The 115343-nt window shown below is 41.7% G+C and carries 89 protein-coding genes, 2 tRNA genes and 1 pseudogene (2 of these 92 only partly in view); 44 read left to right on the forward strand and 48 right to left on the reverse strand.

The features are described 5' to 3' along the window. A protein-coding gene (locus tag BLU80_RS00625) for a SusC/RagA family TonB-linked outer membrane protein (protein ID WP_091392106.1) crosses the window boundary here: on the reverse strand, window positions 1-600 show its start. It extends 2445 nt beyond the left edge of the window; 600 of the gene's 3045 nt are visible here — the first part of the coding sequence; it begins with the start codon at window positions 598-600; the stop codon falls past the left edge of the window. A 630-nt stretch (window positions 601-1230) separates the two neighbouring features. Here BLU80_RS00625 and BLU80_RS00630 point away from each other — a divergent pair. Beyond that, complete coding sequence (locus tag BLU80_RS00630; RefSeq protein ID WP_091392108.1) at window positions 1231-3393, forward strand: glycoside hydrolase family 65 protein; 2163 nt, start codon at window positions 1231-1233, stop codon at window positions 3391-3393. 76 nt (window positions 3394-3469) lie between these two features. Here BLU80_RS00630 and BLU80_RS00635 read toward each other — a convergent pair whose 3' ends face one another. From BLU80_RS00635 to BLU80_RS00645, 3 genes are all read right to left on the reverse strand, one after another. Then, window positions 3470-4261, reverse strand: coding sequence for a carbon-nitrogen hydrolase family protein (locus BLU80_RS00635; RefSeq protein ID WP_091392111.1), 792 nt, complete (start codon window positions 4259-4261; stop codon window positions 3470-3472). A gap of 54 nt (window positions 4262-4315) precedes the next feature. Then, on the reverse strand, window positions 4316-5395 hold the full coding sequence (locus BLU80_RS00640; protein WP_244518633.1) for a calcium:cation antiporter: 1080 nt from the start codon (window positions 5393-5395) through the stop codon (window positions 4316-4318). Between the two features lie 100 nt (window positions 5396-5495). Then, the gene (locus BLU80_RS00645) at window positions 5496-6656 is read right to left on the reverse strand and encodes an MFS transporter (protein ID WP_091392113.1); all 1161 of its coding nucleotides are present in this window, start codon (window positions 6654-6656) and stop codon (window positions 5496-5498) included. Window positions 6657-7105: 449 nt separating this feature from the next. On the opposite strand from BLU80_RS00645, the gene BLU80_RS00655 reads away from it, so the two are divergent. Both BLU80_RS00655 and BLU80_RS00660 read left to right on the forward strand, forming a co-directional pair. Then, on the forward strand, window positions 7106-7870 hold the full coding sequence (locus BLU80_RS00655) for a DeoR/GlpR family DNA-binding transcription regulator (protein WP_091392118.1): 765 nt from the start codon (window positions 7106-7108) through the stop codon (window positions 7868-7870). 216 nt (window positions 7871-8086) lie between these two features. Next, window positions 8087-8662, forward strand: coding sequence for a cysteine hydrolase family protein (locus tag BLU80_RS00660; protein ID WP_091392120.1), 576 nt, complete (start codon window positions 8087-8089; stop codon window positions 8660-8662). 84 nt (window positions 8663-8746) lie between these two features. Here BLU80_RS00660 and BLU80_RS00665 read toward each other — a convergent pair whose 3' ends face one another. From BLU80_RS00665 to BLU80_RS00715, 11 genes are all read right to left on the reverse strand, one after another. Then, the gene (locus BLU80_RS00665; RefSeq protein WP_244518634.1) at window positions 8747-10804 is read right to left on the reverse strand and encodes a beta-L-arabinofuranosidase domain-containing protein; all 2058 of its coding nucleotides are present in this window, start codon (window positions 10802-10804) and stop codon (window positions 8747-8749) included. A gap of 37 nt (window positions 10805-10841) precedes the next feature. Beyond that, window positions 10842-13358: a glutaminase family protein gene (locus tag BLU80_RS00670; RefSeq protein WP_091392125.1), complete on the reverse strand. Its 2517-nt coding sequence runs from the start codon at window positions 13356-13358 to the stop codon at window positions 10842-10844. Window positions 13359-13573: 215 nt separating this feature from the next. Continuing rightward, window positions 13574-14767, reverse strand: a complete 1194-nt coding sequence (locus tag BLU80_RS00675) for an aldose epimerase family protein (RefSeq protein ID WP_211481699.1) — start codon at window positions 14765-14767, stop codon at window positions 13574-13576. Between the two features lie 49 nt (window positions 14768-14816). After that, window positions 14817-15887 carry a glycoside hydrolase family 43 protein gene (locus BLU80_RS00680; protein ID WP_091392128.1) on the reverse strand — a complete coding sequence of 357 codons (1071 nt, stop codon included), beginning with the start codon at window positions 15885-15887 and terminating at the stop codon, window positions 14817-14819. 188 nt (window positions 15888-16075) lie between these two features. After that, window positions 16076-17080: an LLM class flavin-dependent oxidoreductase gene (locus BLU80_RS00685; RefSeq protein ID WP_091392131.1), complete on the reverse strand. Its 1005-nt coding sequence runs from the start codon at window positions 17078-17080 to the stop codon at window positions 16076-16078. A gap of 255 nt (window positions 17081-17335) precedes the next feature. Continuing rightward, window positions 17336-18190 carry an SMP-30/gluconolactonase/LRE family protein gene (locus BLU80_RS00690; protein ID WP_211481700.1) on the reverse strand — a complete coding sequence of 285 codons (855 nt, stop codon included), beginning with the start codon at window positions 18188-18190 and terminating at the stop codon, window positions 17336-17338. Between the two features lie 132 nt (window positions 18191-18322). Further along, a complete protein-coding gene (gene cls / locus BLU80_RS00695) occupies window positions 18323-19795 on the reverse strand; it encodes a cardiolipin synthase (RefSeq protein WP_091392136.1) in 1473 nt (490 codons plus the stop codon). A gap of 196 nt (window positions 19796-19991) precedes the next feature. Then, the gene (locus BLU80_RS00700) at window positions 19992-22151 is read right to left on the reverse strand and encodes a glycoside hydrolase domain-containing protein (RefSeq protein WP_244518635.1); all 2160 of its coding nucleotides are present in this window, start codon (window positions 22149-22151) and stop codon (window positions 19992-19994) included. 94 nt (window positions 22152-22245) lie between these two features. After that, entirely contained in the window at window positions 22246-24444 is a 2199-nt protein-coding gene (locus BLU80_RS00705; RefSeq protein ID WP_244518636.1) for a hypothetical protein, read from the reverse strand. A gap of 126 nt (window positions 24445-24570) precedes the next feature. Continuing rightward, on the reverse strand, window positions 24571-25647 hold the full coding sequence (locus BLU80_RS00710; protein WP_091392141.1) for an aminotransferase class V-fold PLP-dependent enzyme: 1077 nt from the start codon (window positions 25645-25647) through the stop codon (window positions 24571-24573). Between the two features lie 75 nt (window positions 25648-25722). After that, window positions 25723-26637: an AraC family transcriptional regulator gene (locus BLU80_RS00715; protein ID WP_091392143.1), complete on the reverse strand. Its 915-nt coding sequence runs from the start codon at window positions 26635-26637 to the stop codon at window positions 25723-25725. Window positions 26638-26981: 344 nt separating this feature from the next. On the opposite strand from BLU80_RS00715, the gene BLU80_RS00720 reads away from it, so the two are divergent. The 4 genes from BLU80_RS00720 (at window position 26982) to BLU80_RS00735 (ending at window position 31332) form a co-directional block, all read left to right on the forward strand. Beyond that, window positions 26982-27563: a hypothetical protein gene (locus tag BLU80_RS00720; protein ID WP_091392146.1), complete on the forward strand. Its 582-nt coding sequence runs from the start codon at window positions 26982-26984 to the stop codon at window positions 27561-27563. Window positions 27564-28123: 560 nt separating this feature from the next. Beyond that, window positions 28124-28423 carry a hypothetical protein gene (locus BLU80_RS00725; protein WP_091392148.1) on the forward strand — a complete coding sequence of 100 codons (300 nt, stop codon included), beginning with the start codon at window positions 28124-28126 and terminating at the stop codon, window positions 28421-28423. A 713-nt stretch (window positions 28424-29136) separates the two neighbouring features. Then, complete coding sequence (locus BLU80_RS00730) at window positions 29137-29517, forward strand: BlaI/MecI/CopY family transcriptional regulator (RefSeq protein WP_091392150.1); 381 nt, start codon at window positions 29137-29139, stop codon at window positions 29515-29517. A 33-nt stretch (window positions 29518-29550) separates the two neighbouring features. Next, a complete protein-coding gene (locus BLU80_RS00735; protein WP_091392153.1) occupies window positions 29551-31332 on the forward strand; it encodes a M56 family metallopeptidase in 1782 nt (593 codons plus the stop codon). A gap of 64 nt (window positions 31333-31396) precedes the next feature. Here BLU80_RS00735 and BLU80_RS00740 read toward each other — a convergent pair whose 3' ends face one another. Further along, window positions 31397-31855 carry a VOC family protein gene (locus tag BLU80_RS00740; RefSeq protein WP_091392155.1) on the reverse strand — a complete coding sequence of 153 codons (459 nt, stop codon included), beginning with the start codon at window positions 31853-31855 and terminating at the stop codon, window positions 31397-31399. 83 nt (window positions 31856-31938) lie between these two features. Then, complete coding sequence (locus tag BLU80_RS00745; RefSeq protein ID WP_091392158.1) at window positions 31939-32391, reverse strand: pyridoxamine 5'-phosphate oxidase family protein; 453 nt, start codon at window positions 32389-32391, stop codon at window positions 31939-31941. Window positions 32392-32736: 345 nt separating this feature from the next. Between BLU80_RS00745 and BLU80_RS00750 the strand changes: the two genes are divergently transcribed. The 5 genes from BLU80_RS00750 to BLU80_RS00770 all read left to right on the forward strand — a co-directional run bounded on the left by BLU80_RS00750 (window position 32737) and on the right by BLU80_RS00770 (window position 37710). After that, the gene (locus BLU80_RS00750) at window positions 32737-33897 is read left to right on the forward strand and encodes a PAS domain-containing sensor histidine kinase (RefSeq protein ID WP_091392161.1); all 1161 of its coding nucleotides are present in this window, start codon (window positions 32737-32739) and stop codon (window positions 33895-33897) included. After that, a complete protein-coding gene (locus BLU80_RS00755; RefSeq protein WP_091392162.1) occupies window positions 33875-34915 on the forward strand; it encodes a response regulator in 1041 nt (346 codons plus the stop codon). Before BLU80_RS00750 ends, BLU80_RS00755 begins: the two co-directional genes overlap by 23 nt. A gap of 233 nt (window positions 34916-35148) precedes the next feature. After that, window positions 35149-36216 carry a copper-containing nitrite reductase gene (nirK, locus tag BLU80_RS00760; protein WP_091392164.1) on the forward strand — a complete coding sequence of 356 codons (1068 nt, stop codon included), beginning with the start codon at window positions 35149-35151 and terminating at the stop codon, window positions 36214-36216. A gap of 24 nt (window positions 36217-36240) precedes the next feature. Then, complete coding sequence (locus BLU80_RS00765) at window positions 36241-37038, forward strand: formylglycine-generating enzyme family protein (protein ID WP_091392167.1); 798 nt, start codon at window positions 36241-36243, stop codon at window positions 37036-37038. 60 nt (window positions 37039-37098) lie between these two features. Further along, complete coding sequence (locus BLU80_RS00770) at window positions 37099-37710, forward strand: SCO family protein (protein WP_170831091.1); 612 nt, start codon at window positions 37099-37101, stop codon at window positions 37708-37710. Window positions 37711-37831: 121 nt separating this feature from the next. Here the strand turns inward: BLU80_RS00770 and BLU80_RS00775 are convergent, their stop codons facing one another. From BLU80_RS00775 to BLU80_RS00790, 4 genes are all read right to left on the reverse strand, one after another. Further along, a complete protein-coding gene (locus BLU80_RS00775; protein ID WP_170831092.1) occupies window positions 37832-40969 on the reverse strand; it encodes a glycoside hydrolase family 2 protein in 3138 nt (1045 codons plus the stop codon). A gap of 21 nt (window positions 40970-40990) precedes the next feature. After that, window positions 40991-43570, reverse strand: a complete 2580-nt coding sequence (locus BLU80_RS00780; protein WP_091392173.1) for a glycosyl hydrolase 115 family protein — start codon at window positions 43568-43570, stop codon at window positions 40991-40993. Between the two features lie 579 nt (window positions 43571-44149). Next, window positions 44150-45520 carry an oxygen-independent coproporphyrinogen III oxidase gene (gene hemN, locus BLU80_RS00785; RefSeq protein WP_091392175.1) on the reverse strand — a complete coding sequence of 457 codons (1371 nt, stop codon included), beginning with the start codon at window positions 45518-45520 and terminating at the stop codon, window positions 44150-44152. Window positions 45521-45630: 110 nt separating this feature from the next. After that, the gene (locus tag BLU80_RS00790) at window positions 45631-46398 is read right to left on the reverse strand and encodes a metallophosphoesterase (protein WP_170831093.1); all 768 of its coding nucleotides are present in this window, start codon (window positions 46396-46398) and stop codon (window positions 45631-45633) included. 419 nt (window positions 46399-46817) lie between these two features. Here BLU80_RS00790 and BLU80_RS00795 point away from each other — a divergent pair, with 419 nt between their 5' ends. Together BLU80_RS00795 and BLU80_RS20030 are read left to right on the forward strand one after the other, a co-directional pair. After that, window positions 46818-47039, forward strand: coding sequence for an RNA polymerase sigma factor (locus BLU80_RS00795; RefSeq protein WP_091392178.1), 222 nt, complete (start codon window positions 46818-46820; stop codon window positions 47037-47039). Window positions 47040-47182: 143 nt separating this feature from the next. Next, window positions 47183-47329, forward strand: coding sequence for a sigma-70 family RNA polymerase sigma factor (locus tag BLU80_RS20030; RefSeq protein WP_139188062.1), 147 nt, complete (start codon window positions 47183-47185; stop codon window positions 47327-47329). A 174-nt stretch (window positions 47330-47503) separates the two neighbouring features. Here the strand turns inward: BLU80_RS20030 and BLU80_RS00800 are convergent, their stop codons facing one another. Next, window positions 47504-48151 (reverse strand): epoxyqueuosine reductase QueH, encoded by a 648-nt coding sequence (locus BLU80_RS00800; RefSeq protein ID WP_091392732.1) that lies wholly within the window; start codon window positions 48149-48151, stop codon window positions 47504-47506. A gap of 449 nt (window positions 48152-48600) precedes the next feature. Between BLU80_RS00800 and BLU80_RS00805 the strand changes: the two genes are divergently transcribed. Then, window positions 48601-49368 carry an ABC transporter ATP-binding protein gene (locus BLU80_RS00805; RefSeq protein WP_091392180.1) on the forward strand — a complete coding sequence of 256 codons (768 nt, stop codon included), beginning with the start codon at window positions 48601-48603 and terminating at the stop codon, window positions 49366-49368. A 19-nt stretch (window positions 49369-49387) separates the two neighbouring features. Next, the gene (locus BLU80_RS00810) at window positions 49388-50704 is read left to right on the forward strand and encodes a hypothetical protein (protein WP_091392182.1); all 1317 of its coding nucleotides are present in this window, start codon (window positions 49388-49390) and stop codon (window positions 50702-50704) included. A gap of 447 nt (window positions 50705-51151) precedes the next feature. On the opposite strand, the gene BLU80_RS00815 is transcribed toward BLU80_RS00810, so the two are convergent. Then, entirely contained in the window at window positions 51152-51724 is a 573-nt protein-coding gene (locus tag BLU80_RS00815) for a dihydrofolate reductase family protein (protein WP_091392184.1), read from the reverse strand. 789 nt (window positions 51725-52513) lie between these two features. On the opposite strand from BLU80_RS00815, the gene parS reads away from it, so the two are divergent. Both parS and BLU80_RS00825 read left to right on the forward strand, forming a co-directional pair. After that, window positions 52514-52945 carry a type II RES/Xre toxin-antitoxin system antitoxin gene (gene parS, locus BLU80_RS00820; RefSeq protein ID WP_091392186.1) on the forward strand — a complete coding sequence of 144 codons (432 nt, stop codon included), beginning with the start codon at window positions 52514-52516 and terminating at the stop codon, window positions 52943-52945. Further along, the gene (locus tag BLU80_RS00825; protein WP_091392187.1) at window positions 52942-53391 is read left to right on the forward strand and encodes an RES family NAD+ phosphorylase; all 450 of its coding nucleotides are present in this window, start codon (window positions 52942-52944) and stop codon (window positions 53389-53391) included. The genes parS and BLU80_RS00825 overlap by 4 nt, the downstream gene beginning before the upstream one ends. 473 nt (window positions 53392-53864) lie before the next feature. On the opposite strand, the gene BLU80_RS00830 is transcribed toward BLU80_RS00825, so the two are convergent. Beyond that, entirely contained in the window at window positions 53865-54395 is a 531-nt protein-coding gene (locus BLU80_RS00830; protein WP_170831094.1) for a nucleotidyl transferase AbiEii/AbiGii toxin family protein, read from the reverse strand. A 3-nt stretch (window positions 54396-54398) separates the two neighbouring features. Continuing rightward, window positions 54399-55226 carry a type IV toxin-antitoxin system AbiEi family antitoxin domain-containing protein gene (locus tag BLU80_RS00835; protein ID WP_091392190.1) on the reverse strand — a complete coding sequence of 276 codons (828 nt, stop codon included), beginning with the start codon at window positions 55224-55226 and terminating at the stop codon, window positions 54399-54401. Window positions 55227-55312: 86 nt separating this feature from the next. Between BLU80_RS00835 and BLU80_RS20035 the strand changes: the two are divergent. The 6 genes and pseudogenes from BLU80_RS20035 to hxsC form a co-directional block, all read left to right on the forward strand. After that, a pseudogene (locus BLU80_RS20035) lies at window positions 55313-55531 on the forward strand (S41 family peptidase); the annotation flags it as partial. Window positions 55532-55643: 112 nt separating this feature from the next. Then, the gene (locus BLU80_RS19365) at window positions 55644-55955 is read left to right on the forward strand and encodes a helix-turn-helix domain-containing protein (protein WP_139188059.1); all 312 of its coding nucleotides are present in this window, start codon (window positions 55644-55646) and stop codon (window positions 55953-55955) included. Window positions 55956-56293: 338 nt separating this feature from the next. After that, window positions 56294-57010: a peptidoglycan-binding domain-containing protein gene (locus BLU80_RS19635; protein ID WP_211481702.1), complete on the forward strand. Its 717-nt coding sequence runs from the start codon at window positions 56294-56296 to the stop codon at window positions 57008-57010. Continuing rightward, on the forward strand, window positions 56994-57359 hold the full coding sequence (gene hxsD / locus BLU80_RS00850; RefSeq protein ID WP_091392193.1) for a His-Xaa-Ser system protein HxsD: 366 nt from the start codon (window positions 56994-56996) through the stop codon (window positions 57357-57359). Before BLU80_RS19635 ends, hxsD begins: the two co-directional genes overlap by 17 nt. Further along, on the forward strand, window positions 57360-58844 hold the full coding sequence (gene hxsB / locus BLU80_RS00855) for a His-Xaa-Ser system radical SAM maturase HxsB (protein WP_091392195.1): 1485 nt from the start codon (window positions 57360-57362) through the stop codon (window positions 58842-58844). 14 nt (window positions 58845-58858) lie between these two features. Further along, on the forward strand, window positions 58859-59992 hold the full coding sequence (gene hxsC, locus BLU80_RS00860) for a His-Xaa-Ser system radical SAM maturase HxsC (protein WP_091392197.1): 1134 nt from the start codon (window positions 58859-58861) through the stop codon (window positions 59990-59992). 427 nt (window positions 59993-60419) lie between these two features. Here the strand turns inward: hxsC and BLU80_RS00870 are convergent. Further along, window positions 60420-60503: transfer RNA gene (locus tag BLU80_RS00870), tRNA-Leu, on the reverse strand. A 120-nt stretch (window positions 60504-60623) separates the two neighbouring features. On the opposite strand from BLU80_RS00870, the gene BLU80_RS00875 reads away from it, so the two are divergent. Continuing rightward, a complete protein-coding gene (locus tag BLU80_RS00875) occupies window positions 60624-62405 on the forward strand; it encodes an AMP-dependent synthetase/ligase (protein WP_091392200.1) in 1782 nt (593 codons plus the stop codon). A gap of 12 nt (window positions 62406-62417) precedes the next feature. Here BLU80_RS00875 and purD read toward each other — a convergent pair whose 3' ends face one another. Together purD and BLU80_RS00885 are read right to left on the reverse strand one after the other, a co-directional pair. Further along, window positions 62418-63695 carry a phosphoribosylamine--glycine ligase gene (gene purD, locus BLU80_RS00880; protein WP_091392202.1) on the reverse strand — a complete coding sequence of 426 codons (1278 nt, stop codon included), beginning with the start codon at window positions 63693-63695 and terminating at the stop codon, window positions 62418-62420. Between the two features lie 144 nt (window positions 63696-63839). Beyond that, window positions 63840-63911: transfer RNA gene (locus tag BLU80_RS00885), tRNA-Glu, on the reverse strand. Window positions 63912-64093: 182 nt separating this feature from the next. Here BLU80_RS00885 and gap point away from each other — a divergent pair. From gap to BLU80_RS00900, 3 genes are all read left to right on the forward strand, one after another. Next, the gene (gap, locus tag BLU80_RS00890) at window positions 64094-65107 is read left to right on the forward strand and encodes a type I glyceraldehyde-3-phosphate dehydrogenase (RefSeq protein ID WP_091392203.1); all 1014 of its coding nucleotides are present in this window, start codon (window positions 64094-64096) and stop codon (window positions 65105-65107) included. A 109-nt stretch (window positions 65108-65216) separates the two neighbouring features. Beyond that, on the forward strand, window positions 65217-65543 hold the full coding sequence (locus BLU80_RS00895) for a DMT family transporter (protein WP_091392205.1): 327 nt from the start codon (window positions 65217-65219) through the stop codon (window positions 65541-65543). 9 nt (window positions 65544-65552) lie between these two features. Beyond that, window positions 65553-66236 carry a hypothetical protein gene (locus BLU80_RS00900; protein WP_091392207.1) on the forward strand — a complete coding sequence of 228 codons (684 nt, stop codon included), beginning with the start codon at window positions 65553-65555 and terminating at the stop codon, window positions 66234-66236. Here BLU80_RS00900 and BLU80_RS00905 read toward each other — a convergent pair. Beyond that, the gene (locus BLU80_RS00905) at window positions 66233-67189 is read right to left on the reverse strand and encodes a diacylglycerol/lipid kinase family protein (RefSeq protein WP_091392209.1); all 957 of its coding nucleotides are present in this window, start codon (window positions 67187-67189) and stop codon (window positions 66233-66235) included. The two genes, BLU80_RS00900 and BLU80_RS00905, sit on opposite strands and share 4 nt — an antisense overlap. 164 nt (window positions 67190-67353) lie before the next feature. On the opposite strand from BLU80_RS00905, the gene chrA reads away from it, so the two are divergent. Continuing rightward, window positions 67354-68610 carry a chromate efflux transporter gene (gene chrA, locus BLU80_RS00910; protein WP_091392210.1) on the forward strand — a complete coding sequence of 419 codons (1257 nt, stop codon included), beginning with the start codon at window positions 67354-67356 and terminating at the stop codon, window positions 68608-68610. A gap of 32 nt (window positions 68611-68642) precedes the next feature. On the opposite strand, the gene nadD is transcribed toward chrA, so the two are convergent. Further along, a complete protein-coding gene (nadD, locus tag BLU80_RS00915) occupies window positions 68643-69215 on the reverse strand; it encodes a nicotinate (nicotinamide) nucleotide adenylyltransferase (protein WP_091392212.1) in 573 nt (190 codons plus the stop codon). A 49-nt stretch (window positions 69216-69264) separates the two neighbouring features. Further along, window positions 69265-69492, reverse strand: a complete 228-nt coding sequence (locus BLU80_RS00920) for a FeoA family protein (RefSeq protein ID WP_091392215.1) — start codon at window positions 69490-69492, stop codon at window positions 69265-69267. A gap of 95 nt (window positions 69493-69587) precedes the next feature. On the opposite strand from BLU80_RS00920, the gene ybeY reads away from it, so the two are divergent. From ybeY to BLU80_RS00935, 3 genes are all read left to right on the forward strand, one after another. Beyond that, window positions 69588-70034: an rRNA maturation RNase YbeY gene (gene ybeY / locus BLU80_RS00925; protein ID WP_091392218.1), complete on the forward strand. Its 447-nt coding sequence runs from the start codon at window positions 69588-69590 to the stop codon at window positions 70032-70034. 310 nt (window positions 70035-70344) lie between these two features. Further along, window positions 70345-72216 carry a tRNA uridine-5-carboxymethylaminomethyl(34) synthesis enzyme MnmG gene (gene mnmG, locus BLU80_RS00930; RefSeq protein WP_091392220.1) on the forward strand — a complete coding sequence of 624 codons (1872 nt, stop codon included), beginning with the start codon at window positions 70345-70347 and terminating at the stop codon, window positions 72214-72216. A 74-nt stretch (window positions 72217-72290) separates the two neighbouring features. Then, window positions 72291-73106 carry a hypothetical protein gene (locus BLU80_RS00935; protein ID WP_091392222.1) on the forward strand — a complete coding sequence of 272 codons (816 nt, stop codon included), beginning with the start codon at window positions 72291-72293 and terminating at the stop codon, window positions 73104-73106. Window positions 73107-73154: 48 nt separating this feature from the next. Here BLU80_RS00935 and nadA read toward each other — a convergent pair whose 3' ends face one another. The 10 genes from nadA to pheT form a co-directional block, all read right to left on the reverse strand. Further along, complete coding sequence (nadA, locus tag BLU80_RS00940) at window positions 73155-74162, reverse strand: quinolinate synthase NadA (RefSeq protein WP_091392224.1); 1008 nt, start codon at window positions 74160-74162, stop codon at window positions 73155-73157. A gap of 824 nt (window positions 74163-74986) precedes the next feature. Continuing rightward, window positions 74987-75391: an NADH-quinone oxidoreductase subunit A gene (locus BLU80_RS00945; RefSeq protein ID WP_244518637.1), complete on the reverse strand. Its 405-nt coding sequence runs from the start codon at window positions 75389-75391 to the stop codon at window positions 74987-74989. Window positions 75392-75519: 128 nt separating this feature from the next. Then, a complete protein-coding gene (locus tag BLU80_RS00950; RefSeq protein ID WP_091392227.1) occupies window positions 75520-77217 on the reverse strand; it encodes a tetratricopeptide repeat protein in 1698 nt (565 codons plus the stop codon). Window positions 77218-77287: 70 nt separating this feature from the next. Continuing rightward, window positions 77288-78229, reverse strand: a complete 942-nt coding sequence (locus BLU80_RS00955) for a PstS family phosphate ABC transporter substrate-binding protein (protein WP_091392229.1) — start codon at window positions 78227-78229, stop codon at window positions 77288-77290. 56 nt (window positions 78230-78285) lie between these two features. Next, window positions 78286-78537 (reverse strand): hypothetical protein, encoded by a 252-nt coding sequence (locus BLU80_RS00960; RefSeq protein ID WP_091392231.1) that lies wholly within the window; start codon window positions 78535-78537, stop codon window positions 78286-78288. Between the two features lie 80 nt (window positions 78538-78617). Beyond that, window positions 78618-79907, reverse strand: a complete 1290-nt coding sequence (hemL, locus tag BLU80_RS00965) for a glutamate-1-semialdehyde 2,1-aminomutase (protein WP_091392234.1) — start codon at window positions 79905-79907, stop codon at window positions 78618-78620. A 388-nt stretch (window positions 79908-80295) separates the two neighbouring features. Beyond that, window positions 80296-80895, reverse strand: coding sequence for a TMEM175 family protein (locus BLU80_RS00970; RefSeq protein WP_091392236.1), 600 nt, complete (start codon window positions 80893-80895; stop codon window positions 80296-80298). A gap of 115 nt (window positions 80896-81010) precedes the next feature. Then, on the reverse strand, window positions 81011-81322 hold the full coding sequence (locus BLU80_RS00975; protein ID WP_091392238.1) for a cell division protein ZapA: 312 nt from the start codon (window positions 81320-81322) through the stop codon (window positions 81011-81013). A 4-nt stretch (window positions 81323-81326) separates the two neighbouring features. Next, window positions 81327-81611, reverse strand: a complete 285-nt coding sequence (locus tag BLU80_RS00980; protein WP_091392240.1) for a hypothetical protein — start codon at window positions 81609-81611, stop codon at window positions 81327-81329. A 104-nt stretch (window positions 81612-81715) separates the two neighbouring features. After that, on the reverse strand, window positions 81716-84133 hold the full coding sequence (gene pheT / locus BLU80_RS00985) for a phenylalanine--tRNA ligase subunit beta (RefSeq protein ID WP_091392737.1): 2418 nt from the start codon (window positions 84131-84133) through the stop codon (window positions 81716-81718). A gap of 233 nt (window positions 84134-84366) precedes the next feature. Here pheT and BLU80_RS00990 point away from each other — a divergent pair, with 233 nt between their 5' ends. The 11 genes from BLU80_RS00990 (at window position 84367) to BLU80_RS01040 (ending at window position 105951) form a co-directional block, all read left to right on the forward strand. Continuing rightward, window positions 84367-86259: a M1 family metallopeptidase gene (locus tag BLU80_RS00990; RefSeq protein ID WP_091392242.1), complete on the forward strand. Its 1893-nt coding sequence runs from the start codon at window positions 84367-84369 to the stop codon at window positions 86257-86259. A gap of 146 nt (window positions 86260-86405) precedes the next feature. After that, window positions 86406-87437, forward strand: a complete 1032-nt coding sequence (locus BLU80_RS00995) for a gliding motility protein GldB-related protein (protein WP_091392244.1) — start codon at window positions 86406-86408, stop codon at window positions 87435-87437. 523 nt (window positions 87438-87960) lie between these two features. Then, a complete protein-coding gene (locus BLU80_RS01000) occupies window positions 87961-91110 on the forward strand; it encodes a SusC/RagA family TonB-linked outer membrane protein (protein ID WP_091392247.1) in 3150 nt (1049 codons plus the stop codon). A gap of 19 nt (window positions 91111-91129) precedes the next feature. Then, window positions 91130-92719 carry a SusD/RagB family nutrient-binding outer membrane lipoprotein gene (locus BLU80_RS01005; RefSeq protein ID WP_091392251.1) on the forward strand — a complete coding sequence of 530 codons (1590 nt, stop codon included), beginning with the start codon at window positions 91130-91132 and terminating at the stop codon, window positions 92717-92719. Between the two features lie 35 nt (window positions 92720-92754). Further along, window positions 92755-93750 carry a DUF1735 domain-containing protein gene (locus BLU80_RS01010; protein WP_091392254.1) on the forward strand — a complete coding sequence of 332 codons (996 nt, stop codon included), beginning with the start codon at window positions 92755-92757 and terminating at the stop codon, window positions 93748-93750. 246 nt (window positions 93751-93996) lie between these two features. Continuing rightward, window positions 93997-97245, forward strand: a complete 3249-nt coding sequence (locus BLU80_RS01015) for a SusC/RagA family TonB-linked outer membrane protein (RefSeq protein WP_091392257.1) — start codon at window positions 93997-93999, stop codon at window positions 97243-97245. Between the two features lie 11 nt (window positions 97246-97256). Continuing rightward, window positions 97257-98708: a SusD/RagB family nutrient-binding outer membrane lipoprotein gene (locus tag BLU80_RS01020; RefSeq protein WP_091392260.1), complete on the forward strand. Its 1452-nt coding sequence runs from the start codon at window positions 97257-97259 to the stop codon at window positions 98706-98708. Between the two features lie 460 nt (window positions 98709-99168). Continuing rightward, entirely contained in the window at window positions 99169-102438 is a 3270-nt protein-coding gene (locus BLU80_RS01025) for a SusC/RagA family TonB-linked outer membrane protein (RefSeq protein ID WP_091392262.1), read from the forward strand. A gap of 18 nt (window positions 102439-102456) precedes the next feature. Then, the gene (locus BLU80_RS01030; RefSeq protein ID WP_091392264.1) at window positions 102457-103902 is read left to right on the forward strand and encodes a SusD/RagB family nutrient-binding outer membrane lipoprotein; all 1446 of its coding nucleotides are present in this window, start codon (window positions 102457-102459) and stop codon (window positions 103900-103902) included. 127 nt (window positions 103903-104029) lie between these two features. Continuing rightward, window positions 104030-104731 (forward strand): cell division ATP-binding protein FtsE, encoded by a 702-nt coding sequence (locus BLU80_RS01035; RefSeq protein ID WP_091392266.1) that lies wholly within the window; start codon window positions 104030-104032, stop codon window positions 104729-104731. Further along, a complete protein-coding gene (locus tag BLU80_RS01040) occupies window positions 104728-105951 on the forward strand; it encodes a glycosyltransferase (RefSeq protein ID WP_091392268.1) in 1224 nt (407 codons plus the stop codon). The genes BLU80_RS01035 and BLU80_RS01040 overlap by 4 nt, the downstream gene beginning before the upstream one ends. A gap of 22 nt (window positions 105952-105973) precedes the next feature. Here the strand turns inward: BLU80_RS01040 and BLU80_RS01045 are convergent, their stop codons facing one another. From BLU80_RS01045 to BLU80_RS01070, 6 genes are all read right to left on the reverse strand, one after another. Next, a complete protein-coding gene (locus BLU80_RS01045; RefSeq protein WP_091392270.1) occupies window positions 105974-107062 on the reverse strand; it encodes a glycosyltransferase in 1089 nt (362 codons plus the stop codon). Window positions 107063-107124: 62 nt separating this feature from the next. Beyond that, complete coding sequence (locus BLU80_RS01050; RefSeq protein WP_091392272.1) at window positions 107125-107508, reverse strand: septal ring lytic transglycosylase RlpA family protein; 384 nt, start codon at window positions 107506-107508, stop codon at window positions 107125-107127. 155 nt (window positions 107509-107663) lie between these two features. After that, complete coding sequence (gene gcvT, locus BLU80_RS01055; RefSeq protein WP_091392274.1) at window positions 107664-108755, reverse strand: glycine cleavage system aminomethyltransferase GcvT; 1092 nt, start codon at window positions 108753-108755, stop codon at window positions 107664-107666. Between the two features lie 178 nt (window positions 108756-108933). Further along, window positions 108934-111162 carry an alpha-galactosidase gene (locus tag BLU80_RS01060; RefSeq protein ID WP_211481703.1) on the reverse strand — a complete coding sequence of 743 codons (2229 nt, stop codon included), beginning with the start codon at window positions 111160-111162 and terminating at the stop codon, window positions 108934-108936. Between the two features lie 66 nt (window positions 111163-111228). Then, entirely contained in the window at window positions 111229-112677 is a 1449-nt protein-coding gene (locus tag BLU80_RS01065) for a DUF6055 domain-containing protein (RefSeq protein ID WP_091392276.1), read from the reverse strand. A 122-nt stretch (window positions 112678-112799) separates the two neighbouring features. Continuing rightward, a complete protein-coding gene (locus BLU80_RS01070; protein ID WP_091392278.1) occupies window positions 112800-113483 on the reverse strand; it encodes a DUF1016 N-terminal domain-containing protein in 684 nt (227 codons plus the stop codon). 196 nt (window positions 113484-113679) lie between these two features. On the opposite strand from BLU80_RS01070, the gene BLU80_RS01075 reads away from it, so the two are divergent. Continuing rightward, entirely contained in the window at window positions 113680-114606 is a 927-nt protein-coding gene (locus tag BLU80_RS01075; protein WP_091392281.1) for a DUF3667 domain-containing protein, read from the forward strand. A gap of 21 nt (window positions 114607-114627) precedes the next feature. Here BLU80_RS01075 and hemB read toward each other — a convergent pair whose 3' ends face one another. Then, a protein-coding gene (gene hemB, locus BLU80_RS01080) for a porphobilinogen synthase (RefSeq protein ID WP_091392283.1) crosses the window boundary here: on the reverse strand, window positions 114628-115343 show its 3' portion. The gene runs 265 nt beyond the window's last position; only the last 716 of its 981 coding nucleotides appear in the window; the start codon falls outside the window, past its right edge; the stop codon is at window positions 114628-114630.

A 115343-nucleotide genomic window follows, 5' to 3' on the forward strand; every position in this document is an offset into this window, starting at 1 on the left:
TGCAATGTCTGCTCCCGGAATCCCGTCAATAACATAAAACGGACCCTGCGGGCTATTAATGGTGGAAGCGCCGCGCAGTACAACAGAGGCGGACGCATTGGGGTCTCCACTGGAAGTAATATTTAACCCGGGCACCTTACCTTGTAACAGCTGACCCACGTCACCGGTAACGGCCCTGTTCATTTCCTCCGGCTTGATGGAGGTTATGGAACTGGAGAGCGTCTTTTTAGAGTTATTACCATACCCGATCACCACTACATCTGATAAGTTTGCGGCCGTAGTGACCATTTTAATGGTATAGAAATCGCTGGTCGTGACTTCTACTTCCGCCGTTGTAAAGGACACGGCCGTAACCTGCAGTATATTACCTTGAGAGGCACCGATGGCAAATTCTCCGTCACTATTGGTTACAGTCGCCGCCTGCTTGCCTTTAATCTGAACCGTTGCGGAGGCCACCGGCTCCGATTTATCATCAAGGACTTTACCTTTAATGGTTTTAACCTGCGCACTTGCCTGCAAGGTAATAAGCATGCATAGAAGCATCAGCCAGGCTGCATGGATACTGAGATACAGCTTTCGTTTGAATGATCTGATCAACATAGTTAAGGTTTTAGATTATAAGGTTGGATTTGTAATAAAAAAAGCCTGAGTTTTTCTCGTTTTCACTTTAATGATCCTGATTTTTCCTTGTTATTTGTAGAATATACAATTATGCCAAAAATAACATTCTTTAACATAACAAATTTTAAATCGCCATTATTTATTTGCGAAAACGCTTTCGTGATTTTTAAGCAGGCAGTGCGGGTCTCTAAAACAGGGCGACCTTTTCTTTTTGCGTCAGAAAAGATAATAATTTGTTGGTTTTTAAATCGGTATAAAATTATATTTAATGGCAGGCAATTTACAGGCCGCTTAAGATAGGATCGATAAAGGTTAAATCTCTGAAAAATTAAGCAAACGGAAAGCCTGATACATGGGCCATTTCCTTAACATCTTATAAACAGAAGGGTCAATAAATTTTTTACGTCTTTTTTAGGCAACACACCCTTCTTTTTGCCATTTATCTGACGAGCTGCGTCTCCGCAAAAAATCCGGAGTATTTTCCCAAATGTTCGCAGTTTTTAGCCAGAATCTATTCTCTGACTGATTTTGCCCGGTGGATGGGCGGAAGTCTTCCTGGAAATAGGTAGTTTCGTAACCAGGCATCCATCTTTAAAAATCAAGATCTCCATGAAACATAGTATTCTGGGCGCAGCCTTACTGCTTTTTGCCAGTAGTGCATGTCAACAACCGGGCACCGCCACCAAGCAGTCAGATAAGATCGACAGAAAGGCCGTCGTTTCAAGGCATAATGTCCATCTTTCGGGCATCGATACACTTGGCTCCCTGACAGTTGGTAACGGCAGGTTTGCCTTTACGGTTGATGTCACCGGCTTACAATCCTTCCCGGTGGCCTATGCAAACGGCGTGGCCCTTGGCACCCAGTCAGAGTGGGGCTGGCACAGCTTCCCTAATGACCAGGCGCTTACCTTTTCTGAAACACTGGATACCTTTAATTTTAACGGCAACCATCCGGCTGTATATTCCGTACAGAAAAAAAAGGGCCGGGGCAAGGCGGCCTCAGATTATTTCAGGGCAAACCCGCAGCGCATCCAGCTGGGCAACATCGGACTTGTCCTTTTAAAGAAGAACGGCCAGGAGGCTACCTGTCAGGATCTTACCCAAATAGATCAGACACTGGATCTATGGACGGGCACCATCACCAGTAAATTTGAACTGGAAGGCACTGCTGTAGAGGTCCTTACCTGCGCCGACAGCGCTCAGGACCAGATCGCTTTCAGTATCCAGTCAGATTTATTAAAAGAAGGCAGAATAGGCGTTCGTTTCAGATATCCCACGCCCTTAACCGGTTTTTCAGACAAAGCCATTAACTATGATAACTACCCCGGCAACACCACTTCCGTAGTTTCCAGTGACAGTCAGGCCGTTTTTAAAAGAAGGATTGACACTTCCCGTTACGGGGTTCAGGCGAACTGGACGCATAGAGCTACCCTGATACCTAAATCCGTCAATGAGTATATTTTAACGCCTGACAGTCACAATAACCGTTTCAGCTGTACGGTAGCCTTTGAACCCGGAGCCCGCGCCTCACTCCCTGGTCCGCTAACTTTCAGCCAGGTTCAGCAGCACAGCACCAATGGATGGAAACGATTCTGGCAATCGGGGGCTGCCGTTGACTTCAGCCAGTGTACCGACAAAAGAGCTTTTGAACTGGAACGGCGCGTAGTCCTGTCTCAGTACCTGCTGCGGGTTCAGGAGGCCGGAGATAACCCGCCTCAGGAAACAGGCCTTACCTATAATAGCTGGTACGGCAAACCGCATATGGAAATGATCTGGTGGCATATGGCGCAGTGGGCATTATGGGGCAGACCGGAATTACTGGCTCCTGCACTTAACTGGTATTTCAGGGCCCTGCCTACTGCAACAGAAATTGCCCGTAGGCAAGGCTACAAGGGAGTGCGCTGGCCTAAAATGACCGACAATCAGGGAAGAGAAACCTCTTCCAATGTAGGGTCTTTTCTGATCTGGCAGCAACCGCATCTGATTTATCTGGCAGAACTCATCTATCAGGATACCCACGACAAAGCATTTCTAAAAAAATATCAGGATCTGGTATTTAAAACCGCAGACTTTATGGCTTCCTTTGCCAGTTATGACAGCGCAAGTCAGCGTTATAATCTGGGCAAAGGCATCATCCCTGCCCAGGAATGTTTTAAGGCGGCAGAGACCTATAACCCTCCCTATGAACTGGCTTATTGGAAATGGGGGCTACAGACCGCTCAAAGCTGGCGCCAGCGGCTAGGCCTTGCGCCTGACAGTCAGTGGCAGGCAGTCATTGACCACCTGGCGCCCTTAGCCATAAAGGACGGACTCTATAAAGGGGCAGCGGATGTAACGGATTCTTATTCCCCCAATTGCCGCTATACCATCGATCATCCTGCGGTTTTAATGGCCCTCAGCACACTGCCGGCTAACCATAGCGTTGATACCGCCGTTATGAGCCGCACCTTTGACACGGTTGAAAAGGTCTGGCACTGGGAGCATACCTGGGGCTGGGATTTCCCGATGGTGGCGATGACTGCCGCAAGGCTGCACCGCCCGGAAGAGGCCATCAACGCCTTATTTAAAAATGTAAAAACCAATACCTATCTGGTCAACGGACATAATTATCAGGACGGCAGACTCACCATCTACCTGCCCGGTAACGGTGCCCTGCTCTCTGCCATTGCGCTGATGTGCGCCGGCTCCAAAGAGGATCCCCAGCACAATCTGGGTTTCCCTAAGGACGGCAGCTGGAATGTCAGATGGGAAGGCTTCGAGCAGCTGCCTTAATCATCAGCCGCCCTTTTAGTGCGTTTACTTCATTTAAGCTAAAAAGAGTAAAGGACAACTTTACTCTTTTTTATTTTCAGTACGTAAGATTACCCGGCTTGAATCTATTGGCGTACACCCTGGTGGCTTTTTCCGGATGGATGTCAACCACCAGTAAGCCGGAGACCCGGTAGGGCAGATGGGCCGTACAATTTCCCTCGGGATCAAATACGGCGCTTGCCGACTGGGGGAAGGCCGAACAATAATTTACACTCGCAAAATAAATCCCGTTCTCAAGGGCACGCATCATCATGGCTTTTTCATAATAGGGGTTTTCGGGCGCCATGAATTGTCCATAGACAATCCCCTTTTCGTTACTGCCATTAAAATGTGGATGAAATACCAAGTCTGCCCCTTTCACAGCGCAATACCTCACCGATTCCGGATATCTGAAACCTTCATGGCAGATACTGATACCAAAATTAAGATGACCCACCTGGAAAATATTTCTTTCAGAGCCCGCCTGCCAGTAAGCATCCTCTGAAGGGTCCAGTTGATTTTTGGTCTGATAGCCTAATATATCGCCTGTCGCATCTATTACATAGGCCAGGTTCATGAATGCACCCTTTATATAACCATCCATTGGCAGAACCAGGGCGATGGCATTTGAAGCGGCCACCTTCTTGGCGACATCCAGGGCTTCTTTAAGCGCCCCCGGGGACTGGTCCTGCCGCTGGTAGCCCATGCCGGGATAACCCGGCAAAAAAGATTCCGGAAAGCAGAGTATTTCTGCTTTCGCTTCGGCCGCTTCGGCGGTCATGGATTTCAGTAATGCTATCCCTTCCTGTAATGACCCGGGCATAGGAGGTGCCGCCAGTGCAATTTTCATGGATTTTTTTTATGCTTAAAGCCTTGCCTGGTCAGTAGCTCAAACCGGCAGCGCTTAAGGAAATATAACGGTAAATATATAGGCTCCTAAATTTACCAGTAAGACCACCCCATACAAAATATTTGTTTTTCCTTTACTCAGCGACAGCATCACGGTAAAAATGGATAACCCTAAAAGAATCATCGATTTAGTATCCAGCCCTAAAATCAAATCCAGATGTAATAAACGGCTGACAAAAACAACCGCCGGAATCGTCAGCCCGATACTGGCAAGGGCTGAACCAAGCGCCAGGTTCAGGCTTGTCTGTAAATTATTCTTTCTGGCGGCGATGATGGCGGCCATCCCTTCGGGAAGCAATACCAGTGCGGCGATCAGCACACCCACCAAGGAGTTAGGTAACCCGGCCCTGATAACGGCCGCTTCAATAGCCGGAGAAAATGCTTTTGCCAGTAAGACCACCACGCCCAGGCTAATCAGTAAAAACAAAAGGCTCATCATCAGATGGAAGTTATCGGGAGGACCGGCGTTTTCTGTGGGCTGAACCGCTTCAGCCGGATGCTCCGATAAAAAATAATTTTTGTGTCGCACCGTCTGAACCAATAAAAAAGTACCATAAATACCCAGGCAGGCAATCCCAATAAAGATCAGCTGTACTTCACTGTATCTGGGTCCGCTGACACTGGTCGTATAGTTGGGGAGAATAAGCGTCAGTACCAAAATGGCAATCAGGCTGACCAGGGCTGTATTCACAGAGTCCTTTTGGAAAGACTGCTCAAAATGCTTGGCGCTGCCTACCAGTATGCAAATGCCGATGATGGCATTTAGGATCAGCATTACCGCAGAAAAAACCGTGTCTCTGGCCAGGTACAACGCTTTTTCCCCTCCTGACATCATCAGGGTGATAATAAGCGCTACCTCTATAATGGTAATGGCTACGGCCAGTAGTATGGTCCCAAAAGGTTCTCCTACTCTGACGGCAATAACTTCTGAATGATGCACGCCCGAGAGCACGGCTCCGATCAAAAGCAGGCCGGTCAGCATTTCCAGCACAACCGATCCGTCTGCCCAATGAAAGAAATAGGCGATCCAGGCTATCAGCGGTAAAATAAAAGACCAGTTAAACAATTTTTTCACTTGCCGGTATTTAAAAGGGTTCTCGTATTGCAATTAAAAATAACCAATTTTTTCTAACCGCTCCGTTCGAATATAGCGGATGGCTACCCGGACGTATCATTTAAGCAGGCTGTTTACCGGTTTTGCGGACAATAGCCACGCAAAGCATCGCCATTACCACCCATTCTATGATAATGGCCGGGCTCCAGTTTTGAATGCCGCTGCGCTGAACAACGACCCCCATCAGATAGTTGACCAGCATATTGCCTGCAAGGGCTACGACCAGCACGACACTAAAAGCCGTGGCAGAGAGCTGACTGAATCTGTCCGCCACAAGCCCGAGCATCAATGGGAACCCGCCTGCCAGACCGGCTCCGATAAAAATCAAACCCAGCACATTCATAAGGTATCCTGCCGGCAAGACTGTCAGCGCCCATCCTGACAAGAGCAAAATAAAGGCGATTTTCCATAAAGCGGCGCCAGAGCGGTTTTTTAACAGGCTTCCCAGCAACAGCCGCATGACCGTCATACCGGCTACTGATAAAGAAAGCGCAAATAATGCTTGATTATCCGCGAACCCTTTGGCCCCGATTAAATAAGACGTTGACCAGTTATTTACCAGAGATTCCAGGCTGCTCTGACAAAACAGAAAAAAGGCGATAAGTAATAAAACAGGGTCTTTTATGAGTGCCACCACCTGTTTTATGGGAAAACCGGCGCCTAATTTAGCCGCCGGGAAACGGATACATAGATAAAATAAACAGACGGCTAAAGAGAGCGCGCCCACTGCTGCTATGATGACATCATAAGCAATCCGGTTCACAAGTGCTGCCAGCACTAAAGGCATCCCCAAAGCACCCATCCCAAAGAAGACGCCCAGTATGCTGAGATTGGCCCCTTTTCTTTCTCCGCTTAAATCGGCCACCAGCGCACTGGAGGCCCCATTCATGGCTCCTCCTCCCAGGCCAAACAAAAATACACAGATTCTCAACAGCCACCAGGAAGAGGCAAAGGCCATCCCCTCAAAGCCTAAAAACATGCTCAGGCAACACCCGGATAAAATATATTTAAATCCGTACTTATCTGCTGCCGGTCCGAATAGCAGAGAACCAGTCAGAATCCCTAAGGGAAGGATTGAAAAAAGCGTTCCGGCCCCGATTTCACTGAGTGAGAAACGCTGCATTAAATCCTGCTTAACGGATCCCAGTGTCGTGATACCCATACCAAAAATCAGGATCCCCAGACAGGCTCCTGCAAATACTCTTTTTTGAGAATACAACATACCATCTAACTAAGGTGAAAAGATACGCTTACTTAAAGATCAAATATCTAAAAAAGGTTAGCAACAGCTACGGGCTTGCAATTTTGTGCCGTAAATTTATAATTTTTAGCATAAAACGGCGACATTTTCCATGTTATTTTTTCCGTGTTTCCTTTTTTATGGATTGCATTCATTTCTTTTTTTTGTTTAAAAATCCAGAAATCGGCCTCCGATAAAAAACACAATAGATTGCTATCAAATGACATACATCATTTATGCCGATACGGCCTTCCTTTTCCCCTTATGGGATATTTCTGTAAATATCCCCTATAATATGTCCATTAAATACAAATATTATTCGTATTTTTAATACGCGGATTTATGCGGGTTTATGCGATTTGTCATACCAGCCGTAAATCCCCAAACCGGATTGAGAACTGAACAAAAGCGACTACTTAAAACCCAAGAATATGGAAATCCCTGCTACAGGTCTTTTTAAAAATGAAAGACATGCCTTCATTATAAAAGAAATCAATTTACACAATAAAGTGCTGTCCTCTGAACTGAGCCAAAAGCTCAATGTTTCTGAAGACACCATCCGCAGAGATCTGGCTGAACTGGCAGATGCCGGAGAACTGATAAAGGTCCATGGCGGCGCACTGTCAAGATCCTATCATTATCCGATTCAGCAAAGCAAAACCTATGCCCATGATGCCAAAAAGGCTATTGGCAAAAAGGCGATTCAGCTGCTGCGCCCCGGCTCCCATATTTTAATCGGGACAGGAACAACGATGCTGGAACTAGTCCGGCAAATCCCGGACGACCTGGAGGCTACTTTTTTTACCGTAAGCCCGCTGATGGCCCTGGAGTTAGCGACACACCCTTTGATCAAAGTTATTTTAATTGGCGGACAACTGGATATGTCCTCACAAATTAATATTGGAGAAAAGCCCATTGCAGAACTAGCCGATATAAAAGTGGACTTATGCCTACTGGGTGCCTATGGCATTGACCCGGTAGACGGATTAACAGAAAACGACTGGTCGGTGGCACAGGTAAAAAAAGCCATGTTACGCGCTGCGCGTCAACTGGCCATTATCACCATATCTGAAAAACTGGATTCCTCCTTACCCATGCACCTCTGCCCGCTGAAAAATATTGATTATTTAATTACTGAACTGCAGCCGGATGACCCTAAACTGGATGGATACAGAAACGATATTATCCTGATATAAATCAATAAACCTATTGCCTTACTGCCGGGACTACTGCGTTCAATAATTAATAGGTGGCCTTACACCCGTTTTAATAAAACTTTTGTCCGGCAACCGGGCATATTCGGCCCTTGCAGTACATCTGACCTATTTACAGCTTTAACAGGCCGCCCGATACTTTTGAACGGCCATTGCTTACTTTTGTCCTAAATCTCTTTGAATTTTATACATGTATTTATGGCAACAAATCATCAAACATACGCAGATACAGCACTACTCGTCATGGATGTGCAAAAGCACACGATTAAATCCCTGAAAGACCCCAATTATTATATCCACGGTATCGCAAGAGCGATTGCAGGAGCCAGAAAAGCAGGCATTCCGGTCATGTATGTCGTCGTTGGGTTCAGAGCCGGCTATCCGGAGGTTCATCCGGATAATCTGGCATTTTCAAATATTAAAAACACCAACGTGGGTCTGGATGACGCCGCCAACTATGCCATACCTGATGCCATTGCGCCTAAGGCGGAAGATCTGGTGCTGATTAAAAAGCGGTTCAGCGCTTTTGCCGGCAGCGGTCTTGATTTGATATTAAGGGCCCGGCAGATCAGACACCTGGTGATGGCTGGAATTTCTACCAGCGGGGTTGTATTGTCCACCCTCAGAGAGGCCAGCGATAAGGATTTTAAAATAACCGTTCTGGCTGACGGATGTTCTGACAGAGACGACACGGTCCATCAGGTATTAATGGAAAGAGTTTTTCCCCGGCAGTCACTCATTATTACAATTGACGACTGGCTTTCCTTATTGTAGATACCGGATGCTGCTTATTAAAAATAAAAGAGGCCTTACTTATTACTCCATATAATAAGTAAGGCCTCCTTTATTGAATATCCCTTATTTTGTTTCTACTACCGGAAAGGAGCTGATCCTTAAACGGGTCGCCCCCATCGGGATGAGCGTCAACGGTTCCTCGGGCGTACTGACGAGTACCGGACTTTGCGGCAACACGCCACAGAGCTCATTTTTATCGATGGTCCACCCGGGTATTTTTCTACCCTTGGCTTCTATTTCAATGGGAACAGAACCCGGGGTAAAGGGCATGGAATCCTTCGGCCAGGCCTTGTATTTGACCACCCAGTTGGAGATATCTCCGTCTTTAGGCAATACAAGTCCGTAATTCCAGGCGCTGGCAGGGAAGATATTGTAAGCGGGCCACTTTGTGGGATCGGCATCTGCCTGCCAGTGGGAATCTCCTATAGCCGTTTTACGGCTGTCTTGCTTTACAAACTCCTCCTTTATCTTTAAAGAAAAGCTCAAAGGACCCAAATCTACGCTCACACTATTTTTATTTTCCGCCCATTTTTTAAGCGTGGGTTTCATGGGCAGTTTAAGTTTTATCTGATCGCCGTTTTTCCAGCTACCCACTACTTTGGCGTATCCTCCTGCGTGTAACGCTCCGGATACTTTTTGCCCGTTGACAAACAGCTCCGCATGCTCGCACCAGCCAGGTATTCTCAGATATACCGGGAAGCTGACCGTTTTAGCAGTAACCACGGTAAACCGAACTTCCTGTTCAAAGGGATAATTGGTCTGTTCCTTTAAGGTAACGGTTGTGCCACGCCCTACTTTTGCCTGTACCTCACTTTGCGAGTACAGTACAGCTGCTATTCCGTTATCCGGTGTGGCCATCCATAGATTTTCCGCATAATAAGGCCATCCCTGCGCATGATTATGCTGACAGCACCTGCTGCTAAAAGGATTCATCATTAAAAACGGCCCGCTGTTTTGAATACCGGGGCTGTGATTCTTATCGTCGCTGATAACCATATTTGGTGCCGTAAGGTACCTGAGGGATTTAAAATCCGGCATAACAGCCGCGGGATACGTATTAAAGGCTACATTTTCGCAGTTGTCTGCCCAAAACGGGTCTCCGGTGAAGCGAATCAGCATTTCATCGGAAGCCATTTGTTCCACCATACCGCAGGTCTCCACAGCCTGGTGCGGGTCCGTATATCCGGGTCTTGCATTTTCGTCGGCCCCGAACATCCCTCCCGGCACCTGTCCATAGATATTACGAACCAGATAAAAATCACGGTAAGTGGCATTCAGATCGCCGGAGTCTTTGGACTGCATAAAATAGGTGGCAGGCTCCCTGAAACTTTGGGCGATATTAACATTATGCCAATTAGGCAAATTATCCGGCTGCCGCCAGTTTGCCGTATTGCGATGTATTTTTTCTGCCAGTTTCAGTAATCCGGCATCTCCCGTTCTGTTGTACAGCCAATAAACACTGTACAGATTATCGCCCCCTCTGCTGTTTTCCCAATAATCTTTTAAGAACATGCTGTCCGGCAGATTCAGTTCCCAATCAAAGTATTTGGTCATAAAGGGGATAACACGGTTGTCTTTGCTATAATCATAATAAGATTGCAGGCACCAGAGCATAATCATATTTGGCCAGAGGTCGGGCTTGCCGTTATTCAGATTGAGCGGCCCGAAAAACCCGTCCGGTCTTTGTGTCTTAAGCACAGCCTCTATCCACACCATCGTTTCTTTTAACATGACGGGATCCTTTAATATATAGGCCAGATCTCCATATCCTTTTAACCAGTAAGGCACTTCTTCCCAGCCGTGTCCTCCCTTACCTTCTTTGTCCAGCCAGGCATTGTCGTTTTTTTCCAACCAGGCGCTGATCTCGCCTAAATGCCCGGTCAGTCCGTCCCTTTGGAGTTCCAAATATTTTTTTAGCCAGCCTCCCGGCTGAATGCTGCCGATGGGCAGCTTTATAAAATGCATCGGAGCCAAGGGGGCTTTATTGCCCGGATAAAATCCATTCTCAGCATGAGTCTCGGGAAAATTAACCTGTGTTACTATTACCGGCCCCTTCTGAGCGCTGGCCACGCTCAGAAAAAGTGACTGACAGGCCATAATGCCCGCAGCAAGTTTTATCATCTTTTTTACAGATCGCATAACCGTATTCTTTACGTTTCTATTTGTTGATTAATTTTTGTTCCAATACGCGCATAAAATAGCCGCCTACAACGCTGCGTGCCTGAAATCCGACCTGGTGGCCGTTGGTGGTTTCATGCCAGTCACTTAAAGGGACTCTGTCGGGCGTTTGCGTGGCGAACTTGTAAATAGGGTCAATAAAGGTTTCAAAATCCTTTCTGGAGCCGGTCATGCTGGCCGTCCACATAATCCAGTCGGATTTGGTGTAGGTTTTACGGCTATCCAGTGGCAGACCGAAGGCTAACTGTTTGGTTTTATAAAATGTCAGCTCCTTTGCAGCCACTGAACCGGGGAATGCATTTATGCCCAGCATTTTATCCCAGACCATGTTGTATTTCTGACTCCAGCTGTCTTTAGGCCCTTGGAAGGTCAGCGTGTAGTGATCGCCTGCATCAGCCAGCTGTTGCCATTTAGCGGCCATTTGCCGGGCCATGGCACTATATTTTTGAGCGGTCTGTTTGTCCCCTAACATCTCGGCCATTTTTCCGTAGGCGCCCACCGCTTCAATGGCTTTTATGGAAAGATTGGCGTTTCTGGCAAGGTGTCCCGCAAAATCATCCGTACATAACTGATTGGCCGGATCCATCCCCTGACTGGCCAGATAATCAGTCCAGGTCGTAAGGGTCTTCCAGTGGCTTTTGGCATAATTCGCGTTCCCTTCGACCGCGGCGATGGCCGCTGCCAGGATCACCATATTACCTCCTTCCTCAACGGGCATATCTTCTCCATAGGTTTGTCCGTTTGCTATTGGATAGGTTCCCAGGTCATGAGCAGGAAAGGGCTTGTTCCATTTACCGCTCTCGCTGTAATAGAAAATTCCGTTCATCATCCCTTTTAATAAATCCGGGTTATGCAACAAGTATAAAGCGGAGGACGGATAAGTGATGTCTACCGTATTAATGGACCCGTTGCTGAAATTTTCTTTTGACAAGAACAGCAGTTCACCTTGTGGAGATTCTACGATAGCATGTGCTGCAATACTCTGGCGGTAGGCCAGATTTAAAAGATGCGCATATTTTTCTCCTCCGTATTTTAACCCGTTGTCTTTTATCTGCTGATCCAGACTTTTACAGAGCACTAATACCTGGTCATGGTCTTTGGCGGCGACCAGTAACTGCCCCTGAATGGTCTGCTTGCCGTCTTTATTCCACCAGGGCCTTAGGTTCTCATGGAAATACTGTACCGCATAGCGTTCATCATAAGCAAGCTCAATATAAGCAGAGGCTGCCCCCTCCACCCGGCCTAAATCCTGGACTGTATTCAGACCAAGGCTCTTGCCCTGCATCGTAGTAGCGGTGTTATAGGGCTTCCCACTTAAAAAAGCTTTAATCCCGGCGTCTGCATTTTCTGACAGATATTGTTTCAATGCGCCATTGCCGGTACCTCCTACATAAAAATAACCCCAGTCGATACGGACATTATCTCCCTTCTTTTTTAATATGGGCTGACTGGTTGTTCCTGTTTGCAGATAACTGAGCCCGTTATCATTTTTTCTAAAGGCTGCCACCTGTTCCCTGGGCTGGTCTACTGCCAGATCCGAACTCACGCAGAGGTAAAGCTTAACCTGATGGGCCTTACCGTCTAATGAGCTGACATGGTAATCAATATAGGAAACCGGGCGACTCAAAATGTCCATTCTATCCAGCAGCAAGGGAGAAATAAACTGTACATTCAAAGCGACGTCCCCTGCTTTAAACTGATAATTTGTCTGAGTGGCTTTAACTTCCACACCGGTCTGCTCGGCCGTTGTGATCTGATCCAACTCTTTTTGCTGCTGCAGCTGAACAAGGCCGGCATCCAAAAATGCGCCACCAGCTGTATTTGCCACATGGATAGCCAGGACGTTTTTACCTTTCTTCAGCAGGGCTTTCAGATTAACCGCTGTTTTAAGCTTTAAATACTTATCGGTCCATCCCTGTTTTTTCCAAATTTCTTTGCCGTTTAAATAGACTTCTACATTGTCATCATGGCATATATTTAATAATACGGGAGACTGGTTTAAACTGGCAGGATCCATCTCAAAATCCCGTCTGACCCACAGATCCTTTGTATTCCACAGCGTTTGGGCTGTATGCTCATTATCTCCAAACGGAGCTGCTCCCTCCTGCCATTTTGAGTCGTTATAACTTAAGGTCGTCCAGTCTTTTGCCGGTTGTTCGAAACTATATTTTGCCTGGTAGGACTTGTCGTTTGTTGTAGGCAGAATTTCATGATAGACATCCGGCGACTTCCCTAAAAAACGGTAAAACCTGTCATCCACCTCAATAATACCAATCATGGATTGCTGCTGTCCCGTCCAGTGTACGGTCGTGCTTTGATTTAGCTGATCTGAATTAGACCAGATACTGAAATAGCTGTCATGCGTGATTAAAGGATACGCCGGCGCAATTTGCCTGGCCGTGCTTTGCGCATTTAAAACGGTGAATACAAATGGAAATAGCAGTGCCAAAACGATACGGCCTGCACCCCAAAACGGAAAGGACCTGACTTGATACATCTTTACTAGTACATCTTTTTAAAACGTTGGAAAATTTAAATACCCGGTTTGGGCTATAAGTGTAGTGACCTTAAAAATAGACTATTTGATATAAACAGCCACAAATTCCACGCAAAATAACAATTGCTTTAATATTGCCGACCTGCACGGGCATCATGCAAAAATGGGAGGGGTTTTAATCCCCTCCCATGGCTAAGTTATTGTGCGTCCCGAGCTTATTTTTGAACGGAAAACTTATACTCTGAACTCGTATGATAATGCTGTCCGGGTTTTAAAACCGTGCTTGGAAAAGCAGGCTGATTGGGCGCATCCGGATAATGCTGGGTTTCCATGGCAAATGCGGTCCTAAAGCTGTCTTTCACACCGTTGTTAAAGGTGTTGGCCGCCTGCATAAAATTTCCGCTGTACACCTGCAGCCCCGGCTGATCGGTATAAACATCCATCCTTACACCGGTTTTATCCCCCACGACCGTTGCCGCTAAATGATGATCCCCGGTACTGTCCAGCACATAATTAATATCATATCCTTTACCATTTTTGAGTTGTTCATTTTCCTGATTGATTCTGGAGCCCATGGTATTAGCCGTTAAAAAATCAAAAGGCGTCCCTTTAACATCAAGTATTTTACCTGTCGGAATCAGTGAACTGTCTACCGGTGTAATACTGCTGGCATAAATGGTAAATTGATGGTTCAAAATAGTTCCGCTTCCCTCTCCGTTCAAATTAAAAAAGGCATGATTGGTTAAATTAACGACAGTGGTTTTATCCGTTGTGGCATCATAGGTCATGTCAAGACCGTTCTGGTCGTTCAGATGATAGGTTACTTTCACGTCCAGATTGCCCGGGAACCCTTCTTCCATATCCTTGGATACCCTGGAGAATACGACGGTACTGCTGTCTGGCTGAGCCGCGTCGAAGGTCTGATACTGGAAGCCTTTTTTCCCCCCGTGCAGCGTATTGGCCCCGTTATTAAGAAACAATGTATACTGTTTCCCGTTTAAACTGAATTTCCCTTTGGCGATTCTGTTCCCGAACCTGCCGATGGTAGCCCCGTAATAAGGTTCCGTTGCCTGGGAATAATCTGCAATGGAAGGAAAACCACACACGACATTGACCAGTTTACCTTCTTTTCCCGGCACCTGCAGGCTGACAAGGCGGCCACCGTAATTGGTAAAAGTGGCCATCATTCCATTTTTGTTTTTAAGAACAAATAAATCGGTCTTTACCCCATCCAGCATTCCCTGGAAGCCTGCTTTATTCATTAAGTCAACGGTCGTGGCCGTTGAATCGGCAGGTTCTCCCGACTTTGATTTATTGTCCCGGGACCCGTTACAACTGAAGGCCATAATGGCTGATATGCCAAGTGCGCTAAAAGCGGCTATACGGCTGCGTTTAAAATTGTGTTTCATAAAAGCTTTTTAAAAGAGTGTTTTGTTGTTTGATTATACTATTTACCCCTTACTCACCTGAAGGGACTGCGAGTTTTGTACCGGCAGCGACCGGTTTGCCAAAATCAGGGGTTCCGTCTTTATTCCAGAAAATCTGCTGCATGCGCGGGCTTCTGAACCTTCCGCAGCCCTGACCTGCCTTATCATTCGCATGATAAATGATCCAGTCCTGTTTTCCATCAGGGGATTTGAAAAAGCCGTTATGCCCAGGTGCAAATACGCCGATTTCAGGGGCGCTGGCAAATACGGGCTGATCTTTTTTGATCCAGTTATCCGCCTTCATCGGGCTTGCTCCTTTTTTCAGGCTGAGCATTCCTAAACTATAATGATCCGTCCAGCATCCGCTCGCGGAATACACCAGAAAAATTCTGCCCTGTGGGCTTTTTAAAATCTCCGGACCTTCATTTACTGCAGGGAGCGCATCTTTGACCGAACCTTTCTTTTCCCAGTCATAAACAGGGGAGGAGAGCAGCACTCTTTCTCCCTGAATCGTCCATGGATTTTTCATCTTTGCGATATAAATATTCTGTTGCACATTCATATCACCTTGCCAGCCGGCCCAGAGCATATATAATTGCTTTTTATAAGTAAAGACGGTTCCGTCAATAGCCCATTTATTGGTAGGGTCAGCCACTTTACCTTTAAATACCCAATGGTTAGTCAGGGGGTCGGCATCTGCATTTTCCAATACATACATCCGGTGATGATTATTATCCCCGTCATCTGCCGCAAAATAAATATACCATTTATGGTTAATATAATGCATTTCAGGGGCCCACAACTCTTTGGCATAGGTTCCGGTGTCCGGCGGAGTCCAGACGGTTACCGGTTTTGCCTCGGCGAGTCTGGACATTCTGGTCGTGGCCAGCAGTTGAATATTGCGGCCCGTTGTCCTGCAAAAATAATAAGTGCCCTTATGCTGAACGACCCAGGGATCCGGCCCTGTGACCAGTAAGGGATTTACAAAACTGTCTGTTCTTGCCGCCTGAAGACCTGCTGGCTGTGCATTCCCTTTGCTGGAGACGCCGAGCGATAACAGACAAATAGCTGCCGTAAAAATTCCGGGTAACTTTTTGAACATAATAAAGATATAATGTGATTGAAATCTTGCTTTAAACAGTCATAACTTTTTGTTTATCACCACGTAAACGTTTGCACAAATATCTCTTACAAAAAGCTATAAGATATAACTTCACGCAATATATGTATTTAATCCAAAAAACGAATTTTTAGAACTGACCTTTACAATTGATTTGATTTTGCGCCGACTTATGCTTTTTTAAACAGGGGCGCCAGCAGACTATAAGAATTTAACCTGGCTTCATTATCATAAATATGACTGGCGATCATGACCTCATCCACGCCGGTCTGCGTTACAAAGTCTTCCAGTCCGGCCTCCACCTGGGTCGCGCTTCCGATAAAACTGTAACGCATCATCTGCATCACAGCCGCCTTTTCCATTTCATCCCAGATCCCATCCATGGAATCCACCGGCGGCTGTAGTGGTCTGCGCTCATTGGTGACAATGCCTCTGGCCATCTGATAAAAAGAAGTTGCCAGGCGCTCGGCCTCCGCAGTCGTATCTGCTGCCATTACATTGATACAGGCCATTGCATAAGGGCTGGACAAAGAGGCGGACGGCACAAATTCATCCCGGTATATCCGTAACGCTTCCATTAAATAGGTAGGCGCAAAATGGCTGGCAAAAGCATAAGGCAGGCCTAAGCGGGCGGCCAGGCGGGCACCAAAGGTGCTGGAGCCTAAAAGCCAGATGGGCACCTCCGTTCCCATTCCGGGAATGGCTTTAACCGGCGTATTTCTGTCCGGCGTAGCCAGATAATCTCTTAGCTCCTGAACATCTGCTGGAAACTGGTCTACGCTGTGCATATACCTTCTTAATGCCAGAGAGGTCATTTGATCGGTTCCGGGAGCCCGGCCGAGCCCCAGATCAACTCTTCCCGGAAAGAGCGTAGCCAGGGTGCCAAACTGTTCCGCAACAATTAAAGGAGCGTGATTGGGAAGCATGATCCCGCCACTGCCTACCCTTATCGTATGCGTGTTTTCCGCAACATGGGCGATTAGCAATACGGTAGCTGAACTGGCTATATTTTCCATGTTATGGTGCTCCGCATACCACACTCTTTTATAACCCAGCTTTTCTGCATGCCTGGCTAATGAGACGCTGCGTTTAAAAGAATCCGCAGCATTACCACCTGCAACAATAGGCGCCAGATCTAAAACACTAAATGGGATTTGCTGTAATTTATCTGCCATGTTGAATCATTTCTTTTTATCGTCAATGTTTATTACACAATAAAATTACTCATATAAAAGCACTGCGGGACGCCTGGTCAGTCCGCAGGGAACGGGTCCACGCAGAAAATTTAACATCTAATCTCCCGGCCTCAGATGCAATACCTGCATTAATCAGTCTTTGAACAAAAAAGGCTACCGACCCGCCTGAAAAATTTTTACCCTATCCGGGAGTAAAGCCGGTTTCATGCTTTTATACATTTATGACCATCACGACTATGGCAGTACCCCTTTTTGATTGGTCTGGATTTTATAAAGATGCGTCGAAGCGGTAATAAACAATACATCGTGGTTTTTGCCTCCAAAACTAAGGTTAGAAACCCAGGGTTCGCTGACCGGGATATAATTTAAAATCCTACCCTCCTTGTTGATGATGGTGACACCATTTCCGCTTAGATACAGATGGTTATTCTGATCGGTGGTAATTCCGTCAGCTACATGATGCAAGATCACCTTGGGATTCGTTAATGTCCCTGCAGCGCCTCTGTCAAAGCGGTAGATCTTCTTGCCTTCAATATCAGAAACATACAGATATTTTCCGTCTGCTGAGCCTACGATGCCGTTGGGTTTGACTAAATAATCAACGACTCTTTTTGCTTCTTTTGCTCCTTTGGGCAAATAATATACACAGGCTTTATCCTGCTCGGAACGTTTCCTGGACCAATAATCTCTCTGATAATAAGGGTCTGTAAAATAAATTCCTCCTGAGCGGTCCGTCCATATATCATTGGGGCCATTTAACAGGCGACCCTGAAAATTAGTAAGTAAGGTATCCACCTCTTTGGAAGGCAGATGTATACGCCAGATCTGATTATAAAGATCTGCGCAAACCAGTAAATTACCCGAACCATCCAGATACATTCCATTGGCTCTGCCTGCCGGCTGCATGAATAACGATAATTGATTGTCAACGCCATACTTCCAGATGGCATTATTAGGCTGGTCCGTAAAATAAAGATTGCCCGCCCGGTCACTTACCGGTCCTTCGGTAAAAGCAAACGAAAAGTCCACCTGGGTAAGATCCCCTGTTTGGACTGCCTCTTCCCGGTTCGTCTGACCGGAGGATTTCATACGGAAAAGCAGGAGACAAACAAACAGCAAAAGACCTGCGGTGCGCGAAGGTAAAAGTGAACGCCTTATTGACGCGCTGCTATTTTTTAGCGAATGATACATCTAGTCGTTTTTAAGTGTTTAAGTGGGGCGCTACAACAATGGGGCTATTAACCTGACTGCTTTTTCCAGCAGTTTTTGTAACCAGAACCGTTGCTCCCATTGAAAAGTATCTATTTTAACGGCTCCTTCTAGATCATCGTAAAAGCTTTTGGCCAGTTCCGTTCCGAAGGATTCATCATAGACAATTGCGTTGGCCTCAAAATTAAGGTCAAAACTTCTATAGTCCATGTTGGCAGAACCGATAATGGATAACCGGCGGTCTACGACCAGGGTTTTAGCGTGGATAAACCCTTTTTGATATAAATAGATATCCACCCCCACATCCAGTAAATCCCCGTAAAAGGATCTTGCGGCCGCATTAACAATCCTTGAGTCAGATTTTCCCGGCACCAATAATTTAACCTTAACCCCTGACAGGGACGCAATTCTTAAGGCATCAATCACGGCCTGTTCGGGAATAAAATAAGGCGTCGTAATTAATAGCTCATGTGCTGCCTGATGGATGGCCTGCAATAATGAAAATAAAATGGTCGGATTATCAGAATCAGGACCGCTTGCGGCAATTTGTACATATTTACCCTCTGTATCACTGCCGTTCAGCCTGGGAAAATAATCCGGACTTGGAATAATGCTCTGCCGGGCACAAAAATTCCAGTCACATAAAAACAGATGTTGCAAATAATGAACGCCGGCCCCTTCAATTCTGACATGAGAATCGCGCCAGAATAGTTTTTTCTTTTTAAGCTTCCCGGGCTGCTTATCCAGGGCATTAATATACCCGTCACTTACATTGATTCCGCCTATAAAACCAATGCAGCCGTCTACCACAATAATCTTACGGTGATTACGATAATTCAACCTATTGGCCAGCGCTAAAAAAATGATTTCGTAAAAGGGATAAGCCTGTACGCCCGCCGCTTTTAATCTGGGCACTAATTTCTTTCTGATAGAACGGCTTCCAAAATCATCATAAATAAGCCGGACCTCAACCCCTTCAGCGGCCTTTTGTTTTAATATCTGTTCAATCTCGCGACCAATTCCATCATCCTCATAGATGTAGTACTCCATGTGGATATGATTTTTGGCATTTTTAAGCGCTTCCAATACGCGCGGAAATTTCAGCTCTCCGTTAACCAGTAATTCAACCTTATTACCTCCGGTTAGCGGGCTCATATTTTCTTTTAATAACAGTCGGGCAATGCCCTTATGTGACTGCACGACTTCGTTTCCTCCGGCAATCAGGCTTAGCGACTTGCGCTGGATGGCGGCCTCCAGTCTTCTGGACTGATGGTCATCTGCTAATAATTTTCTTGAATAAATTTTCCTTTTCCGATAGTTTGTCCCGAAAACAAAATAGAAAACCATACCGGCAACGGGTAAGAATATAATGGCTAATACATAGGCAAGCGCCTTCGTATTGGAGCCTGTATCATAAATGGCCTTCAGACAAACCAATACCAAAAGTACCGTATAGACAATCTCCCATATCAGGATCCAATCCATGACCAACTTTTACCGGTTATTGTGAATATTAGTAGCGGCTTCAGGCGTATGCCTGAGCTTCCAATACAAATATACAAAAGATCAGGTGCATATAAATGCAAGGATAACCGGGTAATATTTCAGTTATGATCCAATACAAAAGGACGGCTTACCCAAAGTATCGGGATAAGCCGTCCTTTTGCATTAAAAATCTACCCTAATGAATCTGGCTGACCCATGTATCCCATCCTTTAGGATCATGCGGCTGATTGTCTGCAAATATTTCCAGTTCACCTCCCGCTCTTAATGCGGCATCTGTCAGATAACTTTGCCGTAGCTCCTGACCATTGAAAACCACTTTTCGGATATAACAGTTATCTGGAGAAAAATTATGCACTTTTATATGTAGTTTTTTTCCTTCGCCTTTTACGCGGGACATATTGATGGTCAAATCCTCAAACAAGGGAACATGTAAATAATAAACCGGCGCACCTACACATGCAGGAAATAAACCAATGGCCGAGAAGACAAACCATCCTGACATGGCGCCTCCATCATCATCCATTGTAGGCAGAAATGCCCTGGGCTGATTTCTATAGACCGGTCCAATGACCGGGTCTATGCCTCTGCTGTTACCATTAAAATAAAACTGGGTAACCGTATCTACTGCATACTGATGCATAAGGTACTGGGCCTTTGAAGGATGCGCCGTCACATTATACAGGGATGGAGCTGCAATATCCGGTTCATTGGCCTGACTGTAGTAGTTTCCATTAAAAAACTGATCCAGCTGTTCCTCTACCATTGTTTTTGAGCCGATTAGCTGCGTCAGACCGGCCATATCATAGGGTACAAGCCATCTGTATTGCCAGACGGTGCCCTGATACATGCCCCTCGCACCCATCTTATCAATATCCTTTTTTGAGAGATCCGCAAACTCTTTTTCCCAGACTGTCCTATAATTCAGGGCCTTGTTTTTATATTGCTGTTGCAGTGTTTTATTGCCCAATGTCTTATAAATCTCACTGACGGCCCATGTATCATAGCTGCTCTCCAAGGCTTTATCAGGATGAGAGAAATCCAGATGATCCACTTCTTTTTTAATGGAATCAATTATGTTTTTAAAGTCCACCTTGTACCCTTTGTTGTAGGCGTCTAACAGAACAATACCCGTATGCTCTGTTCTGACTGTATTCGAAGGTTCGGTCTGGGTTGCATAATCCTGTTTACCATTTGCATATAAGCCGCTAAGACTGTTAACGATGCTCTGATAACGATCCGAATAGGCAAGTGCCAGCAGTGGCAGTTGCGTCCGGTAATTATCCCATACCGACCAGCCGTTGTAAACGGGACTATCCGATTTAACGAGTGCTCCCTTTGTATTTCTATAAGTACCATCCTTTTCAGAAATCAGGTACGGAGATTGAATCACTCTATAAAGCAATGAATAGAACAGCGACCTTCTGTCCTTCATGGTGGTATTGATACTCGTATCGGAAAAACTTGTCTGCCCGATGGCAATACGACCTAGTGCATCATTCCATGCCTGGGTTGCGGCCTGACGTAACTGCTCAAAACTTTGATGATCAACCGCTGCCTTGGCATAGGCCTCACTGGTGGAAGACCAGCCAATCCGCAATTCGATTTTTTTCGTCTGACTGGCAAATCTTGCTATTAGTTGATGATCATGGGTCTTTTCCCACTTTACTGGCTCACTTAAGGAAATATAGTAATAAATCTTATACCTGCCCACACTACAAGTGGTCCCTGCCTGGATCCATCCACTGATGGAAGTGGCAGAGGTCTCATGCTGTTCATCATAAAAACGGTTGGCCCTGGTATGACTTAAGTCAAAAAACAAACCCCTTTGTGAACCTGAGGTCGCCGCAAACTGATATTCATGCAGTCCTTCATTGCCCCTGACGGTAAAGGCGGCCTTAATCCCATTTTTAAATAAGACCTCGTAAAAACCGGGAGCCCCTGCTTCTGCAGATTTTATCAAATCGCAGTTTTTAGGGTCTTCTCCTGTAAACGGCCTGACCAGTAAATTAGCGCCGCTTCCCTCACATCCCACTCCTTCAAAAACGCTGTGAGCAAATCCTAAAAACTTTTTGGCATAATGTTCATACCCCGTGTGAATCCATGGGTCAGTCTGTGGAACAATGCTCAACATACTAAAAGGATAACTGGCTGCCGGCGACAGCTGACCATGGTCTCCCGAGGTCCCGAGGAAAACATTGACATATCCGGAAGGGTTCTCAATAGGCAATAGGTTTGCCCGTTTGTTTGCGGATCCCTGCCCAAGAACCGACCCCTGTAATCCCATTAAAGCAATAACGCCCAACCAGCCAATTTTCATTTTCCTTATCATCGTCATTTTTAATTTTTATGCTTATATCCGTATCCAGCTCCGGCTCATTTAATTCCGGGATCCGGTTTTATCTCCTTTTTCCCTTTTACAGGTAATGGGGTTAGAGCTGGATGGCCAGACTCACCCCTCCTTTCAAATGATTAAATGCTAAAAAGAGGGTAGAAGATGCCGGGTCCCAGCTATAATCCTCTATCCTTAGCAGGTTTCCATTTTGATCTGTCAATTTAATGTCCTGTTGCCGCGGTTGCTGCGGCAGTTTAATACGCATGCTGTTATGGGTTCCCTCAGGCCCCTTGACTAAACAGGTAAAAAGTTTAGTGGACCGGTTATATATGCTGTCCGTTACTCTTCCGGCCACGGCCAGCACGCGGACATCCTTTTTATCTTGTTTGCCTGCAGTCAGATCATAGAGCAGTGTCTGCGCGCCTGGTTTGACTACCATTTCATGCACCACCGGCAAGCCGGGGTTATATAAATTTATATAATGACCTTTTAAGACAAGGGGATCCGTGGAGGGGCCGTCCGCTAAAACCGAGGCCACCAGATAAGGTCCTCTTTTTAGGGTAAAATAATTCTTAGTTTGAAATTTGTCATTACCCCCTGACTGCACCCTGCTTTTCTGATACGCTTCTTTTGCCAGTAAGAGTAGTTGATTTCCTTGATCAGGCTGCATTACCAGCGTCTTCGGATCTTTTTTTATGATCCACACCCGGCCTTTCCCTTTTTTATAAACCCGTGACTCTGCTGCTTTATACTGAATGCCCAGTTGTTTAAATAAATCTTCCGAAGGGCTTTTATAAGAACGGCCCTCGGTATTCCACCATTCCTTGACCTGCTGAAAAGGATCATCGTCTTTTCCATAATAAATTAGCGAGCCTCCGGATGCTACCCAGGCCGCTAACTGTTTATGTACCTCGGGGGACTGAGGCTTCATGTTGGCATAACTCATTATCAAAACCCTGACGCCTTTGAGCGCCTCAGGATAGCCCAGGTTTTCCATATGGACGGTTTGTACCGGAATCCCCTGTTCAATTAAAGGCATTACCATACCGTAAAAATTGGACAACTGGGGATCCTCATAGCCGTTATGCGTCGGGAACCTTTGAAACATCATGGAATTGCTGAGCAGAACAGCGATGCCGGCTGTCCCCGATACCCTGGTCTCAGACAGTGGCATTTGTTGCAGCGCGCCTACCATCACCTGCACCTGAGTGGCATAGGCCGCCGGTATCGGTTGTTTTTTTTCCGCTCCTTCTACTTTAAACCGGCCCAGATAAATCCTGCTGGGCCAGGGCATGACCTCATAGGTATTCACGCTTGGATACATTAGCTCTGCCGTAAAGGTGGCTTCGTAATTTCTTTTATAATCATCCCAGCTTCTGGACCTGTCTTCAATGGGATCCGTTAGTAAATAAATCTTTCTATTTGTGGGCGCTGTCATTGAAATCATCGATCCGTATTCCAGATAGGCGTTTTCAAATACACGTTCTTTTTTAACCCCATTGTAATAAACCGGTTCTCTGGCAGTTCCGGTCCAGACCTGAGCAATATAACCGTCGACATGCTGAAGGCTGGCCAGACTAGCCTCCGGGCTTACGATCTGCCAGCTTGAATAATTGATCAGTGAATGGGTCGGAACAAAACAACCGACCTCTCTGCCAACGCTGCGGCTATATCTTTTAGCGTAAGCAAATAATGTATCCAGTGCTCTGTAATACAAGTGGTACTTTAGTTTGGAGGACAGATAAGTTGCTTCAGCGGAACTATCCTGAGGCTGCCAGGGAGCGTGATAAAAGCTTTGCCACTCCTTTTTAAAGGCCTCACTGTAACCCGATCTTGCCCAATACTCAGGCTCTTCTAAATAAATAGCCGTTACGCCTGCATCTATCGCTTTTTTAATATGTGTTTTTAAATAGTTCAGGTAATTAAGGGTAGGAACGATATAAGGTACATTTTCCCCATGCCAGATGATTTTACCGTCTTTCATGGTCTGGCCCTCATCAAAATGCTGCCGGCCGTCGTACTGTCCTAAAAAATAATCCTTGTACTGTCCCCACGCGGATCCAGTCATAAACTGGACATTATATCCCTGCTCCTGCCAGCTGTTGACACGCTGTTGAAAATGACCGCCAGCATCATTAATGCCATAGACCATGGCTATATCCGCCCGCACGTCATATCTGGCGTCCCACTTATCTGCAATCTGAAAAGATGTTTTGGCGGCGGAGTCCTGCCTGACAGGCTGACCGCAAACCATGGCGCTATTAAAAGCCAACAGGCTCATACAGAGCCCTGTCATTTTTAAAAAGGCGGACTTTATTCCGGGTGCAACCCAAGGCTGACAACGGTAGGAAAAATGATTTTGCATATATTTTTAAAGGGGGTTCTGTAAAAAATTCAACATAGGTCTGATCAGGCCCGGCTTCTATTTTAGCCAGCTTTCAATCACTTCCAAAAAATATCCGATCTCCTCTGCCTTATTATAAAAATGCATACTGACTCTCAATGTACCGGCTCTGTTGGTGACTATTATTCCCTGTTTTGCCAGATAAGCCCCTAATGAGCCGTTATGGTTACTTATCTCCTTGAGTACCACAATAGAAGCTCTGTTCTGTATGGTATAATCACCGACAATTTCTATTTTTTCTTTATGAGTAACCAGCCCATCTAATAGCGATTTTGTCAGTCTCATATTATGCTGATAAATGCGATCAATCCCTATCTCCATTTTTTCAAGCAATGCTTCATAGAGTAAAGCAAGTCCGTAAATATTCAGACCACCAGGCTCATAACTTCTGGCTGTACCTTTAAAATCCAGACTAGAAGCGCCGGTAATGACGGGCGGATACTGGACTAAAAAAGAAGGGTCAAAATAAATAATGCCGTTTCCAAATCCGCTGTTCATCCATTTATAATTACTGGCGATCAGAACATCAATACCTAACTCCTGCATCGCAATAGGAATCGCCCCAAGGCTTTGCGTAGCATCCACCACTAGTTTTACCTGGTATTGTTTGCAAAGGGCGGACAGGGCCGCAATATCCGTTTTAAAACCTGTTTGCCACTGCACATGACCGATGGCCAGAATATCAATGGTATGTTCTTTAAAAATCTTTTCTACGGACTCAACAGATAAATAAAAGCCATCCGTCCGTTCTACCCATTGTACCTTAAAACCATTTTGGATAAAAGGTGCTGTAATAGACGGATAATCGTTTTGGTAAAGCAAAATGGATTCATCCCCTTTTAAGGATTGCACCAGTATGTTCATGGCATAGGAGAAATTAGGAATAAAGGCCAGTCGCTGCTCGTCAACACCCAAAAAAGTTGCCAGGGTTTTTCGATATAGCGGCTCTTCTTTTTCCCGCCACAGCTCCGATCTGGTAGAGCTGTTTATTGCAAAATCATTATATATCTCAGCAGCCGTTTGCAGGCTTGCCTTTGATATAATGCCGCAGCCGGCAGTATTTAAATACGCCTTAGGCACTATTTGTGGTTCCATGGAAATTGATTTGGTCGTGAATTGTATCACAATTTACTAATTTTTCCACTGGCTCCTTATTGATTCACATTTAATTTAAAGTTCAAGCAGGGCTTCAGCAGAAGCGAGATCTACAGAGCTGGTCGTTCTAAGCTCATTTCTGTATTGCAGTGGCGTACGCCCCATCGTATCCTTAAACTTCTTATTAAAATGACTATAGTTATTAAAGCCGCATTCATAACAGATATCCGTAATGGCTAAATTTGTCTCATGCAATAATTTGGCGGCGTGGATCAGCCGGTATTCAATCAGATACTGGACAAAAGTCTTATTGGTGATCTTTTTAAAATATTTACAGAAAGAAGAAGGGGTGAGAAAAACCTGAGCCGCAATATCTGCCAGGGGTATCTCTTCATTAAAATTTTCCTTAACATAATTGAAGATGCGATTAATCTTTTCCTGGTCTTCCACCTTTGCCTCTAATAAAATACTACCGGCATTTAATACCGTGTACTGTTGGGCACTTGCCATCATGGTCAGTGCTTTAAAAAAGGTCAATAGCCGCTGTGGCCCCTCAAGGCCTTGCATGGATTCTAGTACGGCTCCTATGGTTCTTTTATCCTCTCCGTGAAAAACCATCCCGCTTTTCGCCCGCTCAAATAAACGGAGAACGGACTTTAGTTCAGGGATATGGAAAAACCCTTCCCCAAACGCTTCCATCCGCCATTGTATTAAAGTCTCCCTTTGATTGCCTCTCAGGCTGCGTGTAAAGCCGCAATGTGGCAAATTTGAGCCGATTAAAATCAAATCTCCATTCCTGTAATGGGACAAATGCGTCCCTACCTGTCGTTTACCTGCACCTTCATTGACATATACCAGCTCGAATTCCGGGTGATAATGCCAGGCAGAGGCAGTAGGGTTCGGATGACTTTCATCGTAGCGCTGATAATAAAAACTATAACCGAACTGCGGTTTAATGATTTCAATTCTGGGCTTAAATGATGATTCCATAACAATTTGTTTTTATAGCCCTTACACGTACTTCCAGGGCCCTTTTCTTTAACAAAACTGCAGCACTTAACGGCGGCTTTAATTTTTTTTTGGCTAAAACCCCGCTGTTTGCGGGCATTTTACCCATTTTTCAATACCCCACTTAACACCGCCCGGCCAAATTTCCTAATGTCGCGTTAATAAACTAACAGTTGATTATGCAATATTATTAAATTGTAAACACAAAACTAACGCTTATTGAACAAAATACCATAGTTTTTGGATTAAATTCATGTTATTATCGGTTTTGGCCCGTTCTATCTTTGCAGTAGAAAATTAAGAATAACCAACTAAAAAATATAAATATGAAAAAGTTCATTCAACTTAGTTTAACTGCGGTAGTTTTTACCTTAATGACTGCAATGGCCAAGGCTGACAACATTTACGGTAATATCAATGTCCTTTCCAATGGCGTGGTAAAAGTAATGATCAGCGATGTTCCAACTGCACACAACATTTCTGTTTCCGACGAAAACGGTAACAACCTGTATGAGTTAAGCGATATGAAAGCAGGTTCCTTCAAAAATATCGATTTCTCTATGGTTCCGGATGGTACTTACTACATCAAAGTAGAAAACAATAGATCTATCGAAACAACCAAGGTTGATAAAATTGACGGCGCTGTAACCATCGCCAGCGAATCCAGCCTGTTTGTTAAGCCCATCTTCAGAAGAGAAGGTGATGTTTTAAACGTATTTTTCTCTAATCCTGCTAAAAAAGACGTGGAAATCAATGTATACAACCAGAATGGTTCTTTGATCAACACCGTTAAAACAAGTACGGCATCTGTTTCTAAAGGATTTGACTTCTCTAAAAGCCTGCATGGCAACTATAAAGTAGTTCTGTCTCAGGATAATTATGTATTCAGCACTGATTTTGATTTTTAATATAGGACCCAGAAACAACCTAATCATTTTTTGTAAGCCGGATCTTTTTTAAGACCCGGCTTTTTTTTGTTAGCCCTTTAACTAGGTAAGGCAAAAAATAGCGATATAGTTGTTTATATTGCTATTTATTTTTTTGCCCTTTATCTCTTGTTAAATAACTAAATATGGTATACCCGGTAAAAACTCAGATAATAATAGGAGTGTGCAGTAATATGTAGTTTTTCCAACTGGCAATAGATATAAGCAAGGAGCGTTTGATGAGTAGATGATTGTTAATCCCCCGCGCTGAGTACTTCAGCATAGTGATGAATCCGTAAAACTTCTTTCAACGCGCCCTATATGCACTATCCGAAGAGCAACTTTCAGGAAAAGGACATCAGAATTTAATGGAAAAAATTGCAATATTGGTTAGCTTTGCCTTTAAAGCAAATATCATGGCAGCAGCTTAGGCAGAACACAGACCGCATCACTCTGGCGTTTTTATAATTGAATAAAATTGGACATCACTATTTGTGATCTCCAATTACAAGAAGTAGGTATTCAATAATAATTCTAAGATAATGAACATTGGAGAATTAATATTTGTTCAGGTTATTTACCTAACAGTTTTGATATTGGTCATTACAGCCACACGCAAATTAGGCAGGAATGGTATTGTTTATTGGATTATTACTGGGCTTTATGCTTTGATATTTACCTGGCTTGTTAATGAATATACAGCTTTTACAGTAAAAACAGACCCGGGGGCTTTGTTTGCATGGGGAATGTATTCAATAATAGTACCAGGGATATTAACACTTATCGCTTTAATTGTATTCATTATCTCACGTATAGTTATCCGAAAAAACAGTAAAATATAACCATGAGGCTGCTCGCTAGGCCCTAGCCATATGACAAGGGGTTTTTGCCGTCTTGGGCAGTTATTCGAAAATGTCGAATAACGGAATTTTCATCCAATTCATCAACAGCAAATATTTTTTCAGATGATAACTAATCCTTTGTATTTCATCATTATAAAGTGTTCCCGTTATTTTTGAGAAAGCCAAATATTTTCATCTTCATAATTTGTTTCAACACCACGATAGAAAGGTAGATGGCGATTTGGAAGCCAATATAGTTAGATTATATTGCGGTGCTTCACATAAAGGTTATTCAAAATGGGCCTGGCGTCTAATAGCCGAGCTGGATAGCAAGGGCATCTTTTATTAGAAGGTGGGAAATAAAAGTAGACTTTAGAGATCAGAAAACATCAGTGATCTGCCATCAGGCACAAATCAGGGCAAAACTGCAGTAGCAAAAGTTCCCGTCGTAATTTCTGCCCGCCTCCGAATGCAGCTGCTGTATCACACAAAGGACAGGGGGTTTCCAGGAGTGAAAATTAGATGCCAAGTATAAATATTCATTTTTTTCCGCCTTGGTGAACATCGAAAAAAATAATCGAAGTATGAAAAAATGGCAAACTCAACATTTTCCTCCTTTTTTATGGCTGCCACCTACAGTGCTAAAAGTTTCCTAAAAACATTTTGTTTACGAAACTTTTCGTATGTTTGTCTACGAAATCAATCGTAGACAAATGCAAAACAGGAAAATTACCGATAGTGAACTTGAAATTCTTCAGATTTTGTGGGCTAATGGACCTAGTACCGTCAGAACCATCCATGAAAGCCTGGGCACAGAAAAGCAAACCGGCTATACAACCACATTAAAGCTAATGCAAATCATGTTCGAAAAAGGTTTGCTGACCAGAGACGCTTCCTCCCGTACCCATATATATGCAGCAGCCATTTCTGAGCAAAGCGGCAAACAGCAGGCCCTGGATAAAATTATTGATTCGGTTTTCAAAGGATCTCCAACGAAGCTGGTCATGCAGGCCCTGGGAGGTTATCAGCCTTCTACCCAGGAAATTGATGCGATAAAAGCCTACCTGGATGAGCTGCAAAAACAAAATCCCTAAACAATAACGGTCTATCCATTTAAATTAAAACACATGGAAACATTATTTAATTGGTTATCAAGTCCCGCATTTAAAGCGCTAGGCATGAGCCTGCTGTCCAGTCTTTGGCAGGCTGCGATCCTTTATTTCCTGACCTATGCTTTAATATGGCTGAATAGGAACAGCGCAGCCAGAATCAAATACAATCTGGCAGCCGTTGGCTCTTTAATAGCAACGATCTGGTTTATTCAGACTTTTATTTACTATTTAAACCTGGAAACAAGCCTGTCCGGTCAGATAAAAGAACAATCTGCTGCACTATTTTATTTTCCGGGAAACTTTCCTGTGTTAACTACGGTGTATCCGGGAGCCGCGACTGAAACAGGATTTCATTTAAGCAAGTGTATTCCACTGGCGCTTATCATTTATTTCATAGGAGTTACCATCCTGCTATTTAAAGTTTTATTCAGTTATCTGCAAACGCGCCAACTAAAAACGAGCGGACTGTTCACTGCGCCAGTGCAATATATGCAACACTTAGCCGCAACCAGTAAGCAATTTAATATCGCTTCCAGGGTACAGCTCTATTTATCAGACAAGATCAATACGCCACTGATGATGGGATACCTTAAACCCATTATATTACTTCCTGTTTCCATTATCACCCATCTGTCAGCCGTACAAATAGAAGCAATAATTACACACGAACTGGCCCATATTCGCAGGCAGGATTATCTGGTAAACTTTATCATGTCTATTGTTGAAGCGCTGTTTTTCTTTAATCCTTTTATCTGGCTGTTGTCAAAAATCATGCGGGAGGAAAGAGAAAAAGCCTGTGATGAACTGGTCATCAAATCAGTTGCGCCTTACACCTATGCTACCGCATTACTTGCCCTGGAAAAAATTAATGAGACAAAGCGTCTTACCCTTGCTGCCAATGGACACAATTCATTTAAATTACTAAACAGGATTAAATTATTTACCATGAAAAAAAATCCCATTATTTCAGTAAAGCAAAAAATTGTCTCATTATTACTGATTATTATGGCAATTGGCTGTATTGCCTGGTTAAGCCCAAAACAACAACAGGCTAAAAACAAGCAAATAACAGCCACAAAAGAGGGAATGAAAGCGCAAAAGCAAATAACCGCTACCAATTCCGCCAGAACTAACCCCCAAATAATCCAGCCAAAGCAACCCGCAAGTCATTATTTAAGTTCTGCCGGATCCCGGACCGTTATGGACAGTATTACACCGCAAATGCAACAGCAGATAGATGAGATCACAAAGTCTGCCCAGAAAATAGCAGCTGGCTTTGCAGCAGATACCGCCTGGCAATCTAACCTTGCGGCCATCCAGCAAAAGGCCATGCAAATTACCTCCAAATTTGAACAGGACCCGGCTTTTAAAGCGACTATTGAAAAAATAACTCAGGATGCCAAAGCGCTTTCCAGTAAAATGAAAGACGACCCGGCCTTAGAAAAGCAACTCAGAGACTTGGATCAAAACGCACAGCAGATGGCAGAGGCATATAAACCCTCCCCGGAAATGCAAAAACAATTAGAGGCGTTAAGTAATCGAAGTGCTGCCATCGCCGCTTCCTTTGCCAAGGATACAGCCTGGAAAAATCAAATAAAGCACTTAAAATTCAGAGCAGAAAAACTGGCCAGACAACTCAAAGACAACCCTGAAATGCAGGAAAAAATAAAGAAAATGGCCGACACCTATAAAGATATGGCCATAAAGGTTTTAAATGATCCTAAATTTAAAAATCAGTTACAACAGCTTCACGATGATCTGAGTCATATGAACTGGGATTTGGACAACGACGATTAATAGTGCATTTTTTAAAAGAGGCGGGTTTAAAATCCGCCTCTTTTTTATATTATAGTTCTCCCGCTCACTCTCTCGCATCATTAATCTCAATCCAGTAACCATCAGGATCCATGAAATAAATCTGTTTAACGCCGTCCACTCTTAGCGTATAGGCACCCTGCTTACCCTCCCAGCTCTCAAAGGGAATACTACGTTTTTTCAAATTGACGATAAATGCTTCCACGGAAGGAACCGTAAAACACAAATGCGCATTCTTATCGTGAAATTCTTTTTTCTTTGCGCCACTAATCAAATGCAGTTTGATATTAGGGCCTACCGCAAACCAGGTATGTTTGCCATCATGGAAGGGTTCCGCTACGGAGTCAAGACCAATCACATCCTTGTAAAACCCGGTACTTACCTGTAAGTCAGCTACATAAACCGCAATATGATTTAAAGAGGGATGAACCGGGGCTGTCTGCCCTAAGACGCTACCTGCCAGTGAGATAAAGGCCAGAACAATCAGGCTGATTTTAATTTTCATGGTGCAAATTTTAATAAAGTAATGTAATGTCCTTCTAAATTACTTTATTTTAATTAACCAGGCACCCGCAATAACAATCCGTTTTATACCTTGTCTTCTGTAAGGCTTGCCGCTGCAGCTCTTGACCAGCTGTATTTTTTGATAATTCCATGACTGGCGTCCATCATCTTTATCGTATCAAGTGCTATAACAAAAATGTCGCCGGGCCTGACAAAAGCCATAGGCAGTTGTTTATGGTAATATTTAAATCCTTCTCCCTTTATTAACTCGCTCTCCTGGATCAAATGGCCCCAAAACTGCACCCCTTTTACGATTAATAAATTTAATTTGTCCGGAAGGATTGTTCCGGATACTATGGGGTTTTTCTTTAAAAGTCTGGCATGCTGCGTTCCGGCACCTGATTTAAAATACAGAAAATTTTCTGTCTCCTGATAAACATACATGCAATTAAAACTATAAGGCAGCCCCTGATCATCCAGACAGCTCATGCTTGCAATATGTTGCGTTTTTATAAAATCCAGTATTTTGGGTTCCATATGATACCTATTTTTGTTTTTTAATGAGCCGTGATAAGGCAAATAAGAGGGCAAACACAACCAAATAGACACCAATATGCCTGCCCTCCATTAGCAATACCATCTTATGCACTACAAATATTACAAAAGGCCTTTTCTGATTGTATGATGCTAAAAAGGCCTTCCTATGATTCATATCATAATTCTATTTCTTAAACATAAATAGTTGTTCTTTTAATACATAAATTTAAAAGAATCAAAAAGGTTTGCCCCCTTTGGAACAATACCTGTCCGGCTCACCGGCCAAAGCGGGCTATTTTAAAAACCGCTGAGAAATACATAATTTTACCATTCAAAAATATTGAAATGAGCTTTTCAGATACGACGCCTATTCAGTCCGACGACTTAACGCAAAAGCAACTTTTTGAAGCCATCTTTCAAAATGCTACTATGGGCATTATCATTACGGACCAGACCGGTAAGATAACGTTAGCGAATAAATTTGCTCTTGAAAGTTTCAGTTATAGCGAAAAGGAACTTTTAGGCAAAAGAGTAGAGGATATCATTCCTAGCAGGTTTCATCATCACCATGTGGATTACCGCAATCATTACAATGCCCATGCGGAGACTAGGGCAATGGGAACGGGGCGGGATCTTTATGGACTAAGAAAAGATGGTAGTGAATTCCCGGTTGAAGTAAGCCTTAGTCCTTTTAAAAAAGGCGACCAGTTACTGGTTATTGCCTTTATCATAGATATTACTGTTCGCAAAGAAAAGGAACTTGCGGAAAAAGAATATGAAAGAGCGCTCATATCGCTGAACAAGGAAAAGGAACTCAATGAGATGAAATCAAAATTCATCTCAATGGCATCGCATGAATTTAAAACGCCACTCAGCACGATTTTATCTTCCGCATCCTTAATATCAAAGTATCCTAAAGAAAATGAACAGGCTCACAGAGAAAAGCATGTGGCAAGGATTAAAGCCTCTGTTTCTCATCTCAATAGCACCTTAAATGATTTTCTGGATTTCGGGCGCATTGAGAATGGTAAAATACCGGTGCATTTTACCAGCTTTCCGCTGGAGGACTTACTGACCGAAGTCTTAAGTGAATTGGAACATTCCGTTGCCCTGGACAGGAATATCCAGGTCTCCATCAGTGCAGCGCTCATTATTTATACAGACAGGCATTTACTTAAAAACATTCTTTTAAACCTGCTTAGTAATGCGCTTAAATTCAGTGAAAAAGACAAGCCTGTTGAAATCAGTTGTTATCAGCAAGGGCACTCCACCAGGATCATTATAACAGATCATGGCGTTGGTATTGCCTCAGAAGATAATAAACAGGTGTATAATCTATTTTATAGAGGCAACAACGTATTACATATCGCAGGCACGGGGCTGGGCCTCGCCATTGTCAGCCGTTATGTGGATTTAATCCACGCAAAGCTTAACTTTACCAGTACAATAGGGGAAGGGACAACGTTTACTCTGACATTAAGTGATGAAAAAGATTCTACTGATTGAAGATAACCAGGAACTCCTGGAGAACACAGCAGAGATACTCTCTCTTGGAGGGTATGAGGTAATGACTGCCTTGGATGGAAAATCCGGCGTTGAAAAGGCAATCCTCTATCTTCCTGATTTGATTATCTCAGACATTATGATGCCTGGGCTGGATGGTTATGGCGTATTGCTGATGGTACAAAAACACGCTGAACTTAAGGACGTTCCTTTTATTTTCATGACCGCTAAAACCGAGCGTTCAGATTTTAGAAAAGGCATGGAAATGGGGGCGGACGACTACATCACTAAGCCTTTTAATGAAGCCGAGCTGCTCAATGCTATTGAAACCCGGCTTAAAAAATCTGCCCGCAACACCATAAAAGAAAAGATTGCAGAAATCCCCAATGAACCCAGAAGAATTTCACTGGAAACACTGCTGGAGGGAAAAATCACCAACCAATACAAAAAAAGACAGGTGATCTTTTCTGAAGGAAATCATCCACATTATTTATTTTATGTTGCGAAGGGAAAGGTTAAGGCTTATAAAACCAGTGAAGACGGCAAAGAATTAATTGTGGGCCTGTATGGTGCCGGGGACTTTCTTGGCTATACCGCACTGCTGGAAGAATCTACTTACAAAGTAACCGCCGAGGTCATTGAGGATGCCGTGATAGACATCATCAGTAAAAAGGATTTTTTTGAGCTCATCCAGGCAAATCCAGATTTTGCCCGCAGATTCTTCCATTTACTGGCTGATAATAACAACCAAAAAGCAGAACACATGGTGGAGCTCGCCTACGAATCTTTACGTAAAAGAGTGGCCAGGGTTTTATTATTATTAAAAGCCAAATACGAAAATCATAATACCGAACATTTTTCGATCCATATCCGCAGAGAGGAGCTGGCAAGCCTTGCCGGGACTTCAACAGAATCGCTCATCCGTACGCTGAGCGATTTCAAAAATGAAGGCCTTCTATTAATAGAACACGGTCTTATCGAAATCATCAATGAACAAAAACTTGCCAATATGCTCAATTAAAGCAGCATCCTGCGTGTAATACATGGCTGCTTTACTGAGTTACAAAATACAATAAATCAACGAGTTGATTCCTTGTGCCGTAAATAATCAACACGGTTTTATGCCAACCAGCCAAAAACATGATGTAAATCATTTTTTTCACGCACCCTTGTCACCGGAGCCGCCGTCTACGACCGGTAATTTTGTGGTAGAAATTTAAAACAACAAAATAGTTCACCTTTAAATTCAAAGCCATGAAAAAGACAGTAAAATTTGCATTCATTCTATTAAGTCTGATTGGCGTTTATTGCATGTTTTGGGGATGCAGTAATAATAAAGCAGATAAACAGGATCAACTGGAAACCCTGCAAGGGGCTTATACGGCCAGACTCGGCGTTGCACCACTTGCTCCACCCTCTATAAGTCAATATAAAACACCACAAAAAGTAATTGTCAACTTACTGGTTACCGAAAAGCAGATGCAGCTCGCAAATGGTGTCCAATATACTTTCTGGACTTTTAACGGAACCGTTCCGGGGCCCATGATTCGCGTCCATCAGGGAGATGAAGTAGAAGTCCATTTAAGTAATAGCCCCAACAGCACCATGCCACATAATATTGACTTTCACGCTGCCACCGGACCTGGCGGAGGAGCAGAGGCCTCTGCAACAGCACCCGGCCACACTTCTGTTTTTGGTTTCCGCGCCTTAAAACCAGGTCTTTTTATCTACCACTGCGCGATGGCTCCCGTGGGGATGCACATTGCCAATGGGATGTACGGGCTTATCCTGGTTGAACCCAAGGAAGGCTTGCCGAAGGTTGATAAAGAGTTTTATATGGTTCAGGGAGAAGTTTATACAGATGGAAAATTTGGGGACACTGGTTTGCAGCACTTTAATTTACAAAAGGCATTAGATGAAAAACCGGATTATGTTGTATTTAACGGTTCAGTGGGTGCGCTGATGGGAGATAATGCCTTCCATGCCAAAGTCGGAGAAACCGTAAGGATCTTTTTTGGAAATGCAGGGCCCAGTCTTACCTCTTCCTTTCATGTGATCGGAGAAATCTTTGACAGAGTCTACCTTGAAGGCGGGCAGATGATCAACCGCGACGTACAGACAACACTGGTTCCCGTGGGAGGAGCCGTCATTACGGAATTCACCTGTAAAGTTCCGGGATATTATTCCATCGTTGATCACTCCATTTTCAGGGCTTTCAATAAAGGCGCTATTGGTCAGCTGGAAATTACCGGAGCAGAAAATAAGGACATCTATTCCGGGAAAATCAAAGATGAACCTTATATAGAAACACAAAGCAAATAAGTGCCTGTTGCAAAAATAATAGCCATGAAAACAGCCATCATTTTTCTAACCAGTCTGTTTATGGTCACCGCTTTAAATGCTCAACCGCACAAAAAGCGCCCGCTCTCCGGGCGGCCTCCGGACATGGTGTATGTGCCAGCGGGCCTATACAGACCATTTATGCAGCAGGGCGATAAAAGCGGGCGCGTACAGCTACAGGCATTTTATATGGATGATCACGCCGTCACAAATCAGGAATTCCTTGCCTTTATAAAGGCCAATCCAAAATGGGCCAAATCAAAGATCCCCGGACTTCTGGCAGATCAAAATTACTTAGAACAATGGTCCGGTGATTACCAAATAGGAAATCCGGCCATCTGCAACAGTCCGGTTACCAATGTTTGCTGGTACGCCGCGGCGGCTTACGCAAAATGGAGGGGTAAAAGCCTCCCCACACTTGATCAGTGGGAATATGCGCTGAGCTTCCCTCCGGTAGGACTACCCAAAAACCGGTCGGTAACCCGTTATATCTTAGACTGGTACAGTAACCCTACTCCTGAGCATTTGGCCGCGGTAAAGACAGGCTATCAAAACGACTTAGGTATTTACGATCTGGTAGGCAGTATATGGGAATGGGTTGATGACTTTAATAGTGTGGTGGAAAGTGGCGACTCCAGAAGCCAGGGATCGCTGGAAAAGTCACTGTTCTGTGCCGCTGGCAGCCAAAGCGCCATCGATAAATCAGATTACGCCTCTTTTATGCGCTTTGCCTTTAGAAACAGTTTAAAAGCAAAATACACCGTTCGGAATTTAGGGTTCAGATGTGTCAAAAATATTAATTGAGCCTCTTTTCAAATGTTCTTCTGTCTATGACCCTAACCTATAATGATAAATTTATTCGTCATGCGCAATATAAAATTTTTAATTATCCTATTAACCTGTCTGTTGCTGGCCTGCAATAACGCCACTAAGTCCGTCTCTGAAGATAAAGTTGCCCGGACAACGCAAAACAGCGATATCTCCGCAAACTCCATCTATTTGTCCCGGGAAGAATGGACCAATCAGGACGGGCAGCAAATGCCCCTTGATGACCTGTCCGGAAAAGTACAGGTCATAGCGATGATTTTTACTTCCTGTGGTTATGCCTGTCCGCAGCTGGTGGAAAATATGCGTGCAATAGAGCTTGCATTACCCGCCGAAATTTTAAATCAGGTGCACTTTACATTAGTAAGTTTTGATACGCAGTCTGATTCTGCAGCAACCTTGAAATTATATGCCAGTCAAAAGCATCTGGATAAAAACTGGACCTTACTTCATGGCAGCCAGGATCAGGTAAGAATGCTTTCCATGCTATTAGAAGTAAAATACAGCAAACTGGCACTAGGCGGATTTAACCACACCAACCAAATTGCCATTTTAAATCAAAAAGGAGAAATCGTTAAAAAAATACAGGGACTGGACGTTCATACAAAGGAGGGACTGGAGGCCATTGAAGCCATTACCCTTAAAAAATAATGGTTGTAACCCTCCGTCAGTGGCCGTAGCCAGAGCCGACTGTTTAAGAGCATTTAATCTGGGGCACTATTTCTTTTTATCATTAGCCTGAGGTGCCGGCACCGCTACCCCGATTTGATGATTACCAGCCGTAGCTCTCCTTAAACGGATTTTCAGGATTTACGGGCTCTTGAGGATGAAAAATACCGTTTATCAGGTCCACAGGCGCTTCAGGAATGCTTAATGCAATGGTGAGTCCTCCTTTTATGCTTTTAATATCACTGATCTTAAGCCGCCCTTTGGGCGCTTTAAATTTACTCCCATATCCTGTGATAATCGCATTTTGAGATATCAGTATATTCCCGTTTTTGTTTTCAACGCCCAATTGTCCATTACCTGGGTAAAGTCCAAGTGTGACGCCGTCACTAGCGCTTATCGCTGCCAGATCAACTTTTGACCGGTTACCATTAAATCTAATATCATTCTTATCAAGGGCATACACGCCCCTTTCGTTATAGGCCGTTTTACCGATAGAAGAAGAGAACGGTCCGGCGCCGATCCAGTGAAAAGTATGATAATTACTGCCGGCCTGTACGGTTAGCCCACATTCCAACAAGTTTCCGGTTGCGTTACTGAACGGTGTTACGTCGTACCGGATATCCACCAGATTGCGGCTGTTTACAAAAACCCGGACCGTTCCCTGGATACCTCTTCCGGACGAATCAATATTTGATGGATTTTCTGACTCAGATGTCCACACACACTCCAGTGTATAAATCACCCCGCTATCCGTCTTTTGCTTTTTATATTGAGTAACCTTAGGGCTCAGTATATAAGGATTCCAGTTAAAATGATCCTTTAAGGTCTGATTTTCCGAGGTGATGGTAAGCTTTCTTCCCACGCGCATCATTAGCGGGGTTTCCAGCAAAACTTTATGGCTGTTTTGCACCTTCAGAATTCCCTTGTTTGATACCGTCACCCTTACTGGCGAAACCGGCATTTCACCCGCCAGCAATTGCCGGTAATCGGGTTTTACGAGCAATAGATTTTTTTCACTAATCTGACTGCCGTCCGGGGCAATAATCTTCAGATGTAAAGAATAATCAAAAGGGCGCAACGCTTTTTGCATGGCTATTATCTGGGGTAATGCAACGGATATTTTTTCCCTGCCTGTCTGTTGTGCCGCTTCAGTGAGCCACAACCTTCCCTCATTAAGTACCGTATCCGGTCTTACTAATTGCCAGCAAAGCTGATAACCATGCAGCGTCTTAAAATCAAAACGATTGGCAATCTCAATCCCGAATTCATTCTCCTGGCCAAAGACAGCCTCTAGCTGATCCGTCAGTATTTGAACAGGGCTGTAAACCTTTCTCACTAAATAATAATCTTCCTGTGGATATAAATTTCCGTAGACAATCCCGTCCGCACCATTATTGCCAAAATTATCCATATAATGCGTCTGGTCAATCCATACTCCCTGCTCCACCGTGGAGAGTTGTGGCATGGAATTATCCGCTCCTTTTTCCAGCTGCTTTATGGAGCCTTTTATTTTGTCTTTGCCATCTGTCAACAGTGCCTGATCTTTCCAACACCATACCGAACCTCCGATTATTTTAGGCTGTTTATAGATATTGGCATATTGCTCTTCAAATTCATCCATTGCCAGTCCCAAAGAGTGCGCATACTCCGTTAAAATAAGGGGCTTATCTGTTTTAATCAGGCTTTCATTTAAAGCTGCAACGTCCAGGTAATGGGGCATATAAATATCTACGTTGGGGCTCTGCTTTCCCTGGTAGCGCAAATAATCCGACCCTCTTTGAGGTAATCCGCGCGGCCGCGAGCTGTCCAGCGCTTTCACATATTGGATAACCTTTTCAACGACAGGTGTATAAGGGTTCTCATTGCCGATAGACCACACAATTACACTCGGATGATTTCTGTCCCGGGTAATCGTTGACCGGGCTCTGGTGATCAGTTCCGGCAGATAAGCCGTGTCGCTCAGGTTTTTATCTCCATAGCCAAAAGGAACTTCATCACAGATATAAAATCCTAGCTGATCACAGAGGTCATAAAATTCGGGGGCAAAAGGATAATGCGCCGTGCGGATGAAGTTTATTCCGGCTGATTTCATCATTTTCAGCTCCTTTAACCTGGCAGAAAATGCAATGGCCCGACCATTTTTGGGATCTATTTCACTCAGGCAAACACCTCGAAGATGTACCTGTTGATTATTGACCATTAATTTGTAACCCTCCACCTTTACACTCCTTAGTCCGACACATTGATTGCTTTGCTGCAGAACCCGGCCGTTTTTGTCCCTTAACTTTACCTCCAGGCTGTACAATTGCGGCGTCTCGGCGGTCCATAACCTGGGATTTTTTATCAGGCCAGAAAAGCTTATTGATGGTAATGCCGTATTCTCCTTTGTCTCCCCAACCGGTGCGCCAGAACTTTTCTGATTAAATATTTCACCGGCAGACAAAAAGCGGTTAAAATCAAGGATATGATTCCCCAGAGGATCCACCAGGCTTGCAACAAGGTTCAAACTGCTGTCATTTAATACAGACCTGTCGGAACCCTTGAACCGGCCAAGGTCAATTTTTAAATCCACCCGGGCTTCATTTGGATTCAATATATCTGCTTTGAAATCAATACCCCCCAGATAGATATTATTCAAGGCAAATAACGTAACATCCCTTGAAATTCCGGAAAGAGACCAGTCATCGTTGGTATCGAACTGCCAGGTATTTTTAGGTTGCGAAGGCAGTGACCGGGTAGAAACCTGGACGGATAAAACATTGTCATCTGTTTTATTCAAAAAGGGAGTAATATCAAATTGTGCCAGATTATAACTACTGCCCCAGCAACCCACCTTTTTTCCATTAACAAAAACCGTATAGGAAAAATTTACGCCGTCAAATCGTAAAATTAAATGCTTATTATCCCACACCGGATTGTACGCAAATGTGCGTCTGTAAAGGCCGGTAAAATCTCCCAGGTCTTTGCCATACTCCGGAGCTTTTAATTGATTAATGACAGTCTCCCAGTTTCCGGGCACCTGAACCTGCTGCCAATGCTTATCATTAAAAGAATTTTGCTGCCATCCTTTCAGGCTGTCCGGCACCTGCTGACCTGGGAATATTTTAATCTTCCAGGTTCCATTCAGGGAAGTACACTGAATTTTGTCCCGGACAGGATAATACTGCGCCTTTAGTAGGGATACCTGACCAAAGATTAGGCAAATCAGGAGCCATTTACGCATTATAGATTTTCTGCTCATTTTCATGGAATAAACGAAGGGTTACTTAACTGGAAAAACATAAAATTTTCTATCCGGATTAAAATCAACCATCCACTGGTCTACAATCACATGGTTATCTAAGGCAGTTATCCTGAGATGGTGCTTACCCTGAGAAAGTTGACAGGGAAATTGATTAACAGCCTGGCCACGCAGAACATTTAGCTTCCACTTTTCTGTTCTGCCTTGTTGTCTGAAGGAGATGACCATTGGTTTTTGGTCATCCAGTTGTATTTGATACCGGATATCCCCGTTGTCATTTGGCTGCGTAGGAATAACAGCCACCCTGATGACTGCTTTACCCGATGTTTCTGTTATAAAATTAAAATCCAGCGATTGGTTTTTAGGCAGTGGCACGGCCTGACCGCTGTGGCCAAACATGGGTTCGGGCTTTGCCTTAAATGTCGCGCCGTCAAAACTGGAGGCATTTCTTGCTATAAAACTCTTATCCTGAACAATGGGAAAGTCCAGCTCAGATGAATCCGTGGCACTAGTTGCATTGTCTGCAATCTCTTTATCCGTCAGGCCAATTGGAAGTACCGGTAAGTCAAATACGGGTAAGTCTCTCGGGTTAAAACACATATCATATTGCCACTTGCCCGATGCCAGTTGATTATTATAATAATCCGTCATCTCCCGGATTTCAAAATAACTTTTCAGGCTATTGGCTGCTGCCCTCATTAATAAGGGCTGCCTTTTTATCCGGTTATGTGCATTATAGTCCCCATTAGCGAGCATCCTCGCTTTTTGGGCTTCCAGTGTTTTTATCGCCATATCAGCGGCTCCATATACCGGATATTTAATGCCCGCAAAAAAAGCATTCTGTTTATCTGCCGGAATTGTCTTTTCAACTTTCGCCACAATATTTTTAATCCTTTTATAAGCGGCCAGATAACGGTCAGCTTCATCTCCAAAGGCAGAAAAACTAAATTCCGTATTCTTAACCGGCGATATCCCTCTATCGTACTTTCCTTTATCCAGTTCTACCTGATCCCAACCCATAAATTCCGGTTTGCGAATTGCGGTAAGATGATAAAATTCCTTCATAACATCAAAGAGTTGTCCGCCAGCACTCTCGCCATAATCGCGAACCAGTGCGTTTTTCAAATGCGTTTCAACGTTGCCGTCACTTGATGTGAGGTTAATATCCCAGGCAAGGTCTAAGAAAAGTTCAAGGTCATAAGACGCCACTTTGGGATCATGTACATTAACGATCCACAACCTTTTGGCGTTATGATTGTACGCATTTTTCATTTCATGGTATATTAGGCCGGGCTGAGTTGTCGTAAGCCAAAGATAGTCATGAGGTCTGCCCCAATAACTTAGATGATAATACACCCCGGATCCGCCGCTTCTTTTTTGTTGCAGGCTGTCACTGAGCCGGGTAATATAACCGTAGTTGTCATCGCACCAGGTGAGCATAACATCATCCGGAACATTTAATCCATTTTCATAAATATCTAAAACTTCCTTATAAGGAACAAATTGCTGAGGAACCTTGGTAAGGTCCGCATTTACATATTTTTTGAGCAGATTGCGCTGATCATTGATGACTTCCTGCAACGCCTTTGTTTTCTCCTGCAGGGTATGCACGCCTTCCATGGAACCATCATGCTTCCCTCTCATGCCAATTGTATAAATATTTTCAGATGCCCCGACGCTTTTTAACCGAGCCGTCCAATAAGCAAGAACGCTGTCCCTGTTGGTGATATAGTTGTAAGGTCCCCTTGCACTTTCATCCCATTCTCCGTTTGCATTAGACATCAGCGGCTCACAGTGGGAGGTGCCAATGAATATACCGCAACTGTCGGCGGCCTCTTTGGCTCCTTTAGTCCAATAAAAAGGCTTCGTATTTCCATGCATCCCCGGCCAAATCATATTCGCCCTTAATCTAAGCAGCAGGTGAAATACTCTGGTATATGCCTTCGCTGAAATTAATCCGATATCACTGGAAGGGTGATAATTTAACCAGCTCCAGGGCTGCAGGGACCAGTCCTCATCATTGACAAATATTCCCCGGTATTCTACGGAAGGGTATTGTATATTCTGGTAATCATCCGGCAAGCTCAGCGTCGTCTTATGATCCGGCGTTACATCTCCCCACCAGACCCATGGAGAGACCCCCGCTAACCTGGAGAGCTCTAGTATGCCATAGGCCAGTCCTCTGCCGTCACTGCCTATTACATAAAGCTTCCCTTTTTTTACGCCTATATAAAACGCCTCCTTATGGGATATAATCTGATCGACCGGGATTTTCAGGGCTTCTAATTTAGCCAGCTCTCTTTTACTGCCCGGAAGTTGTATAAAAGTTATGATCGCATTATTATTCTTTCCATTTTTAGGGGAGAGGTACGGCCTTGGCGCAGCGCCCGTCACCTCTTGCATATCCGTGCGCCACATTTGCAATGCAGTATAAACAACCGGTGATATTTGTTCAGGTAACTGATAAGTTATCGGAGTATTTGAATGATACCAGACAAAGTCAGCAGCGCATACCTTGTTATTATAAGACAACAGCAGGCTGGCCAATATACAAATAGACAAATACGAGAAGCACGACATTTTCGGGAAGACTCTACGCATAATATTTAAATTTCAAGTTTGAATAACAGGTAATCAATTCTTTAATCAAAGCAGTTCTCCAAAAGCAGCCCCTTTGTGGGAAATGGATAGCTGATTGAACATAGTAACCCTAACGCTAAAATACCAAATGTTAGCTTTTACACGAAGGTAAGTTTTCAAGAATTGACAACTGTCCTGTACTGTCATGGTATTGGCCTAAATACTGTAATTTATTTACGGAACCGTTTCCGTAAATAAATTTAGTGTTTGTCTGATCTAATGCGTCGATTTTGAGTGGAGAATCATTCCGCATATTTTGAATCATCCTGCGATCATTAAATTAGAAAAGGGCTCAAATTATTCATTAATTTAAGCCCTTTTACACTGGCCTAGACAGACCGACGGGGATTTAATGCTCCATTCTCATACGGCAGCCGGTTTTGACATTAAACAACAAAATCTATTTCCTAAAACTCTTTATGTATAGGTGACTCTTTTTTATTTACAATTAAAGGAGGCAAAAAATCGGGGCAGGCTCATTCACCTTTGATTTGCCGGGTTCAATCATATCCAAAGCCGGATAATCATCCTCCTGCCCCGTTAAACAGCTTTACTAAACATATGACCGGCTTTTTCTGCAATTACGCTTCTTGCCTTCCTATCCAATAAATGACATATGTTTCTAAGAAACATCTTCCCTTTATCCGTTACTATTATTTCATTTTGATTCTGCAAAGTCAATCCATCCTCGGTCATCTGTGAAAGGTCGTCGCCGGCAACCTTTCTCACCCATTCAAAATGTGCTGGTTGAATAACAGCCTTCCCTTTACAGGCCAGCTCCAGGATATAGTGTCTGAAATGTATATCCGTTTTGTCCAACAGGCAGCCTCTTTGAACCGGAAAATCTCCATTATGAATAGCGCGGTAGTAACCCGCCAGTTTTTTATCGTTCTGAGCATAAGCCGATCCGATATCACTGATCGCAGAGACACCCAGACCAATTAAAAACCGTGTATTGGTTGTTGTATAGCCCATAAAGTTTCGGTGCAGCCTCCCTTGCACTGCTGCCTCATATAAACTATCCGTAGGTAAGGCAAAGTGATCCATGCCAATATCTTTATATCCTGCTTCCATAAACAACTTTCTGCCTAGAGCATAAAACGCCAATTTCTGGGATGGTGACGGCAAATCTGTCTCATCATAAAGCCGCTGTCCTCTGGCTTTCCAGGGGATATGGGCATAACTATAAAAGGCAATCCTATCCGGCTTTAAGGCAATGGTATCCAGAATCGTTTTTTCGATTGTTCTTATGGTTTGTAAAGGAAGCCCGTAGATCAAATCAAAATTAACAGATTGGAAGCCGGCTTCTCTGGCCCAGTTTGTCACATTTTTTACTTGTTGATAAGGTTGAATCCTGTTGATGATTTTCTGCACCTCAGGATCATGATCCTGTACCCCAAAGCTGATTCTTTTGAATCCGAACAATCTAAGCACTTCCAGATGTTCCCTTGTCGTATTATTAGGGTGTCCTTCTATACTACATTCAATTTGTGGATGGATATTTGCTTTTGCATAAATACCTGCCAGTAATTTCTGCAGGTTAGGACCTGAAAAATAAGTGGGCGTTCCCCCTCCCAGATGAAGCTCTCTAATCAACGGCCTGTCCTTCATTTTTTGCAGGTATAAATCCCATTCCTTTAAAATAGCATGAATATAGGGGTCTTCCACCGCCTCATGTTGTGTGGTAATAACCTTATTGCAGCCGCAATAGGTGCATAAAGAATCACAAAATGGTAAATGAATATAAACAGAGATGCCCTCCTTCTTATTGCATACAGAAAACCTTGATTGAAACTCAGACAAATACAATTCCTGGTCCAGGTTGTCCGTCCAGAACGGAACAGTTGGATAACTGGTGTAACGAGGAATCTCTTTATTATACTTTTCTAATAACAACATTGAACATTCCATCTCGTTGCCTGTTTATGGTGAACTTTAAGCAAAGCTAAAAGCTTCCTTTCAGGACGAACATGACCATGGACGGGTGGCCTTATGATTATAATCATAAGGCTATCCATTATTTATCCAAGAATTATTAAATCAGACTTAAATCCCTTGTTTTCCTTTAACCAGGTATATCCCAATTGATTGGTAATCATTTTTGTATTTCCTATGGTGAACGGTGGTGTATTGCTGTGATGATGTCCGTACACCCAAAAGTCAATCGCTGAATTTAAAATCAAATCATCTAAATCAACAGCAAACGCTTCATTTAAAGGGCTGTCAATATAGGCAGCTGGATAATTACGAAGTGTTGGAACATGATGTGTCACGATAAGGCGTTTGTTATGCTTTGGGGCGCTCAGGGCCTTTTGTATAAATTGTAGATTTTGTTCAAATAAGTCATTGCTATCTTCGGGCCAGAGGTCTTTCCCATTTAAAGCAATCTTATGATAATCATTCATCTGCCACTTAATCTGTGCAGACCTGCGCTCGCTTATTTTAGTCCATAGCGTAGACAAAATAATATCTATGGATGGATAACTGACTATATGATTATTCACAAACTGAACATTGGGTAAAATGTCCTCCACAAAATGACCCGTATACCCTTTTAATTCGGCATTGTAAAATTCATGATTTCCACCAAGCCAATAGGTCCATTTAAAGTGATCACTGCAATAAGTAAAAAATGCCTTCATCTCTGGGCGTTCTCTTAAACAAATCGGAATGATGTCGCCCGCTAAAATAAGGATTTCTCCCGTGGGGACTAAGGGGTTTTTCTTTATAAAATCATAGTTGTCTTTAAACTCCAAATGCAGATCGGAGGCAATTTGTATTTTCATCATTTTCATATGGTTTATTGTATTACAATCTTAATTAATCCTTCCAGCATCCTTCCTCTTTGTTTTTGTACCATGTTTATTGGATACTGGTCAAAGAGTCGGAGCTGTATCCCGGGTGCCCTGTTTATAAGTTTATTTATAATTTTTTCCGTAACCGGACATTTCAACGCTTAAGCTTATACGGCAAAGCCTTTGCGTTTATTTTCTCGTCCATTTTTCATATGCAAATCAACCAGGCGTAAAGATAGATAATTTTTTGAGTATTAAACTGATTAGGGTTAGTCATTAAAACCAGTTTAGCGCAATTTATGGGAATGGATTATATTTGACACAAAGCATCAATAGCTAGGGTCGGTCAGCAACAGGACACAGAAAATGGTATACAGAGGACCCCGGCACTAAATAGTGCCCCTGTAAAACAATTGCTGGCCAGAATTGCCCAAGGAGATCAGGCGTCCTTCAGGTTGTTTTTCGATCATTACAAAGAAAGGTTTTACAAAGCGGTTTTTAAGATGACCGGTTCTGAATTTGCTGCAGAAGAGATTGTGGGGGAAGTCTTTATGTTAGTATGCCAAAAAGAACTACTTCCGGGCATTGAAAACCCCGACAGTTCTTTTTTTACGGCTGTTTATCGTAAAGTATAACGCTTGGCGACAAGAAAAAAGGAGCCGTCAATACGACCAAGGAAATGGTTATAGCCAGTGAGAGTGACCGCCTGATTATGGAAGCCATTGAGAAGCTACCCGCGCAACAAAAGCAAATATTTGCCATGAGCAGGTAGGAAGGCCTGAGTCAGGAGGAAATCCCGGCCCGGCTGCAGATCTCCCCTAATACCGTAAAAAATCATCTCTACCAGGCCATTAAATTCATCAAGACCCAGATGGGGGCCTCTTATCTTACTTTTTGCCTTTTTTATTGGTTGTTAGAAAAATAATTTTATTTCCTACTAGTACAAAAACAAATTTGGTGTATCTGTCTAATGGATACCCATGTTATTTTACTAAAAAGGGGCGTCTAATGTAATATTTAGACGCCCCTTTTAGTTATTATCCAGGCGGTACTCCGCCACTGTAAAACATTTGTATCCGCTTTGGTCCCTGAAAAAACCTTATGGCTGACCGTAATATTTTTCTCCAATTTTTATCTTTTCGCGACCATTTGCCATTCTCCATTTATTGGTATCCCTTAATGAATAGGCACAGCCACAATATTCCTGCATATAAAACGCTTCATCTTTGCTGATCTCTAACATCCTGGAAGACCCTCCCTTTTTACGCCAATTATAGGTCCAGTAAGTAATCCCGTCATAATGTGAGGCCGCCCTGATTCCAGAATCATTAATCTGATCCATATTTTTCCACCTGGATATTCCAAGAGAGCTGCAGATTACATCAAACCCATTTTCATGAGCAAATAAGGCCGTCCTTTCAAAACGCATATCAAAACACATGGTGCACCGCACACCCCTTTCGGGCTCCATTTCCATTCCCTTTGCCCGCGCAAACCAGTCATCCACATCGTAATCTGCATCAATAAACGGGATGCCATGTTTCTGCGCAAAGCGAATATTCTCTTCTTTGCGTAATTCATATTCTTTTTTCGGATGAATATTCGGATTATAAAAAAATATACTGAATGGAATATCAGAAGCAATAATAGCCTCCATCACTTCTCCTGAACAAGGTGCACAGCAGGAATGCAATAACAGTTTTTTACCGTTTTCGGGTAAAGATAACTTCTCTCGGATTTCGTCCATTTTCTTTAATTTATCAATGGATAAAGCTGATTTAAAAATTGTAAGTCTATACATAGCGAAGATAAGAATATTTAAATTGAATAAACATAGTTGTTTAATGGACGATTATTTGCGCGGCGACAATTGCAAACAGTTGCCCCTGCAAAGACCTCATGACCTGCTAAACAAAGCGACTTATACCTATTGATTTAGATGCCAAGCGGCACCTAATTACCGGTCAACAATTAAAATAACTATGTTTAAAAATCAGATATTCATTTAAGGCATCTCTAAAGCTCCATCCTTTGATATTGCCTGTTCATATATATTATTGTACCAATTATACATCTGTTTTTGCCATTGGGAAGATTAAAGTTACCTTTGGTATTAGACTGAATTACAACATATTAATTCTACTTCACTTATAGTAAGGCAAGTAAACAAGAAGGCATAATCAAACCAGAATATTTATGAAAGCAACATTATCAATAAAAGGGATTTTCAAATCCTATAACACTGCTCCTGTTTTGGAAGACATCAACATAGAGATACAAAATGGTGACATCTACACCTTGATCGGAAAAAATGGCGTCGGGAAAACCACGCTATTGGATTTGCTGGTGGGACTGTCAATGCCCGACCTGGGAGAAATCATCTTCAATGACCTTCATGTTCAGACACAATCACAGGCCTGGAAAAAATCAATAGGGGTGGCCCTTACTACAGACCATTTGATTGAAACACTTTCTATTAATGAATACCTGACGCTTCTTGGCGGTATCTATGGTTTAGAAAAACAAAAGACTAGAAACAGAGCCGCCTCTTTGATTCGATTCTTTTTTGAAGAAACCGAAAATATAAACAAGCCCATAAAAGCTTATTCGTCCGGCATGAAAAAAAAGACGCTCCTATGTGCCGCTTTTATCCATAACCCGGACATCCTTTTATTGGATGAACCCTTTACCTTTTTGGACCCAGCTGCCTGCAGCCGGCTCTGTGAGTTTCTGAATATGCAAAAAGAACAAGGAAAAATCATTATCCTCAGTTCGCACGACCTTCTATATATCGATAAAATCGCCACAAGGATTGGCATTTTGGACAACAAACGTCTCATCCTTGATCAAACTTATAAGGAATTCAAATTAGAGAATGATTTTTTCAAAGACAATAAAATGCTGAAGCAAGTTTTGAACTATGACTCCAAAAATCTTGAAGTACTGGAAGAAATATTAAAATAATCAATTCACTATCTCAATTATGGACCCTATTCTATTTATTATCAAAAGACGTTGCCAATCTTTTTTCGCTCCAGATAACCGGGCAGAGGTCTCACTTATTGTACTTAGTGTAATAGGATTTGTTTACATACCCAAACTATTAAGTGACACCTTACAGACCGCCGCATCGTTTAATCCCTTTGTTTTGTTCATAGCCAGCAATATTTTATTATTCGCACCTTTATTGTCGTTATTCTTTCCTACTTTTATTCCCAAACGAAATATTCTTCCATCTTATCTTCCGTTGTCCAAGGCTAATTTATTCTTCCTTGATTTCACGGCATCCCTGGGTAAGCGCGCACCGCTATCCATTATAGCCATGACCATTGGGTTTTTGTATTTTTTTCATTTTCCGGAGGCAACCTATTCCATTTGTATTATTTTGGCAGGTCTGATTTCACTTTTATTTGCGGAGGTCATTGTGAATATAGTTACCTGGCAAAAGCATCAGTGGTGGCCGAGCATTATTTGCATTATCGTATTAAGTCTGTTGCCAAAATGGATTCAACTCGGAATTAATATGATTTTAGGCCTGCAGATAATTTCAGTAATGCTGCTGGGATTTACGCTCTGGAAAACGTACAATATAGCCCCTCCTAAACACCGAAAACCCGTTGCTATAACCAACTCAGAAAACCTTGGATTAAACGTTATTATATTCAAGAGTGTTCTTAGAAATAAAATGGCACAAAAAGCACTACTCCTAATGTTCGCCATTAAAATTTTCTTCCTGTTTGTCATGCCTTTTCTTTCCAAAAGCTATCAGATTGGATCTGAATTGCCTCCTTTATACCTGATGTTTCTAAGCCCTATATTTATATTTACGGGTATTTTCAATAATAGTTTCGGATACTTCAGAAGTTTATATCTAAGTATCTGGTTATATCAGGACAAGACTTTTGCTTATATAAAAATCTTTGGAACACTTATTTTGCCTTTTCTCATGTTTGATGCAGCCATTTCATTAACGTTCCTCGCATGGACAAAACTCCTTTCATTAGAAAATGTAATATTATATTTCTCTTCAGCCCTATATTTAATTCTTGTAGCAGTTATGTGTAGTTGTCTGCTCCCAAAAAAAGTGGATATAACAACAATTTCCGCTGTACAAAAAAACACATCCTCCCTGGCGGGATTATTTTCCATGATTCCGATGCTTTTAGTCATTGTTTTGCATCAAAAACACCTATTACCTACACAGCTTATGGCGCTGGCAGCAAGTCTTGTAGCCATTCCCATTTTTATTAAATCCTGCGGATCAAGCTGGCGACTTTTTGTCAATAAAGTCCTTAAATAATAGGCGCCTTCTATGGCTGGAAAATAGCAGTTTAGCTCTCTGGGGCAGGCTTTGGCAGAAATATTGAATGCTTCAGCCAGCGCGATAATCGAGATTTTCTCCGCGTAAAACCTAAGAATAAGCAGTTGTTTACGCCGAGAAAAGCGCAAAAATTCTTCTTTTAATAGGAAAGCCTGTTCGTCCCACTGCTCATTGTCCAGAATATTATCAGGAGGCTGAAAAACTGCTTTTAATAACCGGGAAGGCAGTCTTTCTGGCCGTTTCATGTTCATAACGCAAGCTACCAAAGGCATGATCGCTTTCGCTCCGCAAACGGGTAGTTAACTACCACAACGCCAATGTTTTATACAGGCATGGGCATACATAACTCACACAGAATCAAAAAAGTAAAAAACTACCTCTTTACTACCCTTAGCCGTTTATCTGATTAACACATTACAGGCGAATTCACCCAAATTGGACCTCATGCCGCATACAGACAACCCCTGAGCTGAATACTTTTGTTCCCAGCGGTTTCAATAGCTGCCTTTCCTGAACATTTTTAAAGACAGGTATCCCTGCGCCCAGTACCACCGGATTAATAAAGAGCCAGTATTCATCGATCAGGTCTTCTGCCAGGAGACTATGCGCAGCGGTAGGACTCCCAAACAAGAGTATCTCGCCGACAGTCCTCTTTTTTAACTGGCGAAGCTTCTCTGCGTAATCCTGACTGATAACCGTCGTATTTACATAGGCAGACGCATCCAAGGTGGTGGACAACACGACTTTTTGAACGTTTTTATACCATGCGGAGTGAACCCGGTCGTGATGAGACGCTCCGGGCTGGTCTGCCGCCGTTGGCCAGTAGCTTTCCATCATCTGGAATGTGACCCTGCCATACAGGGCTGTATTTGTTCTTCCGACCCGTTCCCCTACAAAGTCAAAGATTTCAGCGTCTACATGGATCCAGTCCATTTCTCCTTTGGTACCGGCTGCATAACCGTCCAGCGACACATGCATAAATAATACGATATTGCCCATAGTATTCTTTTTTTGAACAGTACAAATGTCATAAAAATATCAGATTTTACAACAGCCTTTTGCGGCAATTTATGGGGGTGATCGCGGCAGAAAATATAGTATGAGTAGAGATATTAATCCGAAATTTTATTTTGAACAACCGAAAAAAACATTCATTAATACTGAACTGTTTAATGCTTTGCCTGAACACAGGAATGCCATAATTTGAAATAAAATTAATTTACAGATCCGTGCTCAGTCAACGGGAAAAAATGGAACGTAGAAAAAAAGGACAATAAAAATGAATAATCGGTTATGTCCCTATTTTATTGACCAGCATTGCTGATAAAAGAGGCCCAAGTCATTTATGTCAGGTCGGCCATATGATCCTCGATTAGCCACTTGTCTATACAATTCTTACTCAAGCTGTGATTATTAATATAAATACCTATTGCAATGGCATGAAATGTTTTAATTGTAACGCTGGGCTTCTCCAGCGGGCCTTATCCGCACTAAGATTAAATCCATGTCTCGGCCGCTTTTTTATTAAAAATCAAAGAATCGTATCAACATTTTCTATCTAAGAATCATATAATTCAATTAAAGAAACGTTTAAAGGCAAATTACAATATATTCTTCTTACTCTATCGCTTAAAGATTCAAATGTCCAAACGATCAGCCTGACCACTTTTCGTAAGCGTCATCTTAAATGATTCAAGCTCAGGCAAATAGGCCGCTTAATCATCAAACGAAATTTTATCGCTTAAACAACGTAATTTTTCCTTACCTTCGTAATGAAAAAATTCAATTATGGAATCTACAAGACATATCAATGAAATTCTTTTCCAGCAGTACCAAAAAGAGCTTTCTAATCCAGTAGCGATGGTTTTAAAAGCCGCCGACGGGTTGGCGATTTCGGCTTTTGATGCCTTGCTTCAGGTAACTGCACTGAGTAAAAACCAACTGGCAGCCTTCATTGATGCCACACCAAAAACAATTGATAATTACAGGACTCGTCAACGCAACTTGGGACGTACTGAAAGTGAACAGATTTTGCAATTGTTGGGACTTTATAAAAAAGGACAAGAAATCTTTGGCAACTCTAAAGCATTTAACGAATGGATGAGCCATCCAGCTATTGGCTTAGGCGGCATCAAAGCTTTTGATTTACTCTATACAGCCGGCGGCATTAACCTTGTAATGGAAGAACTTCTCAGAATAGAATACGGCGCATTGGCATGATAACATACCGCATCACCCTTAAAAAATGGGCCGGCAAGCTTTCCGCCTCCGGCAGAGCCGCACGCTGGAATAGCAACGGCCAGTTTCTCGTTTACACCGCTAGTACCAGGGCACTGGCGTGTCTGGAAAACATGGTCCACCGCCGTAGTATTGGACTGGATGAGCTCTTTAGAGTAACCCTCATCGAAATTCCAGATGACATTAAAATTAAAAAGATTTCCAAAGGGAAATTACCTCCTGATTGGGGCGGGTATTTAAATTATACAGCTTGCCAAGCGATAGGAGACAAATGGCTCAGAGAAAATAAAACCCCTATACTACAGGTTCCTTCTGCAATTATATCTGAAGAATACAATTATCTATTAAATCCTGGCCACCCTGATTTTGCAAGAATCAAAGTCCATTCCATAGAAAAGTTCAACTTTGATTCGCGCCTTTTTAGCTAGGTTCAATAACCATCGAAACAAACAGCTGTCTTGAATTCAATATTCGGGGCGCCCATTATTTAACATCGTTTCGATTCTGTCGGTTTTTATAACTGCGGACTTAAGATTATCAGAAAGCAAAATCGATGGTACACCATTCGGATGTCGCAAGCACTTCGTTATGAACTTATCTAAGTAGAATATTTTATCCCCGGCAAAGTCAATAATGCTGCCCTCAATGCTTGTACACGTCCTTCATATTATTTTTTGCAAATTCCACGTAATAACCTGTGCCTAGGAAAAAGTTCGGTTCCGAAGGCCATGGTTTCCAGACACAGTTGAGTTTTTGTGTTGTCATTTTCCTAGATAGAATCCTTATTTTTTACATAAGTAAAAAACTGATGCTATTCATTAATGATGTCTTTCAGCACGCAAAAGTAAATCCGATTTTCTGCTGGTATCTTGACCTAACCCTCGGGATAAGAATGATCATTTTAATACCTTTTTTGCCATCTGTTGTCCCCCCAAAAGAGCGTTTGAAAAGATTGCTTAGGCAAATCAGAATATAAAATAAAAACAGGCCGTCGTTCTAACGGATATTCCAATATTTCACCACGGGTTATATCAATCTTTATATTTCTGCTGTTGATATTTCCCTGCAATGGACCTACGTAGTTAATGTAAAACGCAATGCTTCCGCTAATATGTATGTTGGACTCCCCAAATTGTAAGGTAATATTGGCCTCTTCTTTTACAAAAGCAAATACCTTTTCAAGTTCTTTCAAAATTTTTTCATTGGATATTTCTTCATTTATTAATTTAAAATCCAAATCTTCCGAAAACCGATATCCGGGAAAATATGTCTTTTTAAGCACAGTTCCTCCTTTGAACACAAGCACTGTCGACAGCAGTTCATTCCCTGCAATACCATACAATACCCAACTCAATATGTAGTCCTTTTCAATCTGTGTATCTTTTAATTTGTTCTTTGCAGCTACTGCATTGATTTCTTTCGCATGTATCACAATCTATGTAAATATGGATGAAACAATATCGTCTGTATCTATGTTCTGCTGGATGCTCCAATTAGTGATGAACCTCCCCTTCTTTTCATAAGAAGGCTCTAATAGTGTAAAGGATTGAGTTTTTAATTTTTGCAGCTTCTCCAAAATGCCATTTTCAATACCTATGAGTTCCAACAAAAAGCCCAGTCTTTTAATCACAGCTTGTGTGCCGAACTTTTTACTATACAAAAAGAGTTTTTCATAGTCTATTTTATCTTTTACTTTGTACAAAGCCTCTGCGATTTCATAAATACCACTGCCAATATCTGGCTTAAACAAACAGTCTATAAATGTTTTTTCAAGATCGCTGCATGCTACTTTATTATAGCTATCAATCCATATATGTTTTACCCCGAAAAAATGTGTTTCGTTGTGATAAATGAAGCGGAACTGGTTACCGCCGCTTTTGAGCGAGGATGGCTTTATTTGCTTGTCCACTACGACTAGCTCCACCATCGATGGCTGTGTAATAACGCCGTGCAGTTCCAATGCACTGTAATAGCCTACGTAATAATTTGAACCTCCAACAAAATAACCAGCTACCAAATGCACATTAGGGAAGTAATTGGTAGCATCCTGTTCATAAGGAATAATCCAATAAATCCCATCTTTGAGCCGCAATAACAGCCCTCTCTTTACCATATCCCTGACGAGTTTTCTAACAGCCTCGTTCGATGACGCACCAAGTAAGGCAATTGCTTCAGACAGTGTAAAAGCGTGCTGATTCAAATCATTAAAATGTTTTATTAGACTAGCGGATTTCGTTGACAAGGTCTTACCTTTTGTATTCATTTTGGGACTTTTAAGGTCCCATTTTTGATATAAAGCTTAAACATTAGACAGGTCACGAAAATATAATAGATAATTACGCCTCCATATTGTATCGGTTTTGCCTTCAACTGATTTTCAGGACAAGACAGGTAGTCGTGCTGATCAATGAATATACCCAGAGTGCCATGGAAATGTTCGCCATGATCTTTAAAAAGATCCCGGACCTTACTTTTATTGGTAGTCAGACCGCCGGAGCAGATGACAATAAGACCTTCGTCAGGCTGACAGACGGCAACCAGCTCTTCTTTTCCGGCCTCGACATCTACTACTCGGACGGCATATCCGGCCGGATATCACCATTCGCCCCTCTCCGCGAAGCATCCGTGAACTACGGGACCTTCTGCTACAAAAGCCTTTTGAGTTACTATCTTTGCGCTAATGAAAGCAGACGAGACAAACATCCCAAACAAAAAAACGGTAGGCCAGGTGCTGGCCGAATTGCGCAACACCCGCTTTCCCAATACGCATTCACTGGCCAAGGCCCTTATGATGTCACATACTACCTATCTGAGTATAGAAAGAGACCAGCGCGAGTTGAGCTTTCTGGCGGCCCTCCGGCTTTGCCGCTTTTATGACCTGGATATCCATGAGCTCATCTCAAGGATAGGAGAGGATGAACTGGAACGCCCCGACAGGTCCGTCCTCCGGCAATGGGAAAAAATGGAACGCCGAAAAAATGAGCAGGAATAAAACGAGTAACCGCAAACCATAGCATCCTACACTTGTAACAAACTAAAGGCAATTTTATGTAATTTTGTAACAGAATAAGGGCAATTTGTCCGGGCCGCTGAATATCAGAGCATTATAGTCCCAGTAAGCTATATTAATTAAATATGGCAAGCTTCTTCGCTCTCAGACGAGACTCCCTAATTCCATCGGCACCATAGGTAAACATAAATACCCGTCAATCCCTGTTAAAAAAACAACTAAGTTTGTTAACTATTAAAAGCTTGGTCAGATTTAAGCATCGTCCATGCAAACGGGACGTACGCAAACTTCTGAAAGCTTAAATATTCAAATTGACTAGAGTGAGAAAAGAACCAAAATTTGGGCTTAAACTGTTGACAAAAAAGACCATCATTACCATTGCGGCCTCCATTGCCGCCCTGACAAATCAATCGGCAAAAGCAGAACCCGCGTCTATCAATACAAACACCGACCTGAATCCGGATCTGTCATTCAAATTCAAAAAAAAATCCCAATTTGTTCTTAAGTTGAATACCAAAAATATAGAAAAAAGCGTAGCAGTAAATCACACCTCCCATAGCTCCCATGCGTCCCACTCATCCCACGCGTCATACTCTCCGCCACCGGGTCACTCATCCCATTCTTCCCACTCGTCTCATGTTTCATCTTCTCCATCTTATTATCCTTCTCACCGGAAAGTGATAATCCCTCCTGTTCCCGCACCAAAAAAGTCAACTTACCGTCCTAAAGCTGCACCGACACAGAACATTCACAAAAATACCACGATAAAGAAATTGCTTACCCCAGAAATAGATTCTTTAGGCACCCGTATGCTCTTCAAGGGCTGCGCCGGCAGAGACGTAGCACAGTTGCAGCGCATTTTAGAAAAGCTGGGGTTTACAATTTCTCTTATTGAAGGCAAATCGTGCTACTTCGGAGACTATACTGACCTTGCAGTGAGATATTTTCAATTACAGAACGGGTTAAAAGTAGATGGGAAAGTGGGCAAAAACACCCTGATAATAATTAAAAGAAAATTCCATGAAAACAGAAATTAACGATCAAGAGTTATCGATCTATATAGACAAATCGTTATACAACACAGATGTATTATATAAATGCTTCTATTGGTACAGTACCGATTATGCTATTGAAATTGCAGATGATTCTGAGAAGCAGCATTTAGTAAAAATCAAACCAGTCGATAAAAATTTCGCGGAGCCGTTAATAACAAAAATAAAAAAAGACCTGATTGACTTTAAACTTCGTGACATTGTAACAAAAGAAACAAAAACTATTCGGGAACTCATGATCGCTAAAGCATTTGCCTATTATGATTCCGATGAAACACCGGAATCTGAAATTTCCGACCCGGTCGGTTTTGATCCTGAAAATATGCAAGAATAAATGGAACAAATAAAAGCAGAAATAAAAAAGACAAGGAAATTTAAAGATTTTGAATACTATGAGTCCAGCAAGCAAAATGAATATTATCTTTTGCCCTTCAGATTCTACAGAATCAATGAGCAAAAAGAAGTACTTGTCAATGAGATCGGGGATTTCCTGATAGTCCCTTCCGGTACTGCTGAAAAAGTAATTACAAAAACAATAAACCCGGAAATTGACAAAGAATTATACGCAGATCTTGTTGCCAATTTTTTTATAAGTGAAGACAGGATCCCACCACTTATTGATATCGCCGCAGCCCGGTACCGCACGAAAAAGTATTTTCTGGATGGGTTTACTACGTTGCACATATTTGTAATTTCCCTTCGATGTGAACATACCTGTCATTATTGTCAAGTATCCCGCGTAACCACCAACAAAACAACATACGATATGGGTAGAACGCATATTGACAAAGGTATAGAGTATATGATGATGTCCCCCTCTGTCAATTTGACGATGGAATTCCAGGGAGGGGAGGCTCTACTTGCTTTTGAAAATATCCAGTATGCGATTGAAAAGGCAAATATGCTGGCGCAGCAACTAAATAAAAACATGACCTATGTAATATGCACCAACCTTGCCTTGCTAAATGATGAAATTCTCAATTATTGTAAGACAGAAAATATTTTAATATCTACCTCCCTGGATGGACCAGCTTTTATCCATAATGCAAATAGACACAGGCCAGAAAATAATAGTTATGAGTTGACAATAGAAGGAATTGAAAAATGTCGCGCTTCACTTGGGGAGGATAAAGTTTCCGCCTTACTGACAACCACAACCCTTTCTCTTGATTATCCAACCGAAATTGTCGATGAATATTTCAATAAAAGCTTCAAAAGCATCTTCCTTAGGCCAATCAGTCCCTATGGTTTCGCAAAGCACAACGACAAAAAAAACGGTTACCTAACCGATCGATTCTTGACATTTTATAAAACGGCGCTCAATAGAATAATAAAATATAACATGGAGGGGCATTTTTTCCGGGAGGAATATGCTACGATTATTCTTAAAAAGATCCTTTCACCTTTTCCTGTGGGATATGTTGACTTGCAATCGCCCGCGGGAATGATTAACAAAGTGATTGTCTTTAATTATGATGGCAAAGTATATGCCTCCGATGAGGCGCGTATGCTTGCAGAAAATCATGACTACACATTCTGTCTGGGTAACTTAGATGAGAATACTTACAACGACATTTTTTTTAATGAAAATGTAAGTCATATTTCTGACGTTATGGTGAATGAAGCCTTAGCGGGATGTTCAGAATGTGCTTTTCAGGCCTATTGCGGTGCGGACCCAGTATTCCATTATGCTACACAAGGAGACATGTATGGAAACAGAGCAGACAGTCTGTTTTGCAGGAAAAATATGGAGATTATCCGGTACTTGTTGGAGTTAATGGACAATAATAAAAATATTGAAAAGATCTTCTACAATTAGATAAATTTTTAGTTATGAATCTAAAAACAAAAGGGCGCCCTTATAATATTACAGAACCTATTGTAGGGAGAGTATCCAGGGATTTGGATGCTTCAGCCAACGATTTGATATATATAGTTAAGAAAGGCATTAAATTCACAAACGCTGAAAACAACGCGGTATTTCTATCAACTCAGCCACTGGAGCATATTGACGAACCGGCTAAAGGCGTCTACAATATCGTTTCATTGGATCATTTGCAAGACGGCGATATCGTTGTCATTAATACTGACGGCATTGTTAATACACTTTATCGCGTTAAATCAAGACATAACTTTCTGGTATTCACTGAACGCTGTAACAGCAATTGTCTGATGTGCTCTCAACCCCCCAAAGATCGAAATGACATACCTTATCTATTTAGCCTATATAAAAAGCTAATTCCGTTGATTCCAAAAAATTGCCCCGAACTGTGCCTTACCGGTGGCGAACCAACGCTTCTGGGGGAAAGATTCTTCGAATTGCTGTCACTATTGAAAAGGGAACTACCGGATACCGATCTGCATTGCCTGACCAACGGAAGGGTTTTTGCGTGGAAATCTTTTACCGCCAGATTAGAAACCTTGAACATGGAAAAAATCATGTTTGGCATACCCTTATATTCAGATTTCTATCAGATCCATGATTATATCGTTCAGTCTAAAGATGCATTTAATCAGACGATGTCCGGCCTGTATCACTTGGCTGAAGCAGGACAAAGAATAGAATTACGTATTGTCCTTCACAAACAGTCTGTTCCAAGACTTACCCGACTGGCAAAGTACATATACAAAAACTTACCGTTTGTGGAACAGGTCGTGTTCATGGGACTGGAGCATCAGGGCTATACACCATTTAATATTGAAAAACTCTGGATGGACCCGCACGAGTATATCTACGCACTTAGTGATGCCGTCCTTTTTTTGGCCGATAACGGCATCAATGTGTCAATATACAATCTACAATTATGCCTTCTGCCAGATATATTATGGAAATTCACAAAGAAATCCATATCGGATTGGAAAAATATCTATTTGGATGTGTGTAAGAACTGTTCCCAGAAAGAAAACTGCGCGGGACTATTTGCCTCAGCAATTCATAAGCATAGCGATTTTCTTAAAGCAATCTGATACGCTTAAAAAACAGAACGCCAGGTCATCTGACACATATCACCTGACTTTAATTTGTAGATTGGATATTTAGGCTCGTAAGACCTGTATGTTCAAAAAGTAAAACATCCGCATCTCCATCTGCATTCAGTGAAAAATTGGTTTTCTGAAACATCAAATCGATTAAAACTTGCGCCAGGTCATCGAAACTCACGCTATGCCAACCAAAATACAGCCTAATTATTATTCTACACCCTATTACAGTGAGCTCCGGACTGGTCAGCATCTCCGACTGTCTCAGCCTAATTTTACTTTACATCCCCATCTGTCCGCCATTTGTCCGCCAAAAAGAACGGGACCAAACGGAAACAAGCGTAAAAAAAACGGAACACAGAGTATAAAAAATCCCGTAAATGTTCAATTTACAGGATTCTTATTAACGGTTCTGTGCGGAAGAGGAGATTCGAACTCCCAAGCCCTAACGGGCACTACCACCTCAAAGTAGCGCGTCTACCAATTTCGCCACCTCCGCATGGAGCGCAAAAATAAGGTTTGTTTACATTATAACTATAATTCACGCATAATAATTTTATGTCCGGCTATTTTTATGTATTTTTAAAGTTACAATCGCCTTTTCATAAAACCCTTTAACATGGTCCCAACTCGTTTATTTGATGCAATAGAATACCAGCAGCTTAACTTTAATAAAGAAAACATGCTGGTGCATAAACTTGATGGAAAATGGCAGGCAATATCCACCAACCAGGTAAACGAATACGTACAAAAGACCGCAGCGGGTTTACATAATCTGGGTATCAGTGCAAAAGACTTTACGGCGGAAGGAGCAGACAAAATAGCAATTATATCTGAAAACAGGCCGGAATGGATCATAGCGGACCTTGCGGTCCAGCAAATCGGGGCAATACTTGTCCCTATTTATCCTACAACACCTCCTGAAGAATTAGCCTACATTTTTGAGGAAGCCGAAGTTAAAATGGTTCTGATTTCCAATAAGTTATTGCTTAAAAAATATGAAAGCGTCCTTGCTGGTTCTCCTTCCATACAGTTTGTTTTTAGTTTTGACCCGACAGATAAACCCAACTGGACGGAAATTCAGCAAAAGGCTGATCAGGATGCCCTGGAACATATTCAGGAAATTAAAGCCAATATCACAACGGATCACTTAGCTACGATTATTTACACTTCAGGAACCACTGGTCAACCCAAAGGAGTTATGCTCTCACACGGGAATATTATAAGTTGCGCTATGCTCGCAAAGGAAAGTTTTCCTTTCCCGGATAACCCGGATCTGCGAGCTCTTAGCTTTTTGCCACTGAATCATATTTTTGAAAAATGTATCAGTTATGTGTATATGTTTAGCGGTATTAGTATCTATTTCGCAGAAGGAATGGAAAAAATAGGAGAAAACATAAAAGAAATCAGACCCCATATTTTTATGACTGTGCCCAGGCTTTTAGAAAAAGTCTTTGAAAAAATCAATAAAACAGGCCAGGCTTTAGAAGGTGCTCAAAAGAAGGTTTTTAACTGGTCCATTAAAGTGGGAGAACAATATGATAACAGAAAATGGAAGAGTTTGTTTTATAAAGCAGAATTGGCGCTTGCCCGTAAGCTCGTCTTCTCTAAATGGCAACAGGCGCTTGGTGGAGATATCCTGCATATAATTACAGGAGGGGCTGCCTGTCCCGAGCGACTGCTCAGAATATTTAATGCCGCAGGCATTCCGGTGTATGAAGGCTATGGTCCGACAGAGAATAGTCCTGTTATTTCTGTAAATCGTCACATTAATAATGAAACGATGATTGGGACCGTAGGCCCCGTAATCGACGGCTTAGAATTTAAACTTGAAGCGGATGGAGAAATCTGTGTAAAAGGTCCTACTGTAATGGCTGGGTATTACAAAAAACCAGATCTGACCGCAGAAACCATTATTGACGGATGGTTACATACCGGTGATATCGGAACACTGGTCGAAGGCCGGTTTTTGAAAATAACAGATAGAAAAAAGGAGTTATTTAAAACTTCTGGGGGGAAATATGTGGCACCACAGCCTATTGAAAATAAATTAAAAGAGTCAGATTTTGTTGAACAGGCAATAATTGTAGGCGCTGAACAAAAATATGTGGCCGCGCTGATTGTTCCCAGTCAGGAATCCCTAAAAACCTGGGCAGCACAAAACAACTTATCCTTTAATAGTCTGGAACAGGCTATTGCCCTCCCGGAAGTAAAAAAGCTCTTTAAGGATCATATCCAAAAAATCAATCAGCACCTGAGTGCAACGGAACAAATTAAAAAACACATGTTGTTATCCAGACCCTGGAGCATTGAATCGGGTGAACTCACCCCAAAACTTAGCGTCAGACGCAAAGTGGTGATGGAAAAATATAAAGATGCCATCACCAGGCTTTTCGACTAACTTACAAATATCTTATTTGAACTCGTATCCGATATCTTTTCTAAAATTCATTCCTTCAAAATGAATCTCCTTTAATACGGTTCTTGATTTTTCAGCTGCCGCTTGAATATCATCGCCATAAGAGGTAACAGCAAGGACTCTGCCTCCACTGGTTAGAATTTTGTCCCCTTTTAACTGAGTTCCGGCGTGGAATATCAAACTATCCTTGCGCTCTTTCATATCCGGCAGTGTAATTTCCTTGCCTTTTTCATAATCGCCGGGATAGCCTCCGCTGACTGCCACAACCGTTACGCAGGATTTTTTAGCAGGTTCTATAACCACATCGTTTAAACCTCCGTGATAAACGGCCAAAAACAGGTCCACTATATCAGCAGATAGACTTGGCATAATAACCTCTGTCTCAGGATCCCCCATCCGGCAATTATATTCAATAACCATGGGATCACCGTTCACGTTGATTAAGCCAAAAAATATAAATCCTTTGTAATCAATATTTTCTGAGGCTATCCCTTCTACTGTCGGACGAATAATAGCGTTTTCTACCTTATCCATAAATGCCTGATCCATAAAAGGAACAGGGGTTACACAACCCATTCCGCCCGTATTTAATCCGGTATCACCCTCCCCGATTCTTTTATAATCCTTTGCGTGGCCGATTATTTTATAATCCTTTCCATCGGTTAATATAAAAACGCTGACTTCTATCCCGTCCAGAAATTGCTCGATGACAACTTTGGAGGAGGCTTCCCCGAATTGTTTATTCAGGATCATTTGTTCGAATGTATGGAGCGCTTCCTCATGGGTGGCAGCAATGACCACCCCTTTTCCAGCGGCCAGTCCATCTGCTTTTAAAACGACGGGCAGACTATGCTGAGCAATATAAGCTTTTCCTTCTTCGTAATTTTCTTCATTAAATTCTGCATAGGAAGCCGTCGGGATGCTGTGCCTTTCCATGAACTTCTTGGAAAATGCCTTACTTCCCTCTAACTGTGCTCCATATTTGGAAGGAGCAATCACCATTCCTTTCCAATCCTGCTGGGCCTTAAAATAATCATACACCCCGTTTACCAGTGGATCTTCCGGCCCAACCACCAGCATCGTTACTTTATTATCTATTACAAATTGCTTAATTGCATCAAAATCATTGACTCCAATGGGGACGTTATGACCAACGCCAGCGGTTCCTGCATTACCTGGTGCAATAAACACTTTGTCGCAATGTTTACTTTCCTTGATTTTCCATGCCAGGGCATGCTCTCTGCCACCTGACCCCAATATGAGAATATTCATGTATTAGACTTTTATATAACTTTTGCGAAAATAAAACAGCCAGGGCATTTTTCCCTGCCTTTGTCAAAATAAAGCCGGGATAAAATAAACAAAGCCGCTAATTGTTGAATTAGCGGCTTTTGCAACTTTTAAACCTTTCCTTTGTAGAGCGTACGGGAATCGAACCCGTGATTCCTCCGTGAAAGGGAGGTGTCTTAACCCCTTGACCAACGCTCCATTATCGTTTGGGATTGCAAAGGTAATATATTTTAAATTTCCACCAAATATTTTTCAATAATTCTGAAAAACAAATATTTGCAAACAAACGGTTATTCACGAGAAAAATGTTAATTGTTTACTATAACTCCAGTCTTTCCTGTAAATTCGCATCACATTATTCAAAACAAAATAAATTCGATATGAGTTCAGTTAAAGTTGCGATCAACGGTTTCGGTCGCATTGGTCGTCTCGTTTTCCGCCAAATTTACAATATGGAAGGGATCGATGTAGTGGCAGTGAATGACCTTACCAGCCCTTCAACATTAGCCCATCTGCTTAAATACGATAGTGCTCAGGGCCGTTTTGAAGGTACCGTTACCAGCACTGACAAATCAATTATCGTAAATGGTGAAGAAATCAACATCTACGCTCAAAGAGATCCATCTTTAATCCCTTGGGGTGAACACGATGTAGACGTTGTTATTGAATCTACAGGTTTCTTCGCTGATAAAGATAAAGCTTCTGCACACTTGAAAGCAGGTGCAAAAAGAGTTGTTATCTCTGCACCCGCTACTGGTGATTTGAAAACTATCGTTTTCAATGTTAACCATGATATTTTAGATGGTAGTGAAACAATCATCAGCTGTGCTTCTTGTACAACCAACTGTCTGGCTCCGATGGCTAAAGCCTTAAACGATGCCTTTAAAATCGAAGTTGGAAGCATGACTACGGTTCACGCTTATACGAATGATCAGAACACGCTGGATGCTCCTCATCCTAAAAATGATTTGCGTCGTGCACGTGCTGCTGCTCAGAACATCGTTCCTAACTCTACAGGTGCTGCAAAAGCAATCGGTCTGGTACTGCCTGAACTGAAAGGTGTTTTAGACGGTGGTGCTCAGCGTGTTCCGGTAATTACTGGTTCATTGACTGAATTGACTGCTGTTTTAGCTAAGAAAACAACGGTTGCTGAAGTTAACGCTGCCATGAAAGCTGCCAGCAACGAAAGCTTTGGTTATAATGAAGACCAGATTGTCAGCTCCGATATCATCGGTATTCATTTTGGTTCTCTGTTCGATGCTACACAGACTAAAGTTGTAGAATTCGGCGATAAACAATTAGTAAAAGTAACCAGCTGGTATGATAATGAAATGAGCTATGTATCACAGTTAGTTCGTACCGTTCATTTCTTTGCCGGTCTGATTTCTAAATAATTCTTATATATAAAAGAATTTCTGGCATTTAGTAAAAGGGTAGGTCTTTAACCAGGACTTACCCTTTTGCTATTTAAAATTCAGTAACTTTCAATATAATTTTGGCATTATGAATTGGCTGATACTTATTATTGCGGGATTATGTGAGGTAGGATTTGCCTCCTGTTTAGAAAAAGGCAACCAGTCCAGTGGAACCACGGCTATTTATTGGTACAGCGGATTTGTCATCAGTTTGACTATCAGCATGTTACTATTAATTAAAGCAACTCAGACCCTCCCTATTGGAACGGCCTATGCCGTATGGACCGGCATTGGAGCTGTCGGCACTGTTTTGGTAGGTATATTATGGTTCAAAGAACCTGCTTCCTTTTGGCGTTTATTTTTCATCTGTACCCTGATTGGTTCTATCATAGGCCTGAAGGCGGTATCCCATTAAATTTTTGATATGCAAAAAGCTCATAAAATACTGGTTTCTGTTTTTTTTCTGGGCCTTGCAATTGCCCTTAATCTACAAACAGGATTTGCGCAAAAAAGGAAAAATAATGATATCATTTTAAGCCTGTCCCTTAGCGAACTTCCCAACACCATTCAGGTATTAGGAACTGATGTACATCCATCTAAATTCAGTAAGACCCTTAAAGTCAGTGCACAGGGCATTACCCAGTATCAGGGAAACAATGTGAATTACACCATTAACCTGACGCTTCCCAATTTTGATTTTAATGATGGTCAGGCAAAGACCTATACGAATGAACCGAATCATTTCTTTGATGCAAATAAAGACGCCGCATTCACGCTGAATCTGGGTAGTACAAAATTTGGCAATCTGTACAGATCAAAAGAAAAAGAAAACATTTTGTCCAAGGTAGCGACAACCGACTACCAAATTACAACGACCAATATGAAAGATAAGAATTGTTATTTCATATTAATACGAATTAAATCGGGATCGGTTTTACAGGAGAGTTCAGAAACCAAAAGTAAAAGCCAGGAGGCTGTCTTACACATAGCAGAAACGCCGGAAAGCTTGATAAAAATCATCAATCCCCAGCCCTCGCTGCCAAAAGTTGAACATTACAAATTCAAAAGTTCCAGTGAAGTGTATAAACCGGCAGGTATTGTAAATTAAGGCCTGATCAGACGGTAAGCGTTTTTAATGATTTCAACATTAATTTCCTTGGCAAAATCAATGGGTTCTCCATCAATATGCATCGGGGCATTCAATAAATTCTTGATTTTTATTTCAGGGGTCTGAAAATATAAAATATTTTTGTTGGTTACTTCTTCCACCAGTTCCTGGAGTTTATTATTTCCTCTGATCTGTTGAAGTACCGCAAACGGCAGTTTTGCCTTATTCATTTTTTGAACCACCACAATATCCAGTAAACCGTCGTTTAATTTTGCTTCAGGAGCAATGGTAACGTTATTACCGAACTGGTTAGCATTTGCAATGCTGATAAAAAATGCATCTGAAAAGAAGGAAAATTTATCCACTTCAATTTCAAATTGATAAGGCTGGGCCTTAAAATAATTAATGATGCTTTGTTGTGTATACGTAAGCAAACCGCGCGTACTTTTAGAAGCAAAATCATGGGCGACTTTAGCATCAAAGCCAACACCGCTCAGCATACAGGCAAAATGTCCGTTCACTTTAAAGGCATCCACATACTTGGATTCTCCATTCAGAATTAACTCAAAAGCAAGTCTCGGCTTAGAGGGAATGCCTGCGGCTCTGGCCAGGCCATTACCACTTCCATAGGGTATAATGCCAAAGGTAACCGGTTCATTATGCAAGGCTCCTACAACATGATTGACCGTTCCGTCACCACCAATGATCACTATATCCGTAATATCTTCTTTTTGAATTTTATCAATTAAAAAGTCATAGTTCCCTCTTTTATTGGTGGGCATAATTTCGCAATGCAGTCCTCGTTCTTTACTGATTTTCTCAATCAGGGTAACCAGGGTTTCCTTTTTAGCTGTCCCGGATATAGGGTTCACCAAATAGATAATTTTGCGTTGTTTTTTTTGAATGGCCACGCGTTGAACATTTGGCTTTTCTATCGTTTCTATATGCTCCATAATGAAACTAATTGGCGTTCGTTAGAGAGAACAAAGGTATCTTTTTTATCCATTAAAATCTGTTAATTAATAACAGCTTTTAATGTCATTTAATTGTCTTTTATAAAATTAAAAAATTATTTATCTTTAAGCCTCACAAAGACAAAGCCTCATATATTATTATTTTGAAACTAATCAGGCATTTATCCTTTCTAAAAGCCGTATTATGGTATACCCTTACTGCCTTTGGAGGGGCGCAGGGCCATTTTGCCATGATGCTCAAGACATTTGTTCAGGAGCGAAAAGATATAACAGAAGAAGAATTATTAGAATATAATGCTTTTTGTCAGATGTTACCCGGAGCCTCCTCCTCTCAGACCATTACACTTATTGGTTATAAAAGAGGGGGGCTAATACTGGCTATCCTGGCGCTTATCACCTGGATTTTACCTGCCAGTATCATTATGGGTAGTCTTTCCTTTTTGTTGGATTACTTAGATAAATCAGCCATTAATACCAGGGAATTGTTTAAGTACATAAAACCCATGGCGGTAGGATTTATCGCTTTTTCCGCGGTAAAACTCTTTAAGTTTTCTATTACCAATACCATTACTAAGGTAATTTTACTCATAGGGACCATTCTGACATTTTTACTCTTTAAAACACCGTGGATCTTTCCGGCTATTATTGTCGCAGCTGGGATAGCCACCAATTTCAGCCATAAGCGTATACCACAAAGGGAAACAAAACACAGTAAAGTCAGATGGGGCAACCTGCTTATATTTTTCTCCATTTTTATTCTGGCCGGTGTATTATCCGAATCAGCCCGTAAACATAATTGGGAAAACAGAGGTAAATATAATTTATTTGAAAACTGTTATCGTTTCGGATCTCTGACCTTTGGCGGGGGAGATGTACTGGCACCGCTGATGTATGAACAATATGTTGTGCGTCCCACTACAAAAGAAGTTCAGAAAAAAAATACAGGTGCGCTGAAAATGGATAATGATGCCTTTTTAACGGGTTATGGAATGCTAAAGGCTATACCTGGACCTACCTTTACCATCAGTTCTTTTGTAGGCGGCATGGTTTTAAAAAATAAAGGACCTGCTGCTCAATTTTGGGGTTGCGTCATTGCAACCGTCGCCATTTTTTTACCTTCTACCTTGCTGATACTTTTTTTCTTTCCAGTATGGAATAATTTAAAAAAGTATGCCATTATTTACCGATCACTGGAAGGAATTAATGCGGCTGTAGTTGCCATCATACTTGCCTCTTCTTTATATTTAATGAAGGATATATCCGTAAATGTTATTGATGGAAATATAGAACATATTATTAATATAACTACTATTGCCGGTACCTTTGTTCTTTTAAAATACACGAAAATACCCGCCCCGTTTATTGTTATATTATGCTTATTACTGGGTATAATATTTTAATATAATATTAAATTATAATATATAAAAAATTATTATTTATAATAGTTATTAACTTGAATATATTCATAAACATTATCCGGAACCAAATATCGAATTGATTTATCTTCCTTAATATTATTCCGGATAAAGGAGGCAGATATATCCAGTAAGGGTGCATCCAGTATGGAAGCATTCATCCCTTTTTCAATCTTTTCAACCGGAAAACCAGGTCTTAGATAAATTAAAAAGGAGTAATCCCTGATTAATTGTTCATAATTTCTCCATTTAGGCAAATTATTAAAACTATCAGAACCCATAATCACAGTAAATTCATCATCCGGGTATTTCTCCGTTAAATAAGTCAGTGTAGTTATGGTATAGGATGGCTTGGGCAATCTAAACTCAACATCTACGGCTTTTAAATGGCTACTATTTTCAATGGCCAGATTTACTAAATGGAGTCTGTCATACTCTCCCAATAAACTACCAGAAGGTTTCAAAGGATTTTGCGGCGAGATAACAAGCCATACTTTATCAATTTCCGTATAATTAAGTACATGTTCCGCAATAATCAAATGACCTGTATGAATTGGATTAAAAGATCCAAAGTATAAACCAATTTTCATGTAGTTTAAATCTTTTTTGATATGATCAACAATGGGACAATATAAAAACTTAGGCAATCTCCTCTACCAGAATATTTTCAGCTTCATTAATACGTAAACTTAAACTATATCCGACAACGGATATAGAGATTGGATCTCCTAAAGGTGCAATTTGTTCTACTTTTATAATTTCACCTGGAATACAGCCCATCTCCATTAACTTAATAAAAATTTCATTACTGGAAAACTCTTTAATGATGACTGCTTTTCCCACACGTATTTCAGACAACTTCTTCATATATAGAAAATTATAGTTACAAAATTAATTGATTTCAACCAATAGGTAGGCTATTTCATGATTATTTACGAATTTTGACAATTAAACAACAATACATGCAAAAAGTTACCTTTAATTATTTAGATAGTAGTTTACCCTTGAAGAATAAAAATATAGTAAAAGCATTCATTGCAACTATCTTTAAAAAGGAAAAAAAGGGATTAAACTATATCAATTATATATTTTGTTCTGATGATACATTATTAGAATTAAATAAGCAGCAATTACAGCACGATTATTATACGGATATTCTCACTTTTGAGTTAAGTACGGATAATAATACTGAATCGGAGGTTTATATTAGTGTTGACAGAGTAAAGGACAATGCAAAAACCTTACAACAGCCTTTAGAAAAGGAAATTTTAAGAGTTTTATTCCACGGTGCCTTGCATTTATGTGGATACAAGGATAAGACAAAGAAGGATGAAGCCAAAATGCGAGAAATGGAAGACTTTTATATCAATAAATATTATAAATCCATTGTTCCACGTGGAACTAAATAAGAATAACCATATTTTGATACAAAAAAGGTTCCACGTGGAACCTTTTTTCATTTAATTACTTTCATAATCCGAAAATCCTTATTCATTTAAACCATTTACTTTAACACGATTTCATACGTTCCACGTGGAACAAATACCCAAATAAAGTTGTTTCCAATTCTAACTGAAGCGACTATAGCATCATATTTATCTATAGAGAACTGCATCATACGGTACTACCAATTAATAATAACCAAAACAGAATAGTGTTTCACGTGGAACGTGATATTTATTATTAATAAACTAACTTTGCAGCCTATAAAATTAAACTATGTTCCAGGAATATGATGTAATAGTAGCAGGTGCCGGACATGCTGGGAGTGAAGCTGCAGCAGCTGCCGCTAATTTAGGTAATAAGGTCTTACTCATCACCATGAATATGAATACCATTGCCCAAATGAGTTGCAATCCGGCTATGGGTGGCATCGCAAAAGGACAAATCGTTCGGGAAATCGACGCAATGGGAGGTTACAGCGGCATTGTTTCCGATAAAAGTATGTTGCAATTCAGGATGCTTAATAAGAGTAAAGGACCTGCCATGTGGAGCCCAAGAACTCAAAATGACCGCATGTTATTCGCCCTGACATGGCGCGAAATGCTGGAACATACCCCTAATTTAGATTTCTATCAGGATACTGTACAGGGAATACTGGTAAAAGATAACCAGGTAATAGGCGTTAAAACCAACCTGGGACACGAAATAAAGGCAAAAGCCGTTATTTTAACCAGTGGAACCTTCCTCAATGGTATTATACATATAGGGGAAAAACAATTTGGAGGCGGTCGTGTAGCAGAAAAAAGTGCTACTGGTATCACAGAACAATTAGTAAGCCTGGGATTTCAAAGTAACCGACTCAAAACAGGCACTCCACCCAGAGTGGATGCCAGGAGTTTAGATTACTCAAAAATGGAAATACAAAAAGGCGATGATATAATACCCGGTTTCTCATATAGGGACAATGTTCCAAAATTAGATCCTGAAAAACAATTACCCTGTCATATTACCTATACCAATACAGAAGTTCACGACCTATTAAAGACAGGTTTTGACAGAAGTCCGATGTACACAGGTCGCATTGAAGGAACAGGACCCAGGTATTGTCCCAGTATAGAGGATAAAATAAACCGCTTCGCAGATAAAACACGCCATCAATTATTCGTAGAACCTGAAGGATTTAAAACCGTGGAGATCTATGTAAATGGCTTTTCTACTTCCTTACCTGAAGACGTGCAGTATAAAGCCCTTACTAAAGTACCGGGATTTGAAAATGTAAAAATGTTCAGACCAGGCTATGCAATAGAATATGATTATTTTCCACCAACACAATTAAAGGCTAATTTAGAAACCAAACTCATAAAAAACCTATTCTTTGCCGGGCAGATAAACGGTACTACAGGATACGAAGAAGCAGCCTGCCAGGGACTGATGGCAGGGATCAATGCTCATCTCGCCACCAAAGAAGCGGAACCACTCATCCTTAAAAGAAACGAAGCTTATATCGGGGTGCTGATTGATGATCTGATTAATAAGGGAACAGACGAACCGTACCGGATGTTCACCAGCAGAGCAGAGTACCGTACCTTATTAAGGCAGGACAACGCTGATATCAGACTTACAGAATTATCCTATAAACTGGGACTTGCAAAAGAAGATCGTTACCAGGCAGTACAGGAAAAAAAGTCAGCAGTAGCGAGTATGATTGAATCCTTAAAACAGACTTCAATTAACCCGGATGATGTCAATCCTTATTTAGAAAAAATAGGATCTACGCCCATAACAGAAAAACAGAAATTGGCGAAAATAATACTAAGACCATCCGTTTCATTAGAAGAAATGGTCAAAGAAGTTCCCGTATTAAAGGATATTATAAATATTACAAATATTAATAATATTCAACAATCTGAAATACAGATAAAATACGAAAGATATATCGAAAAAGAACAAGAAATCGTCGATAAAATCAATCAAATGGAATCCTTAGTGATACCTGATTCATTTGATTATAACAAAATCACGGCCCTGGGCACAGAAGCTATTCAAAAATTCAATAAAATCCGTCCAAGAACCATTGGGCAGGCAGGGAGGATAAGTGGCGTAAATCCGGCTGATATTCAAATTCTGATGGTACATATGGGCAGATAATGGATTTTACCATTAAATTATGTGATCGCTCACAAAAAGATATGTAATATTACCCTGATTAAAAACGACCGCATTTGAAACTGTACGGCATATTACTTATAACCATTACGGGGATCGTATTACCATCTTTGGGCCTTTATGCCCAAAAAACAATACAGGGATTTGTATACCAGGACAAATACAGAACGCCACTGGATTCTGTTCTGGTATACACTCAATCCGGTAATATTTCAAAGACAGACTCAACAGGTGCCTACCATATCAATATTTACGCAAAAGATTCCATCTGGTTTCAGTTCAGAGATAAGATCACGCATAAATATCCCGTAGATACGATCAGAGATCCCAGAAATTTTGAAGTACAGATTTACCTGCCAAAATATTATGTGCAGACGCCTAAAGGCTATTTGCCTACCGTGACTGTCCGGTCCAGGAATTATTACGAAGATTCCACAGCCTTCCGAGAAGACTATGCAAAAATATTCAATTACCAAAAACCCGGGCAGGCGTTAGGGGAAAGCTTTGGTGTAGGAGATAATGGCGGAGTCGCCGTAGACTTTGACCAGATAGTCAATCTATTCAGATTCGGTTATAATAAAAGACAAAAAGTCTATCAGAAATTTGCCCTGGATGTGGAACAGGAAAAATATATAGATCACCGCTTTACCAAAAAACTGGTGGAAACAATTACAGGCTTATATGACCAGGCCCGTGATGAATATATGAAAGCCTGCCGGCCTGCATATAATCAATTAATCATGATGAACGACGCACAGCTCAGTGAATATATCAAAAAAAGTTCCAGCACCTATTTCCAAAAGAAATCAAGCGATAAATACGAACAGAATATATTTCTCTCACCCTACGAAAGAAAGCACCAACAAGATTAATGACTGTAATTATCTCCCCAGTCCAACACAACACAGCGGATTAAATCATTATTTAATTAATCCTGCCTTTCTACTAATTTCCATCATTTTGTCAATGGGCTTTTTGGCCGCCAGTCTAAGCGATTCATCCATTTTAATTTCCGGCAGCTGATACTTCATACACAAATACAATTTTTCCAGTGTATTTAATTTCATATACGGACAATCATTACACGCACAGGCATTGCTGGGAGGTGCCGGAATAAAAACCTTATCCGGAGAATCTTTTTCCATCTGGTGCAAAATACCGGCCTCTGTAGCCACAATAAATTCTCTGGCCGGGCTATTGGTTGCATATTTCAAAATCTGGGTCGTACTCCCGATAAAATCGGCTTCCTTCAAAATAATCTCTTCACATTCAGGATGTGCCAGCAATAATGCCTCCGGATGCTGCTTTTTAAGGCTCAAAATCTTCTCCAAACTAAAAATCTCATGTACTTGACAGGATCCGTCCCAAAGTAGCATATTGCGCCCCGTAAGCTTATTTACATAGGCCCCTAAATTTCTGTCAGGAGCAAATATGATCTTTTGATCCTTGGGTAAGCTTTCGATTATCTTTTCCACATTACCGCTGGTACAAATAATATCACTGAGCGCCTTCACTTCGGCCGTACAATTAATGTATGAAATCACAATATGATCCGGATGATCTTCCCTGAACTTTTTAAAAGCGGCAGCCGGTGCACTATCTGCCAGGGAACATCCCGCGTTCAGATCAGGTAATAATACTTTTTTTGTAGGGTTCAGGATCTTTGCCGTTTCCGCCATAAAATGAACGCCGGCAAAAACAATGACATCCGCATCAGTGGTCGCCGCCTGTTGGGCCAGTCCTAAGCTGTCACCGATATAATCTGCCAAATCCTGGATATCCGCTTCCTGATAATAATGCGCCAGGATAATTGCATTGGTTTCCTTTTTCAATTTTTCAATTTCCGCAAATAAATCCAGGCTTGGATCAACGGCCACATCCAGGAAACCTTTTTTATCTAAAACTGCTTTCGCTTCTATTATGTTCATAACTGCTGTAATAATTAATTATATAATTATTTATTTAAAATCCTTATTACTATTAAGGGTGTGAATATCTGGATAATTTGATTATTCACAATACTCAAAGTTAATTACTTTTCGGTTATTAACCGTTATCCACATTTTTATTAACGTCGTAAAGCCTTTAGTTTAGGGCCTTTAACTCGGTTTATGCACACTGTGTATAACACTTTTCAGGTTTATGCACATTCAGTTATTCACAGCAATGCACTGTTAATTAAAACGGGACAAAAAGTTAAAAAATGGGTCGTTTATCGAAGGTTCCCAAATACCCCTGTTTTTATTATAAATTTATCCACAACTTTCTATTAACAAATTGTGATTATCCACGTAATATAAGGTTATCCAGATAGTTATGTGAATTAACGTTCCACGGTCACAAACGTACGTTATCAAAGGATTTTCTACAGAAAATCTATTTTTAAATCTGTTTCACGATTTCCTGCATACCTTAAAGTAAGCATTTACCATACCAGGGGAACCATAAGATTCAGTGATTTCTAACCAGACTGTACCTCTAAATTACACCGGCCAACCGAAGAAATATTGTATATACCTTTTAAATTAAGCACGCCATATCCACGCGTAAAAGGTTGATTCAACCCTGATTTGGGCAAAATTTACCTTGTATTGTGCAAAGGTTTAATAATAAAAAACTAATTGGGAGTTTGCTCTCTTTGGGTGCCTTAGCATTCAAAACAGGAAGCAGGAAGTAGTAACCAAAAAAACGTCCGGTATAGGTTACCGGACGTTTAATAAATATTTTATCGAAAACTTTCTAGTGCAGGCTTTTAATCCTCCCATTTTAAAGCACGCTTTTTAATGATATAGACAAAGCCTATCAGGAACAGACCAACAAAGAGAAGTATCTCGTAAAAGCCGGTCCAGGAGAGGCTTTTAAAATTAACGGCGTAGGGATAAAAGAAGATAACTTCCACGTCAAAAAGTACAAATAAGATAGCAATTAAAAAGTACTTAATGGCCATAGGCTGACGGGCGTTCCCGTGCGTAGTAATACCACTGGTAAAGTTGGCCAGTTTATCGTTGGTTTTACGTTTAGGTCCTAATAAAGCGGATACAAAGATCATGAGTGCCACAAATCCGATTGCAAATACAATCTGAAGTGCAATAGGTAGATAACTGGAAGCGTGCTGCGCCGCGACAGGTGCAGCAGCCATTATATGACTTGATAACATATTACTCAATTTGAAAGGCAAAAATACACTTTTCAGTTAAAAACAAAAAACTTCGTAATTCTTTAAAGAATTACGAAGTTTTCCGCTGTTTAATCCTGAACCCTCATAAAAGGGTAAAAGATTAATTTTTATTTTTTAGAGCTTGAATCAGCCTGACCATTCTTTTTAGCCAGATATGCTCTGATTTGGTCTCCGAACTCTTTAGCCTGCGTATTGGTAGGATCCAGAGCATAAATGGAATCGAACATTTTCAGACCATTTTCGTAGTCACCTTTTTCATTGACATAATAGTTTGCCAGGAAGCTGTACTGACCAATTAAATCATCCTTGTATTTAACGCTGTCTTTCTTCATAAAGGTAATGAAGTCGTTAATCTCAGGGATAGCAGCTGCAGTATCCTTAGCCATTAATTTAGATCTGACGGAATATAAATAACCATAAGGTTGTTCAGGATATTTTGTTTTATACTTATGGAACAGAGAATCAGCAGAAGGCCAGTAATTGGAATCTTGCTGAGCCAGTTCAAACGCAGCATAACCGGCATTGAACATAGCTGTATTATAACCATCTGAAGTACTGTCTTTTTCATCGTACAGTTTTCTTAACCAATTGTACTTTTCAACTGGTTTATTGGCATTTTCCAGCGCTGTAGCGATAGAATCCGCATAAATTGCTTTTTCTTCAGGGATTGTATCTAAATCGTAAGCTGTTTTCAGATATTTAACGGCAGTATCCGCCATTTCAGGAACATCTTTGTAGATGAAACCACCAAATGCATAGTCATCAGGCATTAAGTTAGAGGCAGAAGTATTTGCGAAAAATTTCTTTGCATAAGATACAGCCTGTGCAGTATCACCTAAACGGTGGTAGTTCATTGCCAGCAACAGATTCAGGTGAGAGAAGTTAGCACAAGAACCAGCTTCCATTTCCTTTCCTTTGTTGATAGATTCCTGGTAACTTCCGGAGCGGAAAAGGTAATCAGCCTGGAAATATTGTACGTTACAACCATTATCAGAATTCTTCACATACAGGTCTAAATAAGTCTTAGCCTTGTTGTAATCGGAATTTTTAAAGTAGTTGAAGTAATCCAGATAGATGGGAGCGTAAGCCGGGTCAGCGGTAATACCTTTTTTATACCACTCATCCATTACATCAAAGTTATTTTGAGAGTGGAATATCAGCCCCATGCGGTAATAACCTAAGGCAAATGCTGGGTCTCTGGTGATGGCATTATTGAAGGCAACAAAGGCGTTACCACCCTGATCACCACCTAATTTAAGGAAGTTGATACCTAAGAATACACATGGATTAGGGTTTGCTTTATCCAGGTCCATTGCTTTTTGTAAAATCGGAATAACATAAGATGGATCACCCTGGTCTCTGTTACCATAAGCGCTGGCACGACCAATAGCCGTCATCAGATTAGCCTGGTCTTCATCCTTATGTTTACCTTTAAATTTGGAAGCACCGGCCATTGCTGTTTCGAATTTCTGTTCTGCAGCCTGCTTGTTTTTATTGATATAATCAATTTCACCCAAACCTACCAGGATCCATGGATCATTCAGGTTTGCATATTTTTGATAAAGAGTATTTGCTTTATCCACACCATCTGTTTCCCCGTAAGTATTTTCCAGATATACCTGTCCGAGCCAGTAAATGGTCTGTCCGTCCGGAGATTTTGCCTTGCTCACTAAGTCCTGTAAAATTTTCTCTGCATCCGTGTATTTTTGGTAGTATAGTGCTTTCACACCATCTTCCAATTTTTGAGCCGCGGCCATTGAAACTGCGCATACTACGGCGAGAAAACTAAAAACTACCTTCTTCATTTTCTTCATTTTTATTTTTTGTTTAACCTGATTCGATATTTTAGGTTTATCGCTTTTTATGTTTAAAAATCTATTTATTCTTATTACCGGAATCTTTATCCGGTTTATTCACCACTTTACGAATCACAAAGTTCATTTTGCCAGGGACAAGGTCTCCTCTTCTGAAAATCAGTTGTCCTCTTTCAAAGCTCATAAAATTGTAAAAGGAAGCGCCTAATCCGATATCAGCATTTTTCAGAATCCCAAACAAAGGTCGTACCAAAGGGTATTGAACACTGTATATGGTTGCCTGTGAAGGTTTTGCAAAGGTCCCATCGCCGCAACTTTTACACTCTACATAGGCCAGTTTAACCTGATCTTTGTATTTATCGGCAATGGATGACCCGATAATCCAACTTGAACCCACAAAACCAATGGCATTTTTATTGGCGGCTACTTGTTGCAAAACATCTTCATTGCCCTTTGACCCTCCAACATTCACACCAAAACTTTTACCTTCCGTTATAGAATCCATTAAAAACCTGACAGAACTGGTGGCATTGTCTCCATCTAATACAACCTGGTATTTACCACGTACTGAATCCGTTAATATCTTTTTCAGTTGTTCAATTGAAAATGTGCTATCATCAGCTGAACGGTTTACCACCAATGCATCTGCATCGTAGGCCAGAACTGAATATAATAAAGGATGACCCAATAATTTTTTATAATAATCCTCTTCTTTTTCATAGGGAGCCCTTGTTACAAGAATCATCTGTGTACTGTCGGATTGTAAATCTCGAAAACAGTCAGCTTCTGACTTATATTGAACTTTTATATGTGCGTTTGGATAAGAAGCCTGAAAAACCATAATCTCTTGATCGATGATGGGTTTAAAAGACTCATCCGCACTTACATACAGGGTGCCCTCTTGAGGATGACCATCCTTTTTTATTTTAGATTCACAGGAAGTTAAACTCCAAAGAACGAGGCTAAAAATAAGTAGAAATTTTGTTGCACGAAAAAAAAACATAAACTTTTGTTTTTCAGAATTATCTCGGTATCTAATTTTAACACATATTTTTAGATTTAATAATCTTGTTTAATCCCACGGTATAGCCTGAATCCGCCATATAAGGCACAAAGTCCCCCAAAAATATATTTAATCATAGGATCCTTATTAGCCATTAGCACCCGGGTAAACTGAAATTTTTCTCCAAAAAACATTAAAACGCCAACGGTAAGAATCAGAACAGCCATGATAATATCTTTAAGAGAACGCATATTATTATAGCGCTTTCTGTTTCTTTCTCTTACTTCTCTGCCAAAATCCGTATCCATACATAAGGAGGTTTAAAGATTGCTGATTGTCTTTAAGATGAGTATTTGACTTATTTCCATAAGAAAGAGTGTCAAAATCATCATAATTCCTGCAAGGTTTGTTTAACTTTTTCCAGGGTCTGGTCTAAATCCGACTGGCTCAGGGCATTGCTTAAAAACCAGCTTTCATATCCAGAAGGAGGTAAATGTACGCCTCTTTTCAGCAAACCGTGGAAAAGACGGGTAAATCTTGCCATATCAGATTTGCTGGCCGATAAAAAGTCTGTAACCGGTTCCGCATTAAAGAAGATACTCAGCATACTACCGAATTGATTGATCTGAGCCGGGATGTCGGCTTCTTTAAATAGGGCCGTCAGATGATCTTTTAAATAGGCTCCTTTCTGTTCCAGCTGCTGATAGTATTCAGGATGATTTTTAAGTTCGGTCAGTAATGTATAACCGGCAATCATGGCCAGGGGATTACCGCTGAGGGTTCCTGCCTGATAGATATCTCCCAAAGGGGCCACTCTTTCCATTAATTCTTTTTTGCCTCCGAAAGCCCCCACCGGCAAACCGGCTCCGATGACCTTCCCATAAGTTACCAGGTCGGCGTCTATTGCAAGCTTTTGCTGAGCGCCTCCGGGCGCTAATCTAAACCCGGTCATTACTTCATCGAAGATTAAGACGATTTTTTCCTGATCACAGATTTCCCGAAGCCCGGCCAGAAAACCGGCTGCAGGCAGGACGCAACCCATGTTACCAGCTACAGGTTCTACGATGATGGCAGCAATCTGATCCTTATGTGTCTGTACCAGCGTTCTGACTGCTTCCAAATCGTTATAGGGGGCTGTCAGTGTATCCTGAGCAGTACCTGCCGTTACTCCTGGAACTTCCTGAATACCAAATGTGGCGACACCGCTACCGGCTTTCACCAGAAACATATCCGCATGCCCATGGTAGCACCCCTCAAATTTGATAAATTTATTTCTGCCTGTATACCCTCTGGCCACCCGAAGCGCTGACATGCAGGCTTCGGTACCGCTATTGACCATACGGATCAAATCCACATTAGGCGTCAGCTCTTTAATGAGCTCGGCCATTTGTACCTCTAGTTCAGTGGGGGCACCAAAGGAAGTGGAATTTTCTGCTTTTTGCTGGATGGCCCTGATAACAGGTTCATAACTATGACCCAAAATCATAGGGCCCCAGGATGCGATAAAATCAATATATTTTTGCCCATCCACGTCAAAGAGATAAGCACCTTTTGCTTTTTCAATAAATATGGGCGTTCCCCCAACGCTTTTAAAGGCCCGGACCGGGGAATTCACGCCTCCCGGGATACTTGATTGTGCTCTTTCAAAAAGACGCTTACTGGAAGTATATTCGTACATCTTATTTAATCTTAATGTATTTCGCTATTATGAATGATAAGACAGCAAATGTACATTATATAAAATATAAAACCGTTACGGCTCCAGGGCAGTAACGGTCAGTAAAATGTAAAATTTAAAAGATAAAAGGAAAAGATTAAAGCAGGCCCAATCTTGTGATATAAAGAGGTATTACGGTAAAGTTCAAGGGACCGTTCGGGCAAAACAAAGTGGCCTACTGCTGCAATAGATAAGATAAACATTCCAGCGTCATACCAACCAACCATCTATTTTTTGATGTTTACCACAGACCTTGGCAGGTAAACTAAATACTGCGTTTAGATTTGAGATAAGCCGGACAATGAGGTTAAAAAAAGTGGGAAAATCAGGCGAAGCGCTTCGCCAGGGATCATCCCTCGGCTTCAGAGTTATTCAGCGCCCTTTCAATCCTTTGATCCGGAACAATCCAGATAATGGCTGTTATCGTATAGAATATAATGGCCAGCCAGGGGATAAAAAAGGAGCAGACAATGCCGGCTAAATAGATAAAAGGGGATATTTTTTCTTTAAGTGTTTTATTTTCAACAGCTTTTGCTAAAATATTATTTCGACCGTTTGCGTCAATAAGCGTCTGCAGTAAGATAATCCACGCAAAAGCCGCCATTAAGAGTACCAGACCATAGATCGCCAGGGGTGCACTTGAATCATGGTGTTCGCCGACCCAGGCAGTGGTAAAGGGGAATAAAGAAAGCCAGAAAAGTAAATGCAGATTGGCCCAAAGGACTTTCCCGTTAACCTTTTTACAGGATTGTAGCATATGGTGATGGTTATTCCAATATAACCCCACATATACAAAACTGAGCAAATAGCTTAAGAATTTAGGAACGAAGGGGAGCAAATCACTAAACCGCCCCTCTCCTGTTTCGGGAACTTTGATTTCTAATACCATAATGGTAATGATGATCGCAAGGACCCCATCACTGAAGGCTTCCATTCTGTTTTTTTCCATATCCGGCGCTTTATTTTCTAAACAAGGGAAAATATTTCTTTGCCGAAAATAAGATAAAACCGGGTAATAATGATAAGAAAGGATTGATCTATGGGATTTTTATTAAAACGAAGCGCTATTGATTCTCAGGATTTTCCTCTTCATTCAATAATTTATCGAGTTTGGATTCCAGGCTATGAAGCTTCTGTTCTGTTTCCTGCATACCGATTAAAAATTCACCGGCTTTGTTTTGCTCGGTGGCCAGCCAGAGCAGCGCCATGGAAACATAATCCTGCATATCCTTGCCGGCAAACTTAGCCTTATATTCCATGACCTTGTCGTTGACCATTTTTACAGTCTTGCGTACGATTTCTTCATCGGCTTTGCTGGTTTTTAGCCGAAAACTGCGGTCTCCGATCAGGACATTAATTATAATAATATCAGTCATGGCATCAGGCTTCTAATAGGGTGAGGCATTTATTGATTTCTTTCAGATAATGATCAATGCGGGTTTCTAATAGTCGCTGCTGTTGTTCATCCATAGTCTTAGTAGCGGCAATAATTCCTGCTTCGAGCTTTAACTGTAGGGCCTCATAAGCCTTCTGACTTTTAGCCAGTGCGGTCTGGGTTTCTGCTAAGCTGTTTTTCAACTGCTTATTTTCTTTTTGCAATAATTGGTACTTTTTCAGGAGTTGTTCCAGTTTCTCTTCCAGATTTTTAAGTGCTGTTTGCTCCATAGAAGTACTAAATTTAAAATTATTGCTCTATTAATTTATTCCAGTGGCAAGGTCGCTTTCAAAGATCTCGCCACTGGAATAATTATTTACAAAGATAAAAACCCCTATTTTCTGATTTCTGCCTGTAACTGCTTTTCAAATCCGGTTATAAGCTTGGTCATCATCAGATCAATCTCTTTATCTGTCAATGTCTTTTGCTCATCCAGAAATGCAAAATTGATGGCCATTGATTTTTTACCGGGACCGAGTTTATCATTTTCAAAGACATCAAATAACCGGGTACTCCTTAGTAAAGGTAAGTTGGTTTTTTTAATGATATCCTGAATCTGATCATAATGAACCTGACGATCAACAACAAGAGCCAGATCCCTGTATACAGTTGGGTATTTAGGAACCTCTTTATAGGTGATTTTCTTCGTTTCTTTTAAAGAAATTAATGTGCCAAAATCCAAATCCAGGAAGAAGACAGGAACTTTAATCCCAAACTTTTCCCGCGTTTGAGCAGCAACACTTTGAATTTCAATGACTTTTTTCTTGTCGGCCAGGACCTCAATCAGGCCTGAACCCGGCTCAATCTGGAATTTAATCTGTGTAAATCCGCAGAGTTGCAATAAGGCATAAGCCAGTCCCTTAGCCTGATATATTGTATAGGCAGATCCTTTTTGCTGCCAGGTATCTTCATGATTTTGACCGGTAGTGTAAATAGCCAGGTGTTCTTTTTCAAAGTATTTTCCAACGCCTGTCGTGCTGTAAGTTTTACCGAACTCAAAAAACTGCAGGTTTTCATTTTTGCGGTTGATATTATAGGCCAGAGATTCCAGACCTGTTTCAATCATGGAAGGGCGCATAACATCCAGATCCGCACTGAGGTTATTAATCATCTTCACCACGGACTGTAAGGTTTGCTCATTATAATATTTACTGTCCGTAATGGAGTTGGTCATAATCTCATTAAATCCGCGGCCTACAAGAAAACCGGCGAGTTTTTCTTTCAGATCTTCTTTTAAACCGTTTTGATCAATTGCCGGTGTAATGGTAATGGAACTCGGAATATCAATATTATCCAGTCCGTCAATCCTTAAGATTTCTTCCACGATATCAGCCGGCAGGCTGATATCGGGTTTGCTGTAAGGAACTGCCACCCATACTTCATCCATTCCCTCCTTTATCTTTTCAAAACCAAGTGCTTCCAAGACATCAACAATGGTATCCTGATGGTAATTTTTACCACTTAGTTTTTTAAGATAATGATATTTTAAAGCAACATGTGTTTTTTCTTTAGGTGCAGGATAAAGGTCATTGATAGCAGAACTGATAGATCCGCCAGCAATTTCCTTAATCATCATAGCGGCTCTTTTGATTACATAGATGACATTAGAGATATCCACTCCCTTTTCAAATCGTACGGCTGCATCAGTCCGGAGGCCGTGGCGAACGGAAGTTTTTCTGATGGAAACCGGATTAAAGACAGCGCTTTCCAGGAAAATATCCGTAGTGGTGTCTTTTACCCCGCTTTGTTTACCACCAAATACACCGGCGATACACATGGGAACGTCACTATTACAGATCATCAGATCTTCTTTGGAAAGGGATCTTATTTTTCCGTCCAGCGTTTCAAAGGAATATCCGTCTTCCAGTGTTTTTACCTGGACCTGATTGCCTTTAATGGCTGCCAGATCAAAGGCGTGAAGGGGCTGACCCGTTTCATGCAGAATAAAATTAGTGATATCCACTATATTATTTATGGGGCGCAGTCCAATTGCCTTAAGTCTGTCCTGGAGCCACTGTGGGGAAGGAGCAATGGTAACTCCTGTAATAACCAAACCGCTGTACCGAGGGCAAAGTTCCGGGTTAAGTATCTGAATATCAATTTCCTTATCCTGGTTGTCCGGTTTGAAACCATTGACAGAAGGAAGTTTAATTTTAAAGGTACCGCTATTGTGGCGTGTCAGATAGGCCGTTACATCACGGGCCACACCCATGTGACTCTGCGCATCCATTCTATTAGGGGTAAGACCGATTTCATATATATAATCCGTATATACCGGGTATAGTGTAACAGCAGGCGTACCCACTTTCGTATCTTGGGGTAACACCAAAATGCCCTCGTGGCTTTCTCCAATACCCAGTTCATCTTCTGCGCAAAGCATTCCTGAGCTTTCTTCTCCTCTTATCTTGGCTTTTTTAATGGTTAAGGGTTCCCCTGCTTTATTATATAAGGTGGTGCCAACGGTGGCCACCAATACTTTTTGGCCGGCGGCTACATTGGGTGCGCCACAGACAATGTTCAGCGGGGATTCTGCTCCGATGTTTACTGTCGTGAGTTTGAGTTTATCCGCACCGGGATGTGGAATACAGGTCAGGACCTCTCCGACGACTACCCCTTCCAGGCCGCCTTTTATACTCTGATAGGATTCCAGGCTCTCCACCTCCAGTCCGATGGAGGTTAAAATCCTTGAAAGTTTTTCAGGGTCAATTTTTTCGGGTAAATATTCACTTAACCAATTATAAGAAATTGTCATGGATCTTGCTTTAATTAATGCGCTTGCCGCTAAAATAGTTTGCAAATATACGTGTAATTCGGCAATGCAGATAGCTCCTGCAATGTGACATAGGGTAAAAATTCTAAGGGCATTCATTCATTTTCAAGCGAAAATGGCCGCTTATGTGAGTAATGGCTGAAAAATTATTAATTTCACAGATTAAAGGCAAGTAAGAATCTATTCAACCATTAACCGACAAACTAAGAAAAAGGATGCAAAAATCATTGTTCACCCTGATTGGGGGATGTATTATTACATTAGGCCTGATGGCACAAACCGTCTCAGCCCAGGAACTCTATGTTCCCAGAAATATAAAAAAAGCCATTGCAAAAGGAACCCGGACCCTGACAGGGCAACCAGGCCCAAACTACTGGCAAAATAAAGGCGTTTATGATATTAAGGTAAAAGTCACCCCGGAAACCAGAATGGTGGACGGGCAGGAAAGCATTCAATACACGAATAATAGCCCGGATACACTTAAAATTATAGCCATCCGCTTTGTCAATAATCTCCACAAACCTACTTCGCCCAGATCCCATGTAACCGGACCTGATTTTCTGGACAGAGGATTGGATATCACTTCCATGACGATTGATAATCAATCTTATGCTGTAAATGATAAAGGATGGGGGACCGTGGGGGCTGTCCGGTTAAAACAGGCGATTTTACCGCACCAGACTGTCAATTTAAGCATTAACTGGAACTATCCTTTATCCAAACAAAGCGGCCGGGAAGGGCAGATTGACAGCACGACTTTTTATGTGGCATACAGTTATCCAAGAGTCTCCGTCTATGATGATTATAACGGATGGGATATGTTAGATCATTCAGACAGACAAGAGTTTTATAATGATTTTAATGATTATTCTCTGGCCGTTAGCGTTCCTAAAAATTACACGGTGTGGGCTACGGGAGATTTACTGAATCCGGATGAAGTCCTGCAACCAGCAATAGCTGGCAGGCTAAAAAAGTCCTATACATCGGATGATGTTATTCATATCGCTGATTTACAGGAAGTTTTAGGAGGCAAAGTTACCCTCCAAAATGACTGGAATACCTGGAAATTTAAAGCAGATCATATCACAGATATGTGCTTTGGCACGAGTAAAAATTACGTCTGGGACGCCGCCAGTGTGGTAGTGGATCCAAAAACAGGAAGAAGAGCCAGTGTACAGGCCGCTTTTAATGATACTGCCGCTGATTTTCATCATAACGTAGCCTGGGCGCAGCACTCATTGCATTACTTTTCTACCCAGTGGCCAGGTGTTCCCTACCCTTTTTCTAAGATGACCTCATTTCAGGGATATGCGGATATGGAATATCCAATGATGGTTAATGATGGAACGACTTCCGATCTTAAGTTTGCGCAAATGGTTCAGGACCATGAAATTGCACATACATATTTCCCCTTTTATATGGGAATCAATGAAACCAGATATGCCTATATGGATGAAGGCTGGGCAACGACTTTTGAATATTTAATAGGGCAGGAAGAATTTGGAAAGGCACACGCCGATTCCGTTTATAAAATGTTCCGGATTTCCAGGTATATTAAGGATCCTTCCACAGAAGAAGACCAGCCTATTATTTCTATGTCCACACAGGTGAGTGGCCTGGGTTATGGAAACAATTCCTATGGGAAGGCATCACTTAGTTACCTGGCACTCAAGGATTTATTAGGAGACGATTTGTTTAAAAAAGCCTTACATTATTATATGGAGACCTGGAACGGTAAGCATCCGATTCCATGGGATTATTTTGGTGCGATGAATACGGGATCCGGAAAAAACCTGAATTGGTTTTTCCAGAACTGGTTCTTTACCAATAACTATATAGATATCAAATTATCCAAGGTGGTTAAAGGGAATGGTGTTTATACATTAACCATTGATAATCCTGGCGGATTTGCCATTCCATTTGATATTAAAGTGGAATATTCCGATGGCAAAACAAGTGTTCAGCATCAGACTCCGCTTAGCTGGAAAGAAAATGGAAAACAGCAGATTATGAAAATTACCACCAAGGGTACTATTTCTAAAATCACCCTGGATGGTAATTTATTTATGGATTATACACCTGCCGATAATGTCTGGGTTAATAAATAGCCTTCAGATAATAGTATAAAAAGGATGTCCTCTTATTTAGCGGGTTTCCGTATTGCTAAATATTTAACAGGCAATGTTTTACCAGTAGTGGATTCTGCGGTGGACATTGCCTGTTTTTATAACAGAAGACTTAATTTTGAAGGGTTATGTCTAAAAAGCCAACCTTTATCTTCACACGAATTTTTAAACTTGTGTTTTCCCTGTGTATCCTGATTGGGTTTTCGAACTGTCATTCAGGTAAAAACGTAGGCCCCAATATCAGGAAAGTCAAACTTGAATTACCGGTCAGCCATTTTGAAAATGATTTTTTTAAATTGGATACCAATAACTTAGTGTCAGGTCTGGATAGTTTAAAAGTAAAGTATGGGTACTTTTATACAGATTACATGTATAATATTGCGGCGTTTTCGATGGAAGACGAAACGTTTTATATTCAGATAAAACACTTTATCCGGACCAACCGACAAATCTATGATAGTGTTTCATATTATATCCCCCACTTAGATAAACAGCTTCATGAACTTGAAAATGCCATAAAAAGAGCAAAAGTCTATTTTCCTGAACTAAGTATGCCGCCTCGGATAATCACTTATATCGGCCCTATAGATGGTTATGGAAGTTTTGCCAGTAAAGAAGGACTGGCTGTTGGCTTACAACAGTTTTTCGGAACGCAATACACCGGGTATCAAAACCAGCAGGATTACCTGGAAAGCCTCTTTGGCAGCCAGCGATTAAAACAATTTACACCAGATTATATAGCTCCGGCTGCTATAACCAGCTGGATTAACCGGACCTTTCCCGATAAAGCCGGCCATTATACGCTGGCAGACAAATTAATAGAAGAAGGCAGGAAGATTTATGTATTAAAGGCGCTTTTACCTGATCTGCCAGACTCCGCCATATTTGGATATACAGGTAAACAGCTGCAGTGGTGTACCGATAATAGTATTCTGATTAAAAAATATTTTGAACACGAGAATCTGCTCAAAACCAAGAGCCCGGAGAAAATCGTTACTTATCTAAGCGATAATTTAAGGCCGGACAGTCTGCCACCAGCTTTCCCGAATAATATCGGGAAATACCTGGGATTTAAAATGGTGGAAGATTATATGGAGGACCATAAAAAGACCGCTTTGCCACAACTTATGGAACTGGAATTATGGAATGTTAAGCAATAGTTCTTTTGCATTAAAATTCACAATTAAAGAATCATCCGGTCTTATAAATATGCCCGACTCATTTAATTGTAAATGAATGACATGATTAATCCCAAGTCAATTTATAATGTAGGATTTATTATGAGAAACCAAAGCTTTTTTGAACCCGTTCCAATGAACCAATTACTAAGGATTAAATAATTGATAATTAATAGAAAATTTCACAAATACAAGCTATTTGCAACATTGATACAAAAATATATTTTCCTAATACAAATATTAGTCTACTAATTTAATAGAGTATTTATTTGTGTATTATTTTGAATTTCAACTAATTATAAACATTAAGTAAATCAAACATATGAAAATTATTGAATATTGCGTTAAAGAGGTTTAAAAAAAATCCTGATAAAACGTTAATTATGTTCAATGGTTATTTAACTTTACCTCGTTGTTATCATTACAATAATGCTTAATAATTAACTAGAAAATCCATTGTAACTAACGACTCCAATCAAGATTTATTAATCAATTTTAAAAGTACATGAGACAAAAACTTTTATTACTTTTCTGTTTCGGGCTGTTTCTAATTGGGAACAGTGCATTAGCCCAAAAGGTGAGTGTAACAGGTACGGTACAGAACCAACAAGGTGAAGCTATTCCATCGGCTTCAGTAAAACTCAAAGGAACCAATGTAGGGGCCTTAACAGATGAGAATGGACAATTTAAGATTTCTGCAGAAATTGGCCAGACAATCTTGATAACTTCTATTGGTTACCAAGATAAATCAATAGTCATTAACGGCAAGAACTTGGCGATTGTTCTGCAAGCAACCAACAATGATTTGACGGATGTTGTGGTTACGGCGGGTGGTATCACCAGAAAGAAAATTGAACTGGGTGCTGCTCAAACCATTGTTGCCGGAGAGCAGATAACCAAGGCGAAAAGCGTAAACATTGCAGGTGGCTTACAGGATAAGGTGGCAGGTTTACAGATTCAGGGGACGACAGGCGGGGTAAATCCTAATTACCGTATTATCTTAAGAGGTAACAGATCCCTGACTGGTAACAATGAAGCTTTGATTGTATTAGATAACGTAATTGTACCTAATGAAGTTTTAGGTAACCTGAACCCTGAAGACGTTGAATCAATCAACGTATTACAGGGTGCTGGTGCTGCAGCCATTTATGGTTCAAAAGCGTCTAATGGTGCGATTATCGTTACAACCAAAAAAGGCCGCGCCGGAAACACTGCGATTAAACTATCTCAGACGGCTACGATAGAAAGTGTTGCGTTTTTCCCTAAAATGCAAAATAAATATGGCCAGGGTGGTAGTGCATATGGTTATGATGAAAATGGTTACCCAACATTTTCAAATATAGAAAACCAAAGTTATGGTCCTGCATTTGATGGTTCCACAGTGAATTTAGGAGAACCGTTGGAAGATGGCTCACAACAGACCATTCCTTATACAGGTAATGATTCCAGAAAGGATTTTTGGGATAAAGGCTTAACCAACCAAACTGATTTCTCTTTAACGAGTGGTGATGCCGTTTCTACTTTTTATATGTCAGGACAGTATGCTACTGTAAAAGGAACAACTCCTAAAGATAAATTCAACAGAGCTTCTCTTCGTGTAAATGGTAGCAGAAAGATCTATAATGATAAAGTGGTTGCTACTTATTCATTAGGTTTTACTCAGAATAACTATGATATCACTACGCAAACAGCAGACATATATAATAATATGTTGAACATGCCGTCTGATGTTGATATCACGCGTTATGCTAATTGGCAGACAGATCCGTTTGCAAACCCCAACGGTTATTATAACCCATGGTATTTAAACCCATACTGGGAACTGGATAATTATCGTCAGCATTCCCGTAACTCTTATTTAGTGGGTAATGTTCAGGTAACTTATAAACCTTTAGAATGGTTAGAGTTCACGGCCAGACAAGGTATTACCCATAGAAACTACTCAGATAAAACCTGGAATGGCTCATTTACATATTCCGAATATGCAAAAACATCCAGCAGTAACTCAAAATCAGATATCTCTGCGGCTGTTTCTGATGGTGAATTCTATAGCACCAATTTGCTGAGCGATTTGTTTTTCCAGGCTAAATTTAAAGCAAATGACTTTAGCTTTAATTTCTTAGGTGGTGGTCAATGGAATCAGGATGAATATAAAGGTGTAAATGTATCCGCTTCTCCTTTAGTTGTACCTGATTTGTATAACGTATCTAACCTGGTTGGAATTCCGGGCGCAAGCGAAGGAAACTATAAAGCTCGTACAATGGGTTTTTATGGTGATTTCCGCGTAGGTTATAAAGAATGGTTGTTCCTGCACATGACAGGCAGAAATGACTGGACTTCAATTTTACCGGTAAATACAAGAAGCTTCTTCTATCCTTCAGCTGACCTTTCCTTTATTGCAACCAATGCGTTGGATTTCTTAAAGAACAGTAATGTAATCCACTTCTTAAAAATCCGTGGTGGTGTATCAAAAGTGGGTGAAGTTAACCTTCCTGGTACTTATGGATCATATCAGTTACAGAGAACTTATTCTCAACAAAATGGATTTCCTTATGGTGATCTGGCTGGCTTCGGCTTAGACAATAGAATTGTCTCCAACCAGTTGAAACCGGAAATGACCAGACAATATGAATTTGGTTTTGATTTGAATTTATTCCCAAGAGATATCGTAACTGCAGCAGTTACCTATTATCATTCAACTACTTCTGACCAAACCGTTAGCACAGGTATTTCCTATGCTTCAGGAGGTAGCTCATATTTGACCAATGTTGGTAAAACAATGAGCCGCGGTCTTGAAACAGAATTGAAGATTAATCCGATCAGAAATGAAGATTGGGATGTGTCTTTCGGTGTAAACTACACATATCTGGATAATAAAGTAATCAGCATCGATGGTGACCTGATTAACCAGATCGCATTATCTTCCTATAGTGATGGATCAGGCTCCTATGCAAAAGCAGGTTATGCCTTTCCAGTAATTATGGGTCTGGATTATTACAGAGATGATCAGGGACATGTTATTGTGGATGCCGAAACTGGATTACCTACGAAAAACCCGACACTTCAGGTTTTAGGTAATGCTGTGGCTAAACACAGATTAGGCCTTGATTTTAATGTGAATTTTAAAGGAATTACCTTAGCCGGTCTATTTGAATACAGAGGCGGATATGATATGTATTTTGGTGGTGGTAACACTTATGACTGGGCTGGTACCGGTATCAGAACAACCATCTTTAACAGAGGCAGATTTGTATTCCCTAACTCTGTCTATGAAGATCCAAATAATCCTGGCACCTATATCAAGAATACAAATATTACTATTACAGACGGTAACGGTAACTCAGGATTTTGGACGGACGATTTAAACAGAGCTGTTTCATCAAATTATATTACTTCTGGTGCATTCTGGAAATTGCGTGAATTAAGCCTTTCTTATGATATTCCTCAAAGTTTCCTGAGAAAGACAAAGGCAATCAAGAAAATGACCGTAAGTCTTCAAGGGCGTAACTTATTTATCTGGTTACCCAAAACCAACCTGTATACTGACCCTGAATACAGTGAAGTATCCAGCACAAGTAATGGTGTGGGTATCACAGGTATAAGTTCTGCTCCTCCTTCAAGATATTATGGTGGTACTATTTCATTAACATTCTAAGAAAGGAAAATAATTTAAGATGAAAAAATTAATATATATATCAATGTTGAGCTGTGCAGTTGCCTTGGGGCTGTCTTCCTGCCAAAAGTATCTCAACATAAATGACAATCCTAATTCGGCGACAAGTTCAACCCCTGAACTCATGTTACCGCAGGCTTTGACTGCGACAGCAGCATTAGAAAACACCTATAACACAATGGGTGCCCAATTGGTTGGGTATATGGCAAATGCCGGCGGTTATGGCGGCTTTGGCTCAAATGTAACCTATAGCTATGGGAACGGAGATTACCAGGGTGTATGGACAAGTTCTTATGATAATTTGACAGATTACCAATGGATTATTAATAATACAGAAGGTAACTTAGATTATTCTTTTTATAATGGTGCAGCCAAAGTAATGAAAGCGTTGATTTTTCAGCAATTGGTAGATACTTATAATAATGTTCCTTATTCCGATGCTTTTAAGGAAACAGAGAATCTAACACCTAAATATGATGATGCAAAAGCTGTGTACGATAGCATCTATGCATTATTAGATGATGCATTGGCAACCATCAATAAGGGTCAGGCTGATTTGTCAGATAATGATGCAAGCAATGTGCAGGAATTTGGTAAAAAAGATGTCCTTTTCGGTGGAAAAATGGATGATTGGAAAAAGCTGGCCAATACAGTTAAATTGAGAATTGCAATTCGGGCTAAAGGTATTTTGACCTTTAATAATAATTACGATGCAGTAGGATTTTTGGATAAAGATGCATTGGTTAACCCGGGCTATCAGATTGCCAGCGGCAAGCAAAATCCAGAATATAATTCATGGGGATATACTTATGATGGATCTACCGCAAACAGAGCCTGGATGACCTGTACGTTTGTTTCTGCTTTTTATGATGGGAATAAGTTAGACGATTACAGAGGTTACGCTATTTATAATGGTTTTGGAGGATCTGGCTATGTAATCAACCAGCTGGGTGTTGAAAGCAATAGTGTTGCATCTGCTCCATCTGCAGGTAGCTGGATCAATACTTATACCGATGATAAGGATAATAACATCGGGGTATTAAAAGGCCCGAGCGCCAGCATGCCTATTATAACGCTTGCAGAAGCTGATTTTATGCAGGCAGAAGCTGCACTGGTTGGTGGCCTGGGTGTTTCAGGCGATGTAAAAACATATTTTGACGACGGCGTTTTAGCTTCTTACAAATATTTGTACAAATTCAGCGATGGAACAAATGATTTAACAGACTGGGATCCGGAAGCTGATTATGAGGCGTACTTAGAAATGAATCCTAATAGTTATCTGGTTCATTATGATTTAGCGGATGACAATGCGAAAAAGCTGGAAGCCATCTTAACGCAGAAATATATTGCACTGAACATGGTAAATTCAGACCAGTCATGGAATGACTTCAGAAGAACAGCTTATCCTAAAATCACAAATGGTTCAAGCAATGGTGTTTTAACCTTTGCATCTACCCAGTCAACAAGTTCCCGTACGGATAAATTACCGGCTAGAATTTTATATCCTACTACTGAACTTTCTTATAACAACGATAATATGCCGAAGGATATTAATCAATTTACATCCCGCATATTTTGGGATCCTGAATAACCCATGAACATTTAATTTCAATATAAATTTAATATATGAAAAAAATAACCATGTTTAGTGTATTTATTCTCCTTTTAACATTAGGGTTAAGCTCATGTCTAAAAGATGAATCATTAACACTTGATACAAGCAAATCAAATAGTGTAACTGAATTTGCAAACACGGGCACTCCGGCAGATTTACCATCAGATGGAGCAGCTGTCAGATACGCAATTGACTTAGGTTCTTTAAAAGCCGGAGACACCACCTCATTTAATATAAATGTGGATTATGCGGGTGCAAATATGGCTCCTTCAGACATTAAGGTCGTTGTGGATGTTGATCAGTCGCTATTAGCAACGTTTAACAGTGCGCATGCAGCTGATGAGGCAAATTATGAAATGGCGCTTACTGGATTGATTCAGTCAACCTTTCCTATAACCCTAACCATTCCAAAAGGGCAGCAGTTTGCACAGGCGAAAGTCAATGTGAAATTACCCAGTGACTATGATTTCAATGCAGCTTATGCATTGCCTTTAAAAATCAGCAGCACCTCTACAGGAGAAATCAGCGGTAATTTTGGCACCGCTATTTATTCTCTAAATGTCCGTAACATTTATGATGGTAGATTTACTGTAACAGGTACCATGGTTGATTTGACCAATGCAACCTTCCTTGCCTCCTATCCTAAAACAATTGATCTGGTTACAACAGGTGCATTTACGAATGCATATTGGGACAAAGATCTGAACGGTGGATACTACGGTTATAAATTTAATGCAGCAGGATCAGGTTCTTATTTTGGTAATTTTGACCCGGTTTTCAAATTTGATGCTGATGGAACAGTCGTGAGTGTTGCCAACTATTATGGAGATGCTAGTTCAAACTCCAGTGGTCGTGATGCGGGATTAGATCCAAGCGGTGTTAATAAACTGACATTTGATGAAAATGGTGTACCAAAAGAATTAAACGTAAGTTACTATATGTATCAAGGTGGTGCAATCAGATTAAAAGTAACCGAGAAATTCGTTTACCAGGAACCAAGACCCTAATTGAAATTTGATATTAGATTATGAAAAAACCCGGCTTTTAAGCCGGGTTTTTTTTGCCCCACCATCAACAAAATCTTAAAAATTTTATAAAGACTGTTAAGTTTTCGTTTTCTTATTCTATTTTTGCCCTGTCGGATTTCAACTGTAGCAATCTTTAGCCCAAAGCATAAGGTTGTTAATTCTATTCTAATAGCATGAAAATGCTACTGGCATTGTATTGTGATTAACTAATTAACAAACAAGTACATGAGCAAAAAGTTATTTTTACTTTTCTGTGTTAGTTCCCTATTTACTATTAGTAGTGTATTTGGACAAAACATAACTGTCCACGGAAAAGTTCAAAATGAAAAAGGCGAAGCTGTGGGCGCGGCTTCTGTAAAAATTAAATTAACGAACCAGGGAGCCTTAACAAACGATCAGGGAGAATTTACGCTGAGCGTAGAAAAAGGCAAGATTCTGATGATTACTGCTATTGGTTATGAAGAGCAGGACGTCAGGGCAGAAGAAAACTTAACCATTACCCTAAAAGAAGCAGAAGCTGCCAGTGCAGGTTCTGATGTGGTCGTAACAGCCAACTCTATTCGTCGTGAAAAAAGAACACTGGGCTACTCAGCACCCATTATTAAAAGTGATGAATTAATGCAGGGCCAAAGCACAAGTCCGCTTGCAACACTGGCAGGCCGTGTTCCTGGTGTTAATGTAACTTCTTCCACAGGTGCACCTGGTAGTTCAACAAGAGTTGTACTTCGTGGAGGGTCTTCTATTACTGGGAACAATCAGGCATTAATCGTAGTAGATGGAGTTGTCATGGATAATTCCAGCATTATTGGCGGAGGATCGCTGACTGCTGTTGACTTCGGCAACAGAGGAAATGATATTAATCCGGATGACATCGCCAGTGTTACGGTGCTTAAGGGACCAGCCGCGGCGGCCTTATACGGATCAAGGGCCTCCAATGGTGCGTTAATTTATACGACCAAAAGCGGTTCTTCTCACAAGAAGCAGGAAATAACATTCAGCTCTGCTAACACTTTCTCTTCCATTCTTAAATTACCTGATTTCCAAAATGAATACGGACAGGGTTATTGGGACGGGACCTACGATAAGGATAGCAACTTAAATGTTGTACTCGACCCCAGGGAAAACGGGAGTTGGGGACCTGCCTTTACAGGTGAGTTGCAGGAGTGGGGTCAGGAAATTAATGGCGTCAGATTAAAAAAGAATTATTCTGCACTGCCAAATAATATCCGGAATTTCTTTTCCACAGGATTTGTTACAGATAATAATGTATCTATCGCAACAGGTAATGATAAGGCAGGGTATTATTTAGGGTTAAACTCTACAAACTCCAATGGTATCTATCCTGGAGACAATGATACCTATAATAAATACAACGTAAGGTTTAACGGGAAGGCACAGTTATCAAACAAATTTTATAGTGCCGTTTCCTTTAATTATAATAAAATTCATCAAAACCAGGTCGGTGGTGGCCAGGGTGGCGGATCTGTATTGAGTAACCTGTATCAGACCGCCCGTGGTATCCCTATTGATAAAATGGGTGATTTAAACAATCCATATTTCGGATATGGATATACGGATGCCAATGGAGTTACTCATAATGATGAATATGGCTTCTATGGAGTATATACAATGAGTCCGTATTATATTTTGAAAAATTATAAAAACTACGATGATGTTGATCGTATCAGCGGAAGCTTTACAATCGGTTACAACCCTACCGACTGGTTAAACGTAGTTGAAAGAGTAAGTACGGATTTCTATTCTGACAGAAGAAGATTAATTGAGCCCAAATATGAATATTACCCAATTGATCCGGGGAATTCCGACTGGTATACACAAGGTGATGTACAAACCAGTAATGGATCCTATGTAGAGAATAACATTACGGTTGGTGAAGTGAACCATGATTTAATGATTACCGCTCAGCATGAATTCAATAAAGATTTCAGTGGATCATTGATGGTTGGGAATAATATCAGACAGCGTTCTTATACCAATGATTATACTTCTACCAATCAGAGTTCCGGACTCATTGTTCCCGGATGGTATAATTTCGGAAACAGCAATGGTCCGATCTATGCTACAAATTATACATCAACTAAAAGACTGGTGGGTCTGTATGCAGATTTAAACCTTTCTTATAAGGACATGTTATATCTGGATGCGACGGCGCGTAATGACTGGTCATCTACCTTACCTAAGGAAAATAATTCATTTTTCTATCCAAGTGTGAGCGGATCTTTCATCTTTACAGAACTGATGAAAAATTCAAATATTACTAGTGTCCTGAATTACGGTAAATTAAGAGCAAGCTGGGCACAGGTGGGTAACGATGCAGATCCTTATCTGTTATCTACTACTTATTCTGCCACTTCCATTTCTGATGGATTTGCTTCCACTCAGTTTCCATTTAACGGCGTGCCGGGGTTGCAGGTCGGTTCAACAATTGGTAATCCTGATTTAAAACCGGAAATCACCACTTCTTATGAAATAGGAACTGAATTGTCCTTTTTACATAACAGATTGTCTTTGGACTTTAGTTATTATACCAATAAATCCAAGAACCAGATCCTTAATATTCCAATTCCGGGATCAACCGGTTATGGGTACAAAGTGGTGAATGCCGGTGTGATCCGCAACAGAGGTATTGAATTAAGTCTGCGTGGTACACCCATCAAGACGCAGAACTTCAGCCTGGAATTATACGGCACTTATTATAAGAACAACTCCAAAGTATTATCCTTGATGGACGGTGTTTCTCAGGTAACCATCGGTGGATTCAATTCAATGGCGATTGTTGCAGCAGTCGGCCATCCATATGGCGAGTTTTATGCGGTGACCAATCAGACAGACGGTCAGGGCCATACGGTCGTCAGTGCAAGCAACGGTATTCCTTTGCAGACAGATTCTGCTCAATATCTGGGAAGTTATAATCCTGATTACCAGGCTTCTTTCGGTGGTAAGGCCCAGTTTAAAAACTGGACGCTAGGGTTTTTGTTTGATACAAAACAAGGCGGTAAATTTTATAGCCAGACCAAGGCATATATTGACTTTAACGGAACAGCACTTGAAACGGGTGGAGATCGTAATCCTCAGATCTGGCCAAATTCCGTTATCAACACAGGTACTTCAAAGAACCCTGTCTATGAAGCCAATACGAGTGCCAAGTACATAAAGCAAGATTATTTCGGAAGTTATATCCCTGCAGGTATGGATGTAATAGACGGGTCTTATGTTAAATTACGGACATTGTCACTTGACTATAGTGTTCCAGCCTCAGCCCTTCAGAAAACACCTTTTGGTTCGATGAGTGTTGGGCTCTATGGAAATAATCTGTTTATCTGGACCCCGTCCGAGAATAAGTTTGTAGATCCGGAAATGAATTCAACAGGATCTGGCAATGAACAAGGTTTTGACTTTGCTGCTCAGCCTTCCGTTCGTAACTACGGGATAAACATTAAAGTAACTTTCTAAAAAAGGAGATAATGAAAAACATTCAATATAAAATAAGCAATATCATTGCCGGGATATGTGCCCTGTTAATTTTGGCCTCGCTTACAGGATGTAGTAAATTTTTGGACGTTAACCAAAATCCGAATAATCCGGAATCTGCGGATCCGAATTTGCTACTGCCTACGGCACAAGTATCCCTAGGTGTTGCCGTCGGTAACAGTTTTCAGATTTATGGCAATGTCTTAAGTCAGTACTGGACTCAAAATTCAAGTGCCAGTCAATACAAAAGCATTGAGCAGTATGCATTTACCAATGCAAACTTTAACTATCCCTGGGTCTTCTTATACAGAGATGCGTTGATTAATTTACAAATAATCATTGATAACGCCACTGATCATCAGACGCAGTATGCTGCTATTGCGTATTTATTAAAAGCATATGGTTTGCAACTAGCAACGGACGCCTTTGGTGACGTCCCAAATAAGGAAGCACTGAAAGGAGAGGGTAATCCAACTTACGATCCGCAGGAAGTAGTGTATGACAGCATTTTCCAGTATATTGAAAAAGGCAAATCTTTAATTGATACGAATAGCGAAGAAGTGCCGGGATCAGATGATTTACTGTTTGGCGGAGATATGTCTGAGTGGATGGCATTTGCCAATACCCTGGAATTAAAAGCCTATTTGAGATTATCTGAAGTGGATGAGGCAAAATCTAAGGCCGGTGTACAAGCACTGTATGCTGAAAATGCCAAATTCCTGGATAAAGACGCAGCTATACAATACTCTTCAACCGGTGGTAATCAGAATCCTTTGTATATTAATATGGTAGGGCTCGGGAAAACACAGAATCTGGTGGCCAGTGCGACAATTGTTACCGCGTTTAAAAGAAATAACGATCCCAGATTAAATGTTTTATTTGATAAGATAAGCGGCCAGGATACCATTGCCTATATCAAACAGGGTGATTATCAAAACGCTAAACAAAAAGGGTCCGCCCCTTCTGCTTTAGTCGGTGGAAATGCCATGGACGAGGCCTCAGCACTTGCTCCCGTTCGCCTGATATCTGAATCAGAAAGTTATTTCCTGCAGGCAGAAGCAGTTGCAAGAGGATGGAGTTCCGGAAGTATTGCTGCTGGAGATCTCTTTAAAAAAGGTATTGAGGCCAGTTTTACGGCCGATGGTATTGAATCTGAAGCCAATGCATATATTGCCAGCGCGGCAGACGCAGCCTTTCCGGCAAAATCAAGTGACCAGATAAAAGCTATTATCGTGCAGAAATATTACGCGATGTGTGGCAGTCAGGGATTTGAAGCATGGACGGAGTGGAGAAGAACAGGCTATCCTGACTTCTTTACAAAATCCGTCGCCGCAGGCAATCTTGGATTTCCGGCAAGGTTCCTTTATCCCAACTCTGAAGTGACCAGTAATCTCAACTACCCGGGAACGGTGTCCATGTTTGAACCCGTATGGTGGAATAAATAAAAAGATTGAGGGTTAAAATGATTTAAAGCTGTGATATTTAATGGGGAAACCCCTTAAGTATCACGGCTTTTTTATTTAAATGCTGCATTTATTTTTAAATTAATAATACTTTAACAATATTTCGTGAGCGGCCTTATTTTCTTCCAGAGAGAATTTATGATGCATGCTCAGAATAAATACAACCGTTTGTTATTCACGGAAGTAAAGATTGTCGATGTTTATATATAGTTGATATAAATATATATAAAAGTTTTCATGTCAATGAATAACAATTAAATAAATTGTCGCGATTCTTAAAATTTGACTAAAAGTAGTTAAAAAGATAAAATTTTTAACGTAGTTTCACTGTATAAAAGCACCAAAACAACAATTTAGGACTCCTAAATTGTTTTTTTTGTTGAATTATTTTGAGCTAACAATGGTTTGTTAGCATAATATTTAAAAGAAAAAATAAAAGTACATGAGACAAAAACTTTTATTACTGTTCTGTTCAATTATTTTTCTTTCAACCGGCATTTTTGCGCAGGAAAAATTGGTGACAGGGACAGTAAAGAATGAGGCAGGCGATGCAATCGTATCCGCATCTGTCAAAATCGTAGGCTCAAACAAAGGAGCCATAACTGATGAAAATGGTTCCTTCAAAATTGGGGTAACTGCTTTAGACAAACTTGAGATTTCCGCAATTAATTACCAGACCCAGGTAGTGACGGTAGGGGACCAGACAATATTACAAATCGTAATGGTAGCGGCCGAAGGAAGTAATTTGAGTGATGTTGTCGTAACGGCCCTTGGGATTAAAAGATCTAAATCTAATTTGCCCTATGCCGTTCAACAAGTCGGGGGAGATCAGTTTACTGAAACCAGAGCCAGCAACTTCGCAAATGCATTATCTGGCCAGGTAGCTGGTTTGCAAATCACCCAAAACAACAATCTGGGGGGCTCTACGAATGTCGTGCTCAGAGGTTTTAAATCGTTAACGGGTAACAATCAGGCTTTATTTGTCATTGATGGTGTTCCTATTGATAATAGCAACACGAATACAAGTAGTCAAAAACAAGGGTTTGCGGGATTTGACTATGGGAACTCTGCAGCGGACGTAAACCCGGATGATATAGCATCCGTAACTGTGCTAAAAGGAGCTGCGGCAACGGCGTTATATGGGTCCAGAGCCGCCAATGGCGTTATTTTGATTAATACAAAAAAGCCTAATAAGGCCGGGATAGGTGTAACCGCTAATTTCGGGGTTACCACCGGTTCAATGGATAAATCTACTTTTGTGCATTATCAGGATCAGTATGGTGCGGGTTATTATGATCCCGATGTTGCTGCCACGCATTATTCAAACACGGATCATCCTGCTTTCTTTTATTATGACGTAGACGGCGACGGAAAAAATGATTATGTAGCTCCTTCAGGAGACGATGCCTCATTTGGGGAAAAATTTGATCCAAGTCTGATGGTTTTTCAATGGTATTCACAGGATCCCTCAAGCCCTTATTATAATAAAGCAACTCCCTGGGTAGCGGCTAAGAACGGCCCGTCCACCTTTTTTATCAATCCATGGTCAAACAGCTCGAGTGTAACAGTAAGTGGTGCTAATGAAAAGGGCGGGTTTAAAATGGGATATACTAGAAATGAGGATAAAGGTATCATGGTTAACTCCAAAATCATAAAAGATTTATTGAATTTCGGAGCCCATTATAAATTATTAGACAACTTAACCGTGGAGGGGGATATCAATTATTCTAGAATTAGAGGCAGAGGGCGTTATGGCAACGGTTATGGTGACCCCTCAAGTATAGCCGCGAATTTTAGAGAATGGTGGGAAACCAATGTTGACATACAGGATTTAAAAAATGCTTATTTTAATAACAACAAGACCAATATGACTTGGAACTGGAAACAAATTGGCAAGAATAACAAGCCCGCCTATTGGGATAACCCCTACTTTTCCAGGTATGAGAATTATGAAACGGATGAGAGAAACCGTTATATAGGTCATGCGTCCGTAAATTACCAGGCCACTGCTTGGTTAAATATTATGGGTCGCGTGTCTTTAGATCATTATGATGAAATTCAGGAAGAAAGGACTGCGACAGGGTCTTTAAATCCGGATGGATATACCAGATATAATCATGCATTTAGCGAGTATAATTATGATTTAATTGCAACAGTAGATAAAGATCTTGGTGAAGATTTAAACCTGCATGCATTGTTGGGGGGCAATATCAGAAAATCAACAACATCATCCATCTATGCGGAAACTAATGGCGGACTTGTTGTGCCCAATTGGTTTGCACTTTCCAATTCGGTGAATCCCATTGAAGCCCCCGTTGAAACCTATCAACCTATTCGCGTAAATGGTGTATTTGCCGGCGCAACATTAGATTACAAGAAACTTATCAGCCTGGATTTATCCGGAAGAAATGATATTTCATCTACCCTGCCAAAAGGCGATAACAGTTATTTTTATGGGTCTGCATCTGCGTCCTTTGTATTCTCAGAATTATTAAAGGAAGCGGGCTGGCTGAACCATGGAAAACTCAGGTTAAACTACGCTTCTGTTGGTAATAGCGCCCCATTTGCAAGTCTGGTGGATGTATATACGAAACCGACTGGATACGGATCTATTCCGTTATTTAGTCTTCCGGATACAAAAAATAACGCAGATCTCAAACCAGAAAGAACAAACAGTTTTGAAATCGGCTTAAATATGGATATGTTCAGTAATCGGGTAGGATTTGACGTTACTTATTATAACACGCATTCCATTGATCAGATTTTACCGGTCGCTATTTCCGATGCAACCGGATATGGATTCAAATACGTGAATGCAGGAGATATCCAAAACCAGGGTTTTGAAGTTTCAGTAAATCTGACCCCCGTCAGAAACAGTGATTTCAGGTGGGATATGAATCTGAACTGGACAAGGAACAGAAATAAAGTCATCAAGTTATTTGGAGACAATAAAAATTTACAGCTTGGTGGATTCCAGGGAGGCGTATCTGTTAATGCAACCGTAGGTCAACCTTATGGGACATTAAGAGGAAGTGATTTTATTTATTACGGGGATGAGGAAGGTCAGACTGTTGCTGATGCAATAGGTAAACATGTTATTTTATCGAGTGGAGATCCTGCATTGACAGGAAGCAACGAAGTTATCGGCGATGTTAATCCGGATTGGATTGGCGGTATTAATAACACATTTAAATATAAGAATTTCTCCCTTGCATTTTTGATTGATATAAAACAAGGAGGTGATGTCTATTCAATTGACCAGTGGTACGGACAAGGCACCGGTTTATACAAAAATTCTGTTGCACTCAATGCAAATGGAAAATCAGTTCGTGATCCGGTGGATGAAGGAGGCGGTATCCTGAATCCTGGTGTGACAGAGGACGGCCAGCCTAATACGACTTATGCTGTGGTGTCGGGTGTACGCGGTTTGGGTTATAATGCCATGCCCAATAAAGCCTTTGTATATGATGCCAGCTATGTAAAATTACGTAGCGTTTCATTAGCCTATAATTTCCCACAAAAATGGTTTGATAACAAAGCAATAAAAGGAGCCACCCTTTCCGTCTTCGGAAGAAACTTGTGGATTATTCATAAAAATCTACCGGACGCTGACCCTGAAGATGCCGCCAGTTCTGGTAATATCCAAGGTTTTCAGGTGGGATCTTATCCAACCTACAGAATGTATGGGTTTAATTTAAACGTGCGGTTTTAACAGCTAAAACAGAAGAAAATGAAAAAAATATTAATAGTCATAATAATTCTGGGGTCACTGATGACTTACAGTTGCTCCAAAGATTTTGGCAGCATGAATGATGATACAAAATCACCGATAACGGCGATTCCGGAAGCGGTATTTACCAATGCCCAAAAAGAATATGTTGATTTAATGGCGACGCCCAATGTCAACACAAATATATTTGAGCTGATTACACAATACTGGGCGGAGACGCAGTATCCACAGGAAAGCCAATATGAATTAACCGAAAGGAATATTCCAAGAAATTGGTGGTCAACTTTATACAGGAATGTACTGGCAAATGTTCTGGATGCAGAAAAAGGAATTGCGGCAGAGGTAACCCCGTTGCCGGAGGATGTTAAGGTGCAAACGAACTCCCTGGCCATTTGCAAAATATTGTATGTAAAAGCCTATTCCGATCTGGTGGTTACATTTGGTGACATTCCTTATACGGATGCGGTTAATATTGATGAAACGACAACCCCTAAATATGATGATCAGAAGGATGTCCTGTATGCTTTAATTGATACGCTAGACCAGGCCTTAGGCAGTCTGGATGCGGATTATGAAAGTACAATGGGAGACCAGGATTTATTCTATCAAGGGGATGTGGCTAAATGGATTAAATTGGGTAATTCCATTAAATTGTATTTAGGGTTATTAATTGCAGATGTTGATCCTTCAAAGGCTGCGACCATGGTAAGTGCAGCCTCACCTCTGGCTATGTCCTCCAGCGACGATAATGCTACCTTGTATTACCTGACCGCCACACCGAATACGAACCCTATCTGGGTTAATTTGGTGCAGGGAGGAAGAGATGATTTTATTCCAACCACCACACTTGTTGATGCCATGGAAAATCTGGATGACCCCCGAATGGATATATATTTTGCCAATAAGATTGATGGGAAATATTTAGGTGGGACACCTGGAACAGGAAATGTTTACGGAACACATAGCCATCCGGGCGATGGGCTGAAGGCAACGGATTTTCCATTTACTGTTTTTGATTATGCTCAGGTAGAATTTTTAAGAGCAGAAGCGGTTGAAAGAGGCATTGCTGTTGGAGGAACTGCGGAGTCACATTATAATAATGCCGTTACGGCTTCCATCCTCCAATGGGGAGGAACTGCCGCCCAGGCAGCGACCTATCTGAAGCAACCTTCAGTGGCATACAGTACTGCCACTGGCAACTGGAAAGAAAAAATCGGTATTCAGTCCTGGATACATTTTTACCTAAGGGGGTTTGATTCCTGGACACAACAAAGAAAACTGGATTACCCCAAACTGGAAGCTCCGCAACTGGCAGTTTCCGGCTATCCCGTCAGGTACACCTATCCTCAAAATGAATATACTTTAAATGAGGATAATGTTGAGGCCGCTGCCAGTAAAATAGGAGGAGATAAAGTTGAAACAAAACTATTTTGGGATAAAAATTAAAGTCAATTTTATAGCTTTTTAACAAAATAAAACCCGCTCTTAATATTTAGGAGCGGGTTTTTTAATCTGAGAAAACCAATGTATCTTGCCACTTAATTGAGTTTTTTAGTGCATTTAACCCTAAATTATGGCAGAATCCGTCATTTCAATCAGTAACGCAAATATTTACCAGGGCAATAATCTGATCTTGCAGGATGTTAATTTTAAGATCGAAAAAGGAGAATTTGTCTATCTGGTGGGTAAGACAGGAACCGGTAAATCTTCCTTACTCAAGACGCTTTACGGAGAAATCCCGCTGAAAGAAGGAGACGCAACGGTTGTCGGAACAGAAATCCGCGGACTCAACTGGAAAACAGTGCCTTTTCTCAGACGTAAATTAGGGGTGGTATTTCAGGATTTTCATCTGCTTACCGACCGTAATGTCTATGAAAATTTACGGTTTGTGTTAAGGGCTACCGGATGGAAGGAAAAGCACCTGATAGATGAGAAAATTCATGATTCACTGGAAAAAGTTGGCCTGAAGGGCAAAGGATTCAAAATGCCTTATGAAATGAGCGGCGGAGAACAACAGCGTGTAGATATTGCCAGAGCGCTTTTAAATTCCCCCAAACTGATACTGGCTGACGAACCGACCGGCAATCTGGACCCGGAGACCAGTAACGGGATCATGCAACTGCTCTTAAGCATCAGTAAAGATCTTGGAACCACGGTTTTGATGGCTACCCATGATTATGTAGTCATTAACCGTTATCCTTCCAGAATCCTTAAAACAGAATTAGGCAAGGTATTGGACAGTGATATGGTCCTGGCGGCTAATAAATCTGAATGAGCGCTAAACCCGTAATAGTTGTTTCTGCCACCCGGTTTTTCCAGGGAGGTACACTGGTCATCGTAGCGGAATGCCTTAAGTTTCTATCAGAACATTATAGTACGACCCATACCATTAAAGCGCTGGTATACAAAAAGGCGCTTTATGAACAAATGGATCCCCGGTTACATCTCCTGGAAGGGGTAGAATGGATCGAATATCCAAAGGCAAGAAAATCCGCGCTGCACCGTCTTTATCAGGAATATATTTCCTTTGGAAAATCAGCCGTAAAATGGCAACCCGTACTCTGGCTGTCCCTGCAGGACAGCACACCCAGAGTGAAGGCCACCGTAAGAGCCGTTTATTTTCATAATCCTTTATTAGAGATTCCCCTACCCCTACTCGCTAAATTCTGGAAGCATCAACCCCGACTGGCGTTGCTTCGATTATTATATAAGTACATTTATACCAGGGGGATAAAAAATAATGATTTTGTGATCACACAACAGGCGGGAATTGCTGCCTTACTGGAAGGGCGCTATGGCTTGGAGCGCAGTAAAATCAGGGTCTTCCCGCCGAAGTCTTTTTTATTAAACAGTACCGGTCCTTTAAATTACCGGGCGGAAAGTAAACCGCTAGGGGAGGATACAGAAGATGGAACGCAAACAAAACAAAGGCCCTATACCTTTATTTTTCCGGCAACGGCCTTTTACTATAAAAACCATGCGTTGATTTTAGCCGCCTGCCGTCTTTTAAATGATCAGCTTTCGGAGTCCTCTGCTCATGAACAAGCGTCTTTAAATTATCAGGTAATACTCACCATTGACGGTTCAGAAAACCGTCATGTACAACAACTGGCACTTGCAGCTCAAAAAGAATTGCCGGAGATTCAATTTGCGGGCTTTTTAAAGCGGACCTTACTTTACGCTTATTATAAAAAGGCAGATTGTATGATTTTCCCTTCTTTGCTGGAGAGCTGGGGCCTGCCTTTATCAGAATTTGCGGCTCAGGATAAACCGGTTTTATGTGTGGATTTATCCTACGGACGGTCGACCTTGCGTGATTATAACAAAGCGGTTTTCTTTGATCCGGAGAATGAAAAACAGCTGGCCGCTCTGATGCATCAGGCCATCACAGGAAAGCTGAACTTTCAGGGTCCGGACAACAGGATAAAACAGGATTACCAGATTTTAAATAGTTGGGAAGCGCTTTTTCAACAATTACTGGATTCGGGCCATTAGATGCAGGAGAGGATCGCAGGGGTTATTTTAACCCTTTGTAAAAATGAATCAGCTTTTTCTCTTCCGTATTCCAGTTATAAATTTCTCTTGCCTGTAAACAGTTTTGTTGCAGCCTTGCATAAAGCGCTTTATCGGTCAAAAGGGTATTTAGGCCACGGGCAATGGTGTCCGGATGGAGATCGTCAATCAGGATTCCGATCTCAAATACATCATTAATTTTTTTATTCTCCGGATAGTTCATCGTCAGCTGCGGTATCCCGGCATGCATATAGTCAAAAAACCGGTTGGAGAGCGACAGATAGAAGCTCGCGCCCAGATTGTCATTTAAGTTTAGTCCGACATAAGCCTGCCGCGTATACTGACTTAGCTGTTCGGGTAAAACAAAGCCTTTAAAATCAAACTTATCCGTGAGCTTTCTTTCATGTACCTCCTTTTTGACTTCCGGTAGAAATCCTCCGCTGCCGCAGATGGTTACATGTGCATTCACTTTTTGCATCGCAGGAACCAGCCCTTCAAACCCCCGTCCCTTTTCAATGACACCCTGATAAATCAGACTATGTTCATCTTTTGGCGTAAGGGGAGGCGCCTCTTTTAAATAAGGGCTGTTCATGATAATGAAATAATGAACACCATACATTTTATGGTAGGCCGCGGCGTAGCCTTCATTTTCCGTATAACCTAAGGGAAATCTGGGCTGGCAGAACCTTTCTATCGCTTTCCAGAGTTTATAGATGCGTGGTCTGCTTATAATATCATGCATTTCACAGAAAAGCTCATGTGCATCAAAGACCCGGATGGTTCTTCTGATAACGGAGGCAAACAGAACGGGCAGCGCCGTATCCAGGTCATCTGCGACCAGGATATCGGCTTTATGAAAGAGTAAGTAAAAAAACAGCCGGATATTGGTTTCTATAAAAAACAGCGGCCCTTTCTGAAATAAAAGACCCAGTCTATGTTGCTTAAATTTCTTTTGCCCGAGCGGTTTGCTGTTTTTTTTATTAAAACCCAAAAGGAGAATCTCAAAGCCACTAGTTGCCAGGGATGTACATATTTTTTGCATCCTTTGGTCATACACCAGGTCATTGGTAACAGAAAAAATTATTTTTTTCAAAATTGCTTGTTAGCGGGTGATAAGTTTGTAAGAGAACACTGCTCAGCGTTCCTTTGTGCAGGTTAGCGGGCCGGTTTCTTATACTTAAGCTGGACCGGTACAACCCCGTCCTGCAGCATATCTATCTTTTTGGCGGCTTTCCAGCTGAGATCAATAATTCTGCCGGCAACAAAAGGTCCGCGGTCGTTGATTTTCACTTTCACGGTTTTGCCGTTTTTCAGGTTCTTAACCCGGACGATCGTACCAAAGGGCAGCGTCTTGCTGGCGGCTGTTCTTTTATGTTTTCTAAAGGTTTCTCCGCTGGCCGTCTTGCGACCTATAAACTGACCCGCATAATAAGAGGCCTTGCCGGTTTCCTTAATGGTTTTTCCACAGCCCGTTAAAAAAATGCCCGCGATCACCGACATTAAAAATAGGGAAGTAAAAAAATACAGTTTTCTATGCATACTAAAATTCTATAAGTGAACTATAACTAAAACGGCTGAAAAGAATTTTTATTTCTTTCAGCCGTTTTAGGATCAGAAGGTAAAGATAAGCTTTAACCAACTGTTTGTAGCAAGAGTGCTACATATACTAGATTAAAAACATATGCTATTATAAACTATTCAAAGGGCGTTTTTACCACTTTGGCTTTAATGCCTTTATCTCTGATGGAAATAAAGATTTCTTTATCCAGGCCGGCGTGCGGTACATTCACATAACCCAGGCCAATGGCCTTGCCCAAAGAAGGCGACTGGGTTCCGCTGGTTACATGACCGATTTCATTACCCTCGCTGTCTACGATTTTATAATGATGTCTGGGGATGCCTCTTTCGAGCATTTCAAAACCGACCAGCTTTTTAGTGATGCCTGTAGCTTTTTGCGCCACCAGCGCTGCTTTGGACGGAAAATCCGCTTCTTTTTTAAGTTTGGTAATCCAGCCAAGACCCGCTTCCAGGGGAGATGTCTGGTCGTCTATATCATTACCATAGAGGCAATAACCCATTTCCAGGCGAAGGGTATCTCTGGCACCCAGGCCACAGGCTTTAATATTTGCTGCTTTACCGGCTTCAAAAATGGCGTCCCAGATTTTTTCTGCATTACCATCCTTGTTTTCAAAGTAGATTTCAATACCGCCGGCTCCCGTATAACCGGTAGCGCTGATCAGCACATTCTCTACCCCTGCAAAGCTGTTCTTTTCAAAAGTATAGTATTTGAGTTTTTGTAAATCGGCCGGGGTTAAAGGCTCCATGACTTTACAGGCATTAGGTCCCTGTATTGCCACTAAACAGGTCTGGTCGCTGATATTTTCCATCTGGACCCCTTTATCATTAAATCCGGCAATCCAATTCCAGTCTTTTTCGATATTAGAGGCATTGACCACTAATAAATAGGTCTCATTGGGTTTGAGACAATAGACAATCAGGTCGTCCACGATGCCTGCGTTGTTATTGGGCAGACAGCTGTATTGCGCCTGTCCTGCTACCAGTTTGGACGCGTCATTGCTGGTGACTCTTTGAATCAGATCCAGCGCGTCAGGGCCTTTCAGGATAAATTCACCCATATGGCTCACATCAAAAACACCGACGCTATTGCGTACGGCAAAATGCTCATCATTGATACCGGTATAGCTGATGGGCATATTATAACCTGCAAACTCAGCCATTTTAGCCCCCAGGGCCAGATGTTTGTCTAAAAAGGGTGTATTTTTCATCCTATTGGCGTTAACTATAATTGTTTTAACTATTAAATTGTTCGGGATCAGCTTTTAACAGGGCTGACCGGGCACAAAAGTAACATATGTTAGCCGATATCAGAAATATTTAGACCCGGTGAGAGCAAACGTCTGCGTTAAATATTTACAACCTGAATGCCTGGTTCCCGGGAACCGGTTAAACAGCCTCCAGGATCAATACGGCGCTCTGTTCTTTTTTCTTTAAAAACCATTTTAATCCCTGGTGAATCAGCTGGTCTCCGCTAAAGACCTGGTCGTTTTCCCTGAACTGCGGCTGGCCGCCTTCAGGGATGTTGATTTCCCGGATTTTATAATTTTTATCGGGATCCAGACCCGTCAGTTTCCAGGCAGGCCAGGAGTCCTGTTGGAGGGTCTCCATGCTGTAGGCAAAAAGGACCGCTTTATTTTTGGCACTATCCACATACATCAGAGAAGAGAAATTTGTCTCATAGGGAGAGATAAGCCGGTAAAGGTCTCCGTAATTAATGATCATCTGGTATTTATGGTAATTATCCACGCTTTGTCTGGCCTGGCTAAGTTCTGCGGAAGTTAGCTTGCTGACATCCACATCGAATCCCAGTTTTTCAGACATGGCCACATCAATTTTATATTTCAAAGACTGGTCGCCTGCAGCCGTCACATGGGCGCAGATGGCTAAAGAAGGATAGAATACAGAAGTCGCCCATTGTAAACGGATCCTGTCCACCGGATAGGTATTATCGCTGGGCCAGAATTCCTGAAAATATTTTAAAGCACCGTATTCCACTCTTCCGCCGCCACTGGCGCACAGCATCATTTCTAAGTTGGGATATTTCTTACGGATCCTGTCCAGCACTTTATAATAGGCCTCCGTGTATTTAATGTATAATCCGCTTTGGTCTTTACCCAGATAGGGACTAAAGGCATTATCCATGGAGCGGTTACAGTCCCATTTCATATAACTGATGGAAGGCGCGTCCTGCATCAGGGAATCTATTACCCCGAATACAAAGTCCTGCACGGCCGGATTAATTAAATCCAGCACCAGCTGGGTCCGGTATAAATGCTGCGGCCGGTTGGGTGCTGCAAGGACCCAGTCCGGATGCTTTAAATAGAGCTCACTGGAGGGGTTGACCATTTCCGGTTCAATCCAGATCCCGAATTTTAAGCCTTTCTGGGTTGCCTGGCTGGCCAGATAGCCAATGCCTCCGGGTAGTTTTTTCTTATTGGCCTGCCAGTCGCCAAGGCCTGCATAGGAGCTGTTTCTGGGGTATTTATTGCCAAACCATCCGTCATCGAGTAAAAACAGGTCCACCCCCAGTTTTTTAGCCCCGTCAAACAGGCCGACCAGCTTATCCTGATTGTAATCAAAATAAGTAGCCTCCCAGTTATTGAGCAGGGTTAACCTTCGCTGGTGACCGTTATAAATGCCATAATCCACTGCCCAGTGATGAAAATTACGGCTGATCTGGCCCAGCCCATGGCGGGTATAGGAAAATATAAATTTCGGGGTCTCAAATATTTGCTCAGGGGCCAGGGTATACGCAGAGGCGTAGGCGTTGATGCCGGGAATGATTCTAAGGGAGTTTCCCATGTCAATATTGAGCTTTAGCTGCTCAAACTGGATATTAAAATTGCCGCTATAGGCCAGGGTGCCGGCAAATACCTCACCTTCATTTTCTGAGACCTGCTTTTGCGGCGCAATGAAAAAAGAGGGATTATAGTTACAGGCAGTGCGCACCCCCAGTTTTGACTGAATGGAAAATATACCAGGTTGTAACCGGGCAGTATTCATTTCCATTTCCTTCTCGTATTCACCGTAAAAATGAGTGAGGTAGGTCTTATCCCAGTTAATATTAATAAAAGCCGAGGCAAACCGGTCCAGGGTTACGCTGCCTTTCTCCTGATGACGGATAGTGGTCCAGCAGCTGATGATATCTTCTTTCCGATAACTCTCAAAATGAAGGGTAACCCAGAAAGGGTAGGCCGGATCTTTCATCAGAATATCCGTCCGGGTGACATTATCACTTAATTTTTTCGTTTGAATATCCTCTACATTTAAGACCAGCGACCTGTTACCATCGCTGTGGCGGACCTCAATGGCGGGCTCGTTTAAATAGGTGGCTCCGCCCGTCGGAAATCCCATGGCAAGGGTCGGGTTCTCATTTCTGAAATCCGGATTGACATCCCGGTAGCTATCCTTATGGCCCAGTTTTGTTCCCAGATAAATCTGTTGCAGCTGCCGGCTCGTGTCCACCTGATACACCAGGGCGGTATGGGAGGTGGTTATAGCGATGTTTTCCACTTTGGGCAGATGGGCTGCATTTTGTGCCAGGGAGGTATGGTGGAGGGCTGTCATGGTTACCAGAATAAGGATAAAGGAGAAATATCTATGGAACTTGTTCATGAATCAATAATTTATGGAAATGCTTTATTTAAACAAGAGGGTAAAGTTACGGTGAAATTTCAGGTATTACTTTTGATCAGAAGCATCCGTAAATCTATGGACGGTACAACCAGATAATCTGATCCGGTATGGCCACTGAAAATACGTATTCGTGTCTTTTTGAGACTGCCACCGAAGCGGGATATCTTTACCCGGGGCGCCCATAACCACCAGCCAAAGGTCCGTTGTGTTTTGAGAAACCGTGTATTGCAGACGGCCCTCGCTGTTGGCGGCTGTTTTGCTGTAGGATGTCCTGCCGTTTTTATGTAAAGCGACAAACCCGTAGCGCCAGCCGGCAGTCACCCGCTCGTGGGTGGCGCTGTCCAGGGCTGAAGCGACCAGGCCCTTAAAGTCAACGCTCACTTTGCCCTCCGTGCCCGCTGGAAGGGTCAGCCGAATCGCGTTATACCCGTAATTCTGGGGGATACTGGCCTTGTCCGGCTGATACCAGCCACCGGCGAGGCTATCCATTTTTGTGTCCTGCTGGCCCACATAAGGCAGTGCCAGCTGATGGATCCTTGCAAAGTCCCAGGTAATAAAACGGCGAACCCCTTCAAACATATCCGTGGCAAAAGCCTGATCATCCATGTTTTTCAGGCGTTTAAAGACGGTGACAATATCTTCTGCTGCTATAGCCTGGTGCAGCAGCCTACTATAAAAGGTCCTGCCATATTTCTCTGACCAGTATTCCAGCACAAAAGGGCTATGATACATATTGGCCGGATGCTCAAAAGCCAGGTTGGTCTGTTTTAAAAAACCCTGCAGGTGGTAGTTCTCAAAATGCAGCCAGTCCGGATAGACCTGCCAGAGCATGTATTGAGCCGCCATTTCTGTAATGGGGCCATCCAGCCGGCCCCCATAATCCAGGGAGGCCAGATATTGAAAGGCGTGGCCCAGCTCATGGGCCAATACGCCATAAGGGTACTGGCTCATTCTGGATGCCGGCGTCCATAATACCCCCACGCTGTCCTCGCCCCAGCCGTAGGCGGTATTATCCGCGCCGCCTACGACCAGAAAAATGATTTTGTATTTGCTGGCCACTCCTGCAGCGGACTTTACCATCTGCAAACTGTCCACATAGAATCTATAGAAGCGCTCACACTCCTGAAGCGCTCTATGGACGTCAAAGCGCCTGGAGGTATCTTTGTTTTCCATGGGATTTTGTCCGTACTCTTTGGACCAGAAAATGATAATATCCGGCCCTTGGATGCTGCGCTGGTAACAGTACTCGCTGGAACTGTCCTTAAAATCATTTTGATCCGGCACGGTGTTCAGATGGGCCGGGATTCGCACCGCCTTGTCGGACGGGGTTTCAAAGGGCTTATGGTGGACGTTTTGAGCCGGCAGCCGGGACGTAGACAGTAATAACAGGAGGCAAAATAGCCTATGAATCAGGCACCCTGCAGGCCGTAGCATGCGTCTAGGATTAGAATTGGAGTTGGGATCTGGATTGAAATATGAAAGATGAAAACGCATATGCAATTATATTTTAAAACCTTAACGAAGCAGACGCCACATCAATAAATAGCAAAATAATCCTCTTTTAGGCAGGAGTAAGCCATCACCATCAATGAATAAATAGCAATAAAAAGCAAAATTTAGCAATAAGCAGTCAAGCGGTTAAAATCAAAGCAGCTTTGGTTAAATATGGACGAGCTGAGACGCTGCTCAAGTTCTCTTTCCTTTACAGATTTCGTTAATCCAAGAAAAGCGAGATTATAGCTGGCTTTGAGCATATCCTCAGCCTGTTCTGCCAGTATTTCTGGCAGAACCTTCTTAAAATTGTGCGATTTGGGTAAATCAGTCTCATTGTGGTAGCTATCGGCTTTCAGATAGTTAAGGAGTATGTTGCGACTCCAACCAAGTTCTATGGACTTCTTTGCATACCAATAAGCTTCATCATTTGCATTTATCTTATTGAGTAATAGTATATTATGTCCCCATGGCAAAACTGCAACAGCTTGTTGCAGTTTTGGATCTGCTTGCTTATAACGTTCGTAAAATCGTTTCATTTCCCAAAGATTACGAGAAGAGAGGCCCATTTCCGGAAACTCCGCTTTCAAGTCAATTGAGAGGCGGTTAACGACCCCTGCTCCGTGCCCTTTTTCTATTTTCCTTTCTGAAAGCAATTTCCCAATATTCCAATAGACACCAATAGCTGTGGCATTTACTTGTCGAGCAATATTGTTCCGTCCTGACTTAATTTCTGCAACAGCCTGTTGCAGTATTTCATCATATAAACCTCCGTCCTGAATATTTTTAATTTTTTTCTCATCCATCATTTTTTAAAAGGTGTGGTAAATAATTATAAATGGTTCTTCGTCTAAATTAGTGGATTTCAAATTTTGCCCAATTTAAACTTTCAAAAGAAATGCCCCTTGATTATCAAGGAATACTTAATCTGCCTTAAAATGTAATATTTTTTATATGTTTGTACTTTGCTTTGCAAATAGAATCATTCAATAGATAAGCAACTTCATGAACCCTCCTTCCGCTCTTACCCCTGAAAGTCAGCCCGAATCAGATAAGAAAACTTGTCCCAACTGCGGTTTTGCCACCTCTGGGAATTACTGTGCACAGTGCGGCCAGCAGACGCATCTGCATAAAGACACTTTCTGGGGGCTGATCAGCCATTTTGCGGCTCATTATTTCCATTACGACAGTAAGTTCTGGCAGACGTTAAAGGCGCTTGTCTTTGCGCCCGGGAAACTTACGGTTGCCTATCAGGAGAAAAAAAGACAACGCTATATCCCGCCTATCTCCCTGTATATCTTTGTGAGCATCATATTTTTCTTATTGCTGCCCGTGTTCCAGCAGCATGTGGTACACATAAATAGTGAAGGGGCAGCAAAGTCTCATATAGAAAAGCTTGAGGGTAAGGATTCGCTGGCAAACGGTTCTATTGAGCAGTCTCTGGTTAAAGCTGCCGCGGCCAAAGGTGATTCCCTGAAGGCTGCAGACCGGTATGTTGGCAGAGTGGGGGACGGGCTGCTGAGTGATTTACGCGCGCATCCGGAAGCATTCAAAGAAAAGATCTTGCATGCAATGCCGAAGTTGTTTTTCTTTATGATTCCGCTGCTGGCCGCTTTACTGAAGTTGTTTTTAATACGGCAAAAGCAGTTCTATTTTGTGGACCACGCTGTTTTTGCCCTGCATATCCACAGTTTTGTTTTTATTCTTTGTCTGATCGGGTTGATGAATCCTTTCCCCGGGCTACAGGGACTCATCAGCAATTTCATCTTACTGATTTGCTTTATATACTATATCATCGCAATCAACCGGGTATATAAAAGCGGCTGGATGGGATCCGTATTAGTAGGACTTGGAACAGCCGCCTTGTATTTTATCGCTTTAATGGGACTGATCGTGCTTGGACTATGGCTCCTGTTTGCGCTGGGACATTAAATCCCGAGCAGCGGGCGCCTGCTAACCCAGCAGCTGAGCGACATCTTTGGCAAAATAAGTGGCGATCAGATCCGCCCCCGCTCTTTTAATGGAAGTCAGGCTTTCCAGCACGGTTTTTTGTTCATCCAGCCACCCCATTTTAGCGGCCGCTTTAATCATGGCATATTCACCGCTGACATGGTAGGCGCTGACCGGAACCGTCACCGCATTTTTAATTTCTCTGATGATATCCAAATAAGCCATCGCAGGCTTTACCATAACGATGTCAGCCCCCTGCTCTATATCCTGAAGGGTTTCATTGAGGGCTTCGATGCGGTTGGCATAGTCCATCTGATAGGTTTTTTTATCGCCAAAACCCGGTGCGCTGTCCAGCGCATCTCTGAAAGGTCCGTAAAAGCAACTGGCATATTTAGCGCTGTAGGAAAGAATACCAACGCCCGTATGTCCGTTTTCTTCCAGAGCTTTTCTGAAGGCGCCGATGCGGCCGTCCATCATATCACTGGGTGCTATAAAATCAGCGCCCGCCTCGGCATGTGAGAGGCTCATCTTTGTGAGCGCCTCTACGGTTTCATCATTGAGGATGTACCCGGTCTTTACATCCACAATCCCATCGTGGCCATATTCAGAATAAGGATCCAGCGCCACGTCGGTCATAACGATCATTTCCGGAACGGCATCTTTAATGGCTTTAATGGTTCTTTGCATTAAACCGTCCGGGTTCCAGCTTTCTTTGCCGG

Source organism: Arachidicoccus rhizosphaerae (assembly GCF_900107765.1).
Lineage (GTDB): Bacteria > Bacteroidota > Bacteroidia > Chitinophagales > Chitinophagaceae > Arachidicoccus > Arachidicoccus rhizosphaerae.

What these genes read in the sequence shown, in the direction of transcription:
- BLU80_RS00630 (WP_091392108.1), top strand. Translation starts at nt 1,231, where the DNA reads ATGAAACATAGTATTCTGGGCGCAGCCTTACTGCTTTTTGCCAGTAGT.
- BLU80_RS00635 (WP_091392111.1), bottom strand. Translation starts at nt 4,261, where the DNA reads ATGAAAATTGCACTGGCGGCACCTCCTATGCCCGGGTCATTACAGGAA.
- BLU80_RS00645 (WP_091392113.1), bottom strand. Translation starts at nt 6,656, where the DNA reads ATGTTGTATTCTCAAAAAAGAGTATTTGCAGGAGCCTGTCTGGGGATC.
- BLU80_RS00655 (WP_091392118.1), top strand. Translation starts at nt 7,106, where the DNA reads ATGGAAATCCCTGCTACAGGTCTTTTTAAAAATGAAAGACATGCCTTC.
- BLU80_RS00660 (WP_091392120.1), top strand. Translation starts at nt 8,087, where the DNA reads ATGGCAACAAATCATCAAACATACGCAGATACAGCACTACTCGTCATG.
- BLU80_RS00665 (WP_244518634.1), bottom strand. Translation starts at nt 10,804, where the DNA reads ATGATAAAACTTGCTGCGGGCATTATGGCCTGTCAGTCACTTTTTCTG.
- BLU80_RS00670 (WP_091392125.1), bottom strand. Translation starts at nt 13,358, where the DNA reads ATGTATCAAGTCAGGTCCTTTCCGTTTTGGGGTGCAGGCCGTATCGTT.
- BLU80_RS00675 (WP_211481699.1), bottom strand. Translation starts at nt 14,767, where the DNA reads ATGAAACACAATTTTAAACGCAGCCGTATAGCCGCTTTTAGCGCACTT.
- BLU80_RS00680 (WP_091392128.1), bottom strand. Translation starts at nt 15,887, where the DNA reads ATGTTCAAAAAGTTACCCGGAATTTTTACGGCAGCTATTTGTCTGTTA.
- BLU80_RS00685 (WP_091392131.1), bottom strand. Translation starts at nt 17,080, where the DNA reads ATGGCAGATAAATTACAGCAAATCCCATTTAGTGTTTTAGATCTGGCG.
- BLU80_RS00690 (WP_211481700.1), bottom strand. Translation starts at nt 18,190, where the DNA reads ATGAAATCCTCCGGTCAGACGAACCGGGAAGAGGCAGTCCAAACAGGG.
- cls (WP_091392136.1), bottom strand. Translation starts at nt 19,795, where the DNA reads ATGGATTGGATCCTGATATGGGAGATTGTCTATACGGTACTTTTGGTA.
- BLU80_RS00700 (WP_244518635.1), bottom strand. Translation starts at nt 22,151, where the DNA reads ATGACGATGATAAGGAAAATGAAAATTGGCTGGTTGGGCGTTATTGCT.
- BLU80_RS00705 (WP_244518636.1), bottom strand. Translation starts at nt 24,444, where the DNA reads ATGACAGGGCTCTGTATGAGCCTGTTGGCTTTTAATAGCGCCATGGTT.
- BLU80_RS00710 (WP_091392141.1), bottom strand. Translation starts at nt 25,647, where the DNA reads ATGGAACCACAAATAGTGCCTAAGGCGTATTTAAATACTGCCGGCTGC.
- BLU80_RS00715 (WP_091392143.1), bottom strand. Translation starts at nt 26,637, where the DNA reads ATGGAATCATCATTTAAGCCCAGAATTGAAATCATTAAACCGCAGTTC.
- BLU80_RS00720 (WP_091392146.1), top strand. Translation starts at nt 26,982, where the DNA reads ATGAAAAAGTTCATTCAACTTAGTTTAACTGCGGTAGTTTTTACCTTA.
- BLU80_RS00725 (WP_091392148.1), top strand. Translation starts at nt 28,124, where the DNA reads ATGAACATTGGAGAATTAATATTTGTTCAGGTTATTTACCTAACAGTT.
- BLU80_RS00730 (WP_091392150.1), top strand. Translation starts at nt 29,137, where the DNA reads ATGCAAAACAGGAAAATTACCGATAGTGAACTTGAAATTCTTCAGATT.
- BLU80_RS00735 (WP_091392153.1), top strand. Translation starts at nt 29,551, where the DNA reads ATGGAAACATTATTTAATTGGTTATCAAGTCCCGCATTTAAAGCGCTA.
- BLU80_RS00740 (WP_091392155.1), bottom strand. Translation starts at nt 31,855, where the DNA reads ATGAAAATTAAAATCAGCCTGATTGTTCTGGCCTTTATCTCACTGGCA.
- BLU80_RS00745 (WP_091392158.1), bottom strand. Translation starts at nt 32,391, where the DNA reads ATGGAACCCAAAATACTGGATTTTATAAAAACGCAACATATTGCAAGC.
- BLU80_RS00750 (WP_091392161.1), top strand. Translation starts at nt 32,737, where the DNA reads ATGAGCTTTTCAGATACGACGCCTATTCAGTCCGACGACTTAACGCAA.
- BLU80_RS00755 (WP_091392162.1), top strand. Translation starts at nt 33,875, where the DNA reads ATGAAAAAGATTCTACTGATTGAAGATAACCAGGAACTCCTGGAGAAC.
- nirK (WP_091392164.1), top strand. Translation starts at nt 35,149, where the DNA reads ATGAAAAAGACAGTAAAATTTGCATTCATTCTATTAAGTCTGATTGGC.
- BLU80_RS00765 (WP_091392167.1), top strand. Translation starts at nt 36,241, where the DNA reads ATGAAAACAGCCATCATTTTTCTAACCAGTCTGTTTATGGTCACCGCT.
- BLU80_RS00770 (WP_170831091.1), top strand. Translation starts at nt 37,099, where the DNA reads ATGCGCAATATAAAATTTTTAATTATCCTATTAACCTGTCTGTTGCTG.
- BLU80_RS00775 (WP_170831092.1), bottom strand. Translation starts at nt 40,969, where the DNA reads ATGAGCAGAAAATCTATAATGCGTAAATGGCTCCTGATTTGCCTAATC.
- BLU80_RS00780 (WP_091392173.1), bottom strand. Translation starts at nt 43,570, where the DNA reads ATGCGTAGAGTCTTCCCGAAAATGTCGTGCTTCTCGTATTTGTCTATT.
- hemN (WP_091392175.1), bottom strand. Translation starts at nt 45,520, where the DNA reads ATGGAATGTTCAATGTTGTTATTAGAAAAGTATAATAAAGAGATTCCT.
- BLU80_RS00790 (WP_170831093.1), bottom strand. Translation starts at nt 46,398, where the DNA reads ATGATGAAAATACAAATTGCCTCCGATCTGCATTTGGAGTTTAAAGAC.
- BLU80_RS00800 (WP_091392732.1), bottom strand. Translation starts at nt 48,151, where the DNA reads ATGGACGAAATCCGAGAGAAGTTATCTTTACCCGAAAACGGTAAAAAA.
- BLU80_RS00805 (WP_091392180.1), top strand. Translation starts at nt 48,601, where the DNA reads ATGAAAGCAACATTATCAATAAAAGGGATTTTCAAATCCTATAACACT.
- BLU80_RS00810 (WP_091392182.1), top strand. Translation starts at nt 49,388, where the DNA reads ATGGACCCTATTCTATTTATTATCAAAAGACGTTGCCAATCTTTTTTC.
- BLU80_RS00815 (WP_091392184.1), bottom strand. Translation starts at nt 51,724, where the DNA reads ATGGGCAATATCGTATTATTTATGCATGTGTCGCTGGACGGTTATGCA.
- parS (WP_091392186.1), top strand. Translation starts at nt 52,514, where the DNA reads ATGGAATCTACAAGACATATCAATGAAATTCTTTTCCAGCAGTACCAA.
- BLU80_RS00825 (WP_091392187.1), top strand. Translation starts at nt 52,942, where the DNA reads ATGATAACATACCGCATCACCCTTAAAAAATGGGCCGGCAAGCTTTCC.
- BLU80_RS00835 (WP_091392190.1), bottom strand. Translation starts at nt 55,226, where the DNA reads ATGAATACAAAAGGTAAGACCTTGTCAACGAAATCCGCTAGTCTAATA.
- BLU80_RS19365 (WP_139188059.1), top strand. Translation starts at nt 55,644, where the DNA reads ATGAAAGCAGACGAGACAAACATCCCAAACAAAAAAACGGTAGGCCAG.
- hxsD (WP_091392193.1), top strand. Translation starts at nt 56,994, where the DNA reads ATGAAAACAGAAATTAACGATCAAGAGTTATCGATCTATATAGACAAA.
- hxsB (WP_091392195.1), top strand. Translation starts at nt 57,360, where the DNA reads ATGGAACAAATAAAAGCAGAAATAAAAAAGACAAGGAAATTTAAAGAT.
- hxsC (WP_091392197.1), top strand. Translation starts at nt 58,859, where the DNA reads ATGAATCTAAAAACAAAAGGGCGCCCTTATAATATTACAGAACCTATT.
- BLU80_RS00875 (WP_091392200.1), top strand. Translation starts at nt 60,624, where the DNA reads ATGGTCCCAACTCGTTTATTTGATGCAATAGAATACCAGCAGCTTAAC.
- purD (WP_091392202.1), bottom strand. Translation starts at nt 63,695, where the DNA reads ATGAATATTCTCATATTGGGGTCAGGTGGCAGAGAGCATGCCCTGGCA.
- gap (WP_091392203.1), top strand. Translation starts at nt 64,094, where the DNA reads ATGAGTTCAGTTAAAGTTGCGATCAACGGTTTCGGTCGCATTGGTCGT.
- BLU80_RS00895 (WP_091392205.1), top strand. Translation starts at nt 65,217, where the DNA reads ATGAATTGGCTGATACTTATTATTGCGGGATTATGTGAGGTAGGATTT.
- BLU80_RS00900 (WP_091392207.1), top strand. Translation starts at nt 65,553, where the DNA reads ATGCAAAAAGCTCATAAAATACTGGTTTCTGTTTTTTTTCTGGGCCTT.
- BLU80_RS00905 (WP_091392209.1), bottom strand. Translation starts at nt 67,189, where the DNA reads ATGGAGCATATAGAAACGATAGAAAAGCCAAATGTTCAACGCGTGGCC.
- nadD (WP_091392212.1), bottom strand. Translation starts at nt 69,215, where the DNA reads ATGAAAATTGGTTTATACTTTGGATCTTTTAATCCAATTCATACAGGT.
- BLU80_RS00920 (WP_091392215.1), bottom strand. Translation starts at nt 69,492, where the DNA reads ATGAAGAAGTTGTCTGAAATACGTGTGGGAAAAGCAGTCATCATTAAA.
- ybeY (WP_091392218.1), top strand. Translation starts at nt 69,588, where the DNA reads ATGCAAAAAGTTACCTTTAATTATTTAGATAGTAGTTTACCCTTGAAG.
- mnmG (WP_091392220.1), top strand. Translation starts at nt 70,345, where the DNA reads ATGTTCCAGGAATATGATGTAATAGTAGCAGGTGCCGGACATGCTGGG.
- nadA (WP_091392224.1), bottom strand. Translation starts at nt 74,162, where the DNA reads ATGAACATAATAGAAGCGAAAGCAGTTTTAGATAAAAAAGGTTTCCTG.
- BLU80_RS00945 (WP_244518637.1), bottom strand. Translation starts at nt 75,391, where the DNA reads ATGTTATCAAGTCATATAATGGCTGCTGCACCTGTCGCGGCGCAGCAC.
- BLU80_RS00950 (WP_091392227.1), bottom strand. Translation starts at nt 77,217, where the DNA reads ATGAAGAAGGTAGTTTTTAGTTTTCTCGCCGTAGTATGCGCAGTTTCA.
- BLU80_RS00955 (WP_091392229.1), bottom strand. Translation starts at nt 78,229, where the DNA reads ATGTTTTTTTTTCGTGCAACAAAATTTCTACTTATTTTTAGCCTCGTT.
- BLU80_RS00960 (WP_091392231.1), bottom strand. Translation starts at nt 78,537, where the DNA reads ATGGATACGGATTTTGGCAGAGAAGTAAGAGAAAGAAACAGAAAGCGC.
- hemL (WP_091392234.1), bottom strand. Translation starts at nt 79,907, where the DNA reads ATGTACGAATATACTTCCAGTAAGCGTCTTTTTGAAAGAGCACAATCA.
- BLU80_RS00970 (WP_091392236.1), bottom strand. Translation starts at nt 80,895, where the DNA reads ATGGAAAAAAACAGAATGGAAGCCTTCAGTGATGGGGTCCTTGCGATC.
- BLU80_RS00975 (WP_091392238.1), bottom strand. Translation starts at nt 81,322, where the DNA reads ATGACTGATATTATTATAATTAATGTCCTGATCGGAGACCGCAGTTTT.
- BLU80_RS00980 (WP_091392240.1), bottom strand. Translation starts at nt 81,611, where the DNA reads ATGGAGCAAACAGCACTTAAAAATCTGGAAGAGAAACTGGAACAACTC.
- pheT (WP_091392737.1), bottom strand. Translation starts at nt 84,133, where the DNA reads ATGACAATTTCTTATAATTGGTTAAGTGAATATTTACCCGAAAAAATT.
- BLU80_RS00990 (WP_091392242.1), top strand. Translation starts at nt 84,367, where the DNA reads ATGCAAAAATCATTGTTCACCCTGATTGGGGGATGTATTATTACATTA.
- BLU80_RS00995 (WP_091392244.1), top strand. Translation starts at nt 86,406, where the DNA reads ATGTCTAAAAAGCCAACCTTTATCTTCACACGAATTTTTAAACTTGTG.
- BLU80_RS01000 (WP_091392247.1), top strand. Translation starts at nt 87,961, where the DNA reads ATGAGACAAAAACTTTTATTACTTTTCTGTTTCGGGCTGTTTCTAATT.
- BLU80_RS01005 (WP_091392251.1), top strand. Translation starts at nt 91,130, where the DNA reads ATGAAAAAATTAATATATATATCAATGTTGAGCTGTGCAGTTGCCTTG.
- BLU80_RS01010 (WP_091392254.1), top strand. Translation starts at nt 92,755, where the DNA reads ATGAAAAAAATAACCATGTTTAGTGTATTTATTCTCCTTTTAACATTA.
- BLU80_RS01015 (WP_091392257.1), top strand. Translation starts at nt 93,997, where the DNA reads ATGAGCAAAAAGTTATTTTTACTTTTCTGTGTTAGTTCCCTATTTACT.
- BLU80_RS01020 (WP_091392260.1), top strand. Translation starts at nt 97,257, where the DNA reads ATGAAAAACATTCAATATAAAATAAGCAATATCATTGCCGGGATATGT.
- BLU80_RS01025 (WP_091392262.1), top strand. Translation starts at nt 99,169, where the DNA reads ATGAGACAAAAACTTTTATTACTGTTCTGTTCAATTATTTTTCTTTCA.
- BLU80_RS01030 (WP_091392264.1), top strand. Translation starts at nt 102,457, where the DNA reads ATGAAAAAAATATTAATAGTCATAATAATTCTGGGGTCACTGATGACT.
- BLU80_RS01035 (WP_091392266.1), top strand. Translation starts at nt 104,030, where the DNA reads ATGGCAGAATCCGTCATTTCAATCAGTAACGCAAATATTTACCAGGGC.
- BLU80_RS01040 (WP_091392268.1), top strand. Translation starts at nt 104,728, where the DNA reads ATGAGCGCTAAACCCGTAATAGTTGTTTCTGCCACCCGGTTTTTCCAG.
- BLU80_RS01050 (WP_091392272.1), bottom strand. Translation starts at nt 107,508, where the DNA reads ATGCATAGAAAACTGTATTTTTTTACTTCCCTATTTTTAATGTCGGTG.
- gcvT (WP_091392274.1), bottom strand. Translation starts at nt 108,755, where the DNA reads ATGAAAAATACACCCTTTTTAGACAAACATCTGGCCCTGGGGGCTAAA.
- BLU80_RS01060 (WP_211481703.1), bottom strand. Translation starts at nt 111,162, where the DNA reads ATGAACAAGTTCCATAGATATTTCTCCTTTATCCTTATTCTGGTAACC.
- BLU80_RS01065 (WP_091392276.1), bottom strand. Translation starts at nt 112,677, where the DNA reads ATGCGTTTTCATCTTTCATATTTCAATCCAGATCCCAACTCCAATTCT.
- BLU80_RS01070 (WP_091392278.1), bottom strand. Translation starts at nt 113,483, where the DNA reads ATGATGGATGAGAAAAAAATTAAAAATATTCAGGACGGAGGTTTATAT.
- BLU80_RS01075 (WP_091392281.1), top strand. Translation starts at nt 113,680, where the DNA reads ATGAACCCTCCTTCCGCTCTTACCCCTGAAAGTCAGCCCGAATCAGAT.